Origin of the sequence: Serratia sp. NPDC078593, from assembly GCF_050268245.1 — a bacterium.
Classification (GTDB): Bacteria; Pseudomonadota; Gammaproteobacteria; order Enterobacterales; family Enterobacteriaceae; genus JBNNGK01.
In genome coordinates this window covers 57,672-173,014 of record NZ_JBNNGK010000005.1, presented here as the reverse complement: position 1 = coordinate 173,014, position 115,343 = coordinate 57,672, and the positions used below count along the sequence as shown (strand labels likewise).

Annotated in this window: 95 protein-coding genes, 3 tRNA genes, 1 other RNA gene and 1 pseudogene (2 of these 100 cut by a window edge); 55 read left to right on the top strand and 45 right to left on the bottom strand. The window is 52.5% G+C overall.

What is annotated here, in order from left to right; translation table 11 throughout:
* On the bottom strand, window positions 1-587 hold the 5' portion of the coding sequence (locus ACQKDS_RS08070; RefSeq protein ID WP_399668277.1) for an MDR family MFS transporter. 901 nt of this gene lie to the left of the window's left edge; only the first 587 of its 1,488 coding nucleotides appear in the window; it begins with the start codon at window positions 585-587; its stop codon lies beyond the left edge, outside the window.
* 253 nt (window positions 588-840) lie between these two features.
* Between ACQKDS_RS08070 and ACQKDS_RS08065 the strand changes: the two genes are divergently transcribed.
* Together ACQKDS_RS08065 and clcB are read left to right on the top strand one after the other, a co-directional pair.
* Window positions 841-2,211 carry a cytochrome c peroxidase gene (locus tag ACQKDS_RS08065; protein WP_399668280.1) on the top strand — a complete coding sequence of 457 codons (1,371 nt, stop codon included), beginning with the start codon at window positions 841-843 and terminating at the stop codon, window positions 2,209-2,211.
* Window positions 2,212-2,322: 111 nt separating this feature from the next.
* A complete protein-coding gene (gene clcB / locus ACQKDS_RS08060; RefSeq protein WP_399668283.1) occupies window positions 2,323-3,603 on the top strand; it encodes a voltage-gated ClC-type chloride channel ClcB in 1,281 nt (426 codons plus the stop codon).
* Here the strand turns inward: clcB and bioD are convergent.
* From bioD to ACQKDS_RS08045, 3 genes are all read right to left on the bottom strand, one after another.
* Entirely contained in the window at window positions 3,600-4,271 is a 672-nt protein-coding gene (bioD, locus tag ACQKDS_RS08055; protein ID WP_399668286.1) for a dethiobiotin synthase, read from the bottom strand. The two genes, clcB and bioD, sit on opposite strands and share 4 nt — an antisense overlap.
* A gap of 171 nt (window positions 4,272-4,442) precedes the next feature.
* Window positions 4,443-5,660 carry a sugar metabolism global transcriptional regulator Mlc gene (mlc, locus tag ACQKDS_RS08050; RefSeq protein WP_399668288.1) on the bottom strand — a complete coding sequence of 406 codons (1,218 nt, stop codon included), beginning with the start codon at window positions 5,658-5,660 and terminating at the stop codon, window positions 4,443-4,445.
* Between the two features lie 160 nt (window positions 5,661-5,820).
* Window positions 5,821-6,720, bottom strand: coding sequence for a LysR substrate-binding domain-containing protein (locus ACQKDS_RS08045; protein ID WP_399668291.1), 900 nt, complete (start codon window positions 6,718-6,720; stop codon window positions 5,821-5,823).
* Between the two features lie 251 nt (window positions 6,721-6,971).
* Here ACQKDS_RS08045 and ACQKDS_RS08040 point away from each other — a divergent pair.
* Together ACQKDS_RS08040 and tus are read left to right on the top strand one after the other, a co-directional pair.
* Window positions 6,972-7,775, top strand: a pseudogene (locus ACQKDS_RS08040) (MFS transporter); the annotation flags it as partial.
* Between the two features lie 145 nt (window positions 7,776-7,920).
* Entirely contained in the window at window positions 7,921-8,859 is a 939-nt protein-coding gene (tus, locus tag ACQKDS_RS08035; protein ID WP_399668294.1) for a DNA replication terminus site-binding protein, read from the top strand.
* A 150-nt stretch (window positions 8,860-9,009) separates the two neighbouring features.
* Here the strand turns inward: tus and fumC are convergent, their stop codons facing one another.
* Window positions 9,010-10,410: a class II fumarate hydratase gene (gene fumC / locus ACQKDS_RS08030; RefSeq protein ID WP_399668297.1), complete on the bottom strand. Its 1,401-nt coding sequence runs from the start codon at window positions 10,408-10,410 to the stop codon at window positions 9,010-9,012.
* A 205-nt stretch (window positions 10,411-10,615) separates the two neighbouring features.
* Between fumC and manA the strand changes: the two genes are divergently transcribed.
* Complete coding sequence (gene manA / locus ACQKDS_RS08025; protein ID WP_399668299.1) at window positions 10,616-11,794, top strand: mannose-6-phosphate isomerase; 1,179 nt, start codon at window positions 10,616-10,618, stop codon at window positions 11,792-11,794.
* Between the two features lie 322 nt (window positions 11,795-12,116).
* Complete coding sequence (locus tag ACQKDS_RS08020; protein ID WP_399668302.1) at window positions 12,117-13,625, top strand: YdgA family protein; 1,509 nt, start codon at window positions 12,117-12,119, stop codon at window positions 13,623-13,625.
* Window positions 13,626-13,778: 153 nt separating this feature from the next.
* Here the strand turns inward: ACQKDS_RS08020 and ACQKDS_RS08015 are convergent, their stop codons facing one another.
* Entirely contained in the window at window positions 13,779-15,866 is a 2,088-nt protein-coding gene (locus tag ACQKDS_RS08015; protein WP_399668305.1) for a GH39 family glycosyl hydrolase, read from the bottom strand.
* A gap of 414 nt (window positions 15,867-16,280) precedes the next feature.
* Between ACQKDS_RS08015 and ACQKDS_RS08010 the strand changes: the two genes are divergently transcribed.
* Window positions 16,281-17,177, top strand: a complete 897-nt coding sequence (locus ACQKDS_RS08010; protein ID WP_399668308.1) for a PhzF family phenazine biosynthesis protein — start codon at window positions 16,281-16,283, stop codon at window positions 17,175-17,177.
* Here ACQKDS_RS08010 and malI read toward each other — a convergent pair.
* Window positions 17,174-18,247, bottom strand: coding sequence for a Mal regulon transcriptional regulator MalI (gene malI / locus ACQKDS_RS08005; RefSeq protein ID WP_399668311.1), 1,074 nt, complete (start codon window positions 18,245-18,247; stop codon window positions 17,174-17,176). The two genes, ACQKDS_RS08010 and malI, sit on opposite strands and share 4 nt — an antisense overlap.
* A 183-nt stretch (window positions 18,248-18,430) precedes the next feature.
* On the opposite strand from malI, the gene malX reads away from it, so the two are divergent.
* The 3 genes from malX (at window position 18,431) to add (ending at window position 22,529) form a co-directional block, all read left to right on the top strand.
* On the top strand, window positions 18,431-20,050 hold the full coding sequence (malX, locus tag ACQKDS_RS08000) for a maltose/glucose-specific PTS transporter subunit IIBC (protein ID WP_399668314.1): 1,620 nt from the start codon (window positions 18,431-18,433) through the stop codon (window positions 20,048-20,050).
* Window positions 20,043-21,224: a MalY/PatB family protein gene (locus tag ACQKDS_RS07995; protein ID WP_399668317.1), complete on the top strand. Its 1,182-nt coding sequence runs from the start codon at window positions 20,043-20,045 to the stop codon at window positions 21,222-21,224. Before malX ends, ACQKDS_RS07995 begins: the two co-directional genes overlap by 8 nt.
* 306 nt (window positions 21,225-21,530) lie before the next feature.
* Window positions 21,531-22,529 carry an adenosine deaminase gene (gene add / locus ACQKDS_RS07990; RefSeq protein WP_399668320.1) on the top strand — a complete coding sequence of 333 codons (999 nt, stop codon included), beginning with the start codon at window positions 21,531-21,533 and terminating at the stop codon, window positions 22,527-22,529.
* A gap of 205 nt (window positions 22,530-22,734) precedes the next feature.
* On the opposite strand, the gene ACQKDS_RS07985 is transcribed toward add, so the two are convergent.
* From ACQKDS_RS07985 to ACQKDS_RS07965, 5 genes are all read right to left on the bottom strand, one after another.
* Window positions 22,735-23,775: an oxidoreductase gene (locus tag ACQKDS_RS07985; protein WP_399668323.1), complete on the bottom strand. Its 1,041-nt coding sequence runs from the start codon at window positions 23,773-23,775 to the stop codon at window positions 22,735-22,737.
* A gap of 86 nt (window positions 23,776-23,861) precedes the next feature.
* A complete protein-coding gene (gene araC / locus ACQKDS_RS07980; RefSeq protein WP_399668326.1) occupies window positions 23,862-24,791 on the bottom strand; it encodes an arabinose operon transcriptional regulator AraC in 930 nt (309 codons plus the stop codon).
* 103 nt (window positions 24,792-24,894) lie between these two features.
* Window positions 24,895-25,878 carry an L-arabinose ABC transporter permease AraH gene (gene araH / locus ACQKDS_RS07975; RefSeq protein WP_399668328.1) on the bottom strand — a complete coding sequence of 328 codons (984 nt, stop codon included), beginning with the start codon at window positions 25,876-25,878 and terminating at the stop codon, window positions 24,895-24,897.
* 17 nt (window positions 25,879-25,895) lie between these two features.
* Window positions 25,896-27,428, bottom strand: a complete 1,533-nt coding sequence (araG, locus tag ACQKDS_RS07970; RefSeq protein WP_399668331.1) for an L-arabinose ABC transporter ATP-binding protein AraG — start codon at window positions 27,426-27,428, stop codon at window positions 25,896-25,898.
* 61 nt (window positions 27,429-27,489) lie between these two features.
* Window positions 27,490-28,473, bottom strand: a complete 984-nt coding sequence (locus tag ACQKDS_RS07965) for an arabinose ABC transporter substrate-binding protein (protein WP_399668334.1) — start codon at window positions 28,471-28,473, stop codon at window positions 27,490-27,492.
* 411 nt (window positions 28,474-28,884) lie between these two features.
* On the opposite strand from ACQKDS_RS07965, the gene ACQKDS_RS07960 reads away from it, so the two are divergent.
* From ACQKDS_RS07960 to ACQKDS_RS07950, 3 genes are all read left to right on the top strand, one after another.
* Window positions 28,885-30,561 (top strand): ribulokinase, encoded by a 1,677-nt coding sequence (locus ACQKDS_RS07960; protein ID WP_399668337.1) that lies wholly within the window; start codon window positions 28,885-28,887, stop codon window positions 30,559-30,561.
* Window positions 30,562-30,643: 82 nt separating this feature from the next.
* Window positions 30,644-32,149: an L-arabinose isomerase gene (gene araA / locus ACQKDS_RS07955; protein ID WP_399668339.1), complete on the top strand. Its 1,506-nt coding sequence runs from the start codon at window positions 30,644-30,646 to the stop codon at window positions 32,147-32,149.
* Between the two features lie 107 nt (window positions 32,150-32,256).
* The gene (locus ACQKDS_RS07950) at window positions 32,257-33,669 is read left to right on the top strand and encodes a glycoside hydrolase family 1 protein (protein ID WP_399668342.1); all 1,413 of its coding nucleotides are present in this window, start codon (window positions 32,257-32,259) and stop codon (window positions 33,667-33,669) included.
* A gap of 675 nt (window positions 33,670-34,344) precedes the next feature.
* On the opposite strand, the gene ACQKDS_RS07945 is transcribed toward ACQKDS_RS07950, so the two are convergent.
* The 6 genes from ACQKDS_RS07945 to ACQKDS_RS07920 all read right to left on the bottom strand — a co-directional run bounded on the left by ACQKDS_RS07945 (window position 34,345) and on the right by ACQKDS_RS07920 (window position 49,177).
* On the bottom strand, window positions 34,345-34,668 hold the full coding sequence (locus ACQKDS_RS07945) for a type II toxin-antitoxin system RelE/ParE family toxin (protein WP_399668345.1): 324 nt from the start codon (window positions 34,666-34,668) through the stop codon (window positions 34,345-34,347).
* The gene (locus ACQKDS_RS07940; RefSeq protein WP_399668348.1) at window positions 34,668-34,928 is read right to left on the bottom strand and encodes a type II toxin-antitoxin system ParD family antitoxin; all 261 of its coding nucleotides are present in this window, start codon (window positions 34,926-34,928) and stop codon (window positions 34,668-34,670) included. Before ACQKDS_RS07940 ends, ACQKDS_RS07945 begins: the two co-directional genes overlap by 1 nt.
* A 52-nt stretch (window positions 34,929-34,980) precedes the next feature.
* Entirely contained in the window at window positions 34,981-36,111 is a 1,131-nt protein-coding gene (locus ACQKDS_RS07935) for a hemagglutinin repeat-containing protein (RefSeq protein ID WP_399668351.1), read from the bottom strand.
* An 86-nt stretch (window positions 36,112-36,197) separates the two neighbouring features.
* Entirely contained in the window at window positions 36,198-36,698 is a 501-nt protein-coding gene (locus ACQKDS_RS07930; protein ID WP_399668353.1) for an immunity 42 family protein, read from the bottom strand.
* Window positions 36,698-47,395 (bottom strand): hemagglutinin repeat-containing protein, encoded by a 10,698-nt coding sequence (locus ACQKDS_RS07925; RefSeq protein WP_399668356.1) that lies wholly within the window; start codon window positions 47,393-47,395, stop codon window positions 36,698-36,700. The genes ACQKDS_RS07930 and ACQKDS_RS07925 overlap by 1 nt, the downstream gene beginning before the upstream one ends.
* 72 nt (window positions 47,396-47,467) lie before the next feature.
* Window positions 47,468-49,177, bottom strand: coding sequence for a ShlB/FhaC/HecB family hemolysin secretion/activation protein (locus tag ACQKDS_RS07920; protein ID WP_399668359.1), 1,710 nt, complete (start codon window positions 49,175-49,177; stop codon window positions 47,468-47,470).
* Between the two features lie 814 nt (window positions 49,178-49,991).
* Here ACQKDS_RS07920 and ACQKDS_RS07915 point away from each other — a divergent pair.
* The 4 genes from ACQKDS_RS07915 (at window position 49,992) to rsxC (ending at window position 54,228) form a co-directional block, all read left to right on the top strand.
* The gene (locus ACQKDS_RS07915; protein ID WP_399668362.1) at window positions 49,992-50,429 is read left to right on the top strand and encodes a DUF2569 domain-containing protein; all 438 of its coding nucleotides are present in this window, start codon (window positions 49,992-49,994) and stop codon (window positions 50,427-50,429) included.
* A gap of 148 nt (window positions 50,430-50,577) precedes the next feature.
* Window positions 50,578-51,159, top strand: a complete 582-nt coding sequence (rsxA, locus tag ACQKDS_RS07910; protein ID WP_399668365.1) for an electron transport complex subunit RsxA — start codon at window positions 50,578-50,580, stop codon at window positions 51,157-51,159.
* The gene (rsxB, locus tag ACQKDS_RS07905; protein WP_399668368.1) at window positions 51,159-51,734 is read left to right on the top strand and encodes an electron transport complex subunit RsxB; all 576 of its coding nucleotides are present in this window, start codon (window positions 51,159-51,161) and stop codon (window positions 51,732-51,734) included. The genes rsxA and rsxB overlap by 1 nt, the downstream gene beginning before the upstream one ends.
* Entirely contained in the window at window positions 51,727-54,228 is a 2,502-nt protein-coding gene (rsxC, locus tag ACQKDS_RS07900) for an electron transport complex subunit RsxC (RefSeq protein ID WP_399668372.1), read from the top strand. Before rsxB ends, rsxC begins: the two co-directional genes overlap by 8 nt.
* A gap of 25 nt (window positions 54,229-54,253) precedes the next feature.
* Here the strand turns inward: rsxC and ACQKDS_RS07895 are convergent, their stop codons facing one another.
* Window positions 54,254-55,147 (bottom strand): helix-turn-helix domain-containing protein, encoded by an 894-nt coding sequence (locus tag ACQKDS_RS07895; protein WP_399668375.1) that lies wholly within the window; start codon window positions 55,145-55,147, stop codon window positions 54,254-54,256.
* A gap of 367 nt (window positions 55,148-55,514) precedes the next feature.
* On the opposite strand from ACQKDS_RS07895, the gene rsxD reads away from it, so the two are divergent.
* The 5 genes from rsxD to dtpA all read left to right on the top strand — a co-directional run bounded on the left by rsxD (window position 55,515) and on the right by dtpA (window position 60,683).
* Window positions 55,515-56,600 carry an electron transport complex subunit RsxD gene (gene rsxD / locus ACQKDS_RS07890; RefSeq protein ID WP_399668378.1) on the top strand — a complete coding sequence of 362 codons (1,086 nt, stop codon included), beginning with the start codon at window positions 55,515-55,517 and terminating at the stop codon, window positions 56,598-56,600.
* 9 nt (window positions 56,601-56,609) lie between these two features.
* The gene (gene rsxG / locus ACQKDS_RS07885) at window positions 56,610-57,239 is read left to right on the top strand and encodes an electron transport complex subunit RsxG (RefSeq protein ID WP_399668381.1); all 630 of its coding nucleotides are present in this window, start codon (window positions 56,610-56,612) and stop codon (window positions 57,237-57,239) included.
* A complete protein-coding gene (locus ACQKDS_RS07880) occupies window positions 57,236-57,934 on the top strand; it encodes an electron transport complex subunit E (protein WP_399668384.1) in 699 nt (232 codons plus the stop codon). Before rsxG ends, ACQKDS_RS07880 begins: the two co-directional genes overlap by 4 nt.
* Window positions 57,934-58,575: an endonuclease III gene (gene nth / locus ACQKDS_RS07875; protein ID WP_399668387.1), complete on the top strand. Its 642-nt coding sequence runs from the start codon at window positions 57,934-57,936 to the stop codon at window positions 58,573-58,575. The genes ACQKDS_RS07880 and nth overlap by 1 nt, the downstream gene beginning before the upstream one ends.
* 593 nt (window positions 58,576-59,168) lie before the next feature.
* The gene (gene dtpA / locus ACQKDS_RS07870) at window positions 59,169-60,683 is read left to right on the top strand and encodes a dipeptide/tripeptide permease DtpA (RefSeq protein WP_399668390.1); all 1,515 of its coding nucleotides are present in this window, start codon (window positions 59,169-59,171) and stop codon (window positions 60,681-60,683) included.
* 257 nt (window positions 60,684-60,940) lie between these two features.
* On the opposite strand, the gene ACQKDS_RS07865 is transcribed toward dtpA, so the two are convergent.
* Window positions 60,941-61,501, bottom strand: a complete 561-nt coding sequence (locus ACQKDS_RS07865) for a helix-turn-helix domain-containing protein (RefSeq protein WP_399668393.1) — start codon at window positions 61,499-61,501, stop codon at window positions 60,941-60,943.
* 112 nt (window positions 61,502-61,613) lie between these two features.
* Here ACQKDS_RS07865 and ACQKDS_RS07860 point away from each other — a divergent pair, with 112 nt between their 5' ends.
* The 5 genes from ACQKDS_RS07860 (at window position 61,614) to gstA (ending at window position 65,863) form a co-directional block, all read left to right on the top strand.
* Window positions 61,614-62,795 (top strand): benzoate/H(+) symporter BenE family transporter, encoded by a 1,182-nt coding sequence (locus tag ACQKDS_RS07860; RefSeq protein WP_399668395.1) that lies wholly within the window; start codon window positions 61,614-61,616, stop codon window positions 62,793-62,795.
* A 150-nt stretch (window positions 62,796-62,945) separates the two neighbouring features.
* Window positions 62,946-63,215, top strand: coding sequence for a hypothetical protein (locus tag ACQKDS_RS07855; RefSeq protein WP_399668398.1), 270 nt, complete (start codon window positions 62,946-62,948; stop codon window positions 63,213-63,215).
* A gap of 318 nt (window positions 63,216-63,533) precedes the next feature.
* Window positions 63,534-63,797, top strand: coding sequence for a DUF3811 domain-containing protein (locus ACQKDS_RS07850; RefSeq protein ID WP_399668401.1), 264 nt, complete (start codon window positions 63,534-63,536; stop codon window positions 63,795-63,797).
* 482 nt (window positions 63,798-64,279) lie between these two features.
* Window positions 64,280-65,164, top strand: a complete 885-nt coding sequence (gene dapA / locus ACQKDS_RS07845) for a 4-hydroxy-tetrahydrodipicolinate synthase (protein WP_399668404.1) — start codon at window positions 64,280-64,282, stop codon at window positions 65,162-65,164.
* Between the two features lie 93 nt (window positions 65,165-65,257).
* Window positions 65,258-65,863: a glutathione transferase GstA gene (gene gstA / locus ACQKDS_RS07840; protein WP_399668407.1), complete on the top strand. Its 606-nt coding sequence runs from the start codon at window positions 65,258-65,260 to the stop codon at window positions 65,861-65,863.
* A 38-nt stretch (window positions 65,864-65,901) separates the two neighbouring features.
* Here the strand turns inward: gstA and pdxY are convergent, their stop codons facing one another.
* The 5 genes from pdxY to anmK form a co-directional block, all read right to left on the bottom strand.
* The gene (pdxY, locus tag ACQKDS_RS07835; protein WP_399668410.1) at window positions 65,902-66,762 is read right to left on the bottom strand and encodes a pyridoxal kinase PdxY; all 861 of its coding nucleotides are present in this window, start codon (window positions 66,760-66,762) and stop codon (window positions 65,902-65,904) included.
* An 85-nt stretch (window positions 66,763-66,847) separates the two neighbouring features.
* Window positions 66,848-68,122 (bottom strand): tyrosine--tRNA ligase, encoded by a 1,275-nt coding sequence (gene tyrS, locus ACQKDS_RS07830; protein WP_399668413.1) that lies wholly within the window; start codon window positions 68,120-68,122, stop codon window positions 66,848-66,850.
* A 141-nt stretch (window positions 68,123-68,263) separates the two neighbouring features.
* Window positions 68,264-68,917: a pyridoxamine 5'-phosphate oxidase gene (gene pdxH / locus ACQKDS_RS07825; RefSeq protein ID WP_399668416.1), complete on the bottom strand. Its 654-nt coding sequence runs from the start codon at window positions 68,915-68,917 to the stop codon at window positions 68,264-68,266.
* 89 nt (window positions 68,918-69,006) lie between these two features.
* Window positions 69,007-69,309: an MliC family protein gene (locus tag ACQKDS_RS07820; protein WP_399668419.1), complete on the bottom strand. Its 303-nt coding sequence runs from the start codon at window positions 69,307-69,309 to the stop codon at window positions 69,007-69,009.
* A 45-nt stretch (window positions 69,310-69,354) separates the two neighbouring features.
* Window positions 69,355-70,476: an anhydro-N-acetylmuramic acid kinase gene (gene anmK / locus ACQKDS_RS07815; protein WP_399668422.1), complete on the bottom strand. Its 1,122-nt coding sequence runs from the start codon at window positions 70,474-70,476 to the stop codon at window positions 69,355-69,357.
* A gap of 367 nt (window positions 70,477-70,843) precedes the next feature.
* Between anmK and ACQKDS_RS07810 the strand changes: the two genes are divergently transcribed.
* A complete protein-coding gene (locus ACQKDS_RS07810; protein ID WP_399668425.1) occupies window positions 70,844-71,311 on the top strand; it encodes a glycine zipper 2TM domain-containing protein in 468 nt (155 codons plus the stop codon).
* A gap of 96 nt (window positions 71,312-71,407) precedes the next feature.
* On the opposite strand, the gene slyA is transcribed toward ACQKDS_RS07810, so the two are convergent.
* Entirely contained in the window at window positions 71,408-71,842 is a 435-nt protein-coding gene (gene slyA, locus ACQKDS_RS07805) for a transcriptional regulator SlyA (protein ID WP_399668428.1), read from the bottom strand.
* A 181-nt stretch (window positions 71,843-72,023) separates the two neighbouring features.
* On the opposite strand from slyA, the gene ACQKDS_RS07800 reads away from it, so the two are divergent.
* The 3 genes from ACQKDS_RS07800 to ACQKDS_RS07790 are packed head-to-tail and all read left to right on the top strand — an operon-like array spanning window position 72,024 to window position 75,170.
* The gene (locus ACQKDS_RS07800) at window positions 72,024-72,260 is read left to right on the top strand and encodes a DUF1656 domain-containing protein (protein WP_399668431.1); all 237 of its coding nucleotides are present in this window, start codon (window positions 72,024-72,026) and stop codon (window positions 72,258-72,260) included.
* 3 nt (window positions 72,261-72,263) lie between these two features.
* Window positions 72,264-73,127, top strand: a complete 864-nt coding sequence (locus ACQKDS_RS07795) for an efflux RND transporter periplasmic adaptor subunit (RefSeq protein WP_399668434.1) — start codon at window positions 72,264-72,266, stop codon at window positions 73,125-73,127.
* A 3-nt stretch (window positions 73,128-73,130) separates the two neighbouring features.
* The gene (locus ACQKDS_RS07790; RefSeq protein ID WP_399668438.1) at window positions 73,131-75,170 is read left to right on the top strand and encodes an FUSC family protein; all 2,040 of its coding nucleotides are present in this window, start codon (window positions 73,131-73,133) and stop codon (window positions 75,168-75,170) included.
* Window positions 75,171-75,177: 7 nt separating this feature from the next.
* On the opposite strand, the gene sodC is transcribed toward ACQKDS_RS07790, so the two are convergent.
* The 4 genes from sodC to ACQKDS_RS07770 all read right to left on the bottom strand — a co-directional run bounded on the left by sodC (window position 75,178) and on the right by ACQKDS_RS07770 (window position 78,082).
* The gene (gene sodC / locus ACQKDS_RS07785; RefSeq protein ID WP_399668442.1) at window positions 75,178-75,699 is read right to left on the bottom strand and encodes a superoxide dismutase [Cu-Zn] SodC; all 522 of its coding nucleotides are present in this window, start codon (window positions 75,697-75,699) and stop codon (window positions 75,178-75,180) included.
* A gap of 204 nt (window positions 75,700-75,903) precedes the next feature.
* Complete coding sequence (locus ACQKDS_RS07780) at window positions 75,904-76,800, bottom strand: aldo/keto reductase family oxidoreductase (protein WP_399668445.1); 897 nt, start codon at window positions 76,798-76,800, stop codon at window positions 75,904-75,906.
* 92 nt (window positions 76,801-76,892) lie between these two features.
* Window positions 76,893-77,132: a DUF1289 domain-containing protein gene (locus ACQKDS_RS07775; RefSeq protein ID WP_399668448.1), complete on the bottom strand. Its 240-nt coding sequence runs from the start codon at window positions 77,130-77,132 to the stop codon at window positions 76,893-76,895.
* 20 nt (window positions 77,133-77,152) lie between these two features.
* Window positions 77,153-78,082: a LysR substrate-binding domain-containing protein gene (locus ACQKDS_RS07770; RefSeq protein ID WP_399668451.1), complete on the bottom strand. Its 930-nt coding sequence runs from the start codon at window positions 78,080-78,082 to the stop codon at window positions 77,153-77,155.
* 140 nt (window positions 78,083-78,222) lie between these two features.
* Between ACQKDS_RS07770 and ACQKDS_RS07765 the strand changes: the two genes are divergently transcribed.
* The 5 genes from ACQKDS_RS07765 to rnt all read left to right on the top strand — a co-directional run bounded on the left by ACQKDS_RS07765 (window position 78,223) and on the right by rnt (window position 82,165).
* Window positions 78,223-78,864, top strand: a complete 642-nt coding sequence (locus ACQKDS_RS07765; protein WP_399668454.1) for an NAD(P)-dependent oxidoreductase — start codon at window positions 78,223-78,225, stop codon at window positions 78,862-78,864.
* 200 nt (window positions 78,865-79,064) lie between these two features.
* Window positions 79,065-79,670, top strand: coding sequence for a TetR/AcrR family transcriptional regulator (locus ACQKDS_RS07760; RefSeq protein ID WP_399668457.1), 606 nt, complete (start codon window positions 79,065-79,067; stop codon window positions 79,668-79,670).
* Window positions 79,671-79,757: 87 nt separating this feature from the next.
* Window positions 79,758-80,855 (top strand): alkene reductase, encoded by a 1,098-nt coding sequence (locus tag ACQKDS_RS07755; protein ID WP_399668460.1) that lies wholly within the window; start codon window positions 79,758-79,760, stop codon window positions 80,853-80,855.
* Window positions 80,856-81,001: 146 nt separating this feature from the next.
* Window positions 81,002-81,409: a lactoylglutathione lyase gene (gene gloA, locus ACQKDS_RS07750; protein WP_399668463.1), complete on the top strand. Its 408-nt coding sequence runs from the start codon at window positions 81,002-81,004 to the stop codon at window positions 81,407-81,409.
* A 75-nt stretch (window positions 81,410-81,484) separates the two neighbouring features.
* On the top strand, window positions 81,485-82,165 hold the full coding sequence (gene rnt / locus ACQKDS_RS07745) for a ribonuclease T (RefSeq protein WP_399668705.1): 681 nt from the start codon (window positions 81,485-81,487) through the stop codon (window positions 82,163-82,165).
* A gap of 64 nt (window positions 82,166-82,229) precedes the next feature.
* Here the strand turns inward: rnt and ACQKDS_RS07740 are convergent, their stop codons facing one another.
* Entirely contained in the window at window positions 82,230-82,574 is a 345-nt protein-coding gene (locus tag ACQKDS_RS07740; protein WP_399668466.1) for a Grx4 family monothiol glutaredoxin, read from the bottom strand.
* Window positions 82,575-82,976: 402 nt separating this feature from the next.
* Here ACQKDS_RS07740 and ACQKDS_RS07735 point away from each other — a divergent pair, with 402 nt between their 5' ends.
* Together ACQKDS_RS07735 and sodB are read left to right on the top strand one after the other, a co-directional pair.
* Window positions 82,977-83,819, top strand: coding sequence for a C40 family peptidase (locus tag ACQKDS_RS07735; protein ID WP_399668469.1), 843 nt, complete (start codon window positions 82,977-82,979; stop codon window positions 83,817-83,819).
* Window positions 83,820-84,159: 340 nt separating this feature from the next.
* Window positions 84,160-84,738 carry a superoxide dismutase [Fe] gene (gene sodB / locus ACQKDS_RS07730; RefSeq protein ID WP_399668472.1) on the top strand — a complete coding sequence of 193 codons (579 nt, stop codon included), beginning with the start codon at window positions 84,160-84,162 and terminating at the stop codon, window positions 84,736-84,738.
* 56 nt (window positions 84,739-84,794) lie between these two features.
* On the opposite strand, the gene ACQKDS_RS07725 is transcribed toward sodB, so the two are convergent.
* Complete coding sequence (locus ACQKDS_RS07725; protein ID WP_399668475.1) at window positions 84,795-84,884, bottom strand: YnhF family membrane protein; 90 nt, start codon at window positions 84,882-84,884, stop codon at window positions 84,795-84,797.
* 313 nt (window positions 84,885-85,197) lie between these two features.
* On the opposite strand from ACQKDS_RS07725, the gene purR reads away from it, so the two are divergent.
* Window positions 85,198-86,223 carry an HTH-type transcriptional repressor PurR gene (gene purR / locus ACQKDS_RS07720; protein WP_399668478.1) on the top strand — a complete coding sequence of 342 codons (1,026 nt, stop codon included), beginning with the start codon at window positions 85,198-85,200 and terminating at the stop codon, window positions 86,221-86,223.
* A gap of 3 nt (window positions 86,224-86,226) precedes the next feature.
* Here the strand turns inward: purR and punR are convergent, their stop codons facing one another.
* A complete protein-coding gene (gene punR, locus ACQKDS_RS07715; protein ID WP_399668481.1) occupies window positions 86,227-87,171 on the bottom strand; it encodes a DNA-binding transcriptional activator PunR in 945 nt (314 codons plus the stop codon).
* A gap of 125 nt (window positions 87,172-87,296) precedes the next feature.
* Here punR and punC point away from each other — a divergent pair, with 125 nt between their 5' ends.
* Both punC and cfa read left to right on the top strand, forming a co-directional pair.
* Entirely contained in the window at window positions 87,297-88,493 is a 1,197-nt protein-coding gene (punC, locus tag ACQKDS_RS07710) for a purine nucleoside transporter PunC (RefSeq protein WP_399668484.1), read from the top strand.
* Between the two features lie 340 nt (window positions 88,494-88,833).
* The gene (gene cfa / locus ACQKDS_RS07705; RefSeq protein WP_399668487.1) at window positions 88,834-89,985 is read left to right on the top strand and encodes a cyclopropane fatty acyl phospholipid synthase; all 1,152 of its coding nucleotides are present in this window, start codon (window positions 88,834-88,836) and stop codon (window positions 89,983-89,985) included.
* Window positions 89,986-90,191: 206 nt separating this feature from the next.
* Here cfa and ACQKDS_RS07700 read toward each other — a convergent pair whose 3' ends face one another.
* Entirely contained in the window at window positions 90,192-90,491 is a 300-nt protein-coding gene (locus tag ACQKDS_RS07700) for an I78 family peptidase inhibitor (RefSeq protein ID WP_399668490.1), read from the bottom strand.
* A gap of 46 nt (window positions 90,492-90,537) precedes the next feature.
* Window positions 90,538-91,188, bottom strand: coding sequence for a riboflavin synthase subunit alpha (locus ACQKDS_RS07695; RefSeq protein ID WP_399668493.1), 651 nt, complete (start codon window positions 91,186-91,188; stop codon window positions 90,538-90,540).
* 239 nt (window positions 91,189-91,427) lie between these two features.
* Here ACQKDS_RS07695 and ACQKDS_RS07690 point away from each other — a divergent pair, with 239 nt between their 5' ends.
* From ACQKDS_RS07690 to ACQKDS_RS07660, 7 genes are all read left to right on the top strand, one after another.
* Window positions 91,428-92,801: an MATE family efflux transporter gene (locus tag ACQKDS_RS07690; RefSeq protein ID WP_399668495.1), complete on the top strand. Its 1,374-nt coding sequence runs from the start codon at window positions 91,428-91,430 to the stop codon at window positions 92,799-92,801.
* A gap of 189 nt (window positions 92,802-92,990) precedes the next feature.
* Window positions 92,991-93,067 (top strand) — tRNA-Val (locus ACQKDS_RS07685).
* Between the two features lie 20 nt (window positions 93,068-93,087).
* Window positions 93,088-93,164, top strand: a tRNA-Val gene (locus ACQKDS_RS07680).
* A 20-nt stretch (window positions 93,165-93,184) separates the two neighbouring features.
* Window positions 93,185-93,261 (top strand) — tRNA-Val (locus ACQKDS_RS07675).
* Window positions 93,262-93,409: 148 nt separating this feature from the next.
* Window positions 93,410-93,721: a cupin gene (locus ACQKDS_RS07670; protein ID WP_399668498.1), complete on the top strand. Its 312-nt coding sequence runs from the start codon at window positions 93,410-93,412 to the stop codon at window positions 93,719-93,721.
* A 397-nt stretch (window positions 93,722-94,118) separates the two neighbouring features.
* Window positions 94,119-95,531, top strand: a complete 1,413-nt coding sequence (gene pykF / locus ACQKDS_RS07665) for a pyruvate kinase PykF (protein ID WP_399668501.1) — start codon at window positions 94,119-94,121, stop codon at window positions 95,529-95,531.
* Window positions 95,532-95,839: 308 nt separating this feature from the next.
* On the top strand, window positions 95,840-96,076 hold the full coding sequence (locus ACQKDS_RS07660) for a major outer membrane lipoprotein (RefSeq protein WP_004943717.1): 237 nt from the start codon (window positions 95,840-95,842) through the stop codon (window positions 96,074-96,076).
* A gap of 142 nt (window positions 96,077-96,218) precedes the next feature.
* Here the strand turns inward: ACQKDS_RS07660 and ACQKDS_RS07655 are convergent, their stop codons facing one another.
* From ACQKDS_RS07655 to sufA, 7 genes are all read right to left on the bottom strand, one after another.
* Entirely contained in the window at window positions 96,219-97,226 is a 1,008-nt protein-coding gene (locus tag ACQKDS_RS07655) for a L,D-transpeptidase family protein (RefSeq protein WP_399668504.1), read from the bottom strand.
* Between the two features lie 291 nt (window positions 97,227-97,517).
* Entirely contained in the window at window positions 97,518-97,934 is a 417-nt protein-coding gene (sufE, locus tag ACQKDS_RS07650) for a cysteine desulfuration protein SufE (protein WP_399668507.1), read from the bottom strand.
* 33 nt (window positions 97,935-97,967) lie between these two features.
* A complete protein-coding gene (gene sufS, locus ACQKDS_RS07645; protein ID WP_399668510.1) occupies window positions 97,968-99,188 on the bottom strand; it encodes a cysteine desulfurase SufS in 1,221 nt (406 codons plus the stop codon).
* Window positions 99,185-100,471 (bottom strand): Fe-S cluster assembly protein SufD, encoded by a 1,287-nt coding sequence (sufD, locus tag ACQKDS_RS07640; protein ID WP_399668513.1) that lies wholly within the window; start codon window positions 100,469-100,471, stop codon window positions 99,185-99,187. Before sufD ends, sufS begins: the two co-directional genes overlap by 4 nt.
* Entirely contained in the window at window positions 100,449-101,192 is a 744-nt protein-coding gene (sufC, locus tag ACQKDS_RS07635; protein WP_399668516.1) for a Fe-S cluster assembly ATPase SufC, read from the bottom strand. Before sufC ends, sufD begins: the two co-directional genes overlap by 23 nt.
* Window positions 101,193-101,227: 35 nt before the next feature.
* Entirely contained in the window at window positions 101,228-102,727 is a 1,500-nt protein-coding gene (sufB, locus tag ACQKDS_RS07630) for a Fe-S cluster assembly protein SufB (RefSeq protein ID WP_399668518.1), read from the bottom strand.
* Between the two features lie 14 nt (window positions 102,728-102,741).
* Window positions 102,742-103,113, bottom strand: a complete 372-nt coding sequence (sufA, locus tag ACQKDS_RS07625) for a Fe-S cluster assembly scaffold SufA (protein WP_399668521.1) — start codon at window positions 103,111-103,113, stop codon at window positions 102,742-102,744.
* A 750-nt stretch (window positions 103,114-103,863) separates the two neighbouring features.
* Between sufA and ACQKDS_RS07620 the strand changes: the two genes are divergently transcribed.
* Entirely contained in the window at window positions 103,864-104,268 is a 405-nt protein-coding gene (locus tag ACQKDS_RS07620; RefSeq protein ID WP_399668524.1) for a hypothetical protein, read from the top strand.
* Window positions 104,269-104,303: 35 nt separating this feature from the next.
* Here the strand turns inward: ACQKDS_RS07620 and ACQKDS_RS07615 are convergent, their stop codons facing one another.
* Together ACQKDS_RS07615 and ydiJ are read right to left on the bottom strand one after the other, a co-directional pair.
* Window positions 104,304-104,720: a hotdog fold thioesterase gene (locus ACQKDS_RS07615; RefSeq protein WP_399668527.1), complete on the bottom strand. Its 417-nt coding sequence runs from the start codon at window positions 104,718-104,720 to the stop codon at window positions 104,304-104,306.
* A complete protein-coding gene (gene ydiJ / locus ACQKDS_RS07610) occupies window positions 104,717-107,773 on the bottom strand; it encodes a D-2-hydroxyglutarate dehydrogenase YdiJ (protein ID WP_399668530.1) in 3,057 nt (1,018 codons plus the stop codon). The genes ACQKDS_RS07615 and ydiJ overlap by 4 nt, the downstream gene beginning before the upstream one ends.
* A 272-nt stretch (window positions 107,774-108,045) precedes the next feature.
* Here ydiJ and ydiK point away from each other — a divergent pair, with 272 nt between their 5' ends.
* Both ydiK and rprA read left to right on the top strand, forming a co-directional pair.
* Entirely contained in the window at window positions 108,046-109,146 is a 1,101-nt protein-coding gene (ydiK, locus tag ACQKDS_RS07605; RefSeq protein WP_399668533.1) for an AI-2E family transporter YdiK, read from the top strand.
* 236 nt (window positions 109,147-109,382) lie between these two features.
* Window positions 109,383-109,490, top strand: an RNA gene (gene rprA, locus ACQKDS_RS07600) — antisense sRNA RprA.
* Between the two features lie 108 nt (window positions 109,491-109,598).
* Here the strand turns inward: rprA and ppsA are convergent.
* Entirely contained in the window at window positions 109,599-111,977 is a 2,379-nt protein-coding gene (ppsA, locus tag ACQKDS_RS07595; protein ID WP_399668536.1) for a phosphoenolpyruvate synthase, read from the bottom strand.
* Between the two features lie 553 nt (window positions 111,978-112,530).
* On the opposite strand from ppsA, the gene ppsR reads away from it, so the two are divergent.
* From ppsR to hemP, 4 genes are all read left to right on the top strand, one after another.
* The gene (gene ppsR, locus ACQKDS_RS07590) at window positions 112,531-113,352 is read left to right on the top strand and encodes a posphoenolpyruvate synthetase regulatory kinase/phosphorylase PpsR (protein ID WP_399668539.1); all 822 of its coding nucleotides are present in this window, start codon (window positions 112,531-112,533) and stop codon (window positions 113,350-113,352) included.
* Window positions 113,353-113,531: 179 nt separating this feature from the next.
* On the top strand, window positions 113,532-114,578 hold the full coding sequence (locus tag ACQKDS_RS07585; protein ID WP_399668542.1) for a 3-deoxy-7-phosphoheptulonate synthase: 1,047 nt from the start codon (window positions 113,532-113,534) through the stop codon (window positions 114,576-114,578).
* A gap of 92 nt (window positions 114,579-114,670) precedes the next feature.
* Entirely contained in the window at window positions 114,671-115,156 is a 486-nt protein-coding gene (locus ACQKDS_RS07580; protein WP_399668545.1) for a glutathione peroxidase, read from the top strand.
* A gap of 171 nt (window positions 115,157-115,327) precedes the next feature.
* Window positions 115,328-115,343 carry the 5' end (the start) of a hemin uptake protein HemP gene (hemP, locus tag ACQKDS_RS07575; protein ID WP_399668548.1) on the top strand. Its footprint extends 170 nt past the window's final position, so the window shows 16 of its 186 coding nt (coding positions 1-16); the start codon lies at window positions 115,328-115,330; its stop codon lies beyond the right edge, outside the window.

The window sequence follows — 115,343 nt, the reverse complement described above, 5'->3', positions numbered from 1 at the left end:
CGTACCGGTTGGCGCTCTGGCAAATAACGCCCCAGCAAAAACATCGCCAATAGCCCCATCGGCAAATTGACCCAAAATACCAGCGCCCACGGCAGATGTTGCACGATAAACGCACCAAGCAGCGGCCCGACGATCGCCGACACGCCCCATACGCTTGATAAATACCCCATCACTTTCGGCCGCTCTTGCGGGCTATAGATATCACCGATGATCGTGGTGGCAATCGGCATCACGGCTCCTGCACCTAAGCCTTGCAGCAGCCGAAAACCAATCAGCCAATACATATCGGGTGAAAAACCACACAGAATGGACCCTAGCAAGAAAAGTGAGGCACCAAAGAAGAAGACACGTTTACGGCCATATAAATCGGCCAAGCGACCATAGATGGGAATGGTGATCGCCTGTGTTAACAGATAGACCGCGAATACCCAACCCAACAGCGAAAAACCACCCAGATCGGCAATGATGGTTGGCATCGCGGTGGCAACGATGGTCGCTTCAATGGCCGACATAAACATCGCAAACATACAGGCGATGAGGATCAGCGGCCGGTGCGCAACCGGCGCTGAGAAAGTGTCATTGGTCATTAATTACTCATACATACACGGTGAAGGTTTAGCGAAGTATACCAGTGATGGCGCATGACACCCATTGAGCATCTTGTTATCGCTTTGCTTTTAATCAGTGTTACCTATTACAACGATTGCTTACACCACGCTAATCAGTTGACCTCAATCAAGAGTCTTTGCGCCATTCCCCCTGACAATCGTGGGTGCCGATTTTTTCATCTGATCAGGTGATGACGGCATGTGGAAGCTAACTCAATGGAGCGAGAAAACAATGAAAAAAATTATATTAGGCGGTGCGATAGTGGCGATCGCCGGGTATCTGGGGGTGATTGGCTACATCCATCATTACGACCAACAACGTCAACCTGCCGTCGCGGGTAACGCCATTAGCGCTATCTTCACCGATCACGGTTGTGATTATTGCCACACGACCTCTGCCGATTTGCCCTTCTATGCAAGGTTACCGATAACCAAACAGTTGATGCAATATGATATCAAAACCGGATTGCGCTATTTTGAACTCACCCCGACGCTCGCCGCCTTGCAACAAGGGCATGCGCCACCTGAAGTGGATTTAGCCAAGCTGGAGTCGGTGCTGCGACAACATGAGATGCCGCCGCTACGTTACAAAGTGGTGCATTGGGCAGGAGAATTGAACGCTAACGCGCGACAAACCTTGCTCGATTGGATCCAGCAACAACGTGTGCAATATTACACGTCGCCTGACGCCCCCGAGGCCCTGCGCGGTCAGGCAATACAGCCCATACCGGCAAGCCTGCCAACCAACGATCAGAAAGTCGCACTAGGGTTTCGGCTGTATCACGATCCGCGTTTATCCTCAGATAACAGTATTTCCTGCGCACATTGCCATAGCTTAGGTGCAGGCGGCGTCGATGGCCGCGTCACTTCGCTCGGCGTTAAGGGGCAGCAAGGCCCAATCAACGCACCAACTGTGTTTAACGCCGTGTTCAACTTTACTCAATTCTGGGATGGTCGCGCACATGATTTGCAAGAACAAGCAGGAGGCCCGCCGCTTAATCCGATAGAAATGGCCTCCACATCCTGGCAGCAAATCGTTGACAAATTGGAACACGATGCGCAATTGAAAAGTGACTTTCAACGCGTTTATGCCGATGGATTCTCTGGTACCAACATTACCGACGCCATTGCAGAGTTTGAAAAAACGTTGATCACGCCTGATAGCCCGTTTGATCGCTATTTAAAGGGCGATGACAACGCGCTGACCGCCCAGCAAAAGCATGGCTATCAACTGTTCCGTGACAACAAGTGTGGTACTTGCCATACCGGTATTAACCTTGGTGGCCAGTCGTTTGAGCTGATGGGATTGAAAGCAGATTACTTCGCCGACCGGGGTAACTCAACTGACGCCGACCTTGGCCGTTACAACGTCACGAAAAACGATACCGATCGCCATCGTTTCAAAACGCCGACGTTGCGCAATATCGCGTTGACCGCCCCTTACTTCCATGACGGCAGCGTGGCCACGCTGCATCAGGCCGTACGTGATATGCTGAAATATCAGGTCGGCACCACGCTGCCAGACAGTGATATCAACGATTTGGTGGCGCTACTGGAGGCCATGACCGGTCATTATCAGCCGAAAATGCTAATCCGGCCATGATCGTTTAATCTCTCACAACCAGCGAATCTGCAAATATTCGCTGGTTTTCAAGTGTTCCGACAAGCACAATGCCCGCTGACCCTTTCATTTTATTCACCCTTTTACTGACACATGAAAAGATTGGTCCACCTACGCCACTATCGCGCCCTATTGCGCCATCTGTTTATCGCGGTTTTCCTCGGCATCTGCGCCGCGTTGGCGGTATGGCTTTTCCATCGCGCGATGTTAGGTCTTGAATGGCTGTTACTCGACCATGAAAGCGGCAGTCTGGTGTCGGCGGCGGCCGCATTGCCAGCCTGGCGGCGGGTGCTAACGCCTGCCCTTGGCGGTTTAGCCGCGGGCTTTTTACTGTGGATTTATCAGCGTTATCAGCATCAGCGTCCATCAGCACCCACCGATTATATGGAAGCCATTGAAACCGGTGATGGTCGCTTGGACGTCAGCGCCAGTTTAGTGAAGTGTTTGGCCTCTTTACTGGTGGTTTCCAGCGGCAGCGCCATTGGCCGCGAAGGCGCGATGATCCTGCTGGCGGCGCTCGTAGGCTCCGTATTTGCTCAACGATTCACCCGCGAAAAGGAGTGGAAACTGTGGGTGGCTTGCAGTGCCGCCGCCGGGATGGCCAGCGCCTATCATGCTCCGTTGGCGGGGAGTCTGTTTATTGCCGAAATTTTGTTTGGTACGCTGATGCTGGCATCGCTGGGTCCGGTAGTCATTGCCGCCGTGAGCGCCCTACTGGTCACCAATCTGTTAAATGGTGGCCAGGCTCCCCTCTATTTGGTTGAAGCGTTGCCCGCACCGTTGCCAATGCAATATTTACTGATGGCGTTGCTGGGTGTTTTAGCTGGCGTATGTGGGCCATTATTTCTGTGGGCCATGTCGGCAACCGGCCATGCTTTCCGGTCATTACGTTTAACGCCGCCGCTGCAATTGGCGCTGGGCGGGTTAATCGTAGGTCTGCTGTCCTTGCTGTTTCCTGAGGTATGGGGGAACGGTTACAGCGTAGTGCAATCATTGCTCAGTGCACCGCCGGGCGCATTACTGGTTGGCGCCATTCTGATCTGCAAATTATTGGCAGTGTTAGCCAGCAGTGGTTCCGGTGCACCCGGTGGGGTATTTACCCCAACGCTATTTGTTGGGGCGGCAATGGGCTCGGTTATCGGTCAGTTGTGTACGCAGTGGCCGGAGCTTGGCAACGCTATTCCGCTGTTAATGGCGCTGACCGGCATGGCAACGTTATTGGCTGCCACCACCCACGCGCCGATTATGGCTGCGCTGATGGTGTTTGAAATGACCGGTGAATATACGCTATTACCCGGTATTTTGTTGGCCTGTGTGATTGCAACCACCGTTTCTCGGGGTCTACGGTCGGTATCGGTTTATCATAATGCTTAGCGGTTCAGTAGCGTAGAAATATCCAGATAGCGTGCCAATTCACGCTGCTCAGGGCGCGGCAGATAAGGTATTTCGCCCAATAAGGGCGCCGGGATCCGCTGTTGTAACGCTTCAATGGTTTCTGCGTAGTGCGCTAAACCGGGATTGATGCGATTGGCAACCCAGCCTAACAGCGGCAACCCATCGTTGATGATCGCCTGGGCCGTCAGTAGCGCATGGCTGACACACCCCAACTTTATTCCTACCACTAGCACCACAGGCAACTGCTCTTGGATCACCCATTCGGCATAGGGGCGCAGATCGTTCATTAACACCCGCCAGCCACCGCTGCCTTCGACTACCACGGTTTCGGCTTTTGTGGACAAATGATGCAAACCGCTACTCATCACGCCATAATTAATATCGTCTGTCGCATGGGCATGGAAAACTTCGTCCATACAAGTAATAGGATTTATCTCGGCATAGCTTAGCGGTACGCTGGAAGAGGCCTGCAACACCAAGGCGTCTTTGTTGCGAATCCCCTCGCTGGTTTCCTGACAGCCTGCCGCAATCGGCTTATATCCCACCACTGTGCGCCCTTGCGCGGCAAAAGCCTGCATCAGAGCGCGGGAAATCACGGTTTTACCCACATCGGTATCCGTACCTGTAACAAATAAACGCTTTAACATGAGTAGAGTGCCCCGGAATGCTCCGTTAACGAAAGTAACGCCGTAAAAAAGGCGAGAGTATCAAACGGGAAAATTCTAGGGTATGCACACCCGTCGGAGATTGAGATAGCTCAATCTTTTGTCGTTAAAACGTAAGAAGTGCTGATATGGCGAGATATTCGACAGGTTAAGCTACCCCTGCAACAGCTTCACCAGCAAAGAGCCATTGTACAGCGCCTCTTTTACCAGTGCCGCCCCCGGCATGGTGCCTTGATTAAAAAACTGCGTAGATTCGACATGCAAGTGTTGGCTGTAAATGGGTAATGATTGTTGATTGATACAGGAGGCAATCGCCGGGTGCAAGATTTCTGATGCGCGGTTGAGCGGCGAACCCACCAAGATTTTTTCTGGGTTAAACAGATTCACCATGATGGCTAAAATACGCCCTACGCTGTGCCCAACCCCCAGAATAATATCCCTCGCCAATTGATCACCCGCAAGCGCCGCATCACAAAGCGATTCAACGGTTAACGGCGCATGGCGCAACGTGGAGGTCATGGATACGCGTAAACGTTGCTGGGCAATATCCAACATATTTTCAATGCTGGCGATGGTTTCCAAGCAGCCGTGATTACCGCAATAACAACGTTTGCCGTAGGGATCGACCTGAGTATGGCCAATTTCCACCACGCGCTGGCTACCGGCGTGCAGCACGCGCCCCCCGGTGATCACCCCCGCCCCAACGTTGTGATCGATAACCACCTGAATTACGTTCTGATGCCCGCGCGAGGCGCCATACAGTGCTTCGGCCATCGTCCAGGCACTGATGTCGTGTTGCAGAAAAACCGGTAAGCCGGTGCGTGATGCCAACTCAGGCCCAAGCGGCATATCTTCAACGTGATAAAAGGGCATGCGGTGCACAATCCCCTTTGCCACATCGATCATGCCGGGCAGCGTAATCGCAATGGCGGTGAGACGTTCGAGACGCTGCTGGTGACGAATAAAAAATTGGTCAACTTCAGCGACGATGCGCGCTAACAGCGGTTCAGCGTGCTCTGCCGCCAACGGTAGCTGTTCTTCCACCACCATTTTGCTGCTCAGATCACGCAGCGCCAGCGTGATGGAACCCCGGCTAATGCGCGCTGAAAGATAATGCCAGGCCTCAGTATCCAGCACCAAACCCACAGCGGGCCGCCCACGGCTGCCGACTTCCTGAAATTCGGTTTCTTTAACCAGATGGGCTTCCAGCAACTCACGCACAATTTTTGTGATGCTAGCGGGTGCCAACTGCGCTCGCTTTGACAGTTCAATGCGCGAAATAGGCCCATGCTGATCGATCAGCCGATACACCGCCCCTGCATTTGTTTGCTTAATCTGATCAATATGCCCAGGCTGTCCGTCAGCAATCACACACCCGCTCCTACTATTTTTCGCGCTTCTAAATAAAGACTAAAGGTTATGGTGGGGCTTTTGGAATAAAGCGTCAACTATTTGATTCGTTATGTGATTTGCTGCACATAATCACGGGTATTCCGCCCTGCGTTGCCGCTTGCTTGCGCCCGCTCACCGCTTATTGCGATGACTTCAACATCAGATTCATCAACGAGTTAGCCGCGGTGGTTAATGGCCGTTGTCGATGGTGAACCAACCAGACCTCTGTCAATGCATCCGGCTCGGCCAGTGGCAGATAGTTAACGCCATCTATTTTCACTCGACCAAATGATGCGGGCAGAATAGAGACCCCTAATCCAGCAGAAACCAATCCAATAATCGTCATCGCTTCGCCCACTTCTTGGGTGATGTACGGCGTGATACCGGCGCGTTTGAGTAACAATAACGTTTCATCGTAAAGCGCGGTGCCCACTTCACGTGAGAAAAACACAAAAGGTTCATCGGCCAGGTGGGCAAAACGCAACGTGCCTGGAGCCAGTTTCCCTAGCGGGTGCCCTTCTGGCACCACGGCCAACATCGGTTCACGCAGCAGCAGTTGATGCTGTAAGGCTTCGGGAAGCTTAGTGTTACGCATCACACCTAAATCCAACTCGCCGTTGAGCAGTGGCTCTAGCTGTTGTTTGGTGTTTATTTCACGCATTTTGATATGCACTGCCGGATGTTGCAGACGAAATGCCCGTAAATTACGTGATACTACGCCAATAAACGGCGCGGATGAGGTAAAACCGATGGTCAATTCGCCTAATTCCCCTCGTTCTAACCGCGAGGCTTTTTCTGCCGCCCGATTGACTTGGTCGAGCACCTGCCAGGCCTCTTTCAAAAACATTTCACCGGCCTGCGTCAAACTGACAGTACGGTTATTGCGCGCCAATAATTTTGCGCCCACCATCGTCTCCAGCGCTTGAATTTGCTGACTCAGCGGCGGTTGAGATATACGTAACCGTTGCGCGGCGCGGCCAAAATGCAGCTCCTCAGCAACGGCAATAAAATAACGCAAGTGACGCAACTCGATATTCATATTTAAAACATCTTAATTCGAATAATTAATATATTAGACAAAAAATTGGCATCTCCCTATTCTTTTGTGAATTAACACTGTGTTGATGCCCTATCCCGATATTCGGTAAGGAATTGCTGTGACCTCCCCTGTGCGTTCTGCGGCCGCTGTGCCGTCGACGCTGGCCGCCAATAATGATGTGATGACGACCACTGCGCCAAAAACTCAACGATCCGCGTTGAATAAACGCCCTTATATTGAACGTGGGACATCATCCCCGTTTTGTCGCGTTTTCGATGGGGTTGTATATCAGCGGTAACTCAATTGGCGGTATGAGCGGCCGTTTGGTGACTGGGGTGTTAACCGATTTCTTCTCCTGGCGTGTTTCCCTGGCCGTTATTGGGCTTTTTGCGTTGATCGCCGCCTGCGTTTTTTGGCGTATTTTGCCCACATCACAACACTTCCGAGCCAGCTCACTGCGCCCAAGAACCTTACTGATCAACTTCAAATTACACTGGCATGACAAAGGATTGCCATTACTGTTTGCCGAAGGTTTCTTGCTAATGGGCAGCTTTGTCACCCTGTTCAATTATATTGGTTATCGATTGTTAGCGAATCCCTACTATCTTAGCCAAGCGATTGTCGGTCTGTTGTCGGTGGTTTACCTGACCGGTTCTTACAGTTCGCCAAAAGCAGGTGCCATGACCGCACGCTATGGCCGGGGACCGGTCTTGTTGGGTTCGATAACGATTATGCTGAGCGGCGTACTGATTACGCTCTTCGCACCCATCACCCTGATTTTTATCGGTATGATGCTGTTCACCGCCGGATTTTTTGCTGCGCATTCAGTCGCCAGTAGTTGGATCGGCCGACGTGCGCGGCGTGCCAAAGGGCAGGCCTCATCGCTCTATCTATTTTGCTATTATGCCGGTTCCAGCGTTGCGGGTACCTTGGGTGGTGTGTTTTGGCATAATTTCGGTTGGCTCGGGGTTGTCGCCTTTATCAGTGTGATGCTGCTGCTGGCGCTGTTGGTGGTACATTTTTTAAAACAACTACCTGAATCACAGGGCGTTTAGCCTTCCCCGCCCACTGTCGCGGATAGTGCGCGCTTTTGGCTGTTAGGCTTGGAGCGCACTATGCTGCGGCATTGCTGTTTGCTGAGGTTGTCACCGGTAGTTCTGTACTCTAATATGCATGTTGTAACTAAAATGCGAGAGTGTGATGAATAAATATGATCTGATCGGCCGTATGAATAGCTGCTTTACCCAGTTAGAAACGGCGCTAGCCGAACTCCACCAGCAAATCCTACCGCTGCGTCTGCTGGCCGCGCGGGTGTTCAGCTTACCTGAAGTTGAAAAAGGTACGGAACACCGCGCTATCGAGCAAATTAGCGTGACGCAACATCTCGGCCAAGCCGCACGGGATATTGCACTCGAACACTATCAACGTTTGTTTATCCATCACAATAAACAAAACGTCAGCAGTAAAGCTGCCGTGCGCCTGCCCGGGGTTATTTGTCTGGCCGGCGATTCCTCACAGTGCCAGGTGTTACAGCAACAGGTGATGCAAATAAACCAACTCAAGGCCGAGCTGGAGCGCATTATCACTGTCGAGTCTGGGCTGGCACCCGAGCAACGCTTTGACTTTGTTCACACACACTTGCATGGGCTGATTACCCTTAGCGCCTACCGCTCAATTACTCTGCTCACCGATCCTGACTCCGTTCGTTTTGGCTGGGCTAACAAGCACATCATCAAGAAGGTAACACGTGACGACATCTTGCAGCAGTTGGAAAAAAGCCTGAAATCAGGACGTTCAGTGCCCCCGTATAATCGCGAGCAATGGGCCGAACGGGTTAGCAAAGAAATCGATGATGTCAGCCGTGTGCCGCACGATGCCGTGTTAAAAATCAAGCGGCCGGTTAAAGTGCAACCTATCGCGCGAGTGTGGTATCAACAACAACAAAAACAGGTGCAACATCCCTGCCCGTTGCCGCTGATTGCACTATGCCAGGTTGAGACGGGGGCAAAGGTGCCAAAAATTGGCGAACTGCTGGACTACGACAGCAGTGCGATAAAACACAAATACAAACCTCAGGCCGCACCACTGCGATTACTGGTGAAACGTCTGCATTTGTATACCGATGCGCCTAGCGTCTAAATCGCGTGGGCCGCTCACTCACGCCCACGCGCTGCTTTGTTCCCGGCTGATGTTAAGCGACGGGTAGCCGCCGTTTGTGCCAGTCAGGTAGAATACGCCCCTTAGCGTGGTGCCCCGTTAACGCATTGTTCCACATCAAGCGCACGCCCATCACGACGATGGCATGCTACCCACCATGTTTTCTGGCCGAACCCACTCATCAAATTGCTGTTCCGTCAAATAGCCTAATTTCAGCGCTGCCGCTTTCAAGGTTAGCCCTTCTTTGTGCGCTTTTTTAGCGATGTCTGCGGCTTTGTCATAACCAATATGCGTATTTAACGCCGTTACCAGCATCAGTGACTCATTGAGCAATTGAGCAATACGTTCGCGGTTTGGCTCAATCCCCACGGCACAATACGCATTGAATCCGCGTATGCCATCTGCCAACAGACGAATAGATTGCAGATAATTATGAATCACCATTGGGCGGAAAACGTTTAGCTCAAAGTTACCCGACGCGCCGCCGATGTTAACCGCCACATCGTTCCCCATAACTTGCGCACACAGCATGGTCATCGCTTCGCATTGCGTCGGATTGACTTTGCCCGGCATGATCGAGCTACCCGGTTCATTTTCAGGAATAGCAATTTCACCGATGCCACAGCGAGGGCCAGACGCTAACCAGCGCACGTCATTGGCAATTTTCATCATGGAGGCCGCCAATCCTTTTAGCGCGCCGTGCCCCTGCACCAGCGCGTCGCATGCCGCCAACGCTTCGAACTTATTCGGAGCAGTGACAAAGGGATGGCCGGTCAATGTCGCCAACGCCTCGGCAACGCGAAGCGCATAGTCAGGGTGGGTATTCAGCCCGGTGCCCACGGCGGTACCGCCCAATGCCAGTTCACACAGGTGCGGGATACTGGTATCAATATGGCGCAAGTTATGTTGTAGCATTGCCGCCCAACCGGAAATTTCCTGCCCTAACGTAAGTGGCGTTGCATCCTGTAGGTGCGTGCGGCCAATTTTCACAATATCGCTAAACGCGTTAGCTTTATCATCCAGCGTCTGCCGTAAGGCTTCCAGTGCTGGTATTAATTGTTCGCGTAATGCAATCACCGCCGCGACGTGCATGGCGGTCGGAAAAACATCGTTAGAGCTTTGGCTCTTATTAACGTCATCGTTCGGATGCACCCGACGGCCTTCCCCGCGCTCGCCCCCCAACAATTCGCTGGCGCGATTAGCCAGCACCTCATTCATATTCATATTGGTCTGTGTACCAGAGCCGGTTTGCCAGACCGCCAACGGGAACTCATGGGGATGCTTATCTGCCAGTACCTCATCGGCGGCCTGCACAATCGCACGCCCACGCTCGGCCGGTAACAACCCCAAATCGACGTTAACACTGGCGGCCGCCCGCTTGGTCAGCGCCAACGCGTGGATCAGCGCTGTCGGCATTTTTTCACTTGAAATTCGAAAGTGTTCAAGAGAGCGCTGGGTTTGCGCGCCCCATAGGCGCTCGGCGGGTACATCGATAGGGCCCATAGAGTCTTTTTCACTGCGAACGGCTGCCATCACGGTCTCCTTAGCACATTTCCTAAAAGTGAGGGGGGCACGCTGTATCGGTGCGAACCGCTATACAGACCTCTCCAGTATAGTGACATAATAACTATTCGCATTAAGAGAGTCGCTTAAGCGCACTTTTAGATTTCTCCGCTTGCACGCACGATTCGTGCATTGTTTACTTGGCGGTAATTCCCTTATAAAGCAGGTAGTAATCATGCAAAAAATGACCAATGCGGTACAAAACTACGCATGGGGCAGTCACGACGCCTTAACCAAACTGTACGGCATCAGTAATCCGCAAGGAAAACCAATGGCTGAATTGTGGATGGGGGCGCACCCGAAGAGCAGTTCGCACATCACCGACGCTAACGGCAATCTGCGTGCCTTACGTGACATGATTGATGAAGACCAGCCGAAACAGCTGGGTGCCGACGTTGCCGCCCGTTTTGGCGAACTGCCGTTTCTGTTCAAAGTTCTGTGTGCCGAACAGCCACTCTCGATCCAAGTTCACCCGAGCAAATCGGCCGCTGAAGTGGGCTATGCCAAAGAAAATGCCGCGGGGATTGCGTTAAATGCCGCAGAGCGTAACTATAAAGATCCAAACCATAAACCTGAACTGGTGTTTGCTCTAACGCCCTTCTTGGCGATGAATGGATTCCGCGAGCTTTCTGATATTGTTTCGTTGTTGCAACCGATCGCCGGGGCGCATCATGGCATTGCCGCTTTTCTGCAACAGCCCGATACCGAACACCTCGCCAGACTGTTCGCCGACCTGTTAGAGATGAGTGGCGAGCCAAAGTCGCTGGCATTAGGCGTGCTCAAAGCGGCGTTAAATAGCCAACAAGGCGAACCCTGGGATACGATTCGCTTTATCGCCAGCTTCTATCCGGAAGACAGCGGCCTGTTCTCACCTTTGTTACTCAATGTGGTGAAACTGGCACCGGGTGAAGCAATGTTCCTGTACGCGGAAACACCACACGCTTATCTACAAGGGAGCGCGCTCGAGGTGATGGCGAACTCCGATAACGTACTGCGCGCCGGTTTGACACCAAAATTCATCGACATCCCAGAGCTGTTGGCTAATCTACAGTTCCGTCCGCAGCCCGCATCCGGCCTGTTAACCCAACCGGAAAAACGCGGTGACGCACTCTTCTTCCCGATCCCTGTTGAAGATTTTGCCTTTTCGCTGCACGATCTTTCCGCTACACCGCAGACCTTGGCACAAAACAGTGCCGCCATCGTATTTTGCGTCGAGGGTGAAGCGCGACTTGAGAAACAAAACCAGCAAATTGTGCTAAAACCGGGTGAGTCCTGCTTTATTGGTGCATTTGAATCGCCGGTACAGATCAGCGGTACAGGCCGGGTCGCGCGGGTCTATAATCAATTATCGTGATTTTTATCGCCGCTAATCACATTGGCATGTGATATCAGTACAAAGAATGTACGAGATAAAACAATTCATTCAATGGATTGCCCTCTCCTGCCATACTGAACGAGCGCGGTCATGGCCTAAAAATGGCGAAAGTCATGGACGTGCCGATTTAGCAAGGAAGCCACGACTCAGTAACTTGCCGAACAACAAGTATGAAATTCAGCAAATTAGTTGCTAAAGTGAGTGGCTTACCTTCACAATTTAACGCCTACGGGCGTTTTTTGTTGGCTCAATTTGCCCACCCATCTGTGGATAGACGGATGGATTATAAAAGGATAGAACGATGAAAAAGTCATTAGTCGCCGTCGGCGTCATTGTGGTTCTGGGTGCAGCATGGACCGGGGCCTCATGGTACACCGGTAAACTGATTGAACAGCGGATGGGTGAAGTGGTTGAGAACGCCAACAGCCAGTTGAAAACCTATCTGCCCGACGCGGGCGTCAAACTGGGTTATGAAGATTACCATCGCGGCCTGTTCAGCAGCCAGGTTCGTTACGTGCTGCGTTCTGACGGTAGCCTCAGCGGCGAAGACGCGGCGCTGAAACCAGGTGATGAAATCGCATTCCTCGAAACTATCGATCACGGTCCCTTCCCGTTCGCCCAGTTGAAAAAGTTCAACCTGATCCCAAGCATGGCATCAGTACATACCGAACTGGAAAATACCCCCGCCGCGAAAAGTCTGTTTGAGATCACTAAAGGCCAGTCGTTGTTTAGCGCCGATTCGCGCATTGCTTATAACGGCGACACCTCAACCAGCGTTGATGTGATCCCGATCGATTATCAAAAAGATCAAGCGACGCTTAAATTCGGCGGCGCGACGCTTAACGCTGATATTGCCCGCGATATGAAAACCATCAAGATCGACGGCAGCAGCGATAATGCAACGATCACTGGCCCGAACCAGTTTGGGCAAACCGAACAAATCACGCTGCACGGTATGACGCTCAAGACGGATACCCATGCCGGCAAATTTGATCTTAGCTTAGGCAACCAACAGTTAGGCATAAAACAGTTTAAAGTGGTGGTCGATAACAAAGACACCTTAACCATGAATGGCTTCAATCTGAAAAGCCAATTTGGCGAGCAGGATAACAACCTAAACGGCCAGCTTGACTATACGATAGAAGCCATGAAAATTCAGGATCGCGATTTTGGCGCGGGTACACTGACGTTGAAACTCGATAAGTTGGATGCCAAAGCACTGAAAGAGTTTGCCGATCGTTACAACCAACAGGCTTTATCCATCGTGAAACAAGGCAATATCGCCGATCCGGAGGCCTATCAGCAACAAACCGCCGAGATACTGATGCAAAACCTGCCACTGCTGCTGAAGGGCAATCCCACTCTCAGTATCGCCCCGTTGAGCTGGAAAAATAGCAAAGGTGAAAGCACCTTCACGCTGGATCTGGATTTGCTGGATCCAACACAAGCCACTGTGCCAAACGAACCTGCCGACCAACTGTTAGCACGCTCGGTGAAAAAGATTGACGCTAAACTGAGCATTCCGGTCGCCATGGCGACGGAAACCACGGCACAAACTGCGATGCTACAAGGTTACAATGCCGACGAAGCGCAGAAACTGGCGCAACAGCAAGTGCAAGGATTGGCGGCAATGGGGCAAATGTTCAAACTGACCACGCTAAAAGATGATGTGATCGGCACCACGTTCCATTATGCCGACAATCAGGTGGATCTCAACGGCCACAAAATGTCACTGGCTGAGTTCTTCGGTCTGTTTGGCCTGTTTGCTGGCCCTGCGGAAGAAAGCGCGCCGGCGATGCCAGCAGAATAAGTTTTAGCGTTCTATCAGGGGCGCACTCTGCGCTCCTGATAGAGTAGTCATCTAAAAATCCAGATGTGCCGCCCTGCGTTTACGCCACGGTAAACGGCTTGCCATGTTTCCCGTTTAATCCTGCATGTGCCCCCATATTGACGTCCAAAAAAATTAGAGTTGGGTGATTTCTACTCTCACGGTTTTGGCGCCAATCGACGAAAATTGAAATTCATAGCCATTCCCTATTAGCTCTGACAATTTACCACTCGCTAACAAGGTCACATTTATCGTCGCGCCGGTGTAGCCCGGTAGGTTCGATAATGCATTAAATCGACAATAGGGATTCTCATGCGCCGTATTATTTCTATACCAAAACGCGCCCGGTGTACTTGGCCGAAAAACGATTTTTAGGTTATCGCCGTTATTGACATACATGTTTGAATTTAGCATCAAATGTGCGAGATCGATCGATTTAGCCCAGAACTCATTACTGGTGAAGACTTCAGTGGTTAAAGGCGGCGGCGGTGTCGGGTTCCCGTCATTCGTTAATTCGATCGAATATAACGTAACCGTAGACTTGGTTGCTCCGCGGTCTGAGAGGGTTAGCGTATTATTAATCATGTTGTAGCTTATCTCACTGCTAACGTCTTCCGGTAGAACCGCGGATAATGTCCCCCCTTCTTTAATTCGGTATGCCTTTAATGTACAGGAAGTGAAATCGACATTATTGATGGTTAAACTTAGCCCGGCGTTGCTGGCTGAATAATTTCTCGGCCTTCTGGGTAAGGAGCCATGAACCGGAAGCTGGTTCACTGTCGTATTTTGAGTCACCACGTTATCAGGATTGATAGTATTAGGATCAACATCACCAAACCACTCACTGAGGCTCCAAGCATCGGTGAGTTGGCTTATCGGGCGGTTACCATCCACGTAGTGCTGCTGGTAAATAGGTGATTCTTTAGGGGGATTCTGGGTTGAAAAGTCACGATCAACCACGTAATTAGCCGCAAGGATATTGATTTTATTCCCCTGATCGTTCTCACAGGCCAGCACCGTTAGCCCCGAAGAGAAATCTTTATCCCCTTGCAATATGTAAGGGGTTTCGAACATTTTTGCATATAAAGCAAATGCTTGCCCGGCATAGGTACAAAAGCCGGGTTCATTATTAAATAAGCCGAAAGAAGAGGCATCACCGCGGTAATAGTGCGCCATGTCGACTTTGGTATACTGCATATAAATAAAAGTTGAACAAATATAGGCCGCATTTTTAGCGCTTTGCACTTTAGAATAGATATTAACATTACCAAATGGGCTCGAGTTCCATTCCGTACATAAGCTTTCTATATTAGCGTAGCCATGTTTCCTCAGTGATCCTTGTACCAAATCACCGGTATCAATAATGTTTTGCGGATCAGAGGTGGCATTACCATAATAATGCCACGATATAAAATCGATGGGTACGTTATTATTTTTACAATAGCTTAGCAAACCATCAAGATATTCACCATTAGGGTTATACCCCGTTGCCACCCCCGCACCACCTACCTTCGCGTTAGGATCAACGGCCTTAACCATTCTTGCGATCTTTTCATAGAAAGTGTAATACTGCTGTGGATCATTATTATTCCAGAAAATCGTCAAATCAGGTTCGTTCCATACTTCCCAATAGGCAATCCTCCTGGGTAACCCCGTCTGCTGATAATTCAATGAATATCGATCGACTAAGGTACTGACTAAGGTTGCGTAAATATCAAAATCCTCAGGCAATTCTGCACCGCCGCGATTTGTACGGCCAATCCTAAAGGTAATTTCCCGCTGTAGGTTATTAGGGTTAACTGCAGGGTTATTATTCAATACCTCTCTAAAATGGTGATCCGTCATAGCGTAGTTGGCTTCTTCAAATGCAACATCTACGTTATGAATACGCATTCCCGCCGCGGCTCGGGGAAACAAGGTTCTTCTGTTGCCCATATCTGCAACCAACTGCAATGCTTGTGCCTTCATCGCCGAAGGTATATTAGGTGCAAATTGGCTGTTACTATCATTAGCCGTGAAATAGTTGTCCAAGTCGCCAAAGCCGAGATTATCATGAAACCTCAAGTGCTTAATGCCTAACTGATTAAACTCATCCTCCAAATCGGGAAAACCAGGGGAAATAGAACGTGGTGTTCCATTGACTCCATTTATTTCTTTAACTCGACCATTATTACCATTAATAACGTCCCGTGATTTTTTATCAAAAGTGAATTCTTTAGACATGCGAACACTCCATTTATGCGCGGAGTATCTATAAATACACAATCAAGAATGAAATTTAAAAATTTATTAAATTTTATTGATTAATATTGGTTTTTGTACGGTTATTATCACGGATAATAAAAACAAGCACGTACACCTAAGGCGCTGCTGAAAATAAAGCGTAGGCGTAATTGATTTAAATCATTTAACCCGTGAGTTGCAATGTGAATGATTGGCTGACTCCGCCAATTAACTGAATTGGTATTTTCAATAGCGCACCGATAGCCTTTTGAAGGGGTTCGCCAGAATGCAAACGGCAAATTATCTTGCAAGCCGATCGTCTGATACAAGTACCGCGTATCAGATTAATTATCCATTGATGTCAGTCATTTAATAGCGCTATTATCAAACTTTGTATCTCGCGGATGATGGCAAATGCGAACAGAAGAGAATGTGATACCTCGCGCCTACAAACAGGTGGATGTATTTACCGCCACACCATTGCAGGGGAACCCTTTGGCGGTGATTTTGCAGGCGGAAGGGTTGAATGAGATGCAGATGCTTTCATTAGCCCGCTGGACCAACCTTTCGGAAACGACGTTTGTTTTCAAACCGACCAATCCGCAGGCAGATTATCGGGTGCGCATTTTTACGCCCGAAAAAGAGTTACCTTTTGCCGGACATCCGACATTGGGTACGGCTCATGCATTATTAGAGGCCGGGTTGGTGACCAAACGGCCGGGCGTGGTGATGCAAGAATGCGGGGTAGGTCTAATTGCGGTCAATATTTTACCGGAAGGCACACTGGCCTTTGCCGCACCGGCGGTAACGTTTCGAACGTTGCCGATTGAAGCAAGGGAATGGTTACTGGCTGCTTTTCCGCCTGCGGTTATTGAAACAGACACCGTGCCAACGATCGTCGATATGGGCATTCGCTGGCTGATGGTTCGTATGCCTAACGCGCAATCCTGCCTGACGGTAACGCCGGATCAAGCCTTGATTAAGCAACTGCAATTGGCCTGTGATGTTGATGGCGTGGTGATTTATGGTGCCTATCCAGCGGGTGATCCCGCCGATTACGAAATGCGCGCGTTTCTGGTTGAATGGGATAAATTGGTTGAGGATCCGGTGACGGGCAGTGCTAATGCGTGCTTGGCGCGGTTATTGCCGGCCAATAACTTCCCCGACGGTGGCGCAACGGCACTGGGGTATCAGGTTCGGCAAGGCACTCAACTCCAGCGTGACGGGCGGGTTAGCGTGCGTTTTATTGACGGTGAACCCTGGATTGGAGGACACAGTTGTACGCTCATTGACGGCCGGTTGCGCATTTAGGCCGAACCACGCTTAATCAAACTGGGGGGTAAAATGATGTCCTGTGACGGCAAACCGCTCTGATTAATACGCTGCAACAATCGAGCTGCGGCGCTCCGCCCGACCTCACGCGCGGAGCTGGAAACAAAGGTCAGCGGCGGTTCGGTCAATTCAGCCTCTGGCACATCACCAAAACCAATGAGTGCCACCTGCTGGCCATAAAAGCTGTCCATACCTTCCGAGCCGATACTGCGCCCGCTGCGCACGATGCCAAAATAGGCCCCCAGCGCCACCGAAGCTTTATGACACACCAGCGCACTGATGTTCGGGTACTGGCGTAATAACGTCTCTGCCGCCTGTGCCGCAGCCTGTTGCTGACAACCGCACTCAACGATCCACTCTGAGCGGAAGGGCAAACCATATTGCACCAGCGTGGCGCAGAAGCCGCCAAGCCGTTCAGCGCGCGTCAATGAATCGCTTTGCCCACCCAGATAGGCAATTTGGCTGTGCCCGCGCTTAATCAAAAACTCAGTCGCCATTTTTGCCGCTTGCATATTGTCTGGGCGTACCACATCAATGCCTTCCAAACCGTTAGAGCGCGCCGCACACACCAGTGGAACGCCCTGCTCCGCGGCCTTTTCCTGCAAGCCGCTCACCGCACGCAACCCACCCGCCAATACGATGCCATCAACGCCATGTTCCAGTAGCGTATCAAACCCCCGCATCAGCCCTTTCGCCTCGCGGCCACTTTGGGTGAGAAATAACACCTTACCGTTAGCCTCCAACACTTCACTAAGGCCGGCGGTCATTTCCGCATAAAACGGCTCACAGATATCGCGTAGGATCAGCCCAATCACCCCAGAGTCACCGCCGCGCAAGGTTGCTGCTTGACGATTGCGCACATAGCCAAGCTGTTCAATCGCCTGATTGACTCGCTCGACCGTGGTCGGCGAAATGCGCCCTTTGCCGCTAACTACCAGCGAAACCGTCGTGACGGAAACCCCAGCCTGTCGCGCAACATCGGTGATCGTGATCTTTTTGATGGTCTTAACCTCTGCGCGGTTTATACCGCTTCCGTACTGTGAATGCATTCAAGGGTATACCGAATGTCCTTGTTCAGTAAAACGTTTTACTGACGAGTGCATTCTCGCCGTAAAGCACACCAGAGAATTGTGATAACTGGCGCATTTTTAAAAGGTAAAACGTTTTATCTTATTTTTACCTAATAATAGCTACACGCTCAGTTTGTTCGCCTTTTGCCAGGAGCCTCGATCATGTCAGCCACGAAAAAACAAAAAATCACGCTTTGGGAGTTTTTCCAAAGTTTGGGCAAAACCTTTATGTTGCCCGTCGCGTTACTCTCTTTTTGCGGCATTATGCTGGGAATCGGCAGCTCACTGAGCAGCCGTGACGTCATCACCCTGCTGCCGTTTCTCGGCCATCCAATCTTTCAACTGATCTTTACCTGGATGAGCAAGGTCGGCTCATTCGCTTTCAGTTTCTTGCCGGTGATGTTTGCGATTGCAATTCCCCTCGGTATGGCGCGCGATAACAAAGGGGTTGCAGCATTTTCCGGTTTCGTCGGCTTTGCCGTTTTAAACTTGGCGACAAACTTCTATCTCACTACCGCCGGTATTCTGCCAACCACCGATCCTCTGGTGCTCAAAGCCAATAACATCCAGAATATCCTCGGTATTCAGTCCATCGATACCGGTATTCTCGGTGCCGTTATCGTCGGTATTATCGTTTATCTGTTGCACGAGCGTTTCAGCACTATCCGCCTGCCGGACGCGCTGGCCTTCTTCGGTGGAACACGCTTTGTGCCTATTATTACCACGGTGCTGCTTGGCCTGTGTGGCTTGGTGATCCCGCTAATTTGGCCGTGGTTTGCCGCGGGGATTAACGGCTTAGGCTGGGTGATCAATGGCGCTGGCGCATTCGGGCCGATGATTTTTGGCACGGGCGAACGGCTGCTGCTGCCGTTCGGTCTGCATCATATTCTGGTGGCACTGATTCGTTTTACCGAAGCCGGCGGCACGCTGGAGGTTTGCGGCCACAGCGTGAGCGGCGCGTTAACGATCTTCCAGGCGCAACTTTCCTGCCCCACCACCCACGGCTTTGCCGAAAGCGCCACTCGCTTCCTGTCACAAGGGAAAATGCCCGCGTTTCTTGGCGGTTTGCCGGGTGCCGCATTGGCAATGTATCACTGCGCTAAACCAGAGAACCGCCATAAAATTAAAGGGCTGTTGATTTCCGGGGTGGTGGCTTGCGTGGTGGGCGGCACCACCGAACCGCTCGAATTCCTGTTCCTGTTCGTTGCGCCGTTCCTGTATGTGATCCACGCGATCCTGACCGGTTTGGGCTTCACGGTGATGGCGCTGCTGGGGGTCACCATTGGTAATACCGACGGCAACATCATCGATTTCGTGGTGTTTGGCATGCTGCATGGCACCGCCACCAAATGGTATCTGGTGCCGTTGGTCGCCGCCATTTGGTTCGCCGCGTATTACGCGATTTTCCGTTTCTCAATCCAACGTTTTAATATTAAAACCCCTGGCAGAGAGAGCGACAGCGCCAATCAGGTCAGCGCCCCAACCGGCAACTTAGGCAAATCCGGTTATAACGTGCCAGCGATTCTGGCGGCGCTGGGCGGCAGCGAAAACATCATTTCGCTGGATAACTGCATCACCCGCCTGCGTTTGTCGGTTAACGACATGAGCAAAGTGGATGACGCTGCACTGAAAGCCCATCGGGCCATCGGCGTGGTTCATCTTAACGATCATAATTTGCAGGTGGTCATCGGGCCGCAGGTACAATCGGTGAAAGATGAATTAGACTCACTGATAACCACCGCACAACCTGTTGCAGACATGCAGGGAGCCACTCATGTTTGATTTCTCCACCCCCGTTGACCGCCACGGCACCTGGTGCACCCAGTGGGATTACATCGCCGATCGTTTTGGTTCGGCTGATTTATTGCCGTTCACCATTTCTGATATGGATTTTGCTACCGCGCCGTGCATTTTGGCCGCCATGCAGCAGCGTTTGCAGCATGGCGTGTTGGGATACAGTCGCTGGCAGCATGAGGATTTTCTTGGCGCAGTGCGTCATTGGTATCAACACCGTTTTCATACCGCTATCGACACCGCGATGGCGGTATACGGGCCGTCGGTGATTTACATGGTCGCGCAACTCATTCGCCAGTGGTCGGCACCGGGCGAGTGTGTGGTCACCCATACGCCAGCTTATGATGCCTTTTATAAGGTGGTGTTGGGCAACCAGCGTCAACTGCTGCCGTGTCCGCTGCATCATGTAGACAACCAATGGCAGTGCGATATGGCGCATCTGGAAGCCCTATTGGCGCGTCCGCAAACCAAGATTCTGCTGCTATGCAGCCCGCACAACCCCACCGGCAAGGTGTGGAGCGCCGCTGAGCTGCAACAGATGGCAGCGCTGTGCGAACGCCACGATGTCAAGGTCATCAGCGATGAGATACATATGGATATGACCTGGAACGAGCGGCCGCATATCCCCTGGAGCCAAGTGGCAACCACCGCGTGGGCGCTGTTAACCTCCGGCTCAAAAACCTTCAATATTCCGGCGTTGACCGGCGCTTACGGCTTCATCAGCGATGATAGCGCGCGCGAGGCGTATATGCTGGCACTGAAAAGCCGTGATGGTCTTTCCTCTCCGGCGGTGTTAGCGATTGTGGCGCATATTGCTGCCTACCGTCACGGTGAACCTTGGCTGGATGAACTGCGTGACGTACTACGCGGCAATCTACGCTACGTGGCAGAACGCTTAAACCAGGCATTTCCGTCGCTGAATTGGCAACCGCCAGAGGCAACTTATTTGGCCTGGATCGATCTGCGTCCATTGAATATCGACGATCGTGAACTGCAACAGGTGCTGATCGAACGCGAAAAAGTGGCGATCATGCCCGGTTTTACCTACGGCGAAGAAGGCCGCGGGTTCGTTCGCTTGAACGTAGGTTGCCCACGTAGCAAGGTCGAAGCCGGGATGGATAAATTGATCAATGGTCTGAAATTCGTGTTAGATCCGCGTTAAAAACGCGCGCACAGAGATAAACGGCATTGAGCGCAATGGCAGACACCTGCCATTGCGTTATAGTGACAGCCACCGGTTTTAATGTGATTAATGTCACTTTTTTTGCAACATCATGGCAATTTTCATCTTTTGTTGTTATGCCCAAGATAATTCGAGTTGCTTGTAGGCGGCAACTGGATGAGTCCCTGGGAGCATAGCCGACTCTATGACCAGGGTGAAAAAAGGCAGCCAACACCCAAGCAACTTGAAGTATGAAGGGTATATAATGTTATGCACTTTACCTACCACCATAGACGAGTGCGCATCATGATTGACTCCCGCCTACCGCTTACCGATATTCATCGCCATCTCGACGGCAATATTCGTGCACAAACCATTTTGGATCTGGGTCGCCAGTTTAATCTTGCATTGCCTGCCGACGAGTTGGCGGCACTCCGTCCACATGTGCAAATTACCCACACCGAACCCGATCTGGTCAGTTTTCTGCAAAAACTGGACTGGGGCGTAGCCGTCTTGGGCGATCTGGACGCGTGCCGCCGCGTGGCCTATGAAAACGTTGAAGATGCCGTGAATGCCGGGTTGCATTATGCCGAGCTCCGTTTCTCACCGTATTACATGGCGCTCAAGCATCAATTACCGGTCGCCGGTGTCGTCGACGCGGTGGTTGACGGTATTCGCAGCGGTTGTCGCGACCATGATATTGAAGTTCGCCTGATTGGCATCATGAGCCGCACCTTTGGCGAAGATGCCTGCCTTAAAGAGCTGGAAGGTTTGTTAGCACACCGCGACCATATCACCGCATTAGATCTGGCCGGTGATGAGCTGGGCTTCCCCGGTAGCCTGTTCCTCAGCCACTTTACGCGTGCGCGTGATGCCGGATTGCGGATCACCGTTCATGCCGGTGAAGCCGCCGGGCCGGAAAGCATCTGGCAAGCCATTCGCGAACTGGGAGCCGAACGCATCGGTCACGGGGTAAAAGCGGTTGAAGACCCGGCGCTGATGGATTTCCTTACTGAACACGGCATCGGCATTGAATCCTGCCTGACATCCAACATCCAAACCAGCACCGTGCCATCGTTGGCGCAACATCCGCTGGCGACCTTCCTGCGCCACGGCGTGTTGGCATCGATCAATACCGACGATCCAGCCGTTCAGGGCATTGAGATTGAACATGAATACCGTGTGGCTGCGCCACAGGCAGGCTTAACGGCGGAAGAAATCCGCACCGCACAGGAGAATGGTTTAAAAATGGCCTTTCTGAGCGAGGCAGAGAAACAGGCGCTGCGCGATAAAGTCAGCCGTTGATCGATAAGTGGCGCAGTATTGAACTGCGCCCTCTCTCTTCAGGTTACTCGGTAGTCTTAAGCGCCTGCGATTGCTGTACCGGTTATGCGCCTAGCCACCAGCGCGGTACACAACATCATTTGCAATGTGTACCTGCTGGGGAATCATCAGCGGCAACATCTGATGCCGCTTGAAATAACGGCGTGAGACCGCGTTAAAGCGGGGTTTATGCCACCGGCAGCGCCTTTTGTTGCTTGGCCGATTCAATACCAAGTTCAATCAGCTCCATCACGCCGATCGCCTCACTGGCAGGCACCGGGTTGTCCCCATCACCGTTGATCGCATCGCGAATCGCCGCATAGTAGGCCGGATAGTTGCCCGGCAGCGTCAACAGCGGTTTTTCTGCCACTAGGCCATCACGTGACAACGTCACTACGCCATCACGCATATCATACCCCCAATCGGCCTGCGGCAGACGTTCACCGGCCTTCAAACGGTCTTCCTGTGGATCCAAACCAAATTTGATGAAACTACCTTCGGTGCCATGCACGATATAGCGCGCCGTTTCCGCCGCCGCCAGTACCGTGCCGTGCAGCACTACCCGACGTTGGCCGTAACTCAGCACGGCATGGAAATAGTCTACCGATTGCGAACCGGGGCGTAACGCCGCCAGATCGACAAACAGCGTGTCCGGCTTGCCGAACAGCTGCAACGCCTGATCGATCAAGTGCGGCCCCAAGTCGTACCAAATCCCACTGCCCACACCGCCTTGTTCGCGCCAGCGCTGGCGCACCTGCGGCCGAAAACGATCGAAATGCGACTCGAAGTAAACCACCTCGCCCAGCGCACCGTCTTGCAACAACGATTTCAGCGTTAGAAAATCGCTATCCCAACGGCGGTTATGAAACACCGACAATAGCAAACCGCATTGCTGAGCCTGCTGCTGCAATGCTTGCGCCTGTGACAACGTCACGGAGAACGGCTTATCCACCACAACATGTTTACCGGCGGCCAGCGCCTGTTGCGCCAGCGGAAAATGAGTGTCATTCGGGGTTGGAATCACGATCAAATCCAGAGCGGGATCGCTAAACAGCACCTGTGGATCGCTCACGACCGTCATCGACGGCCAATCTGCCCGCACTTTTTCGGCGTCACTGCTGGATACCGCCGCCAGCTCTAGGCCGGGCGTGCCGGCAATCAACGGCGCATGGAACGTTTTACTGGCGTAACCGTAACCCAGCAACCCTACTCGAATGTTATCAGCCATGGTGTTTCCTCTGGAAAAGCGTATCTCGACCTTGTCGATTGGACACCATGACGTCGAAGAGAACAAGAAGTAAATTGAATGTTACGTTAACCGGATAACGCGTCGCCGTGCAGTAGATACGGCTGTTCCCGCTGGCTTTTCGGCGGATAGTTGATCTCCATACTACGCCGGCGAAAATCGCTCGGACTCACGCCAACACGCTTACGGAACACCCGGGAAAAGTAGAGCTGATCGTCATAACCGACCACCCGACCAATAGTGGCGATCGATTCCTGTGTGGTTTGCAGCAATAGTTTTGCGCGGATTACCCGCTGATCTTCACGCCAACGCAGAATATTAATGCCCACCTGCTCGCGGAACAAATGCGCCAACCGCGAAGGCGAAAGACAGACATGGCGCGCCACTTCGTCAATGCGCAACTCCCCCGCCAGATTGCTGGTAATGTACTGGCAGGCCTCGATGACGCGCGGATCCATGATTTTCTGTGGGCTGAGCGGGTCTTCTTCCATGGCGCGTAACAGCAGATGCTCCAACAGATTCATGCCCATTTCCTCAGCAAACCTCCGCCCGGAACGTTGGGTTTGTTCGATATTGGCAAACAGCCGATCGAACTCCTGCAATAGGTTGTTGTTCGGTAACGATAATCGCCCCACTTGATGGGTTTTACTGTGCCATTCCAACCAGTCGGCCCAATAGGCGCGCGGGCGAAAGTAAACCCAACGATGGTGCCAGCAATCACTCTCCGATGAACGGCCATAATAATGCGACGCTTTTGGCGGAAACAGCAGCAGATCGCCAGGATTGCAATAAAAGGTATCTTCACCATCAAATACCTTACCTTGGCCTTTGATCGTGAGGTTAAGAATATAGCCTTTCATGCCACCAGGCCGATCGATAAAGAAATCCAGCGGCCCATCCGCCATAATGGGTGTTAGCCCGGCAACCAGGTAGGCGTTAAAGGTGTAACCCGGCAACAACGGGTTCGGTTGAGGTTCCTGAACCATGCGATGATACATCTGGCCTCCAAATGGTTTAACGCTGCCAATGGCAACGATTTTACTGGCCGTTGCAATAACTGCGCGGGCCAATGATAGCTCTGTGAAACCGGTGCGCTTCTCTTTATGGCGCGAGTTGGCTTTTTTGCTTGTAACGGTCAAAGATGACCGCGGCCAACAAAATCATCCCGCGTACCACATATTGTGAAAATGGCGAAATATTCAGCAGATTCATCGCATTTTCCACCGTGCCCAAGATGAGAATACCGGCGATCACATACGAAATTTTGCCGATCCCACCCTTTAATGACACGCCCCCCAGCACGCAGGCTGAGATGACGATCAGCTCATAACCGATCGATGTCATCGGCTGGCCGCTGGTCATGCGTGACGCCAGAATGATGCCCGCCGCAGCGGATACCAGCCCGGAGAGGACGAAGATAATGATTTTGGTGCGCACCACAGGCACGCCGGCCAACCGCGCCGCCTCTTCATTGCCACCAATCGCCAGCGTATTGCGCCCAAAGGTGGTTTTATTAAGCAGGAAACCAAACACTATCAAGCAACCGATGGTGATCCAGATCGGCGCAGGCAGCCCCCACCAGTTCGCATAGCCGAGCGCAAAGAAACGCTCATCTTCGATCCCTACCGCTTTACCGTCGGAAATAATGTAGGCCAGACCGCGAAAGATTTGCATCGTCGCCAACGTGGTGATCAACGCATTGATCTTCAAACGGGCGATGACAAACCCGTTAATCAGCCCCGACGCGACGCCCAACAATAAACCCGCACCGACCCCCAACCACAGGCTTTCTGTCATGTTGATCGCCACCGCAGTGGTAACACCTGCGCAGGCAATCACCGAGGCCACCGACAGATCAAAGTCGCCCGAGGCGAGGCAGAAGAGCATGCCGCAGGCCACCATACCCGACATAGAAATCGCCAGCCCTAACCCTTTCATATTGATGAATGAACCGAAATTAGGCACAAAAATGATGCAGGCAATGAATAAAACGGCGAACACCACTAGCATACCGTAGCTGTCCCAGATGCGTGCCAGCCCCAAACCGCTGCGGTTTTTGACAGAATTGGTTGTCATAGTCGACATCTCTTTCTCCTTCACACTCAAGCCAATGCCGCAGCGGCAGGGACACTATCAGGGGCATGCAACATCGCCAAGCTGAGGGCAAGTTCCTCAGTGGCGTTGTCGTGCAGTAATTCGCCGGAAATGGCACCTTCGCGCATCACAATGATGCGATCCGCCAAGCCAAGCACTTCAGGGAGATCGCTGGAGGCAAACAGTACCGCGATGCCCTGCTGGGCTAACTGGTAAATAACGTTGTAGATCTCGTGTTTCGCGCCAACATCAATCCCGCGCGTCGGTTCATCCAGCATCATCACCTTCATCTCTTCCGACAGCCAACGCCCAAGGATCGCCTTCTGCTGATTACCACCGGACAGATTCATAATTAGCTGTTCCGCACTTGGCGTTTTGATATTGAGCGCTTGAATATGGTGCGCGGCATTGCGGGTTTCCCAGGTGTTATTAATCAGGCAGCCGGCCTTGATGCTTTTACGCCGAGCGCTGATATTGATGTTATCGCGTACCGAATGCACCGGAATGATACCGTCGGCCTTGCGATCTTCCGGGCACAGCATAATGCCCGCGCGAATGGCATCGATAGGTGAACGAATAGTGATAGGTTGGCCATCGAGCGTGAGTTGCCCGCCACGGATGCGGGTGGCACCAAAAATGCCCTTCATCAATTCACTGCGCCCGGCGCCGACCAAGCCGAACAAACCGACGATCTCCCCGGCTTTTACGCTGAGGTCGATCGGCGTTTTTACCCCGCTAGCCTGAAGATTATCCAGTTGCAAACGTACCGCGCCTTGCTCCCGTGGCTGATAGCCATAAACATCGCCGAGATCGCGTCCGACCATCGCCTGCACCAGTTGTTGATGATTCACCTGGCTCATGTCGTCAAAGGTGCGCACATAACGCCCATCTTTAAACACCGTAATCGCATCGCTGAGCGCAAATATCTCTTCCATGCGGTGCGAAACGTACAGAATGACCCGCCCTTCGGCACGCAGTTCGCGGATCACCCGAAACAGTTGCTCGGTTTCCCGTGCCGACAGCGAACTGGTGGGTTCGTCAAATGCGATCACTTTCGCATTGCGTGCCAACGCCTTGGCAATTTCAACCATCTGCCATTGGCCGATCGACAAATATTTCAGCGGCGTATCAGGATCGATCGCTAACCCAAGGTGCTCAAGCTGCAAACGCGCTTCATAGCGCAGCAGTTTGCGATCGACCAAACCACATTTGGTCGGTAACTGCCCCAGATAAATGTTCTCGGCTACCGTCATTTCCGGCACCAAATGCAGTTCCTGATAAATAATCGCCACCCCCGCATCCAACGCGTCGGTGGTTGTGTTGAACTGCACCGGTTGACCTTTAAGGTAGATCTCGCCCTGCGTGGGGGTGTAATTACCGCTGAGGATTTTCAGCAGCGTCGACTTCCCCGCGCCATTTTCCCCCATCAACGCGTGGATCTGTCCGGTTTGGCAACTGAAACTGATGTCGTCCAGCGCCTTGACCCCGGGAAAGGTTTTTCCGATGCCCTTGAAAGCCAGATACGGCGTGGTGGCTGTCATAGTGCTTTCCTCTTGTTTGGCTGAAAAACACCGCACGCCGACAACGTGCGGTGCACAAACGTTACATCAGGCCTTTTTTCTGCAGCTCGGCTTTGAAGTTGTCACGCGTGATCAGCACCACGTCGGTGACTTCAGTAAACTTCGGTGGCTCGATGTCTTTTGCTACCCATTCATGCAGCATCTGGATGCTCTTATAACCATGGATGTCCGGGCTAGGCAGCAGAGAACCATAGAAGCCGGTCGCCTGCGCTTTTGACAGCTCGCTCACCGCATCCACACCGTTAATGCCGATGCCAATCACATTTGGCGCTTTAAAACCTTGCCCTTCGGTCGCCCGCACACCACCCAACACGGTGTTGTCGTTCATGCCGATAATCAGCCAATTTTTCACTTCTGGATGCTGCACAAGCATCGAGTTGGCGGCGTCGAAGGCGCCTGGGATGTCATTAGATTTAGTCGGCACCTTATAAATCTGTTTTTCCGGGAAACCGGCCGCTTTCAGTGCCGCCATCGAACCATTGGTACGGCGGCGCGCGGTATCCAGCTCATCGGCCGTAATCGCCATCACGCCTGTCTCGCCCACCTGCCAACCGCGTTTGTTCATTTCATCCCACAACGCCTGCCCCTGACGCTCGCCGATTTTGGTGGCGGCCATCATCACCAATGGCACGGTATCCATCGGCTTACCCTTGGCATTGACAAACTGATCGTCAACGGCGATCACTTTCAGATCGTAACTGCGCGCTTTGGCAACAATCGCTGCCCCCAGTTTTGGGTCTGGCGTGCAGATAACAAAGCCTTTTGCGCCGCTGGCGGCCAGGCTGTCGATGGCATTCAAGGTTTTTTCACCGTCCGGCACGGCAATTTTAATCACGTCGAAACCCTGATCTTTCCCCGCCTTATCAGCAAATTTCCATTCAGTCTGGAACCAGGGTTCCTCCGGCTGCTTGACCAAAAAACCCAGCTTCATGGTTTCAGCCATAGCTGATTGTGACATAACCGCTGCCAAACCTATCGCCGCCAGCGCCTTAGTGAATTTATGCATGATGCTCTCCGCTGTATTGTTCTCCCCGGCGCTGGAAATATCGCGCAGTGAAAACGCTATCATTTAGGGTAGTGTTTCGGTTATCGCTACGGGGGAGCGCTTATTAGTGCACCACCGCCCGAATCCGACATTCAGACGAACTTAGTTTTAGCGGGTATTTGTTACTGAAATGTAGAGCGTTATCACATCCAGGAATTACAGCAGATTTGTGCATATATTTAGCAAATTTAACCAAGTATTAACTTTTGACACCCATCACAAAATCACTGAGAGAAGCAGAAAAGTGCATACTTCCAGCTAACCCCTCCTCACAGCCTTACGTCTCACGCTTCTATCGTTATCCCCATCAGCTTCCACGCTTCAGATTTGTTGGACATTAGCGACAACGGGCAATTAATAAGGAGTCAAAACATGACGGCAGGCGCAATCGCCCTGGGATTGGACTTCGGCAGTGATTCGGTGCGGGTATTGGCGGTAGATTGCCAAAACGGCGATGAGTTGGACACCGAAGTTGTCTATTATCCTCGCTGGCAACGAGGCGAGTATTGTAATGCAGCAAAAAATCAGTTCCGCCACCATCCACGCGACTATATCGACGCAATGGAGCAGGCCATCGTGGCGGTGGTGCAACGCATGGCCCCGCATCAGCGCCAGCAAGTGGTTGGTATCGGCGTGGATTCCACGGGATCAACCCCGGCACCGATTGACGAAAATGGCGATGTGTTGGCACTCAGACCTGAATTCGCCGACAACCCTAACGCCATGTTTGTGCTGTGGAAAGACCATACGGCAATAGAAGAAGCCGAGGAAATAAACCGCCTGTGCCACAGCGGAGACTTTCCCGACTATTCACGCTATATCGGCGGTGTTTATTCGTCAGAGTGGTTCTGGGCCAAAATTCTGCACGTATCACGCCAAGATGCAGCCGTACGCCAGGCGGCGGCCTCATGGGTTGAACTGTGCGATTGGGTGCCTGCCCTACTTTCCGGCACCACCGCACCCGCGCAGTTAAAACGTGGGCGTTGCAGCGTTGGCCACAAAACGCTGTGGCACCCGGATTGGGGCGGGTTGCCACCGAAAGACTTCTTTGCCGCACTCGATCCCTTATTGGTTACCGCATTGCCTTATCCGCTATTTGAGGAATCCTACACCGCCGATCTGCCCGTCGGTACGCTGAGCAGCGAATGGGCACAGCGGCTCGGCCTGCCACAACACGTGGTGTTATCCGGCGGTGCATTTGATTGCCATATGGGTGCGGTCGGTGCCGGAGCACAGCCTTACACCCTAGTGAAGGTTATTGGGACATCAACCTGTGACATCTTGATCGCCGATCGTCATCGCGTTGATGGCCGTGCTATTGCCGGTATCTGCGGCCAAGTTGACGGTAGCGTCACACCGGGGCTGATTGGTATGGAAGCGGGCCAATCCGCATTCGGCGACATGTACGCCTGGTTTAGCCGCTTGCTGAGCTGGCCGCTCCACCAAGCGGCGAAGAACCATCCGGCATGGCAACCCGATCTCAAGCTGTTGGAAGACCAACTCTTGGCGTCACTGACCGAGACATGGGCCAATAACCCATCGCTTGATCACCTCCCCGTGGTACTGGACTGGTTCAACGGCCGCCGCACGCCATACGCAAACCAGCGACTCAAAGGTGTTATTACCGATCTGAATCTCGGCACCGATGCACCAACGCTGTTTGGCGGGTTTATCGCCGCGACGGCCTTTGGCGCGCGCGCCATCATGGAGTGCTTTGAACAGCAAGCTATTCCGGTAGAAAACGTGCTGGCGCTAGGCGGGATTGCGCGTAAATCGCCGGTGATTATGCAGGTCTGCGCCGATGTGATGAACCGTCCGTTGCAGATCGTCTCGTCTGACCAATGTTGCGCCCTTGGTGCCGCTATCTTTGCCGCCGTTGCCGCTAAACAGTTCGATAGCGTTCACGCCGCACAGCAGCGGATGGCCTGCGGGCTTGAGCGCACGCTGCAACCGGATCCACAACGGGTCGCCCGCTTCCAACAACTTTATCAACGCTATCAGCACTGGTGCGAGGCCGCCGAACCGCGCTTCGCCGCCGAACGTCATTGAGCGCCAACGATCAACCAAATTCGCGGGCGAGGCAGGCTGCGCCCCACACCTTAAAACCCAGTAACAATGCCAGGAGTTTCTGATGGACGTATTCAAACAGCACGAAGTATGGTTCGTGATCGGCAGCCAACATCTGTATGGCCCAAAAACGCTGCAGCAGGTTAAAGAACAGGCCGAACAGGTGGTTAACAGCCTGAACAATGAGGCCGATCTGCCGGTAAAACTGGTTTTGAAACCGCTGGTGACCACACCGGATGAGATCACCCACGTCTGCCGCGATGCCAATTATCAACCACACTGTATTGGGATTCTGACTTGGCTGCACACCTTCTCGCCGGCCAAAATGTGGATTGCCGGCTTATCGATCCTCAATAAACCGTTGTTGCAGTTCCACACGCAATTTAACGCCGAAGTGCCGTGGAACAGCATGGATATGGACTTTATGAACCTGAATCAGACTGCGCACGGCGGCCGTGAGTTCGGGTTCATCGGTGCACGCATGCGCCAACAACATAGCGTGATCACTGGCCATTGGCAGGATAAAGTGGCGCACCAACGCATCGGCCAGTGGATGCGCGTTGCCGCCGCACGCCAGGAAAGCCAGCAGCTTAAGGTAGCCCGCTTTGGTGACAACATGCGCCAGGTTGCCGTCACCGAAGGTGATAAAGTCGGCGCGCAGATCCAGTTCGGTTATTCGGTCAATGCCTACGGCATTGGCGATCTGGTCAGTGTGATCAATGAAGTCAGCCGCAGTGACGTCGATACCTTAATTGAAGAATACGAAGCAAGTTATCTGCTGACCGACGCGGTGAAATGCCATGGCGATAAACGTGAAAACCTGATCGACGCAGCACGTATCGAGCTGGGCATGAAACGTTTCCTCGAACAGGGTGAGTTCCACGCGTTTACCACTAACTTCGAAGACCTGCACGGCATGAAGCAGTTACCGGGGCTGGCGGTACAACGTTTAATGCAACAAGGCTACGGCTTTGGTGGCGAAGGTGACTGGAAGACCGCTGCCCTGCTGCGTATTTTGAAAGTGATGGCCGGTGGTCTTAACGGCGGCACCTCCTTTATGGAGGACTACACCTATCACTTCCAACCGGGTAACGATTTAGTGGTTGGTTCCCACATGCTCGAAGTGTGCCCGTCGATCGCCAAAGAGCAAAAACCCCTGTTAGATATTCAGCCGCTGGGTATCGGTGGCAAAGCCGATCCAGCACGCCTGATCTTCTCAACACCGGCCGGCCCTGCGGTCAATGCCAGCCTGATTGACATGGGCGATCGCTTCCGTTTGTTGGTCAATCAGGTCGATACCGTCGAACAGCCGCATCCGCTACCGAAGCTGCCGGTAGCACGCGCTATCTGGCAGGCGCAACCGATGCTGGCTACCGCCGCCGAAGCTTGGATTATCGCCGGTGGCGCACACCATACGGTGTTCTCGCAGGCACTCAACGCCGACTACCTTCGCTTGTACGCTGAAATGCACAATATCGAGTTCTTGCTGATCGATAACGACACGACCTTGCCGGCGTTCAAGAATGAGATCCGTTGGAATGAAGCCTATTACCAATTAAATCGTCACTAAGAAGTAAAACTGCAACCGGTTTCAGAAACCGGTTGCAAAACTATTTCACTTCGACCTAAACTACACTCAGACTGATTCGATAAACCATCTGACTGAGAGAGTTGTTTATGTCTGCTTTCCCGAAAGATTTTCTGTGGGGCGCGGCTACGGCGGCGTATCAGGTTGAAGGCGCCTATGACGCCGACGGCAAAGGCCTTTCCATCTGGGATAAATTCTCCCACCTGCCCGGCACCACTTATCAAGGCACCAACGGTGATGTCGCGGTCGATCACTATCACCGTTTCCGCGAAGACGTCGCGCTGATGGCCGAAATGGGCATGAAAAGCTATCGCTTTTCTATCTCTTGGCCGCGTTTACTACCGCAAGGGCGTGGTGAGATTAATGAAGCAGGCGTCAAGTTCTACAGCGATCTGATCGATGCGTTACTGGAACACAACATCGAGCCGATGATCACCCTGTACCATTGGGACTTACCACAGGCGTTACAGGATGAAGGCGGTTGGGAAGCACGTTCGACCACTGATGCGTTCGAAGAGTATGCCCGCCTGTGTTACGACCGTTATGGCGACCGGGTTAAGCTATGGTCAACCTTTAACGAAACCATCTGTTTTATCGGTTTTGGTTACATCACGGGTGGCCATCCACCGGGCGTTCAAAACCCAGCCCGCGCTATTCAAGCCTGTCACCATGTGTTTGTTGCTCACGCCAAAGCAGTAGCGGCCTTCCGCACCAGCGGCATCAACGGAAAAATCGGTTTCGTTAATGTGTTGCAGACCAACACCCCGCTTAGCCAATCACCCGAAGATGTCGCCGCTTGTCAGTTAGCCGATGGTATCTTCACCCACTGGCTCTACGATCCGGTATTGAAAGGTGAATATCCGGCAGAATTGCTGGAACAAACGCAGGCGATTTGGGGCGTACCGCAGTTCGCCGACGGCGATCGGCAGTTGCTGCGTGATAACATTTGCGACTTCATCGGTCTTAACTATTACAAACGTGAAACTATCGCTGCCAACAATCAAGAATCGCACCTGACCATCAACACCACGGGCGAAAAAGGCAAAGGCCACCAACAGGGCAATGAATTTGGCTTCAAAGATCTGTTCAAATTCGTTCGCAACCCGAAGGGGGTCTACACCGATTGGGACTGGGAGATCTATCCGCAGGGCCTGACCGAAGGCATCATGAACATCAAAGCCCGCTACGGTGATATTCCGATTTACATCACCGAAAATGGTTTAGGGGCAAAAGATCCGATTATTGATGGCGAAGTGGTCGATGATGACCGTATTGACTACCTGAATCAGCATATCGGCGCGATCGAAGACGCTATCAAGCAAGGTGCTGACGTGCGCGGCTATTATCCGTGGTCGTTTATCGATCTGCTGAGCTGGCTGAACGGTTTCCAGAAGCAATATGGTTTTGTGTACGTCGACCACAATAACAATCTGGCGCGTCAGCGTAAGAAAAGCTTCTTCTGGTATCAGAAACTGATCGCCAGCAACGGCGCAGAACGCTAAGTTGCGTGTAAACATTTAGCGCTTATCTGGCAGATACCGGCTACCACAAGCGGTATCTGCTCGGTGGCTGCGACGATCGATACCTTGTTCCCCGCTTGCTCTAGCATATAATCGCTGCTCGCACCCATCACCGAGGGCAGCGCATGCACATCACCTTTACCCCCGAACCGATACCGGAACTGACGATTAACGGCGACGCCCTCACCGGGCTGAGTTTTACATCCGGCGTCCCTTTTCAGCTCACACTCAGGCCGGATGGCCTGTGGATCACCCCCCTCACAGACGAAGCCACATGGGAAGCCGTCTGTGACAAATCTGCCAGTAGCAGATTTGAATGCTGCTTGCAGCGGCCCCGACAAGGGCGAGGATCATGGATGAGCCGAGTATACCCAGTCAACATAGGCAAGATTTTGGGGCGGGGACGGCGGCCACACCCGATGTTGAACGCGGCGGCGCACGCCATAATGCAGATTATACGCATACGAACGCATCACTTTTTTTCAGCAAGGATTCTGATGACAGCCGTGAGAGTGCGTATAATCTCCCGCATTATGGTTAATGGACGGACGACGGCTACCTCTGACCTGCATATTCCGCGATGCTTCCGCCGCTTCACGGCCATTTACCTCGCGCAACACAGCTGCCTCTCCACCAACAACGCCACTCACAGAGGGCTTAGGGGCTGTCCGGCGGCTCCGCTGCTCCATTCGGCTCTGCGAACAGCGTGCTAATATCCCGTGAGCCATGAAGCAACCTTTCTATACGCACTTCCGTGTCAAGCACCCTGAACACGATGAGGTAGCGTCCACAAGCACAGCTTCTGACGCTGTGCCCCAGCTCCGGCCTTTCTCTGTAGATTACTGGGGACTCTGCTATCAGCAGGCACTGCTGGTACAGCTCTTCCGTGAAGCTCACCGCACGCACCGGATTATCCTGCGCGATATAGTCACCGATGGCTTCCATATCCTGCTCTGCCAGAGGCGATATACCCAGTTTCATTACGCTTTACCGCCTCCAGCCATACGCCGGTATTTTTGTGACAGACGTCCGAACACCTCTTCAGCGTTTTTGCTTTCACCGCTGTTTATCCCTGCGCTGACCGCTTTCTGCAGTGTTTCAAGTTTCATCTGCTGCTCCCGTTCTTCCAGTGCCCTGAGTCCTGCACGGATCACCTCACTGGTGTTGTTATACCGTCCGCTCTCTATCTGTTCACGGATGAACGCTTCGAAGTAAGGGCTGAGCGCTACGCTGGTTGGCATGGTCGTTTCTCCATTCGGATTACTATCAGTTATTAACTATTAGTATACCGCTTCATTCTTCTTCGGCAACGTCCGGCTTTGGGCTGTCCCGCTGCTCCCCCGGATGCGATTCTGAGGACGACTTCTGGCTGCCCAATTCCGTTTCTGACGCGCTGTTGAGCGTGACGTCGTTTTTCGCCTGTAGCGCCAGCGCCCCCTGCTCACTGTGCAAGGTGCTGCCCGTCACCGTCACATCCCCTTCGCGGGCGATCACCGTCACCCCTTGCTGGCCGCTCAGGGTACTGCCGACCACCGTGTCACGCGTGGTTTCCTGTTCCCGCTGGCTTTTGGTTTTGCCCACGCGGGTGTGCTCACTGTCACGATCGTGGGTCTGCTGACGCGCCGCGTTGATCGCCACGTTCTCCCCGCTCAGGCCAATACTGCCCGAGGTGCTGTCAACCTGCGCCCCCTCGGCCAGCAGGTTGTTGCCCGCAATCAACGTCACGCTCTGCTCGCCACTCAACGTACTGAGCACTAACCGATCCTCCTCACGGCTGTTACTCACCGACGAGGTGCGGCTGTTGGCCTCCAGGTGGGTACGGTTGGTGGTGCTTTCCGTCTGGATCGTCAGATCCCGGCCCGCCTGCACGCCCAGTTGCCCGCCCGCGCTGGCCTGGCTGCCTTTCAGGCTGATGTCCTGCCCGGCTTTCAGCGTCAGGTTGTTACCGGCATTCAGCGTGCTGCCCAAAGCCTGCTGCCACTCGCCGCCCACCTGCGCCATCCGCTCGCCGGCCGTTTCCATCCCGCTGCTGGTGCGGTTCCCCATCGCACCGGAGATCACCTGCAGATCGGCCAGATGGCTGCTTTTCGCCGCGCCGATGTCCAGATTGTTGCTGGCGCTCAGGCTCAGGTTATGTGTTGCATCCAGTTTTGCTCCTTGCAACGTAATATTGGTGCCGCTGAGCGTGATATCGTTGGCGCTCATGCTGGCCTGCCGCAGCGCATCCTGCAGGTTGGTGCTCAGCGTCAGGCTGTCTGCCTGCACGTTAATGCTGTCGGCACAGACACCGACTGCCGTCCGGTAAGTTTCAACACCTGTTTGGTACGGGATAACGGCGAGTTGATCATCGGCGGCAACTGGATCATTGAATCCAGCATAGCCAACGCGGAACAACTTGAGGTGACCGCTGCGCCCGGTGTACACCGGTTACGGCAGCGGGAAGAGGGAGGATTTAGGGCTTAGAAGCAAAGTTCCCGGACAGTTGGCCGGGAACTTAGTCAAAACTAGTTTTATATAGCATCCTTATTTGGAAGCTTTATCAATACATTACTAACAGTTCCTCTGTTTAAAATAGTTCTTTTGGCTGTATTCCCATAATCCGAACTATATATTAGGCATTCTTTATCATTATCAATAGGATAATAAAACAAATAAAATCCTGTATCAGCTATCTCAAGGGGGCTTAAAAAAACTCCCATTTGTTCTAAATCTGGAAGGTCAAGGTCTTCAGGGTCATTATCAAGTAGCATACCATGTGAGTGAGCCAGTTTTTTTAACAGACCATTATCATCCATTGACATATCCAACCCTTTATTTGGGCAGCTTATCACTTCTTGATAACTATCTTTCAGATAGTCCATAGCCATAGACAATGTATAATTAGATCCTCTAGCTGGATATATTTCATCTTCTATGAAAAAAATAAAAACCCCATATTTCCAATACTCATCATCTGTTTTTTCTAACAATTCATAAAAAACAGCAAATTCATAAGGTTTTCCAAATATCATTACTTACCCCTTAATTCTTTAATTTCTCTATTAAAAGAACCTAACTCTCTATTACCTAATGCATTTTTTCCATCGCCAGTGCTACCACTCCAGTGGTACGAACCTGTGCCATCTTTGCTAGTATTAAAGAACCTATGTATGTTTCCATCACTATCAATAGACAACCTTACTTTGGGATCTTTCGTTGCAATAGAGTGTTCAAAGAGATCTAAAGAGTTTCTTGGTTCAATGCCTGCATTAGGCCTAAACCCTTGAGCTCCGGGAGTATGCTTAGTATTTGACTCAATCTTTAATCCATTACTGGCAGTTGTCGCTTCCGGTATTGGTAATCTTGGATCATAGCCCTGACTTTCCATGTGAGTTGGTAAATCAGAAGCACCTTCTGTGTTACCTGTATTGCTTGGTAATTGCTCTACAGACTGATCACCACCAGTGTGATTTGGGCCGGTATTAATCTGGCTACCGCTATTACCGGTATGATTCGGCCCAGTATTGACCTGACCATGACTGTTCCCGGTATGATTTGGCCCGATATTAACCTGACTATCATTATTCCCTGTATTCGACGGTGCATATTTATCCTGAAGCGAACTCAGATACTTACCGGTGATCTCGTCGTTACCCATCATTTTCAGGGTGATCAGGTGATCCAAATCCTCCGCTGACATCTTATCTGCGATCTCTTTCGCAACAACGCCAGTGATACCCGCTTTAACACCGATTTCAAGAACCTGTGCAGCTACTTTACTGCGACAGGGGGCTGCAATGGCGCATCCTTCAACCAGCGCTTTACCCAGCAAGTTATTCTCCACCGCATTCTTACCCGCCTGCCCGCCGGCAACCGCATCCGTACTGCTGTCGCCCACTATACCACCCGCCAGCCCCGCCGCAAGCGTCGACAACGCACTGATATTCTGCTTCTGCTCCTCACTCAGATTTTCCGGTTTCACATCGGGATACAACTGCCCCGCCAGATAACGCGCCGCCAGTTCGCCACCGGCTGCACCCGCTGCACCTGCCGCCGCGCTGTTGCCGCTCATTTCTGCCGCTATCGCACCCCACACCGCATGGGCAAGCACGTTCGCCGTCTTATCCGTTCCCGTGTATTTCTTTATCTGCTCCGCCGCATACGGGCTTAACCCGCCCGCTACAGCCTGTGCAATATCGCCACCCGCCAGACCTTGCAACGCCGACGTCACCGCCTGTGCCGCTTTCTGAAAATCGCTACCCATGCCATATCGCTTCATTGCATCCTGGTAGGTTGGTGTTTCACGCAGCATCTTGGCGTAGGCTTCTTTATCCGCTACCGTCGCGTTCTCCGGCAACGGCTTGCCGCCATTATTGAGATATTCCTCCCGCGCGGCTTCCAGACCGTTGATATCCCCCTGCGTCCGCACGATGTCCATCGCCTGACCGCCAATCTCCCCTATCAGCTGCGCCTCTTTCAGCCGGTTTTGCTCCTTCTCCTTGTCAAATATCTGGCCGATGCTGCCGTTCGCATTCTCCGTGTCGCGGCTCAGGTCGTTCACGTCCTGCTGCTGATTCGCCGTGTCACGGATTATCAGACTTCCTTCCGATACCACCGACTGCGTCGTTCCCTCCGCATGCCCGCTGTTATTCGCCCCCGCCAGCGACAGGTTATTGCTGTTCGACAACACATTGCCGAGCAGACTGCCGCCGGTACTCAGGCTGCCTCCCGAGTGCTCGGTCTTGAAGTCCGCCTGATTCTCGATGTTCTCAAAGCCCAGCGTGCCCGTATCCAGCTTATTCTTGTCCGCCGCAGCCGTGCTCCCTATCACCGCGCCATCAAGCTGGGTGTGGTTGCCCACGCTGATATCAAAGCCACCCTTGCCCGCAAAGATACCCGTCTGCTCCTGCACGCTGTCGTAGTTGCTGTGCAGTTTGTCGCGGCTCACCGACGCCTGTAATCCCCCAGCTCCCGCCGTCAGCGGCACCGAGATACCCCCCGAGGTGCTGTTCTGCTTCGCGTCGTAACGGTCGCTGTCCTGCTGGCTGCTCAGCGTCAAATCTCGCCCCACCTCCATCACCACCGTCTCGCCGCTCACCTGTGCTCCCGTCAGCGTGGTATCCCGTCCGCTGCTCACGTTCACCGTGCCGCCGCTTGAGACCGTCGTTTCCGACCACTGCGTGCCGTTGCCCTGCTCCTTACCCCGGCTCTGGTTGGCATTCGCCGAGGCCGCCACCCCCGCCGTCGTCACGTCCACGCCCACCCCAAACCCGCTGCTGCTGTTTTTGCCGCTGCTCTGTTGCGTGTTGGCCGCGCCGCTTAACTGCACGTCGCGCCCGGCGCTCAGCTGGGTGTCGCCCCCGGCCTTCAACTGGCTGCCGGCGATAACAATATCACCGCTCCCCGCGCCGCCACCTTTGCCCGTCGCCGTGATGGACAGATTATTCCCCGCCGTCAGCGTCGAGCCGCTCACCGTGCTGGACTGCGAATGCGATTCTGAGGACGACTTCTGGCTACCCAGCGAAGCACTCACCCCCACCGTGTTCGTCACGTCACCGCCCTTCGCCTGCTCCAGCGCCACCGCCTGCCCGGCCTGTACTCCTGACAGCGCCGCCTTGGTGCCTTGCAGCGCCTGCAGGCGGCCACCGCTCTCTTTGCGCGCCTGTTGCGCCGTGTTCACCGCCGTATTCAGCGCGCCACCCGCCGCACCCGACAGCGCCACGCTCAGCCCGCTCTGTTTGCTCTCGAATGTCTCCGTGCGAGTGCGCTTATCGTAGCCCGGGTCGATCTGTACGCTGTCGCCGCTCAGGGTCATATCTTTGCCGGCCACCAGATCCGCCCCGCCGATATGCACCGTCTTGCCCGCCGTGATGTTCACATTCCCCTGGCTGCTGCCCACCGTGCTGACACTCTGGCTCTGCGTCGTGCCTTGCTCATCGATCTGATGCCGGCTCGACTGGCTGCCTATCGTAAAGCCCAGACCGCCACCGCTCAGCAACCCGCTCTTTTTCTTCTCTTCCAGCAGGTAGTGCGATTCGCTTTCGGTCGCCGCCACAATCGATACGTTGTTCCCCGCTTGCAGGTTCACATCATGATCGGCCGCAATAGCCGAACCGCTCAGCGTCACATCATTCCCCGCGCTGATGCTCACGCTGTCGCCGCTCAGCAGGCTGCCCTGCTCGGTGGTCACCCGGTCGTTGCTAACCGTATGGCTGCTTTTTTTATTCAGGAAACCTTTCTTCTCCGAGCGTGATTCCGAGAAGCGAGACTCCGTTTCGGACGCGCTGTTGATCGTCACGTCGTTCTTCGCCTGTAGCGCCAGCGCCCCCTGCTCACTGTGCAAGGTGCTGCCCGTCACCGTCACATCCCCTTCACGGGCAATCACCGTCACCCCTTGCTGGCCGCTCAGGGTACTGCCGACCACCGTGTCACGCGTGGTTTCCTGTTCCCGCTGGCTTTTGGTTTTGCCCACGCGGGTGTGCTCACTGTCACGATCGTGGGTCTGCTGACGCGCCGCGTTGATCGTCACGTTCTCCCCGCTCAGGCCAATACTGCCCGAGGTGCTGTCAACCTGCGCCCCCTCGGCCAGCAGGTTGTTGCCCGCAATCAACGTCACGCCCTGCTCACCACTCAGCGTACTGAGCACTAACCGCTCCTCCTCACGGCTGTTACTCACCGACGAGGTGCGGCTGTTGGCCTCCAGGTGGGTACGGTTGGTGGTGCTTTCCGTCTGGATCGTCAGATCCCGGCCCGCCTGCACGCCCAGTTGCCCACCCGCGCTGGCCTGGCTGCCTTTCAGGCTGATGTCCTGCCCGGCTTTCAGCGTCAGGTTGTTACCGGCATTCAGCGTGCTGCCCAGTGCCTGCTGCCACTCGCCGCTCACCTGCGCCATCCGCTCGCCGGCCGTTTCCATCCCGCTGCTGGTGCGGTTCCCCATCGCACCGGAGATCACCTGCAGATCGGCCAGATGGCTGCTTTTCGCCGCGCCGATGTCCAGATTGTTGCTGGCGCTCAGGCTCAGGTTGTGCGTCGCATCCAGTTTTGCTCCTTGCAACGTAATATTGGTGCCGCTGAGCGTGATATCGTTGGCGCTCATGCTGGCCTGCCGCAGCGCATCCTGCAGGTTGGTGCTCAGCGTCAGGCTGTCTGCCTGCACGTTAATGCTGTCGGCACGGATATCACCGCCCTGATGCAAGAACTGGTTGGCATCGATACCGAGCGCCCGATCGGCAAACAGGTTACCGGCGTTATTAATGCTGCCCGCCGACAGTTGCAGATTGCCGCCGCCGATCACCGCGCCGTCGCCCGTCAGTTTTAGCGTGGTATTGGCCAGATACACTTTTGGCACCCACACCGTCTGCGGCCCGTTGGCCGTGTCGACCGTTTCACTCACCAGCCAGACGATGTCCTGCTGCAAGGCGGCAATTTGCGACGGCGTCAGCGCCACGCCCGGCACCAGATGGAAATCCTGCGCCACCTTAACACCGTTGTTCATCAACGATTGATATTGCGCCATTGCGTCTTCACCGCGCACTGACTGCCGCCCGGTGAGTTTTAACACCTGTTCACGCACCAGACGCTGCTCGTAGTAGCCATCCCCCAGACGCTTGTGCACCTGGCTCGGATCATAGCCCACCCGCTCCAGCATATAATCGCTGCTGATGAATTTGCCCTTGTCGGCAAAGCGCGGATCGGTCACCACCAAGAATGGGCTGTCTGGCGCCGTTTGTTGTTGGAACAGCGCATTATTTGGGATATTGGTCGAAACCTGGCCCAAATGCTGTTGTTCCGTCAGCGCCAATTCACCTGGCAACAACGGACGCCCCAGCGGCGAGGTTGCACCAGATTCGGCCTCCGATGCCTGACCGCCCGGTGCAAGCTGAGTATCACCAGATTGCCACTCCCCACCTTCCACGTTAACGCCCAGCGGATTACGTTCCCATTCGGCCCGTTCGGCTTCCGCCGCTTTTTGCGCCGCTTCCACGCTGCTAATTTGCGCCTGATTAACCGTGGTGTTGGTGATGCTGGCGCCCTGAATACTGACGTTACCATTGCCAGTGATGATGCCATCGATGGTGCTCAGCGCGGTGGTTTCATCGCGATTAAACGTCGGATGCCAATGGTTAGTATCTTGGTCATAGTGATCGTAAATATATTCTTGACGTCGCTCATTAACCGAGTAGCCCTTGTTAACCACATCGCCACGTCCGTCAATCGTCAGGTTACCGTTGGCACTGATGGTGCTGGCATCATTTAACAACTGTTTACCGATATGCAGCGCCATGTTGCCACCCGACAACAGGAACGCGCCTACGCCCGCCGACACCAGTTTGTCGGTGGTGACCGTACCGGTAGCCGTGCGCTCACGGAAGTTATTGTAATCAGTAACAAAGGGGGCGGAAGCGATATCAACATGCTTTTCAGGATCCCACTGTTCAATACGCCCACGATCATGCTCTCGCCATACCGTGTTGTGATACGGTGTCGGTACCGAATCCTGCCGGAAGCCGCGCGTTTCATAAAACGTCATGTCGTAGCTGCCATCCACGTTCGGAGTAAGCGCTAAATAATTCACCCACACACTAACCAACTGCCCTTTATTATCTTTCACCTGTACTTCCGCTCGCTTGCCTGCGGCGTCAATGTTTAACAAGGTGCCATACGGGTTACTGCTTGCCGCCGCATCATCGCGGAAGGTCAATTGTTGGGTGGTCGGTGTCATATTGCTGACATCGGGATCCGTCGTGGATCCATAAGATCGCCAGTAATAATTGTAACGGTGCCATTTGTAATCGCTGGTTTCCGCTTCACGCTCAATTTCCAACCCTTCGCGCAGGTTTTCAAAGCGCGCAGCCGTCAAGGCCAGATCGCCCTCCGCTTCGATATTGCTGGCACGGTTTTCAATCAGGCCGTCACTGGTAAGCTGTAGGCTATCAGCGCTGTAAATGAACCCGCGGTCGCGGTTAGTCAGGCGCTCGCTCGTCTGTAGGTTTAACCGTTGGGTCGCCGCCATTACCGCTTCACGGCCGTGGTTGTCGATAATCCGCCCCTGTGCGGTGATGTCATCCCCCATCAGCGCCCCGCTGTTATCCAGCGTATCAACCTTGAGCGTCATGCGGTCGGCCTCTAACCGCCCCTGATTCAGCAACGCCCCGGTGGTCAGGTGCAGCGTTTTACCCACCAACGATCCCAGGTTAGTCAAATGCGCACTGTTAATCGTCAGGCTACCCGGCAGCAACCAGTCCGTAAGGTTGGTGAGCACACCCGAAACGCTGAAGTTAACCGCGGTATTACTGTTGATGGTATCGCCCATCCGATGGGTGTAATCCTGTTGAACCGCCAGCGTCAACGCCCCTTGGCTGAGTAAGGTCCCCCCTAAATTATCCAGCGTTCGGGTATTGATGTTGAGTGTGTCACCGCTTTGCACCAACCCCTGTTGGTTGAGCAGTGACAACATCGATGCCGTGCGCGCGCCACTGGCATTGATACTGAGCGCACCGTTAGCCAGAATACGCCCCTGACGGTTATCCAAGGTTTCCAACCGCGTTAACCTCAGGCTGCCCGCACTCTGTAAGCGCCCGGCGTAATTATCAAGCTGACGCGCGCTGATGTCCGTGTCGGTGGTGCCCAGTAATAATCCGCCGTCACGGTTATTCAGCCGATCGGTTTGTACCACCAGCGCATCCTGGCTGCTGAGCGTGCCTTGGGTGCTGTTATCGAGTTGATCGGCGTTGATCTGCAACTTACCGGTTGAGACCACTTGCCCCGTCTGGTTGGCTATCTGCCCGCTCTGCAAGGTCAACGCATTACCACTGTGAATTTTACCCTGCTGGTTATTCAACACATCGGCGCGGTAAACGCCCACGCCCTGACTGATAAATGTGCCCTTGGCGTTGTCAATCTGCTGAGCGGTCAACGCTATGCCACCACGGCTGCTGAACACCCCTTGCTGGTTAGCGATACGATTCGCGGCGATCTGTTGGTCGCCATTGCTGCGCACCGCACCGGCGGTATTGTCGAGCAGCCCTAGGATACGTAACCCCAGTTGTTGCTGGCTGTCTAACGCGCCACCTTGGTTCAGCAACGTCTCAGCGTTCAGTTGCAGCCCCTCACCGCTTTGTACCCGCCCCTGACGGTTATCCAGCGCGTGGTGAAGGCTAAGAAGCATCTGTTTTTGGCTGTAGATCAAACCATTTTGTGTGTTGTCTGCAGCTTGTGCCTGCAACACCAGTGCGTCACCCGCCAGTAACTGGCCGCCGGCGTTTTTCAACTGCCCGATAGACGCACCGTCAGCCCGGCCTTGTACGTCGAGTTGCCCCTGCGCACTGATTTTACCGGCGCGGTTATCCACGTCTTGTGCCACCCGCAGTGCCAGATCGCCCGCCGACTGCCATGTACCCTGTCGGTTATCCAACGTGTCGGCGGTAAGTTGGCTCTGCTGTTGGCTTTGTATGCTGCCTTCGCGGTTGTCAACGTGTTGGCTAACCGCAGCCCAGCCGCCTTGGCTCCCCATCCAGCCTTGCAGGTTATAGATATCCTGCGCCTGCAAGGTCTGCGACAGCTTGCTAAAGATACGGCCATGGCCATTGTCTAAGCTGCGCGTGAACTGCATATCCAAGGTATCCAGCGCTTGAATAACCCCTTGGGCGTTGCGCAGGCTGTCGGCCACGATGTGCGTTTTACCGTTCCCGGTCAGTTTGCCGCCTTGGTTGTCCCAGGCACCAGTCAGGTTGAGCGCCAGCTCGCCTTGACTCTGGATGATCCCATTTTGGCTATTGACCAATTGCCCGCCGTTCAGGCGCAAATCGCCGCTGCTCAACAGCATACCGCCGGTATTATTAAACAGGCTATTCGCGCCGCCTTGCCAGTGCAGGCTGTTCTGTGCCGTCAGAGTGCCGCCCTGATTATTCACCTCGCCACGGGTATCGAGCGCCAGCGCACCACCGGACTGCAACTTGCCCTCGCTATTGTTGAGCTGGCTCACGGATGCCGTGACCTGCTTGCCCCCCTGCGCCATCCCCGCACGGTTATCCCAGCCGCCCTCGCTGCGGATACTCAACCGCTCACCCGCTTCCAACAGCCCTTGTTTGTTGTCCAACGACTGTCGCGCATGCACATCCAGCCCCCGCTGGGCGATCACCTTACCCTGCGCGTTATCCAAGCGCTGTGCATTCAGTTGCAGTGTGGAGCCGCTGATTTCCCCCGACGGGTTATTAATCGCATCGGCAGCTTGCAAGGTTAACTGTCCACCAGACAACAATTTACCTTCACCGTTGTGCAGGTTCTGTGCCGCGATGGTGAGCTGCTTGCCACCCTGCGCGGTGCCGCCGCGGTTATTAATGTCACCGTCGCTGCGGACGTTCAACGTGTCGCCTGCGGCCAATAACCCTTGCGTATTGTCCAGCGCCTGTTTGGCCGTGAGGTTCAGTTCCTGCTGCCCGATTGCTTTACCCTGCGCGTTGTTTAGCCGCTGTGCTTGTAGGTTCAGCGTCTTAGCGCTGATCTCCCCAGCACGATTATCAATAGCAGCCGAGGCATTCACGGTAAGCCGTTGCCCAGACAACAGTTTACCCGCGCCGTTATCAATATTACGTGCGCTGAGCGCCAGCTGTTTATCGCCCTGTACCGTGCCGCTGCGGTTGTCGATATCACCGTTGGTGTGAACATTGAGTGCCTCACCCGCGCCGATCAGGCCATGCTGGTTGTTCACCCCGTCCCGCGCTGTCAGCTTCAGGTTGCCCCGGCCGATCAGTTGCCCTTGGGTATTATTCACCTGCTGAGCGGTCAGTTGCAGCTGTTCGCCGTTGATGTCACCGCTGCGATTATCCAATGCGCCCGCCGCATTCAGCGTCAGTTGGTTGCCGGCCAGCAGTTTACCCTGCCCATTGTCAATATCTGCCGCCGCGTTCACGGTCAAGGCGGATTGGCTTTTCACCGTGCCGGACTGATTGCTCAGACGCCCGGCCTCCAGCGTCAAGTTGCCGTTCGCACCCAGCATCCCACCGTTATTATTGACGGTGTTGCTCACCCGCCAATGTTGATCGGCGGCGTCAAGCGCCACCATACGCCCGCGCAGGTTGGTTAACGCGGCAGCGTTCAGGCTCAGTTGTCGGGCTTCAATAGTGCCGTCGGTATTATCCAATTGGCCGGTTAAGGCAAAACGGTTTTCTCCGCTGCCCACCTGGGACCAAGCGGCGCCCTGATTGAACAGGTTGTTGCCGGAAACGTCCCAGCGGCCTGCCCGGATCTGTGCCTGCTGCGCATCGATATCACCCGCGGTCGCCACGCTAACCTGTTCACTGTCGATTTTCGCTTGCTGCATACCTACGCCGCCACCCTGCGCGCTGAGCGTGGTTTGGCGCGCGGCGAGCTGCGCCTGCCCGACATCAACCCGATGCCCGCTGACATCGACCTTTTTCTTGCTCAGCAGGCTGCCGCTGGCCAGCACATCACCCTGGCTTTTCAGCGTTAAGTTCGCCTCGTGCGTCAATTGGCTGTTGGTATTGCTGCCCGCCAGCAAATGCCCACGGCTTTGGATCCCGCGAGCCGCCTCAATGTGTACATCGCTCACCGCCGCCAACGTGCCGGACTGATTCACTTGGCCTTCACGGCTTTGCACCGTTAGCTTGCCGCCACTGTGCAGTTTGCCGTGATAGTCGAGGGACTCTTTCGCCGCCAGTGAGATGTCGCCCCCCGCCTGCGTCACGGCGTCTTTCTGCGCGGACTGCCAGCTAAGTTTACCTTCACTGCTCACCGTCAGCGTTTTCGCTGCCTGTAGGTGCCCGCCTTGATTGCGTACCCCAACGCCCGCTTCGGTACCGATCATGCGAATATGGCCGCTGTACATACCGCCCATTTGGCCCATATCTATCGCCAGCTCTGGCTTTTTATCGTCAGCCCCCAGCGGGGTCACCGTCTTGCCGTCTGCGCTAATGTGATTACGCCCTGCGGTCACCGATAGACCGTCTTTCGCCCACACACCCGCGTTCACCTGAACCGCCCGCGCCAGTATGTCGACGTATTCGGTATCGTGGCGCGCATCGCCATTCAGACCACCGCCTTCAATACGAACCACCCCACGCTCGACCTGATAACCCGCGAGGCTACCGTCCGCATTCAATTGCGGTTTACCGGTAGTGAGCGTCATCCGCCCGGCATTAATAGTTCCACAGCCGTTACAGATGATCCCGGATGGGTTAGCGACAATGACCTGTGCCTTTCCGCCAGCGACTTCTAAAAAGCCGCGTAACTGGCTCGGGTTGTTGCTGTTGACTTCGTTCAGAATGACGCGCGCAGGCGCAGAGTTAGGGTTAAGGTTTGGGTTGCCTTGGATCATTCCCGCCAGTTGTGTCGAGGTCATCCCCGCGGAGTTGTTGAGGATCGCGCCTTGCTTACCCACATCAAACTGCTGATATTTGTTATGCGATAAACCAGCCTGATTCGGCGCAGTAATGTTGACCTGCGGCAAACCGTTCTGGGTGGCGATAACCTCCGGGCGATGAGCGGCGCCCGCCTGCCCGTCGGCAACGATACCATTCGCTAGCACCGGTTCCGTGAATAATGCCAGCCCAATAAACCAGACGGCGCGGCGTACCGTCACCCACAGGCGAGCGCCACCCGTGCCACGGCTCTGCCCCGGCATGGTGCTACAGCTGCGCGCCAGCTCTGATACCACCCGCAACTCACCTTGAGTACGGCTGAAAATAATGCGATAGCAATGTTTGTTCATTGGGCGACATCCTGTGTCAAAGTTTGGTGCAATCAATAAAAAGGGTTTGGCGGCGCACTTTGGCCTTCACCGCTAAATTTGCAGGTTGATACTGAACCCGGCCGTCACGCCTGACGTCGAAAATGCCTCAGGTTTATACAGCGGCAGGCCAGCAAACAGGTCGTAACTCACGCGTTGCCACAGCGCACCGCGAACCCCCAGCACGCTGCCAGCTAATTGCCGCCCGGCCAGATGGCGGGTGCCTGGGCCATCAACCCGGCCGTAATCAACGCCCCAATACAGCTCATGACCACGGGCAAAAACATTCCACGCCAGCTCATTACGCCAGATCAGCCCCTTCTCACCGGATAAGCTCTGTTCGCCATCAAATCCGCGTACGGTATAGCGCCCACCGATAGCCAGACGATCTTGTGGCGTCAGAGGATCATTGCTCCATTGCCCACGCACGCTGACGTTGTAACGCCAAGGTTGTGTGGCCCATTGGAACGGCAGATTCAAGCTGGCATCCGCCATCAGCATACTGGGGCGGGATGTTCCGCCGTTATAGGCTTCTTCCGGTGCAGGGATGGCGCCAAAGGCACCGGTGCCGCGTCGCCAATTGAGGTTGGCATCCAGCGTCGCGCTACCGAGATAACTGCGTTGATTCAGACCCAGCTCCCAGCCTGCGGTGCGCCGCTGCTGCTGATCAAGCATGATGTCGTCGACAGCGTTGGTGGAATGACGGCGATAAGCGCGCACATTGAGGGTGGTTTTGTGCGATTGATTGCGGAACAACAAGCGCGATACCGTCAACTGCGTATTCTCACTGCGGCCGCTATAGGTCAACGTCTCGTTGGCATTGGCGATATTTTGGTAATAGTTGTAGTCGTTATAATTGGCGGAAAAGCTCCAATAGCCCATCGGGATGGTGTAGTTGACGGTATTGGAACGGCTGTCGTAAGGGCCGTTGCGGAACAAGCTTCTGCCTACGTTGACATAAAACAGATCGTTTTGCGCAAACGGCGCGTCAATCGACAATGTCGCCGAACCTTGATATTTGCCGGTACTCTTTGCACCACTGTCGTCCAGCCCAAGGCTGAGATGGAATGGGCGGCTTTCTTGCCAGACGATTTGTAAATCGCTGGTCGCCTCTTTTTCCCCCGGTACAATCTTGATATCGGCCTCAACGTTGGAGACACGTTTGAAGTTTTCCAGCGCTTGCTCAATGTCGCGTAGGTTCAGAATATCCCCGGCGCGGGCGGGCATAGCATTCCATAACCGGGCGCGATACGACACCGGTTCCACAAAATGAATACGGCCAATACGGCCAGGTTGCAACGTGAGCGTAAATTGGCCATGAGTCAGATCCTGCTCCTGCGCCATCACCCGCGTGGTGACATAGCCTTTCTCCAGCAGCGCATTTTGCACCTTATTGATAACCAACAAGATCCCTTGCGATCCTAAACAGCGGCCTTTCGCACCCTCTGCCGCCTTCAGCGCCCATTGGAAACGCGGGGCTGATTCCCCTTCCAAACGCAGAGTGTTAATCGGGAAACACGGGGACTCATCGGTAGGATAATCAGGCAACGCGGCGCTCGGGCGCGTGAGGCGAATATCCTTATCAGGGGCATTTTGTTGCTGTAACGCTCGCTCCCGTTGCTGTTGGCGTATTTGTTCTTGCGCATCAATCGCGGCGGCTTGCTCAGGCAGAGATGGCGAAAGCATATTGGCCGAAACTGATGCTACGGGTTGGAAGACCAGGCAGACAAGGCCAGCCAGGCAGTGCTGATAACGACGGTTCATCCCTGATACCTTTAAAAATGTAAATATATCACGCGGTGGTTTTTCGGCATTTTAGGGAGTACAGCAATAATCAACAAGCAATAATCGCCGCATAACCTATTGAACTAACGAGAAATGATAAGAAAAGTCCCATTTGATATGAAATTAAATTATATTAAATGTTAATAATGATTTGATTAATTTTTTAAATTATCGGGTATCTAGCAGGATATGCTGAATTCAATGAATGTGACATGATTATTCTAAATATGTTTAAACGTAACAGTCTGCTGTAGGCTGGGCGTGATGACAGGTGGCGAGTCCGGAGTGGCACGTTATTCACCGCATAAATTGTAGAATGATTGCCGGGCGCGGCATGCCACGCCCCTACGCAGCAATCCCGCGCAACGCGGTACCACCCGCTACCAGCGCCCGCGTAGTGGCCGGGCATGCCCGGCCAGCCTGTCGATAGTACCCATCTTCAAACGGGCGTTGCATGCCACGCCCCTACGGATAAGCCCCCGGCGTTCCATTCACCCTGCGGTCATGTTCACCGTCGTAGTGGCCGGGCATGCATGTCGATAGTATCCATCATCAAACGTGCGCGGCATGCCACGCCCCTACGGATAAGCCCCCGGCGTTCCATTCACCCAGTGGTCATGTTCACCGTCGTAGTGGCCGGGCATGCCCGGCCTGCTGCTAGCAGTGCGCCCTCGAAGCCAAACCGGACGGATCTGTTGTTAAACCGCAAGACAGCACGCGCGGGGATGACGTTACCTTGATTAGCCGTTACTCTATGCGGCTACTGCTTTGAACTGTCACTCAGGAAGCGATTATGTCCCACGTTGAATACCCCCGCATCGGCGGTTGGTTGTTAGCCCCTTTGGCCTATCTGATCGTCACACTGCTCAGCGCCAGTTTAATGCTGTTGCTTTACGGTATGGCGATTGTCATGCCAGAATCACGTGACTATTTGATGACCAATGCACAGGCATTTAGCACCCAATGGTATTTCTCTGTTTTTACCACGCTGGTGATGTGGTTGTTTACCCTGCAATTGTTGTGGCTGTTTTGCCATCGCTCACGCCGTTTCCCAAAGTTGTTCCTGATATGGCTCTTGATCACTGTGCTGCTAGCCATCAAAGCGTTTGCCTTTTCGCCCATTCCCGATGAGCTGGCGGTACGAAGCCTGGGTTGGCCACTGTTAATGGCGGTAATTTTTGTGCCCTACATCAAACGCTCAAAGCGGGTTAAAGGCACCTTTACCCAGTAATTCCGTTGGTGAAAGCACGATTTGCACGCTCAACTGTCCATTTTTTGGCCAGCAAATACTGAAAAAGGTATTATCATTGCAATTCATATGTTGTCGTTATACGGCTGATTCCCGATAATAAGCCGCTTTTCTTTTTTTAGGCGTTGCAATGACCGAATACCTGCTCCTTTTTGTCGGCACCGTACTGGTGAACAACTTTGTCTTGGTAAAGTTTCTTGGCCTGTGCCCGTTTATGGGCGTCTCCAAGAAGCTTGAGACCGCTATTGGCATGGGGATGGCGACGACTTTCGTCATGACCATGGCCTCAATCAGCTCGTGGGTCATCAACACCTTTATCTTAGTGCCGCTGGATCTGGTGTATCTGCGTACGCTGGCCTTCATTCTGGTTATCGCCGTTGTGGTGCAATTCACCGAAATGGTGGTGCGTAAAACCAGCCCGGCACTGTATCGCCTGTTAGGCATTTTCCTGCCGTTGATCACCACCAACTGTGCGGTGCTCGGCGTGGCGTTGCTCAATATCAATCTCGGCTATAATTTTCTGCAGTCCGCCGTTTACGGCTTTAGCGCCGCCGCGGGCTTCTCATTGGTGATGGTCTTGTTCGCCGCTATCCGTGAACGTCTGGCCGTGGCTGACGTCCCCGCGCCGTTTCGCGGCTCATCCATCGCACTGATCACCGCCGGTCTGATGTCGTTGGCATTTATGGGCTTTACCGGGTTGGTGAAATTCTAATGAGCGCATTATGGATTGCCATTGCGGCACTAAGCGCCCTTGGGTTGCTATTTGGTTTGGTGCTCGGCTTTGCCGCCCGCCGCTTTGAAGTCGAAGAAGACCCGATCGCTGAACAGGTGGATGAGATTTTACCGCAAAGCCAGTGTGGCCAGTGTGGTTATCCCGGTTGCCGGCCGTATGCCGAGGCGGTTGCCAACGGTGAAATGATCAACAAGTGTGCCCCCGGGGGCGAGCAAGTGATGCTGAAGTTGGCCGAGTTACTGAATGTCGAACCGCAGCCGTTGGGCGGTGATGATGAGGTGGCCCAGCCGATACGAAAGGTCGCTTTTATCGATGAGGCTAACTGCATCGGCTGCACTAAGTGCATTCAAGCCTGCCCGGTGGACGCTATCGTCGGTGCCACGCGGGCCATGCACACCGTGATTACCGATTTGTGTACCGGGTGCGACCTGTGCGTCGCCCCTTGCCCAACCGACTGTATCGAGATGAAGCCACTCGCCACTACCACCGCTAACTGGAAATGGGATCTACAAAGCATCCCTGTGCAAGTCATTCACGTGGAGCAACATGTTTAATCTGTTCGCCGCCTTTAAAAAAGATCGGATCTGGGATTTCGACGGCGGGATCCATCCACCGGAAATGAAAACGCAGTCCAACGGCGTTCCTCTGCGTCACGCGCCTCTGCCCGAGATCTTTATCATCCCGTTGCAACAGCATTTGGGGCCCGAGGGTGAACTGATTGTCGACGTGGGTGATTCGGTGCTGAAAGGCCAACCGCTAACCGTCGGGCGGGGCCGTACCTTACCGGTTCATGCTCCTACCTCCGGTACGGTAGTTGCTATCAAGCCCCATATTACCGCCCACCCTTCCGGCTTGGCCGAGCTGTGTGTGATCATCCGTGCCGATGGCGAAGATCGCTGGTGTGATCGCACGCCAGTAGCGGATTATCGCCAGGTGGCTGCTTCAGAATTGATTACCCGCATCCATCAGGCCGGTATTGCCGGGTTGGGTGGCGCCGGTTTCCCCACCGCCAGTAAGCTGCAAGGCGGGGCTAGCGGTGTTGAAACCTTGATTCTCAACGCCGCCGAATGCGAACCTTATATCACGGCGGACGATAGGCTGATGCAGGAACATGCCGAGCAAATTCTGCAAGGCACTGAAATTTTGCGCTACTTGCTGAACCCCAAAGTGACGCTGATTGGCATCGAAGACAATAAACCACACGCCATCGCCGCACTCAAACTGGCACTGCGAGAGCATCCGCACATTGCGTTGCGGGTGATCCCGACCAAGTATCCCTCTGGCGGCGCCAAGCAACTGACTAAAATTTTAACCGGTAAAGAAGTCCCACACGGCAAGCACTCTTCTGCTATCGGCGTATTGATGCAAAATGTCGGCACCGCTTTTGCTATAAAACGCGCCATCGTCGACGGTGAACCCTTGATTGAGCGTGTCGTGACGCTGACCGGTGAAGCATTGAGTTCCCCCGGTAATCTGTGGGCGCGCATCGGTACACCGGTCGAACACCTGTTAAAATTCGCAGGTTTCCAACCGCAACCGAAACAAATGGTGGTGATGGGCGGTCCGTTGATGGGCTTTACCCTGCCTGCGCTCAACGTTCCGATCGTTAAGATCAGCAACTGTATTCTGGCTCCCACAGTGGACGAAATGGCACCGTCAGAACCGGAGCAATCCTGCATTCGCTGTGGATTATGCGTCGACGCCTGCCCGGCCGGTTTACTGCCGCAACAGTTATACTGGTTTAGTCGCGGTCAAGAGCACGATAAAGCGCGTAATCACCATCTGTTTGACTGCATCGAATGCGGTGCGTGCGCCTACGTCTGCCCAAGCAACATTCCGTTGGTACAGTATTACCGGCAGGAAAAGTCCGAGATCAAAGCTATCGATCAGGAAGCGGCTCGCGCGGCGGAAGCCAAGGCGCGTTACGAAGCCAAACTGGCACGTATGGAGCGCGAGAAACTGGCGCGTGAAGCTCGCCATCAGAAAGCGGCGGTTAAACTGACCGATGACGATCAAAATGCGGTTCAGGCTGCGTTGGCGCGAGTGCGCAGCAAAAATACTGCCGCGGTTGGCGAAGCGAAAGGAGGCGAGGAACCGGATAACAGCGCAATGATTGCCGCACGCGAGGCGCGTAAAGCGCAGGCGCGCGAACGTAAGGCGCAGCAACAGGTTCTGGGGCAATCGCCGGCGAGTCATGACGCTCCGGCGACCGAAGATAATGGCATTAACGATCCCCGTAAAGCCGCCGTCGCAGCCGCATTGGCGCGCGTAAAGGCCAAAAAAGACGCCCAACAGTCCGAGAATACCCCCGCCTCTTCGCCTGAGCCGACGCACCCCGTAACACCAGCGGTAGAAGACGATCCGCGCAAAGCCGCCGTGGCGGCGGCCATTGCCCGCGCTAAAGCCAAGAAGGCCGCACAGCAGGCCGAAACGGCGGCACCTGAGCAAACTGCCCCGGCGACGACGGCTAGCGAGGACGACCCACGCAAAGCCGCCGTGGCGGCAGCCATCGCCCGCGTTAAAGCCAAGAAGGCCGCGCAACAGACCGAAACGGCGGCACCTGAGCAAACTGCTCCGGCGACGACGGCTAGCGAGGACGACCCACGCAAAGCCGCCGTGGCGGCGGCCATCGCCCGCGTTAAAGCCAAGAAGGCCGCGCAACAGACCGAAACGGCAGCACCTGAGCAAACTGCTCCGGCGACGACGGCTAGCGAGGACGACCCACGCAAAGCCGCCGTGGCGGCGGCCATTGCCCGCGTTAAAGCCAAGAAGGCCGCGCAACAGACCGAAACGGCAGCACCTGAGCAAACTGCTCCGGCGACGACGGCTAGCGAGGACGACCCGCGCAAAGCCGCCGTAACGGCAGCCATCGCCCGCGTTAAAGCCAAGAAGGCCGCGCAACAGACCGAAACGGCAGCACCTGAGCAAACTGCCCCGGCGGCGACGGCTAGCGAGGACGACCCGCGCAAAGCCGCCGTGGCGGCAGCCATCGCCCGCGTTAAAGCCAAGAAGGCCGCGCAGCAGGCTGAAACAGAGAGTGAGTCTTAACAGCGCCTTGCAGGACGCAAGGCACTTAATCTATAGAAATCAGATAGGTATAGTTCACATCAATTTGGCGCATTTTTGAGTCTTGATTCCACTGCGCAATTTCGATGATTTCCAGTTCCACGCTGCCTTTCACTTCATGCCGTAGGCCCGGCATCACATGGGTGATCAAATAGGCAAAAAACTGCGCGCATTCTTTCGCCGTGCCTTGCCGGGTAATCGAGATATATTCCCGTGTTGGAATATGGATGTTATCTATCTGATGACCGGAAAGAATATCCCCGCGGTGCTGTGTTTCGACAGCCATTGCATGAACCGCTGAAAACTCACCCTCATCGCAGCTACGCCCGGAGTGAATGCTATAAACTTTATGGCAATCGCTACTTAATCCTTTGAAAAAATGCGAAAAAATCTCATCTTTCATCGCCATGCACGATGAATGTTCAATACCGTCTACGACGTCGAAATCCAACTGCCGCGAAAAACCCACTAAATGCATTTCTGGCAGCGTCAATCGCTTCACCTCAGGGTAATAACCCTTTTCGTATTGCGCATCAAAACTGAAACGAGGCATCAGGTTTTTCACATCCCATTTGTCCATTGAGCGGTAGCGGTTCGGCGTGGTGCCAAAGCGCTGTTTGAACATACGGGTAAACGTCTGTTGTGAGTCGAAACCTAATTCATCAGAAATATCAATAATTGTACGATGGGTGATACGTAGGGCAACGGCCGCCCGCGTCAGGATACGCGAACGGATGTAGGTAGCCAGTTGAATGCCAGTAATGCGCTTAAACTTACGTTGTAAATGCCACTTGGAATAGCCAGAAATACGCGCGACTTCGTCCAAGTTTGGGCGGGTTTCCAGATGTGTCTCGACCCACTCAATCAGCTCTTCAATAAAAAAAATATCTTCATTTGCCATTATTATGCATTCATCAACTCAATATTATTCCGGATGGTAACTTACATGGATTATGTAAAAGTTATTATTTTGTGCGAAAATACCGGTAACACTTCATATCTGTTAATTAGGGATATTAATATATCGCTGATAATTTATCCTGTTAATGGTTATGTCAAATTTAAGCTAGCGCAAAATGTAGGCCAGAAAAATCACACAATTGCCTTAACCGCGGCTCAACGCGTGCTAAACGCTGAGTATCCCTATCATCAATGCGTATTACGCAGGTGAGGAATAAGGTAGAATGCTGCGCTAACAATTTTCCTACGTCCGTTACGCGGCGTTTAGAACCTGCCGTTACTACGGCAAAGACAGGTGTCGTCACGCTATGAAGTTCAGGCCAGTAAAACAAACAGCTGCCAAAAGCTTACATATTGCCAGTTCTCCTTTCACACATAACCAGCAAAACACCCGTCGCATCATGCTTTGGGTTATGTTGGCCTGTATTCCTGGCCTCGCCGCTCAGGTGGTGTTCTTTGGCTACGGTAGCCTGGTTCAAATCGCATTGGCAATGGCGACGGCATTGCTGGCGGAAAGCGCCATCTTAGCAATACGTAAACAGCCCGTTCGTGCGCGCTTGGCCGATAACTCCGCCCTGCTGACCGCTATACTGCTCGGCATCAGCCTGCCACCGCTGGCGCCGTGGTGGATGATCGTCATTGGTACGGCTTTTGCGATCGTCATAGCAAAACAGTTATACGGCGGCTTAGGGCAAAACCCCTTTAACCCGGCAATGGTGGGCTACGTGGTGTTGCTGATTTCCTTCCCGGTACAGATGACCAGTTGGTTACCACCGGATGAACTGCGTGCCACCGCCCTCTCAATACCGGACGTGATGCTGACGATCTTTACCGGCCATACAACACAGGGCACCCCACTGCATGAGCTGCAAATGGGCATTGACGGTATCAGTCAGGCCACACCGCTCGACAGCTTTAAAACCGGCTTACGCAGTGGTCATCCGATCGATGTTGTACTGCAAACCCCTATATTAAGCGGTGCGTTAGCGGGTATTGGCTGGCAGTGGGTAAACCTGGGGTTTCTGGCCGGCGGTGTGTTTATGCTTGGCCGCAAGCTGATTCACTGGCAGATTCCGTTCAGTATGTTGGCGGCAATCGCCTGCTGTTCGGGCTTAGCCTATTGGTTAGACCCTGCTCAGCAGGCTTCGCCGCTTATCCACTTGTTTTCTGGCGCGACAATGCTAGGTGCTTTCTTTATCGCCACCGATCCGGTCAGTGCGTCAACGACGCCTCGCGGTCGTCTGCTCTACGGTGCCCTGATTGGTCTGTTAGTCTGGCTGATTCGCGTTTATGGCGGCTATCCTGATGGCGTGGCGTTTGCCGTTTTGTTGGCGAATATCACCGTGCCGTTGATCGATCACTATACGCAACCGCGTGCTTACGGCCATCGCTAGGGAGCCATCATGCTGCAATCAATGAGAAAGCATGGCACGACGCTGGCCTTGTTTGCCGCCGTCACTACCGGTTTAACCGCGGTGGTCCATGCGTTGACACAAAAAACCATTGCTCATCAGGCCGCGCTTCAGCAAAAAGCGTTGTTGGATCAGGTCATTTCACCTGATTTTTATGACAACGACATGCAAACCGAATGCTATTGGGTCAGCGATCCTGCCTTGGGCAACGACCGCCCACATCGTTTATATCTGGCGCGTAAGCAGGGGCAACCGATCGGGGCGGCTCTAGAGACTACCGCGCCCGATGGTTATTCCGGTGCGATCCAACTGCTGGTTGGCGCTGATTTTAGCGGTAATGTTTTCGGCTCACGCGTCATTGAGCATCATGAAACACCGGGGCTGGGCGATAAAATCGAGTTGCGTATCAGTAACTGGATCACCTTTTTTAGTGGCAAAAAAATTGATGGCCCAGACGATGCACGTTGGGCGGTGAAAAAAGACGGCGGTATGTTCGATCAGTTTACCGGCGCGACCATTACGCCACGCGCGGTCGTCAACGCCGTGCGGCGCACCGCATTGTATATGGAAACGCTGCCGTCAAAACTTGACACATTACCTACCTGTGGAGCCAGCGAATGAGTGAAGCGAAAACGTTAATGATTGAGGGGTTGTGGAAGAATAACTCCGCACTGGTGCAACTGCTCGGGCTTTGCCCCCTGTTGGCCGTCACGTCTACCGCCACTAACGCGCTTGGGCTAGGGCTGGCGACCACGCTGGTGTTGGTGATCACCAATGGGTCGGTTTCCGCCCTGCGCCGCTGGGTGCCCAGCGAAGTACGTATTCCTATCTATGTGATGATCATCGCTGCAGCAGTTAGCATCGTGCAAATGCTGATTAATGCCTACGCCTTTGGTTTGTATCAATTGCTAGGGATCTTTATTCCACTGATCGTAACCAACTGTATTGTGGTTGGCCGCGCTGAAGCCATCGCCGCCCGTAAGCCTGTAGGTCTGGCGCTGATTGACGGCTTGTTCATTGGCCTTGGCGCCACGGCAGCCATGTTTGTGCTCGGCGCAATGCGCGAGCTTATCGGCAACGGTACGCTGTTTGACGGCGCGGACTTGCTACTGGGCAGTTGGGCTAAAGTACTACGGATAGAAGTCGTACATTTCGACAGCCCTTTCCTGCTGGCCATGTTGCCACCTGGCGCATTTATCGGCCTCGGCCTGATGTTAGCGGCGAAATATGTGATTGATGAAAAGATGAAAGCGCGCAAAGCCAACGGCGTGGTGTCTAAACCCCCGTTGGAGCAAGAGCAGCCAGGGAAAGCCTAATGAATAAGCAAAAACGTCTGGAAATTCTGACCCGTCTACGTGATAACAACCCACACCCGACCACGGAGCTGGTATTTTCCAGCCCGTTTGAGCTACTGATTGCCGTGCTGCTGTCGGCACAGGCGACCGACGTCAGCGTTAATAAAGCCACCGCGAAGCTTTATCCCGTTGCCAATACCCCTGCCGCCCTGCTGGCGCTTGGCGTAGATGGCGTCAAGGCGTACATCAAAACCATCGGTCTATTTAATAGCAAGGCCGAGAATGTGATCAAAACGTGCCGCATTTTGCTGGAACAGCACGGTGGTGTCGTTCCTGAGGATCGCGCGGCGCTCGAAGCGCTGCCTGGTGTCGGACGCAAAACGGCCAATGTGGTGCTGAATACGGCCTTCGGCTGGCCTACCATCGCCGTTGATACGCATATTTTTCGCGTCTGCAATCGCACCCGTTTCGCGCCGGGTAAAAATGTCGACCAGGTAGAGGAAAAATTGCTGAAGGTGGTTCCCGCAGAATTTAAGGTTGATTGCCACCACTGGCTGATCCTGCATGGCCGCTACACTTGCATAGCGCGTAAGCCGCGCTGCGGTTCCTGTATCATTGAAGATCTGTGTGAGTACAAAGAGAAAGTTTATCCTGACGCCTGACCTATTGGCTGCGCTGTGCGCCCGCACCAGCGCAAAATGTTGCCCCGTTTTTTATCAGAAATGTGATACCGCACAGCAGTAACCCTATCGCCGCGATGGACTTGGGTAGAAGAACACGGTTTAACTTAATTTCAAGCAAAAAATTAGCATAAATTTGCAAACAAGATCACATTTTGTCAGCCGCACGGCGTGCGCAAGTGAACCGCGCGCGCACTCCATTTTGTATAATGTTTTATATCATTACATATGCATGACATTGCAAGGCATATAAGTCACTCTGTACGGATATCATCTAGTATGCAACGAAATGGCAGAACATATCACTAGCTATAAGCTGCGTAGCTTTTGAGTGATATAAAAAATCGCAAAATAAATAAAACACCAACGTTAATTCTGCATAACATTTGCAACATAGTTGCATAATGTCGTTGTCGTTATATGTAACGGGATATGTCAAAAAGCTTGCCACACTGACAAAGATAGTGAACATTAACCGCCGTCATTACATCTTATAACAACGCAGAAGGATGCGGACTTGCATCACCTTTTGTATTTCCCGTTTTCTTGACGGGTTGTGAAAAATAGAGGTACCAGTGTCAACAGCAAACAACAAACATCCAGAAGACGTGAGTTTAAACGCCTTCAAACAACCCAAGGCGTTTTATTTGATCTTCTCGATCGAACTTTGGGAGCGCTTCGGTTATTACGGCCTGCAAGGCATTATGGCCGTGTATCTGGTCAAAATGCTTGGCCTGAGCGAAGCCGATTCCATCACCCTGTTCTCTTCTTTCAGCGCGCTGGTCTATGGCTTCGTGGCGATCGGTGGCTGGTTGGGCGATAAAGTCCTCGGCACCAAACGTGTCATTATGCTCGGCGCATTGGTGCTGGCAGTAGGCTACGCGATGGTCGCTTACTCGGGTCATGACATCTTTTGGGTCTATCTTGGCATGGCAACGATCGCCGTAGGTAGCGGCCTGTTCAAAGCTAACCCCTCTTCTCTGCTGTCTACCTGTTATGAGAAAGACGATCCGCGTCTTGATGGCGCGTTTACCATGTACTACATGTCGGTCAATATCGGTTCCTTCATGTCAATGCTGGCAACCCCTTGGTTGGCCGCTAAATACGGTTGGAGCGTCGCTTTCTCATTGAGCGTTGTCGGCATGCTGATCACCTTGGTCAACTTTATGGTTTGCCACCGGTGGGTTCGCCAGCACGGTTCTAAACCTGATTTCAAACCGCTGCAACTGCAAAAGCTGCTGATGGTGGTCATTGGCGTCGTAGCGCTGATCGCTCTTTCCAGTTGGTTACTGCACAATCAGGTTATCGCTCGCTGGGCGCTGGCTATTATTTCTCTGGGTATTGTGATCGTATTCGCCAAAGAAACCTTTGCCATGCGCGGCGCCGCTCGCCGTAAAATGATCGTGGCATTTTTGCTGATGCTCGAAGCGGTGGTGTTCTTTGTTCTGTACAGCCAGATGCCAACTTCACTGAACTTCTTCGCTATTCATAACGTGGAACACAGCATTTTAGGCGTGGCTTTCGAACCGGAGCAATATCAGGCACTGAACCCATTCTGGATCATGCTGGCCAGCCCGATTTTGGCGGCGTTATATAATAAGATGGGCGATCGTCTGCCGATGCCGCACAAGTTCGCTTTCGGTATGATTTTGTGTTCAGGCGCGTTCCTGGTACTGCCGTGGGGAGCCAGCTTCGCCAATGAGCAAGGTATCGTTTCCGTTAACTGGCTAATTCTGAGCTACGCACTGCAAAGTATCGGTGAATTGATGATCTCCGGCTTGGGCTTGGCGATGGTGGCACAGTTAGTTCCACAGCGTCTGATGGGCTTTATTATGGGCTCTTGGTTCCTGACCACTGCGGCGGCAGCGTTGATTGCCGGTAAAGTCGCGGGTCTGACGGCGGTGCCAAGTGATGTGAACGACGCACATGCTTCATTGGCAATTTATAGCCACGTGTTTATGCAAATCGGTATTGCTACGGCGGTTATCGCCATCTTGATGATGCTAACAGCACCGAAGCTGTATCGCATGACACTGGATACTGCTGAAGACACCGAAGAGAAAATGCAGACAGCCTCTGCAGCTAACTAAACTACGTTTGACGATCGGCTAACAATACCGGTGTCATTCACATGCCGCTCAGCGATGCCTGAGCGGCATGTAACATTGTTTGGTGACACTCATCTTTGCACATTACCCTATACCTTTCCCAGCCTTTGTCAGTACCGTTGACGCAGCTCAGAAACCGATATCGATTTACCCCACTTTTGCGCGAACTCTCCCACGCTATATTGGCTTAACACCTTTAACGCAGGATCGCGTGCCGCCCCCAGCGCTTATCACCAGCTTTAAGCCGGTGGATAATGGATTAAATCGTGGATACGTACGGGGCGATCGCTACTGTTGCGGTAAGCATGTGGGCAATCAGCCTGAAAACGCATCGCTTCACCGGCCGCCAAAACCGACCATTGACCATTAATTTCCAACTCTAATTCACCGCTGATCACCACCACATGTTCAATAACGCCAGGCTCGTGAGCCGAAGACTCGCTGAACGCGCCAGGCGCTAAATCAATCACAAACATATCAAATCCGAGTTGTTGATCGTAAGGAAACAGCGGCACGACTTGCATTGCCGCATTCTCTTGATGGAATACCGGCAATTCACCGTGACGGTGTAACGTAGGCTGCGGTTGCGTTGAACGCTCCAGAAAAGCCGAAAAGGACACATTAAAACCGGTGGCGATTTTCCACAGCGTGGCAACCGTTGGGCTCGACTCACCGCGTTCAATTTGGCCTAACATCGCCTTGCTCACGCCGGTATATTCAGCCGTTTGCGTCAAGCTCCAGCCACGTTGTCCGCGTAGGTCTTTTAAGGTTCGTGCTAAATGTTCGCCCAAATCTTGCATGCGTTCCTCCTCAGTAAAACGCCTGATTATAGTCACTTGTACGTTATAGCGCACGATGCTATGCTTGAAACTTATCGTGCGTTATAACGCACAATCCAATATGGTGAACGACATGCAACCACCCATTTCTTTACGTGACTTGACCCTCCCGGCCGTTATCGCTGGCTTTGTCGCGGTTTTAGTGGGATACACCAGTTCCGCCGCGATTATCTTCCAGGCCGCCGCCGCCGCTGGGGCAACGCCGTTGCAGATCGGCGGCTGGTTGACGATGCTCGGACTCGGCATGGGGCTGAGTTCTTTAGGGTTATCGCTGTATTATCGCACCCCGATTCTCACCGCGTGGTCAACGCCTGGCGCAGCATTGCTGGTGACCAGCCTACCCGGCACCACCATAAACGAAGCCATTGGCGTATTTGTTTTTGCATCAGGATTAATTCTGCTGTGTGGCGTCACCGGGATCTTCGCCCGCATGATGAATTATATTCCGCAGGCTATTGCCGCTGCCATGCTGGCCGGAATCCTGTTACGGTTTGGCTTGGATGCGTTCGGTGCACTCCAGACAAACTTGGCGCTTAGCGGTGGCATGTGTCTGGTTTATCTGTTGGCTAGGCGCTACCTGCCACGTTACGCTATCGTTTTGACCTTATGCGCCGGGTTGGCGATCGCGGCATTGCAAGGCAACCTTTCCTTTGCTCAACAGACGTGGGCATTGGCTACACCGGCGTTTATTGCACCGCACTTCACACTTTCCACGCTGTTAGGCATCGGCATCCCCTTTTTCATTGTTACGATGGCGTCGCAAAATGCGCCCGGAATTACAACGCTAAAAGCCGCTGGCTACCAGGTACCCACTTCACCCATCATTAGCTGGACGGCGCTTACCGCCCTGTTGTTGGCGCCTTTTGGCGGATTTTCGGTGTGTATTGCCGCCATCACGGCCGCAATTTGTATGGGTCCAGATGTGCATCCCGACCCCAAACGACGCTATATGGCAGCAGTGGCCGCAGGTCTTTTTTATGTGCTTGCCGGCATCTTTGGTGGCGCGATCGGGCTGTTATTCAGTGCGCTACCTCCGGCGCTTATTCACACCATCGCCGGTTTGGCATTACTGGGGACGATTGCGGGGAGTCTGCAACGGGCGTTGCACGATGAGCACCAGCGTGATGCGGCAGTTATCACCTTTTTGATTACTGCCAGCGGTGTCAGCTTATTAGGCATCGGCGCAGCATTTTGGGGATTAATTGGCGGAGTGATAGCGCATGTGATCTTCTCCCTGCCTCGCCGCCCCTCGTAAGCCAAAATAACCCCTGTTCTTATCGACACTCAATGAGTTGGCGTAAAAAATCACCGGCTCCTTCCGCCAGCTTAAAAAGCCGCGTTATCTTTTGCGGTTGGGTAGAAAGATCTGGTAGTTTACGGTTAACATTATGAGTAATGGGTAGTTATGCAAAAAAAACCGGTTTTGCACGAAGCCAGACAGCTGAAACGCTTGAATGCCGCGACGCGACGGCAATCTCACGTCTACAAATGGATTGCCTTTATCGCGGTATTAGATGCATTACTGGTGTATTACTATGACAAGGATATGCGTAATATCCTCTTTTCTACTGCCGTGGCTATCGTGTGCGGTTATTTATGGATTCGCGATCGCAATAAAGCGCGCGCTTATCGCCGTGAGTTTGATGAAAAATTTGGTCATAAGCATACCGATTAACTCCTCACTTCGCATACTTTAGCGCTGCCGACAAACCGGGCGTTGTTCATCAAGCATCCGCTACAGATGAACCAATGAGGCAAGAAAGCGTTTGCCGTGCATCGGTTCATTCCCGGTGAAAGCCCCGGGTAACAATACTTTCGCCCGCCTCACTCTAAACGCGTACCAACCGCGGTAAAAACGTGCGTCAAACAGCGTATATGTTCCACTTTCAGGAACCTTATCGCTGGTAAACGAATAAAGCGTTACCTTAACAGCATATTCTGGCGTAAAGATGCGCTACACTGAAAATCAACTTCGCCGACCCAGGTTATAAAAATGAAAAAACTGACGCTGAAAGAAATGACAGAAAGCGAACAACGTGAAGTGAAAACAGAATTGGATAAAGCGCGTAAAAGCCATGGCCGCCCACTGACTAATGCCGAGCAAAACAGAGTAAAAGATGAGGCCATCGCGCGTATTGCCGCGGCCAGAGAAAAAATAGCCAAAGCCGCTCGTGCCGAACGCAAGGCTAATCGTGTAAAACCCAGCGGAGAAACCTTCAACTGGGCTTCTTCTATCAGCAGCCGCCCCCATCGCTGAACCCAGTCCACCAACGGTGAGCTCAGACTGTTGAGGTCCGAGCGTAGCGATGGGTTCCGTGGCGTAAGCCGCCGGAGCGCCCCTCGCTATGCTCAGGTTATCAGACAATGTTGTCGTCAACCTCACGCTGCCAACAGTGCCTTATTCTTTAACTTCTTGGTTCCCCTGCCGTTGCACCTAAGCGGCAAAAAACTATCATTTATAGCGTCGAAATATCGCGTCTTCGTTATCTAAAACAACGTAAAAGGATTCATTTCCATTTAAGGAATAACCATGCCTACGAGACGGAGGCAGAGACGCTCATCAAACAGTCACAACCTGCCCGCACTGAGACATGCACCCCCTCGCCACTTCATTAGTGAAACTCATCTGCCCGCTAACGTCATGAATAACAATGTTAATAGTCTGTTATGAATTGACAGTCTATCGAACTCTCCTCATCATAAAACTTTGTTTATCTGTAAGTTCTCAAGGACATTGTTATGGCCGCTTTTTCTGGTATTTGGGTTGCGCTGGTTACGCCTTTTCACCACAACAAAATCGATATCCCGGCGATAAAGAAATTAGCGCAACGCCTCATTAGCGCAGATATCGATGGATTAGTGGTTTGTGGCTCAACCGGTGAAGCCGCAGCGCTCAGTAAGGAAGAACAGTTGGCCGTGCTGGATGCGGTACTGGACGTGGTTCCGGCGCATCAGGTGGTGATGGGATTATCGGGCAATAATATGACCGCTACCTTGCAGATGCAGCAAGAGATTCAACAACGCAATATAGCTGGCTTACTCATACCCGCACCGTATTATATTCGCCCGTCGCAGTCTGGTTTGATTGAGTATTTTACCACTTTGGCTGATGCCTCCCGCGTTCCCGTTATCCTGTACAACGTCCCGTATCGAACCGGCATTGCGATGGAGTTAGCCACACTTCGCCAGTTGGCACGTCACCCGCAAATCCAAGCGGTCAAAGACTGTGGCGGCAATGCGGACACCACCATGGCGTTGATCAGTGACGGAATGATTGATGTGCTGACGGGGGAAGATAATTTGATCCTTTCCACGTTGTGTTTAGGCGGAAGTGGCGCAATTTCCGCCTCCGCACACCTTTGCCCAGAACGGTTCGTACAGCTGGTGCAACACGTTGCCGCCGGCGATCTGGCGGCGGCGCGCGCCAATTTTTATGCGTTATTGCCGTTAATACATCAATTATTCAGCTTCCCGAATCCTGCACCGGTGAAGGCCGCATTGGCGTCAGAAGGCCATATCCACAACGAACTACGCTCGCCCATGCAAACCGCACCGCAGACGCTACAACATCAAATAGCAGCGACATTGGCACAATTAGCACCGATTGACGAACCCGTTATCTAAATATGTTAACTCTGATGCTGTAAGTTCTGCTTTATGGATCTAGGATAAAAGGTTAAGCATGCCTGTCATTTATCGTTATCAAGGAGTCTTACGATGAAACTGTTCTATAAAGCTGGCGCCTGTTCACTGTCACCGCACATTATTTTACGTGAGGCTGGTCTGGATTTTACCGCGGAAAAAGTCGATCTGGCGCAAAAAAAGACCGAAAGCGGTGCCGATTACCTGACGATTAATCCAAAGGGGCAAGTGCCAGCCTTACTGCTTGATGATGGCAGTCTGCTGACAGAAGGCGTTGCTATTGTCCAATATCTGGCCGATCGGGTGCCGGATCGGCATCTCATTCCAGCGGTGGGTACGCTCTCACGCTACCACGCCATTGAGTGGCTAAACTTTGTAGCAACTGAACTGCACAAAGGCTTTAGCCCTCTGTTTAATCCGCAAACGCCTGATGAGTATCGGGCCATCGCACGGGCAAAACTGGAACAGCACTTTAGCTATTTAGACGGGATATTGGCACAACAACAGTATTTACTGGGTAGCCGGTTTAGCGTCGCCGATGCTTATCTGTTTACCGTACTGCGTTGGGCCGTAGCCTTACAGTTCGATCTGCAACAGCATTCGCACCTTTCAGCATATATGAAGCGTGTAGCGGCGCGCCCGGCTGTAGACGCGACGCTCAATGCTGAAGGATTAAAGTAACCGCCGTTTGCCCCCGCAAACATGCGGGGGTAGTTCGATTACAGTTTCACGGCAGCAAAGTGACACTGAGGTTGTACAATACGATCCTGTGCCGCAACCACCTGCAGTTCATACTCGCCCATTTCCTGCGTTACCAGCATGACGTCGTATACTGCGGCAGTCACGTGCTCCAGGGCTTTATCTAATGCCTCACCTTTCAGCAGGTTAACCAATAATAAACCACTGGTCAGATCGCCTACGCCTACCGGCTGACGCACACCAAAGTCCACCAGCGGACGGCTGATATGCCAAGCCTCTTCTGCGGTAACCAACAACATTTCGAAGCAATCCGGGTGATACCCCGCACGGCTGAGGTGTTTTACCAACACCACTTTCGGCCCTTTGGCCGTCAATTCGCGCGCGGCGGCAACGGCCTGCGCTACGCTGCCAATTTCCCGCTGAGTAAGCTGTTCTAACTCCAAAATGTTTGGCGCGATCATGTCGCTGCACGGCAACGCCTGTTGACACAAAAACTCTGCCACGCCCGGCGCAACGATACAGCCCTTTTCTGGGTGCCCCATCACCGGGTCACAAAAATACCAGGCTTTGGGATTCGCCTGTTTTACCTGACGAACAATATCCAGAATATGACAGCCCTGCTCCGGTGAACCGATATAGCCGCTTAACACGGCATCACAATGTTTCAGTTGATCGATAGCCGCGATGCCTTGTGCAATTTCACTCAGATGGCTGGCGGGCATTACGCACCCCGTCCACTGGCCATACTGGGTATGATTTGAAAACTGCACGGTGTTCAGCGGCCAAACGTTGACCCCCATACGACGCATCGGAAATTCTGCAGCGCTATTACCCGCGTGGCCAAATACCACATGCGATTGAATAGATAGGATATTTTTCATTATTCTGAATTGAGTCCACAGGTGGAATCTCCCCACCTTGATGAATAATAAAGGGGCCTTGATAGCCCCTTGGTATTAATTCTTCTTATTGCCAATCAACCAGGCAATAATGTTTTTTACCACGACGCAGCAGCGTATAACGGCCGAATAAGCGATCGTCGTCGGTAAAGGTGTATTCCGGATTAGATTGCTTCTCACCGTTGATAGAGACCGCATTAGAACCGATCATGGTGCGTGCCTGGCCGCGTGACGGAACCAATTCTGCGCTGACTAACGCCTGTTGTAGATCGGCATCATTATCCAATTTGATAGTCGGCATACCGTCTTGTGCCAATTGGGCAAAGTCAGCCTCCGTCATCTCGTGCAGTGCACCTGAGAACAAACTCTGGGTGATACGCTGTGCCGCCGCCAGCCCTTCCTCTCCATGCACCATGCGCGTCACCTCTTCAGCCAATACATATTGGGCTCGAGGTGCTTTGCCACTGTTGCGATCTTCTTCTTCCAGGGCATTGATGTCCTCCAAACTCATAAAGGTGAAGAACTTCAGGAAGCGGTATACATCCGCATCGGCGGTATTGATCCAGAATTGGTAGAATTTATACGGGCTGGTTTTTTCAGGTGCCAGCCATACTGCGCCGCCTTCAGTCTTGCCGAACTTAGTCCCATCAGCTTTGGTAATCAACGGCACCGTCAGGCCAAACACCTGCTGCTGATGCATGCGGCGGGTCAGATCGATACCCGAAGTAATGTTACCCCACTGATCGGACCCCCCAATTTGCAACACCACTTGATGGCGCTGATGCAACTCGGCAAAGTCGTAACCTTGTAACAGGTTATAAGCGAACTCGGTAAACGAAATACCGACATCATCACGGTTCAAGCGCTGTTTCACGGCTTCTTTGTTGATCATTTGATTAACAGAGAAATGTTTACCGATATCACGTAAGAAAGTCAGTACGTTCATACCGCCGAACCAATCATAGTTGTTGGCGGCGATGGCGCTGTTACTGCCACAGTCGAAATCAAGGAATGGCGAAACCTGTTTGCGAATTTTCTCAACCCATTCATTAACGGTTTCCGCTGTGTTAAGTTTGCGCTCCGCAGCTTTGAAGCTCGGATCGCCAATCAGACCGGTCGCCCCGCCCACCAACGCCACCGGCTTGTGGCCTGCCAGTTGAAAACGCTTCAGGCACAGCAGAGGCACCAGATGGCCCAAATGCAAACTGTCAGCGGTCGGATCGAAGCCGCAATACAGTGCAATTGGCCCTTGCGCCAGTCGCTCTGCTAACGCTTCCTCGTCCGTTACTTGGGCCACCAGGCCCCGCTCTTGCAGTTGCTGAATCAGGTTGATGCTAGCCATCAAGTTCTCCATGTATAAACGAATGCACCTTTGCCGGTACACGGCCTTTCGCCCAGTGGCGAAATAATAAATTGGGAATAAGGGGCATAGAATAAAGCGCCAGCGGCAACTGTACCAGCGCTTATAGGGATTTTCCGTCTGTCAGGGTGCCAGTCGGTCTATTTTCCAGTCAATCCCGTCGCGCTGATAGAGAAAACGGTCATGTAACCGGTGTTCACCACCTTGCCAAAACTCAACCGAATCGAATTTAACGCGGAATCCCCCCCAAAAACTGGGCAGAGGGACGTCACCCGATTGGAATTTCTGTTTCAGTTCGAGGAATTTGCTTTCCAGTACCCCACGGGCGGAAATGCGCGAAGACTGTTGCGAGACCCAAGCCCCAATTTGGCTATCTTTAGGGCGGCTACTGAAATACTTCATCACTTCTCGCGTCGATAAGCGTTCGGCGTGCCCGAGAAAACTGACTTGCCGATCCAGCATATGCCACGGGAAATGCAAACTGATTTTGGCGTTGTGGGCCAAGTGCTGCGCCTTACGGCTGCCAAGGTTGGTATAAAATATCAGCCCTTCATCGTCATAATGCTTGAGCAATACAATACGCTGATACGGTTGGCCGTTCTCATCTACCGTCGCCACGCACATCGCAGTGGGATCGGCCAGGCGCGCTTCACAAGCCTGTTTCAACCAGCGTTCAAACAAGGTCAGCGGGTTTGCCGTCAGATCCTGACGACGCAGGCCACCTCGCGTATATTCGCGGCGCAGGTCCGCAACATCAAATTCATTATTCTCAGACATCAGGTTTATCAACCTAGCGAAAAATACGAAGGTTCATTCTGCGCTTGCCGCGCCAGAATCTCAATCTTTGCGGCGCGGCTGGCTGCGTTTCAGTTCACCAACGTACAATCATTCATCATGACTTTACCATTTCGTTCTACGAAAGCATTTTGCCCCTTTGACCAAAAGGTATATTTATCATCCGCATATTTGGCACCTGAAGCGGCAATTTGCTGCTTCAACGTGAGCTGCTGGCCGTCCATCAAGAAACTGACCGTGCTATCGGCACCGTTCACCGACACGGTCAACGGTGTCGTACCACATTGATAATGCAACACCTGGCTTTTTTGTGGCAGGACGTAACTGCATCCACCAAGCGCCAACACCATGCCAGCAATCATTAATTTATTCATTGTAAGGTTCCTTCTCGTCCATCACTCTCGCCTATCCTAACAGAGCTAACCTGCTGACGATGGGAAAACCGGAAAAATCCCACCCAGCAACGTTTCACGGCTGGCGCCCGTTACCGAAGGCAAATTACCCGGCTGACCAGACAACGTTCGACATGCCAACCAGGCAAACGCCAACGCTTCCATATCGTCACCGTTAATACCGAAATCATCGGTTGAGCTGACTTCAATCCCCGGTAATAGCGCTGACATACGCGCCATCAAAACAGGATTACGCGCACCACCGCCGCAGACCAGCAAACGTTCGCAACCGCCGGCCAGCAAAACTTGTTCGCAAATGGTCACCGCCGTCAATTCTACTAGCGTGGTCATGATATCCACCGCGCTGATTGCTGGCGTTAACGCTAACTGCTGCTCAAGCCAACTGATATTGAAATATTCACGGCCCGTGCTTTTGGGCGCAGGCAAGGAAAAATAGGGATCGGCAAGCATCTTTTGCAGCAGGGGCAGGCACACCCGCCCCGTCATCGCCCAGGCACCGTCTTTATCGTACGGTTGTTGACGATGGCGCCACACCCACGCATCCATCAACATATTCCCCGGCCCGGTATCAAAGCCGCGTACCGGAACGCCCGGCAACAGCAGAGAAAGATTAGCGATGCCGCCGATGTTCAGTACCATGCGCCGCTCCGTCGGATGCGCCAACAAGGCCTGATGGAACGCGGGAACCAGCGGCGCACCCTGCCCGCCGTAGGCCATATCCCGGCGTCTAAAATCCCCAACGGTGGTAATGCTGGTCAATGCGGCAATACGGTTATTGTCCCCAAGCTGCATAGAGAAACGCGCATCGCCATCCGGTTCGTGCCAAACGGTCTGACCATGGCAACCAATGGCGGTAATCTCACTTGCCGGTACGCCCGTTTGCCTCAGTAACCCCATCACCGCTTCACCAAACAGCGTGCCAAGCTGCACATCCAAGCGGCCAATAGCAGACAGCGTGGTTGCTTGCCCCTGACACATACCGAGAATATCTTTTTTCAATTGGATAGGCATCGGATGGCTGTAGCTGGCCTGTTGCGCCACCATACGTCCGTCGATAGCGGCTAACACCACATCGATCCCGTCCAGACTGGTGCCGGACATCACACCTATATAGCGGCCTGACTTCATAACGTGATCCTTTGGCCCATCAGGGCAGATTAAAGTTCTATCCTGATAAATAAACCAGAATTAGGCTATTAACGCCATGAATTATGATGGTTTGTTCCTACGGTTGTGAGCGGCGTGTTGATTTTGGGTCGATAATGACCAAGTTGCTGAATGGCTAAACCAACCCTCAACATTTAGCGTATTATTATCGAACACTGTCATAAACTTAAACCACCGTTTACTATTGGTTGAACGGCGTAACAGTATGCTGGCTAAAGTGACACAGAATGGTGATATAGCGGTCTTTGAGCCATACTCTGTCTAATGTTCACTGAATCACGCCTGGAATGACGGCCAGGTTATGGAATACAAAAATCAGGAGTTTTATATGATCAAACGTCTTATTGTTGTTGCTATCGCTGGACTTTCTCTGGCTGGTTGCGCTAATGACTCCATGTCTGGTGATGTTTATTCCGCCTCCCAAGCAAAACAGGTACAACAAGCAAGCTACGGCACCTTGGTTTCCGTACGTCCGGTTAAAATAGCCGGCGAAGGTGGCTCCAATATGCTCGGTACCATTGGTGGCGCGGTGATCGGTGGTTTCCTTGGTAACACCATCGGCGGTGGCACGGGGCGCAGCTTGGCAACCGCGGCGGGCGCTGTAGCCGGTGGCGTAGCAGGCGATCAAATTGGTAACGCTGCAGGTAATACTGCTGGCGTCGAGCTGGAAATCCGCCCTGACAAAAAAGGCGACAACATCATTGTGGTGCAGAAAGCAGGCCCGACTAAGTTTACCCCAGGCCAACGTGTACGCATGGCACGCTCAGGTGGAACAATTACCGTCTCTCCGCTGTAAAATCGGCCAAACATTATAATGAAAAAACCGGAGGCATAGCCTCCGGTTTTGTATCTGATGCTGTAGTAAAAGCAGTGACCCAGAAAAACGAAAAAATTATTGTTTGTTTTGTAATTCGATAATGTTTTGTTCAAGCTTATCTATCAGGCTAACCAACAACTGAACTTCATCAGGCGACACACCGCTCAAGATCTCACCGCGGGTTGAGGTAATCACACTGTCCACTTCACGAATAATCGGCTCGGCCTCTTCGGTCAGTTTAATGCGCTTTGCCCGCCGATCGTTAGCACAGGTTTGGCGAGTAATCAGCCCCTTCTCTTCCAGTTGATCCAGTGTACGAACCAGTGAAGGTTGCTCGATACCAATTGCCTTCGCCAACTGAATCTGTGACTGCTCAGGTGGCAAGCGATTAATGTTGTGTAACGTAACCCAATGCGTTTGTGTGAGCTCCAACGGTTTGAGCCGATGGTCGATGAGCGCCCGCCAAACACGAACCAATCGTGCTAAATCCGAACCTAATGTCGATTCCACTTAACCCCCCTTATAATTAGCATGCTAACATTACCTCCCAGAAGCGTAGACTATTGTGGGTAAATCACATTAAAAACACAAATGTATATAATGTATATTGTAGAATTCGCCAGCAAATTTATCAGTTATTGTTAATTTACTATGCAAATATCCAACATATTTACCTTTAGAGATTGTTGATGTGAATACCTCATGGTCGCACACCGCATCGCCGTTGGCTGATTTAGTGTTAGGTGCATCGCTCTATTTTCCGCCGATATTTAAGGCTTTCTTGCTCGGCCTGTTTTTTTGGCTGTTGATACATCGCCTGTTACGTGACTGGATTTATTCAGGCGAGATTTGGCACCCTATGCTGATGGATTTATCCATTTTCGTCATTGCCGTCAGCGGTGCTTTATGGCTTTTAGCAAGTTGGTAACCTATGAAGTATAAAACCTTAAAATATTTTTCAACGGTTATCGTTTGTGCGCTCGCCGTTTGCGCCGGATGGTGGCTATGGAATTATTATATGCAATCACCTTGGACGCGCGACGGTAAAGTGCGTGCTGAACTGGTCAATATCACACCAGAAGTTTCTGGAAGATTAAATAAAATAACCGTTCATGACAATCAATACATCTCTGCGGGAAGTCTGATTTTCAGTATCGATCCAGCACCGTTTCAGATAGCGTTAGACAATGCTGAAGCTGCGCTGGCAAAAGCGCTATCGGATATGGCGAAGGCAGAACACGAAGCGGCGCGTCGGCGCCATTTACCGCGTAACGTTATTTCCGCTGAGGATATGGATGTATCCAATTTAGCTGCAAAAGCGATGGAGGCGGCCTATAAAGTCGCGCAGGCAAATGTCGAACAGGCCAAATGGAATTTAAGCAAAACGCAATTATATGCCCCCACCGACGGCTATATCACTAATTTGCAAGCGCGAACCGGTAACTACGCCACCGCGGGGACACCCTTGGTGGCGTTGGTCGATGCGCACTCCTTTTATGTGCTCGGTTATTTTGAGGAAACTAAGCTAAAACATATTAAGCAAGGTAACAAAGCCAGCATTGTTTTATATAACGGCAATACCCCATTACAGGGCCAAGTCGAAAGCATTGGGCGTGCGATTTATGATCAAAGCGTAGAAAGCCGTGATGATTTATTAATGGATGTTAAACCCAATGTTCCTTGGGTACGTTTAGCACAACGGGTACCGGTACGGATAAAATTGCTGAACGTACCCAGTGATTTACCTTTGGTTGCTGGCACCACTTGTACCATTTCAATTCATCAGAATGGCTAATCAGTGAATCTGCAATTTCTTGAATGGAAGCGCCTGCCTTGGGGGAAAGCCACCCGCGGCCAGTGGCGATATGCGGTGCGTAATTCTGTCGCGATGTGTCTGGCGCTGTGGGTTGCCTTTGCGCTTAATCTCGACGAACCTTACTGGGCACTGACATCAGCCGCCGTGGTCAGTTTCCCAACCGTGGGCGGCGTGATCAGCAAAAGCATCGGCCGTATTATTGGCAGCCTGGTTGGTGCAGCGGCCTCAGTAGCGATTGCCGGTCACTGTTTGAACGATCCGTGGCTATTCACGCTGTTTATTGCCGGTTGGATGGGGTTATGCACGTACATCGCCAACCATTTTCAAAATAATGTCTCTTATTCTTTTGCCCTGTCGGGCTACACCGCCGCCATCATCGCTTTTAGTACCGTCAACGTCACCGATCCCCAACATATTTTTGATATCGCGCAGGCTCGCGTGTGTGAGGTCATCACCGGCATTCTATGCGGCGGGTTTATGATGATGATCTTACCCAGCACCTCAGACGGCGACGCGCTGCTGACTTCGCTGCGCCGCATGCATTTGCGGCTGTTAGAGCACGCCGCTATGCTATGGCAACCTGAAATCACACGGCAGATGCGCACCTCACATGAAGGGGTGATCGGCCAGATCCTGACGATGAACCTGCTGCGTATTCAGGCATTTTGGAGCCATTACCGGCTTCGTCAACAAAATAACCTGCTTAACTACATGCTGCACCAGCAGTTACGTATCACCAGCGTGATCTCCAGCCTGCGACGCATGTTGCTTAACTGGCCCGAGCGCCCAGCCAATCTGGCTCCGGCATTGGAACAAATCCTGACCGAACTGGGTGACCCGCACACCAATAAATATCGTCTGGCAAAGATTTTGCAGTTAATTGCGCCCTCAGACGCGGCGGATTATCGTCACCGCGCATTCTGGCTGCGACTGCGGCACTTCTGTTGGCTTTATCTTGATGCCAGCCGCTGGCTGCAACGGCTGGAAAACAGTTCACCGATGGTTGCCATCCCGGTGCCGCGCGTTACCGCATTGGCGCGCCACACCGACAGCTATGAAGCAGCCTATAACGGACTGCGCACCTTTTTGTGTATTGTCATTGGCTGCGCATATTGGATCAACACGCAGTGGGAAGCCGGTAGCGCCGCACTAACGCTAACCGCCATCAGCTGCGTCCTCTATTCCTCCACGCCATCACCGATTAAAAGCATCACTACCTTATTAAAAGCGATTGTTGTGCTATCCATCGCCTGCTTTGTGGTGAAATTCGGCCTGATGATTCAAATCGACGATTTCTGGGTTTTTTGCACTTTCTTGCTGCCGGTATTAATCACCATGCAAATGATGAAACTGCAAAACCCACCCTACGCAGCGCTATGGGGGCAACTGATCGTGTTTATGGGGTCATTTCTCACCATTACCAATCCCCCCAGTTACGATTACCAATCATTCCTCAATGATAATCTCGGCAAATTGGCGGGGGTGCTACTGGCCGGGCTGGCTTTCCAAACGCTGCGGCCAAGCTCCGATAAACGCAAAAGTCGGCGTATTATTCGCGCCCTACGGCATGATTTTATCGATCAACTCAAAGAGCAACCACAGCAAAACCAAAGTCAATTTGAATCGCTAATTTATCACCGCATCAGCCAACTTAATCAAAGCCAGGATCAGGAATCCCGCACTTGGCTGCTGCGTTGGGGGGTCGTGTTGCTTAATTGTAGCCATATCGTTTGGCAATTACGCGACTGGCAAACCCGCTCCGATCCGCTCTCTGCAGTACGTCACGTTTGTATCCGCTGTTTACGTGGCATCATGACGGAACAGGGGGTTCAGCAACGTTCATTGGATACCACCTTGAAAGAGCTGCAGCGCATCAGCCAAGCGCTGGCTCAGCATCCTGAACCAGCGGCACGCGAGCTGGCCGGGTTGATTTGGCGGCTTTACTGCTCGCTGCAACAATTACAGCAAGCCATATCGCCGCCGGAAGATAAGCGCTTAATTGAACCAGCAGGCTCACATTAAGACACAATTATTTGATCACGCCGCAGGCAAAACGCTCGCCGCCACCACCGAGCGGTTTGGGATGGTCGGCGTGATTATCACCGCCAACATGCACCATTAACGCTTTGCCTTCAATTTCACTCAATTTTTTTAGCCTCGGCGCCAATACCGGATCACTCGCCACACCATCAGCGGCCGCATAAATTGCCGGTAAATCGCCCAAGTGCCCTTCGGCATAAGGCCCAAGATGTTCACCTGTTTTTTGCGGATCATAGTGCCCGCCGGCCGCTAATGCAGCGACGGCGTTGCCCGCTTTCATCGCCGGTTCACAACTGCCGTTTTCATGAACGTGAAAACCATGCACGCCTGCCGGTAACGCTTTGAGTTGCGGCGTGAATAACAGGCCATACGGCGTTTCATTGATTGTCACCTTGCCAATATCCTGCCCAACTCCCTGTGCCGTCACCAGATGCATGTCAACGTCTTGCGTGGCTGCTTGAGCAATGCCGCAGGCCACCAAGCCCACAGCCGCACACCAAAAATGTTTCATACAAAAACCTCCACGGATTCCATTACGAAACTTTCAGTATAGGGGAATGCTGCCACACTGCTGCGCGACATTTCACAGTATGACTTAACGGATTCGGGAAAGGGCAATAATCGGGGATTTGACGTTGATGACGACACTTAACCTTTTTTAAGCAGTCCATGCCATTCCCGGTTCCAACGCCTGACGGCGCTGGAACGGCTGAACTTACGGCACGTCATAGCCTAACGCGGCTTTACGGATACGGAACCACTGCTCGCGGCTCAGTGTCAGTGTCTGCGCCTTCAGCGCTGAGCGCACACGGTCTATCTTGCCAGAGCCGATAATGGGCAGTGGCATTGCTGGCAAACGCATTATCCAGGCATAAACCACTTGTTCGATGGTTTCCGCCCCCACTTCCTCAGCGACGGTTTGCAACTCATCCCGTAAGGTTTGGAACTCAGTATGATTAACTAAACTGCCGCCACCCAGGCAAGACCACGCCATCGGTTTGATACGCAATTGCTGGCATTGATCCAGCGTGCCATCCAGCAATGTGTCCTGATGAATCGGCGAAATTTCAACCTGATTGGTCACCAGTGAAAATGGCAGACGTGATTGCAATAGGGTGAACTGTGCAGGCGTAAAGTTAGACACGCCGAAATGGCGTACTTTGCCGCTTTTATGCAGCGCCACAAAAGCCTCGGCGACATCATCAGCCGCCATCAACGGATCGGGACGATGGATCAACAGCACATCGAGATAATCGGTTTGCAAGTTTTTGAGCGATTGCTCTGCACTACTGATGATGTGATGGCGATCGGTAATATAATGACCAATCGGATTACCCGGTTTCGCCGTGGTCGCAATACCGCATTTGCTGACCAGCTCCAGCGCCTGACGTACTGACGGTTTTAGCCGTACCGCGTCACCAAATGCCTGTTCGCACGCGTAGCCACCATAAATATCCGCATGGTCAACCGTGGTAATCCCCAATTCGAGGTGTTGTTCGATAAATGTCAGCAATTGCTGCGCCGACATGCCCCACTCCATCAAACGCCAATAACCGCAAACCAGGCGAGAGAATTCCGGCCCCTGCGGTGCCAGTTGAATACGATTAACCATCTTCAGACCTCGTGATATGATTTGCCATCAGCATACACAAGCCTACCGTTTAGGGAAACGCATGCCGTTACGTACCTCTAACTCACTGCGGTTTAAAACAACGAGGGCTGTTCTGGCTGGGGGTCATCAGGCTGTTTATTGGCACGTTGTAGGCGCAGTAACCGCTGGCGACACAAGCGCAAAACGTCACGTTTTTGCGCGTCACTCATTTGCATCCAACCAAAACGCTCCTCGCGGCTCCGCAAGCAACCACGGCAGAAGCCGCGCTCATCGGCCTGGCAAATGCCACGACACGGGCTGGGAATGTCGAAAAACTCTAATTGCTGCGCCACAAAACCTCCTACATCCTCATTTAATTGAAGACGTCATCCCCCTCAATGGCAAGTGGCTTTTCCGCAATACGACGAAAATAGTCACGTAAATAGCGTAACGCCTGGCGCGTTTTCTCCGGCATTGCGCGCTCTAGCGTCAAAGCGTGTAACCGATAGGCGGAAGGCCGCCATGCGGGCAATAATGCAATTAACGCCCCACTGCGCAATTCATCGCTAATCTCATACAGCGGTTGAGCCGAGATCCCCAGGCCAATCTGGGTAAATGCTCGCATGACCGTCATACTGCCGCTGATAATTTGCCCTTCCGTTCGGCGTAGCTTATACACTTCGCCGGAATGATGATGTAAGTCAAGATGAAAGCCAGGATTGTCACCGGTGATCCAACGGTGATGCACTAAATCCTGCGGCGTTTCCGGCACGCCGTACTGAGTGAGATAACGTGGTGCGGCGCAGAGTACCATCGGCCATTCGGTTAGCGGGTGGGCAATCATGCTGGCATCAGCCAGTTGACGATTAACACGCAGTGAAATATCCACCCGTTGCTCAATCATATCGATCACCCGATCGTCAGCCAGAATACGCAGTGTCAACTTGGGATGGGACAGCAGCAATGGGGACAACGCCTCCGCCAGCGGCCCAGCACCAATGCCGACAGTCGTTGCAATGCGCAGTTCGCCCACCAACGTGTCACGTAGCTCAGCCAACCGTTGTTCCGCCTGTCGAGCCTGTTGCAGCATGGCTTCACAGCCGGGATAAAATGCCTCTCCCGCCTCAGTCAGTGCCAAACGACGCGTGGAGCGGTGCAATAGCGGCACGCCGAGCGCCTTTTCCAATGCGCGCATGTGCTGACTCACCGCAGACGCAGAGACGCCTAACCGCCGAGCAGCCCCGGCCAATGAACCTTCAGCCACCACCACGGCAAATACCGCCATTCGATTGAGTTTATCCATGATTATGAAGTTTTACTTAATCAAGAAAGTATGAATATGGCACTAATCAACCCCATTGTTAAGTACTACAGTGTATTCATCACACCGGACATTTTTGTTCGATAATTGATAATGACACGCAATTTCACAGGAGCAGAAAAATGAAAGTCACCATTATTGGCGCGACAGGTTTTGTTGGCCGCCGCGTCGTCGACGAGGCGTTATCACGCGGTCTCCATGTCACAGCCATCGCTCGACAGAAAAAAGATCTGCCCGAACATGCCAACTTGCATATTGCGCTCGGCGATGTTGCCGATACCGACTGGCTGGCAACGCAACTGAATGGGCAGGATGCAATCATCAGCGCCTACAACCCAGGGTGGAGTGAAGACAATCTGTATGAGAAGACGGTCGTCGGCACGCAACATATCCTGAATGCGGTAAAACGCGCGGGGGTGAAGCGGTTGTTGGTGGTAGGTGGCGCAGGCAGCCTGGAAGTCGCTCCGGGCGTTGAATTGGTCGATACACCAGAATTCCCCGAGAATATTCGCCCCGGCGCAAAAGCCGTGCGTGATTTACGTAATAAATTGCAGCACGAAGACTCGCTAGACTGGACTTATCTGTCACCGGCTGCGCTGCTAGAATCCGGCAAACGCACTGGCCAGTTCCGTCTAGGCACGAATAAGTTGTTGATGAACGGTCAGGCACCCGCCAGCATTTCAGTTGAAGACTTGGCCGTCGCCATCATCGACGAGATCGAAAACCCCCAGTTTATCAACGCGCAATTCACCGCCGCATATTGATACCTCTTCCGGCTGCACCGTCGTGCAGCCGGCCCCCCCTTCTCTTATCGCTGGTCATAAATGAGCATCAGCGGGCTTGCATCGGTCTGCCGTTCACATTCAGCCAGACGTTGATGTCCCTAACATTACTCTGTGTTTTAGCACCCAAGGCGTTAACTGACTTGACCTAGACCGATTGGTCTATTATTCTCAGACCTATTATGACTAAACATACACATTGCAACACTGACACACGTGAACACCTGCTTGCTACTGGCGAGTGCCTAAGCCTGCGCCTGGGCTTTACGGGTATGGGGTTAAGCGAGCTCTTGGCTACCGCCGGTGTGCCAAAGGGATCGTTTTATCACTACTTCCGTTCAAAGGAAGCTTTCGGTGAAGCCATGCTGCAGCGTTACTTTGAAAATTATGATGTGCAAATGCAGGCACTGTTTGCTGATACTCGCCACGATGCACGCCATCAGCTCTTAAGCTATTATGCGCAAGCCATCAGCTATCATTGTGACAGTGAATGCCATAATTCCTGCTTGGCAGTCAAGTTATCGGCCGAGGTGAGCGATCTGTCGGAGCCGATGCGACACGCGTTGGACACCGGCACCTCTCGCGTGGTGAGCCGCTTGCAAAGTGCCATAGAACGCGGCATCGCTGAGGGGTCGTTGTCGATCGCCTCAAACTCAGGCGCTACCGCAGAAACACTGTACGCCCTGTGGTTAGGCGCATCATTACGCGCCAAAATACGCCGTTCCGTGGCGCCGCTAACCTGCGCGTTAGACAGTATTGAGCGACTGCTGCGTCCGGTTCAACCGTAACCGCACTCCCCTGATTGAGCGTAGCGTTGTCATTGTATTTTTATCACCCAATCACTAGACGACCGGTCTATTAAAGCAGGATGCATTATGAAAATTGAAAAACTATTCACCCCGATTGACGTGGGCAACATCACACTACCCAATCGCGTATTCATGGCTCCGCTAACGCGTCTTCGCAGCACGGAACCCGGTGATATTCCGACGCCAATGATGGCCGAGTACTATGCACAACGTGCCAGTGCAGGCTTGATTATCACCGAGGCCACACAGGTTTCTTTCCAAGCCAAAGGCTACGCGGGCGCGCCAGGCTTACACACCCCCGAGCAGATTGCCGCCTGGAAAAATATCACGCAGGCAGTACATGATAAGAACGGCCATATCGCCGTGCAGTTGTGGCACGTTGGACGTATCTCACATGACAGCCTGCAACCAGGCCAGCAGTCCCCGGTAGCGCCGTCCGCTATCAATGCCGATACGCGAACGACGGTACGTGATGAAGCTGGTGCTTGGGTTCGGGTACCTACTTCCACGCCTCGGGCGCTGGAAACAGAGGAAATTCCTGGCATCATCAATGATTTTCGTCAGGCAACCGCCAACGCACGTGATGCTGGTTTCGATTTCGTTGAACTGCACGCAGCGCACGGTTATCTGCTGCATCAATTTATGGCCCCCGCGTCTAACCAGCGCACCGATCAATATGGTGGCAACATCGAAAATCGTACCCGTCTGACACTGGACGTGGTTGACGCCAGCATTAACGAATGGGGTGCGGAACATATTGGCATTCGCATTTCACCGCTTGGCCCATTCAACGGCTTGGATAACGGCGAAGATCAGGAAGACGCAGCGCTGTATCTGGTGGAGGAGTTGAACAAGCGCAATATCGCTTTCCTGCACATTTCAGAACCTGACTGGGCGGGTGGCAAACCTTACTCCGATGCCTTCCGTGATGCGGTACGTGCCCGTTTTAGCGGCGTGATTATTGGTGCCGGTGCCTACACGGCGGAAAAAGCAGAGACGTTAATCAATAAAGGCTTTATTGATGCCGCTGCCTTCGGCCGCGATTATATCGCCAACCCCGATCTGTTAGCGCGTTTGCAACAAAACGCGCCGCTCAATGAACCTAAACCAGAAAGCTTCTACGGCGGCGGTGCCGAAGGGTATACCGACTACCCAACGCTCTAAGCGCTGGCGCCACGGCCGGTATCCGTTACCGGCCGTGGTGAAAGTGCCTCGCCGCACGTTGAATTCCTTTATCCGACAACGTTATACTGCTTTAGCTTTACTCTCTACGCCGCCAAGCTCGGCAAAATCTGCAATCAGAGGAAATTATGCGCTTACTCCATACCATGCTCCGTGTCGGTGATCTGCAACGCTCCGTCGACTTCTACACCAAGGTATTAGGCATGCGCTTACTACGTACCAGTGAAAATACCGAATACAAATATTCACTGGCGTTTGTAGGCTATACCGATGAAAGCGAAGGCGCAGTGATTGAGCTGACCTATAATTGGGGTGTCGACAGTTACGAAATGGGTTCTGCATTTGGTCACTTGGCGCTCGGCGTTGACGATGTCGCCGCAACCTGCGATCGCATCCGTAACGCAGGCGGCAACGTCACCCGCGAAGCCGGGCCAGTAAAAGGCGGCACCACCGTCATTGCCTTTGTTGAAGATCCCGACGGTTACAAAATTGAACTGATTGAAAACAAGCATGCCGGCCACGGCTTAGGTAATTAGTATTGAGGGCGCTTTCTGCGCCCTTCTTTATCCCCGCGAGATAACTCCCTGCAACTCGGCGTGAAATTTGCCATAATACGCGCTGCATTCGATGAAGATAAGAAACTGATGGCCGAAAAAAGTGATCTTAACGCCCTGTGTGGTCGTTTTCGTGGGTTTTATCCCGTAGTAATAGATATAGAAACCGCTGGCTTTAACGCGCGCACCGATGCGTTACTTGAAATTGCCGCCGTCACGTTAAAAATGGATGAAGACGGCTGGTTGCAACAGGACGAAACGCTGCATTTCCACGTCGAACCCTTTGAAGGCGCGAACCTGCAACCGGAAGCGCTAGCGTTCAATGGCATCGATCCGAGTAATCCTTTACGCGGCGCAGTGAGTGAATATGATGCACTGCATGCTATCTTCAAGGCTGTGCGTAAAGGTATTAAGGATCAAGGGTGCAACCGGGCGATAATCGTGGCGCACAACGCCAACTTCGACCACAGTTTTCTGATGGCAGCCGCGGAGCGTGCCGGGTTGAAACGCAACCCGTTCCATCCGTTTGCCACCTTTGATACGGCGGCGTTAAGCGGCTTGGTATTAGGGCAAACGGTGCTGGCAAAAGCGTGTATCGCCGCCGGTATGCAGTTTGACAGTAGCCAAGCTCACTCAGCGTTGTATGATACGGAACAAACCGCTCTGCTATTCTGCGAGTTAGTCAACCGTTGGAAACGCCTTGGCGGCTGGCCCTTAGCCATCGATAACCAAGACTGAACAATAAAAACGGGCGGCATAGGGATTACCCCGTGCCACCCGTTATCATTAACATCAACCGCGATTAAGACTGCTGGTCTTCTTGCTGTTTGTACTTCTCTGCCGTCTCTTTAATCAACGGCTGCAATTCGCCACGCTGATACATCTCGATAATAATATCGCAACCGCCGACCAATTCACCGTCAACCCACAATTGTGGGAAAGTTGGCCAATTGGCGTACTTCGGTAACTCAGAACGAATGTCTGGGTTTTGCAAAATATCAACGTAAGCAAAACGCTCACCGCAGGCCGATAATGCCTGAACAGCCTGGGCTGAGAAGCCGCAGTTAGGTAATTTTGGTGAACCCTTCATGTACAGCAGGATCGGGTTCTCAGCAATTTGTTGCTGAATTTTTTCAATCGTCGTCATTTTATTGCTTCCTCAAGCCACATCATGGCTACAACATGCATCTCGCTGGCTATTGTAGCGGCTGGATACCCCGCAAAAAAACGCTATCTTTTGCAAGGGCATTCCGACTGCGTCTCCACACAGCGCTGATAACGCCATTATGGTCAAAACCTAGCTGCAGATTAACATTTTTAACCCGCATTTTTCACCCTAGATTTCCCCATCCGTACAGTTGGGTAACCTCTCTCGGTGCGATTAGAGTGATATTGATGTCGCCTCTACCCGCGCTATTTTTTTTATTATTAAAAATGCTATTAACGTTTTCTCACAATATGGATTATTATTTGCAGGTTATTCACTGTTTTATCGCGTGTCTTTACGGAATACTGTCGCGGGTTCCTGTCCAGGGTTGGTGTCGTCAACATGCGTTTAATTATTGCGCTTTTTGCGTTGTTGTTTGCTCAAGTGTTGTTAAATTTGGCACAGGCTGCGCCATCGTCTGGCGTTAGCGCTGATCTACGTAAAAGCCATGTGAATGAAGCACGGCTGAGCGAACGTAAAAAAAAGAAAGCAGAAAAGGCCGCTAAAAAGGCCAAAACCACCACGCCGCAAAAAACGCCTCGATTAAAGACGATTAAAAACACAACCATCAAAACGGCTAAAAAATCCACCCGGGTTAAATCAACACGCAAAGCGATACACAGTGCGAAAATAAACGTCACACCGCCCAAAAAAGGCTACAAAAAAGGTTATGGTCGCCATCGCACCGCTGGTTTAACGAACACGCATCGGTTACGCAGTGAAAAGCTGCAGCACAATACTCGTCCACCGAAACTCAGTGCAGCACATAAAAAACGCTATCAACATGCGAAGCAGACCGCCTTGGCCAAGCTGATGAGCCAAATGGGTAAACCCTATCGTTGGGGGGGCAGTTCGCCACGCACCGGTTTTGATTGCAGTGGGCTGGTTTATTATGCCTATAAAGATGTGATGAAAATCAAAATGCCGCGCACCGCTAACGAAATGTACCATTTGCGCGATGCCGCTCCAATCAAGAAAAACGAGCTGGAAAGTGGTGATTTGGTGTTCTTTCGCATCAACAATCGCGGTGTCGCCGACCATGTTGGCGTCTATCTTGGCAACGGTCAGTTTATTCAGTCACCGCGCACCGGCGAAGAGATTCGTATCAGCAAACTCAATAGTGACTACTGGCAAAGCCATTACATCGGCGCTCGCCGCGTGATGACACCCAAAACCATTCGTTAATATGCCATGACGCAATCTAACATTGGGCAACATGCCTCTCTTCATCCAATCTGCGGATGCTTTGACCAAAGCGTGATTTAGCACGCTTTAAACCTTTTATTCACCTTAAAAGTTGTTAAGATTAATAACCACAATAAAAACAAAGCCATTTATACCCAAGATAATTCGAGTTGCTTGTAGGCGGCAACTGAATGAATCCCTGGGAGCATAGCCCACTATGTGACCAGGGTGACGGAAGGCAGCCAACACTCAAGCAACGTGAAGTATGAAGGGTTATCGTTGATGCCGATGCTTAACGGCCAACGTTGGAACAATAGCGCTGTATATAAAGGAGAAAGCAATGTCGTTTGAATTACCTGCACTACCATACGCGAAAAATGCCCTCGAACCGCACATTTCCCAAGAAACCTTGGAATATCATTATGGTAAGCATCACAACACCTACGTGGTAAACCTGAATAATCTGGTGAAAGGCAGCGAGTTCGAAGGCAAATCGCTAGAAGAGATCATCAAAACCTCTAACGGCGGTGTGTTTAACAATGCCGCACAGGTGTGGAACCACACCTTCTATTGGCATTGCCTGTCACCACAAGGTGGCGGCGAACCGACTGGCGCAGTCGCAGAGGCCATTAACCAATCCTTCGGTTCTTTTACTGCCTTCAAAGACGCATTCACCAAATCAGCGGTGGGCAACTTTGGTGCTGGCTGGACCTGGCTGGTGAAGAAAGCCGACGGCTCATTGGCTATCGTGAACACATCCAATGCCGCCACGCCGCTGACCGGTGAAGACAAACCCTTGCTGACCGTGGACGTTTGGGAGCACGCTTATTACATCGATTACCGTAATGCGCGTCCAAACTACCTGGAAAACTTCTGGGCATTGGTTAACTGGGCATTCGTGACAGAAAACTTGGCGTAACGGCCGTGAGATAAAAGGTGCCGTTCTGTTTAGGAACGGCCCTTCTTTTAGCGAGATCAGTTCAGTGCAGCGGTAAAGCTAAAAACAATAATTAATGCCAGTGCGCACACCGTGGTGAACAAAGACATTTTCAAATCGGTATCCATGAGAAGCTCCTGATCAAATTATTTGGATAAGCATAAAATCCACAACCTTGGTGCGTCAAATCATTTTCCCACAGTTCGCCGATAAAATCTTGTTGTCTATAACTCCTATTAGATCTTCCCCTTTTGCTCAATATGCGACAAAATTCGCAGTTCACTACTGCGTAGCGGTCAATGCGTCCCTCCTGAGTCAAGTGGCTGACAACTTCCACACTAAAAACCAAGTTTTCGTGACTCTAGAGAAGGATCTACGCGGGCAAACGATTAACAACATGCTTACATGCTGCAACATGTGGGTTCAGGAGTCATTCTTTACATGGCAACGATTAAAGATGTGGCCAAACGCGCGGGCGTTTCCACCACCACCGTTTCGCACGTCATCAATAAGACCCGTTTCGTCGCCGAAGAAACTAAAGCGGCCGTTTGGGCTGCCATCAAAGAGTTACACTATTCACCCAGCGCCGTGGCACGTAGCCTGAAGGTTAACCACACTAAATCTATCGGTCTGCTCGCCACGTCCAGTGAAGCGCCCTATTTCGCCGAAGTGATTGAAGCCGTGGAAAACAGCTGCTACAGCAAAGGTTACACACTGATTCTGTGCAACTCCCACAATAATCTCGATAAACAACGCGCTTATCTGGCCATGCTGGCGCAAAAACGTGTCGACGGTCTGCTAGTGATGTGTTCCGAATATCCCGATCAACTGCTCGGGATGCTGGAGGATCACCGCAATATTCCGATGGTCGTCATGGATTGGGGCGCAGCACGCGGCGATTTCACCGACAGCATTATCGATAATGCCTTTGAGGGCGGGTATCTGGCGGGGCGTTACCTGATTGAACGCGGCCATCGCGACATTGGCGCCATTCCCGGCCAACTCTCACGTAATACCGGCGGCGGCCGTCACCAAGGCTTCCTGAAAGCGTTACAAGAGGCCAATATTGACGTTCGCGATGAATGGATCGTCCAAGGTGACTTCGAGCCAGAATCCGGTTACAAGGCGATGCACCAGATTTTGTCACAAAAACACCGCCCCACCGCCGTTTTCTGCGGTGGTGACATTATGGCCATGGGCGCGATCTGCGCCGCTGATGAACTCGGTTTGCGCGTACCACAGGATATTTCGGTGATCGGTTATGACAATGTGCGCAATGCGCGCTATTTCACCCCGGCGCTGACCACTATTCATCAACCCAAAGAGCGCCTCGGCGAGATGGCATTTACCATGTTGCTGGATCGTATTATCAGTAAGCGTGAAGAGTCGCAGGTGATTGAAGTCCACCCTAAGCTGATCGAGCGTCGCTCGGTCGCCGATGGCCCCTTCGTTGATTACCGCCGCTAAGCATTATTGCCGGGGCGCCTTCTCAGGGCGTTCCGGTAGGTTCTCTTCACTCAACCATTCCTGATTCAGCGTGTCACTGTCACCAAGGTAATCCAATAACCAGGCCATCGCCGGTGATTGCGCATTTTGTTGCCATGTCAGGCAACAGGCGCTGGGTGGAAATGGCTCAGGAAGTTGCAGCGATACCAATTCCCCACGCTGAACCTGCGGCAACACACGATGGGCGGGCACCATGCCGACACATAAACCGCTGCACAAGCAATCCACCGCGGACACCCAATCTGGCACCACCAACCGCCGCTGGTTATCCAGTGACCACGTCACGCGTTTTGGCAACGTTCGCGACGTATCCTCCAACACCAATGAGGGATACGGCCGTAGTTGCTCATCATTTAGCGGCCCCGGTAACCCCGCTAACGGGTGATCGGCACTCACGACACACAGCCAGTTCATAAAACCCATATCGCGAAAAGCAAAACCACCACCGGTTGGAACCGCGCGGGTTGCACCAATTGCCATATCTGCCCGGCCATCGATTAACGCATCCCATACGCCGTTAAACACTTCCGGTTGTACCAACAGTTCTACATCTGGAAAATGGCGATAAAAATCCAGTACCAACTGTCGGCTACGCTGCGGCTTAACAATGATATCGACGGCTATCTTTAACTGCCCGCGCCAACCGTTAGCGACCTGCTGACATTGACGCCGCGTGTTGAGCATTTTTTTGATAACATCGCGTGCTTCATGAACAAATAGCGCCCCCGCGGGCGTCAACTCCACATCACGGTGACGGCGCTCAAACAGTGGTACGGCAAGCCATTGCTCCAACTGACGCACGGTATAACTGACCGCAGACGGCACACGATGTAACTCCTGTGCCGCCGCGCTAAAACTGCCGGTGCGCGCAACCGCATCAACAACATCAAGGGAATATTCAGACCACATCGCTTTGCCTTCAATTTTTTTAACAGCACTTTGCAAATATTACCGTTTCACAAGCAGAGATCCAGCCAGATACACTTGCGGCGCTAAAAAAAACCTGCACCAACATAAAATTAATGAGAAAGACCATGCGAAACTTTGGATTTATGTTCTATCTGGCTGGCTTAAGCATGCTCGGCTATCTGGCCACAGACATGTATCTGCCCGCCTTCGGCGTGATGCAGCAAGAACTGCAAATTTCTGCCGGCGCCATCAGCGCCAGCCTTAGCATTTTTCTCGCTGGCTTCGCCTTTGCGCAATTATTGTGGGGGCCACTGTCCGACCGTCTGGGTCGTAAACCGGTTTTATTGATCGGCCTGACGCTGTTCGGCCTCGGCTGTCTTGGCATGATGTGGGCGGATAACGCCGTACAACTGTGGACACTGCGCTTTATTCAAGCCATTGGCGTCTGTTCTGCCGCCGTTAGCTGGCAAGCGATCGTCATCGATCGGTATCGTGAAGGCAGCGCAAACCGCGTATTCGCCACCATTATGCCATTGGTTGCACTGTCACCCGCACTGGCACCGTTGGTTGGCGCATGGCTGTTAAATCATATGGGATGGCGTTCAATTTTCGCCGTTCTGCTGGGTATTACCCTTCTCCTACTGCTGCCAACGCTGCTGCTCAAAGACAGCTCACGGCAGGAAGCCGCGGCACAGGGCAAAAGCGGCATAGGTTTCCTGCAGTTGCTGAAATCACCGGTATTCAGCGGTAATGTGATGGTATTCGCCGCCTGTTCAGCCGGTTTCTTCGCCTGGCTTACCGGATCCCCGTTCATACTTGGCAATATGGGCTACAGCCCAAATGACATCGGCCTGAGTTATGTGCCACAAACATTGGCATTTCTGTTAGGGGGATACGGCTGCCGGACGGCGTTAAATCGGATGAAAGGCAACACGCTGCTGCCTTGGCTGCTAGCCGCGTATGGCATCAGCATGCTGGCATTGTATCTGGTGGCAACACTCACTTCACCAACCCTGACCACCCTGCTGATTCCGTTCTGCTTTATGGCGTTGGTGAACGGGGCCACCTACCCGATTGTGGTGGCGAACGCCTTGACGCCGTTCCCAGAAAGCACCGGTAAAGCAGCCGCGCTGCAAAACACCTTGCAGCTCGGTTTGTGTTTTATCGCCAGCATGCTGGTTTCTGCCTATATTGAACAACCGCTATTGGCGACAACGACGGTGATGGTTTCTACCGTGGTATTGGCCGCGCTGGGTTATCTGATGCAACGAGGTAAAACGGTGACGAATCTTCTGGGGGAACACGCTAACTCAGCGTTATAACCGCAAGTGTTAATCGTCACTTAAAAAATATATTTGCCGAGTGCGTTTTACAGTTGAGTAAGCGCCTCGGCAGGCCTATACTCGAAAACGACCTTCAAAAATAACACAGATAATATCTTTGTATTGCAAGTAACTTTGCGGACGCGTGTGGCGTCACAATTTATTTATTGATGCGTTTGCCCAAGCCCCCTATCACTTGGGCCTCTCAGAATTTCCCTCTGTTCATATCGGATATCAGACACCGCGGTGAAGGTTTCCGTTGGTGTACGTATGTGCCCGCAGAAATTGACTACGCTTTTTCTATCGGGCCATAAGTCAGAAGAAAGGTGATGGAGAAGCTATGAGTTCATCGTGTATAGAAGATCTGAGCATCCAAGACAATCATTGGTATCGTATTGCTCATGAAATGCTCAGCATGGCCGATATTGAAATAAACGGTTCACGTCCTTTTGATATACAGGTTAAAAACCCCGATTTCTTTAAACGTGTATTACAGGAAGGTTCGCTGGGTCTTGGCGAAAGTTATATGGATAGCTGGTGGGAATGCGAACGATTAGACGAATTCTTTCATCGCGTCATCGCAGCAGGTTTAGAGCAAAAACTCCCCCGCCACATTAAAGACACGCTACGCATCGCCGCCGCTCGCCTACTCAACTTACAGTCCCAAAAACGCGCATGGATTGTCGGCAAAGAGCATTATGACCTTGGTAATGACCTCTTTACCCTGATGCTCGATCCCTATATGCAATACTCCTGCGGTTACTGGAAGGACGCCACCACCCTCGAACAGGCACAAGAAGGCAAGTTGCGCCTGATCTGCGAGAAATTGCAATTACAACCCGGCATGCGGCTGCTGGATATCGGCTGTGGTTGGGGGGGATTATCGGCTTTTGCTGCCAAAAATTACGGCGTATCGGTTGTCGGCGTGACCATCTCCGCCGAACAGCAAAAGCTGGCGCAACAGCGCTGTGCCGGGCTGGACGTTGATATCCAACTACAAGACTATCGCGATCTGCATCAGCAGTTTGATCGCATCGTCTCCGTTGGTATGTTTGAACATGTTGGCCCTAAAAATTACCGTACCTACTTTAACGTGGTAAAACGCAATTTGAAACCCGATGGATTATTCTTGTTGCATACCATCGGTTCAAATCGGACAGATATGAATGTTGATCCGTGGATCAACAAATATATCTTCCCGAATGGCTGTTTACCGTCCATCAAGCATATTGCGAAAACCAGTGAAGACCACTTCGTGATGGAGGATTGGCATAACATCGGTGCGGATTACGATCGCACGTTGATGGCATGGTATGAACGCTTTCAACAGGCCTGGCCACAGCTGTCTGCACGTTACTCTGAGCGGTTCGAACGCATGTTCAGTTATTACCTGAACGCTTGTGCTGGTGCATTTCGCGCGCGTGATATTCAATTATGGCAAGTGGTATTTAGCCCGAAAGGCATTCAGGGTGGAATACGCGTACCACGTTAAATCGCCTACAACGTAAAACACCCTGCCGAAGCAGGGTTTCTGACTGCTGACAAAGTCCGTTATTAGGGAAAGCGTGGCTACGGAGTCGTAGTGGCGTAAGCCACCGGAGCGCCCCTAGCTACACTATGCCCGGCTATCTCTGGCCATCAGGCGACTTCGTCATCAAGCTCAAAGCCGGAGCAGAGTGTTTTCTTACCGAACATCGATCAACCGCAATAAACCTGGATGATTTTGTCATCACGGTCCGCCAAAAAATTAAGGCGACTCATGTTAAAATCCATGGTCACGGCAGCATTGTAAGGGATAGCCCGAACCTGACGCGCATCGATTCGCACGCCTTGCAACGACGAGAGAGGTTTGCCGACGTAGTTCTGATATTGCGCCGCGCCGCAGGAATCGCTTGCCGCATCCACCGCGGGTGACGCCGCGTTGTTTTTTGTCGTACTGTTACAGGCAGCCAGTGCCATCAGCGCCGCTAACATCAACGTTTTCTGATAAAACTTCACGTTTTTGCTCCTCTGGTTGTCGATAATAATGAACAGAATGCCCGACTCAAGGCTTTGGTGCTAACTCAGCGGCAACCGCCATCGCCGCTTCACGGCTGGCCAACACACGTTCTACGGTGTCCACCACCGCTTGTGTTTGCGGATCGATTTCAATGTTGACCTTATCGCCTAGGCGTTTTTTACCTAGCGTGGTACGTTCTAGCGTTTCCGGGATCAAATGTACGCAAAAACGGTTATTCACTACCTCACCAATGGTCAAGCTAATGCCGTCAATACCAATGAAGCCTTTATGCAAAACGTATTTCATCAGTTCTGCGGTCGGCATACGTAACCATACCTGGCGGTTATTTTCGGAGGTATAAATTTTGGCAATTTCCGCAGTACACACAATATGGCCAGACATCAGATGCCCGCCGATTTCGTCATTGAACTTGGCTGCGCGTTCAACGTTCACTTTATCACCGACGGTAAGATCACTGAGATTGGTCAAACGCAACGTTTCTTTGATCAAATCAAAACTCACGTGATTACCGTTGATGGCGGTGACGGTTAAGCAACAGCCGTTATGCGCCACCGAGGCGCCCAGTTCTAACCCAGGCAATAAGTGTTCTGGCAATTCAATGACGTGAGTACGAAAGTTAGGTTTTTCTTCAACAGCAACCAGCGGCGCGGTGCCTTGTACGATACCGGTAAACATGTGTGCCTCTTTAAAATAGATGTAAAGCGCTTATGCGCCAGTTTGCCCCAGATAGCCGGAGAAATCCAAACCTGCAACGACAAAAAATGCGCATCGGCGCATTTATCCGCGATTTAATCGCGGCATTTGCTAATGCGACATGAGCAGGTACAATTGTTTTGAAAAAATTCCGCTATTTTTAATTGTTGTCATTGATCGACAACCCTCCTCAATCGCTAAATAATCAAAAAGGTGTATGCGTGCAGAAGTACTTTATTGAAGCGCGTAGTTTATTGGCTCTTGCTATCCCGGTAATTATCGCGCAAATATCCCAAACGGCGATGGGTGTGGTAGATACCATTATGGCAGGTGCTTTCAGCGCCACGGATATGGCCGCCGTTGCGGTCGGCACGTCAATTTGGCTACCCGCCATTCTCTTCGGCCACGGCCTGCTGTTATCGTTAACCCCTGTTATCGCCCAGCTCAACGGGGCAGGCCGACGCGATCGCATTGCGCATCAGGTGCGTCAGGGTTTCTGGCTGGCTTCCGGTGTCTCGGTGCTCATCATGGTGGTGCTGTATAACAGCAAATATCTACTCAATATGATGCACAATATTGATCCCCAACTGGCGGAGAAAGCCGTCGGTTATTTGCATGCCATTATGTGGGGCGCGCCGGGTTATCTCTTCTTCCAAGTGCTGCGAAATCAGTGCGAAGGTCTGTCTAAAACCAAACCGGGCATGGTGATCGGATTTATTGGTTTACTGGTTAATATTCCGATTAACTATGTTTTTATCTATGGAAAGCTCGGTATGCCCGCATTGGGCGGCGTAGGCTGTGGTGTCGCGACCGCCAGCGTGTACTGGATCATGTTCCTGTTAATGCGTTGGTACGCAACCCGTGCGCCGTCACAGCGTGATATTAAACTGACAGACAATGCTTCAACACCGGATTGGGCTGCCTTGAAGCGCTTGATCGCCATCGGCATGCCGGTCGCATTGGCGCTATTTTTTGAAGTCACGCTGTTCGCCGTGGTGGCGCTGTTGGTATCGCCACTCGGTATCGTCGCCGTTGCGGGTCACCAGATCGCATTAAACTTCAGTTCTCTTATGTTCGTCATCCCACTTTCGTTAGGCGTTGGTGCGACGATTCGAGTCGGCCACCGCTTGGGCGAAGGCGACGTAGATGCGGCGCGCGTATCCGCCTACTCGGCGATTTTCGTCGGTATCGCTATGGCCAGTTGCACCGCACTGTTTACTGTCGCCCTACGCGAACCGATCGCCCTGCTGTATAACGACAACCCGGCAGTGGTGATGATGGCCTCACATTTGATGCTCTTAGCCGCTATTTATCAGATCTCTGACTCCATTCAGGTGATCGGCAGCGGAATTTTACGCGGCTATAAAGATACGCGGTCAATTTTCTTCATCACCTTTGTTGCCTATTGGGTGTTGGGATTGCCAAGCGGCTATCTGCTGGCGCTGACCGACGTTTTCGTGCCCGCAATGGGCCCGAGCGGATTCTGGATTGGTTTCATTATTGGCCTGACTTTTGCGGCAATTATGATGCTCTGGCGCATGCGCTGGCTGCAACGCCAACCTCCTGCGTTGATCATGCAGCGTTCGACGCGTTAAACGGAGTTTTACCGGCTGCCAACGTCAGCCGGTAGCAACACTCGGCGATTGCAGAAAAAACCACCTCTCTGCACATAAGCGCAGCAGTCGGGTGAAATAGCAGATAATTTTGCGCTTTTCCCCTTGCCAGCACGCAGGTAGCTCGCTAATATTCGTCCCCGCTGTCAGCCATGACAGACAGGAAAAGATGCGTCCGTAGCTCAGTTGGTTAGAGCACCACCTTGACATGGTGGGGGTCGGTGGTTCGAGTCCACTCGGACGCACCAAATTCCTAAAGCAGTTCAGTGCGTCCGTAGCTCAGTTGGTTAGAGCACCACCTTGACATGGTGGGGGTCGGTGGTTCGAGTCCACTCGGACGCACCAAATTTCAAAAGCAGCTCAGTGCGTCCGTAGCTCAGTTGGTTAGAGCACCACCTTGACATGGTGGGGGTCGGTGGTTCGAGTCCACTCGGACGCACCAAATCTTGCTGCCCCACTCATCTATTGGTTCCTGCCACAGCTGACTGTTTTTCATACCCTGCCCGGCGTAGCCTCACTCCTCATCGCCTTTGTATTCGCGCGGTGCGATCGGCTATCATACGTGCCAACAGGTTATAAGGATCGGCTTTATGTTGAAATTTATTGCGGCGACGCCGTTTACATCTTTGGACAATGGCCTCGCCCGTCGTGAAGGTAAGATGAGTGACGGTACTGCCGCTGCAGAAGTGCGTTTTGATGCCGGCACCTTCGGCCAACTGCAAAAACATGCTCACGCACTGCAAACCCACGTTATTTCTGGTGAGTTTGAGTTTACCGTCGGCAGTGAAATCTTCGTGGCGCTGGCGGGTGAAAGCGTCACCATTCCCGCCCAGGTAGCCAGTGGCTGCTTCTGCCTTGCGGCCGGTATGCTGCGGGAAATTACCCTCGCAGATGCATGCTAAACGCGGTATTTTCATCGTGTGCGTATTTGCGCAACAAACGCCTACTCCAAGTTTGCATTTGCGCCACATTTATTGCTGTTTTGACTAAACTGGCGTTACGCATCGGTTTTTTATTTTGTTTCCGGCTGCGAAGGCTTTATAATGCGCAACGTCTTACAGTTGAATGGTTTCAGCCCTTGATCTGCGAAAACGCAATAACAACAATCTCTTTTCCCATCACTTTTCGCACTATCCCTGCACGGCGGTGTGGTCTGAATTTTTCCACCCTATTTCATCTGTGGTCACCTATTCTTAACTATGTTTTGCAACGTCAGGTTCAACTCAAATTCTTAACTGGTGGCGCGTACACCGGTTTTAATCGTTTTCTTATCCATCACAACTTGTAGAAAAAAACGTCATGAAAAAGACCAAAATTGTTTGTACTATCGGGCCAAAAACCGAATCGGAAGAAATGCTGACCAACCTGCTAAACGCAGGTATGAACGTCATGCGCCTGAACTTCTCTCACGGTGATTACGAAGAACACGGTAACCGCATCAAAAACATGCGTGCGGTAATGGCTAAAACCGGTAAAACCGCCGGTATTCTGCTAGACACCAAAGGTCCTGAAATCCGCACCATGAAACTGGAAGGCGGAAAAGACGCCTCGCTGGTTGCGGGTCAGACCTTCACTTTCACCACCGATCAAAGCGTTATCGGCAACAATGAACGTGTGGCAGTGACTTACGCGGGTTTTGCCGCTGACCTGAAAATTGGCAACACCGTGCTGGTTGACGATGGCTTGATCGGCATGGAAGTGACCAAAGTGACTGAAAACGAAGTCATTTGTAAAGTACTGAATAACGGCGACCTGGGTGAAAACAAAGGCGTTAACCTGCCAGGCGTTTCTATTCAACTGCCGGCCTTGGCCGAAAAAGACAAACGTGACCTGATCTTCGGCTGCGAACAAGGCGTGGACTTCGTAGCGGCTTCCTTTATCCGTAAACGCTCTGATGTGTTGGAAATTCGCGAGCATTTAAAAGCGCACGGCGGCGAACAAATTCAGATCATCTCTAAAATCGAAAACCAGGAAGGCCTTAACAATTTCGACGAGATTCTCGAGGCGTCTGACGGCATCATGGTTGCGCGTGGCGATCTGGGCGTTGAGATCCCGGTTGAAGAAGTCATCTTCGCGCAGAAGATGATGATCGAAAAATGTAATCGCGCGCGTAAAGTGGTTATCACCGCCACGCAAATGCTAGATTCAATGATCAAAAACCCGCGCCCTACCCGCGCTGAAGCCGGTGACGTGGCAAACGCCATTCTGGACGGCACCGACGCCGTCATGCTGTCCGGTGAAAGCGCCAAGGGGAAATATCCTCTCGAAGCCGTCACCATTATGGCAACCATCTGCGAACGCACTGACCGCGTGATGCCAAGCCGTATCGATAGCCTCAACGACAACCGCAAGCTGCGCATCACTGAAGCCGTTTGCCGTGGCGCTGTTGAAACCGCTGAGAAATTGGCTGCCCCACTGATCGTAGTAGCAACCAGCGGGGGTAAATCCGCCAAGTCCGTGCGTAAATACTTCCCGGACGCTAACATTCTGGCTTTGACCACCAACGAGGTCACCGCCCGTCAACTTATCTTAAGCAAAGGCGTGATCACACAGATGGTCAAAGAAATCGCCTCTACCGACGACTTCTATCGCATCGGTAAAGAAGCGGCGCTGGCGAGCGGTTTAGCTCAAAAAGGCGACGTGGTTGTGATGGTTTCCGGCGCTCTGGTGCCAAGTGGCACTACCAATACCGCATCTGTTCACGTACTGTAATTAAAAAGTGACAGAATTTTAGTTTTAAAAACGCCGCTAAGCGGCGTTTTTTTTCATCTGTAGTAAACCTTTTTCTCAAAAATACCATTATGATCTGCTCGTATTAGCCAGATAAAAAATCGGATCCGTCCGATGGAACCCGGCTGTTTTACCTCGTTTTTTTTAACTATTGTGTAAAACAAGATGTAAGTTTGAGCGAACGGTCAAAATAAAGCTCCCCAATACAAAAAAATTATTCTCTTTCGAAAAAAGTTTGTGTAATACTTGTAACGCTACATGGAGATTAACTCAATCTAGAGGGTGTTATAATGAATCGTACTAAACTGGTACTGGGCGCGGTAATTCTGGGTTCTACTCTGCTGGCAGGCTGCTCAAGCAATGCTAAAATCGATCAACTGTCTTCTGACGTTCAGACTCTGAACGCTAAAGTTGATCAGCTGAGCAACGACGTGAACGCAATCCGTTCTGACGTTCAAGCAGCTAAAGACGACGCAGCACGTGCTAACCAGCGTCTGGACAACCAAGCTCACGCTTACAAAAAGTAAGTTAGCTTAGGTAATTGAAAACGGCGCACACTGTGCGCCGTTTTTTTTACTGCTGATTCTAGTTATTTCCCTTTCTGTTTTGCCCATCAGCACTCAATCCCTGCCTGCACCAAATACCAGGCGGGGATTGACAGCGCCTACGTTAGTTTATGCGGGTAACAGGCGCAGCCTTGGGTTTATCACCACCAAATAACTGTATCGATGGTAAAGCGACGTCGGCAGGGTTCTGCCCGACGCTGACCAGTACCGGCATACCTGAACGGCGCACCATGGCGCTATCAAACTCTGCTTTATCTGTTTCTGCCGCATTGAGGAAGGCTTTCTGTTCTTTGGACAAATGAATCGGCATTGTCTGCGGATCATCACTTTCCACTTTTGACAGCGGCTGATGGACCTCCACATAGCGTTTACCGTCCGGCTCCGCGGAGACCTTCACCGGCTCATTGATGATTTGCACGCGTGTTCCTTTCGGCACCTTACTAAACAACGCTTCGATATCATTCGGCCGCAAACGAATACAGCCGGAGCTGACGCGCATACCGATGCCAAAATTAGCGTTAGTGCCGTGGATCAGGTACTCACCGCGCCCCATCGCCAAGCGCATAGCAAACAGCCCCATTGGGTTTTCCGGGCCGGCTGGCACCACGCCGGGCAGCGTTACGCCCTGCGCAGCATAACGCTTGCGAATGTTAGCGGTGGGCGTCCATGTCGGGTTAGGAATCTTTTGGCTGACTGAGGTAACCTTAAGTGGGGTGTTCATTCCGGTTTGACCAATCCCGATCGGATAAACGATCACTTTCTTCTCATCTTTCGGATAGTAGTAGAGACGTAATTCAGCCAGATTGACCACGATGCCTTCGCGCGGCGTATTAGGCAGTAGCATCTGGGTTGGAATCGTCAATACCGAGCCGGGCTTCGGCAGATAAGGATCGGTGCCCGGATTCGCTTCTAACATCCCCAGCAAACCAATTTGAAACTCGGCAGCTATCGCCTCCAGTGAACGGCCATCATTCGGTACGGTATACGTGATGTTTTCGCCAATAAGACGGCTGTCAGCCGGTGGCAGCGGGTATTCCGTCGCGCTAGCGGTTTGCATACCTGTTAGCACGGTGGCGAATAATACGCCCATTAAACTCAACGCACGTTTCATGCTCTTCCCTTTTTTTGAACGGGTGGGCCACAAGGCTATCTGGCAGTAGTTAGCAGGTAAATCAGACAAAGACCAGTTTAATACTAGCAACGCACGATATAAAGGCAATAAGTCACCGAAAAATCAAGGTGTTATAACGCCATTAGCCGCAACCGTTGCCTGTACCCTCTCGTTCATTAAGCTACTGATATGCCGATAATTTAGCCAAAAACCAACGCGAGACGTGATGGACATTGGCTCATTAGCCTGTAGGTGCTCGCCATCAGTCTCAATTGGCGGTGAGCTCCGTTGTTAAACCAGATTTTGCGCCTTATGACGGATAGCACGCACCATCGCTTCCAACCCTTGCGAACGCGAAGGTGTTAGGTGCCGGTTGAGCGCCAGCTCAGTAAAGAACGGCCGCACATCAAGCTCAACGATTTGTTGTGGGGTGAGATCACGGTAAACAATAAACACCACCGCCAACAGCCCTTTGACAATTGCCGCATCACTGTCACCGTAAAACTCCACCCGTCCTTGGGGATTCAGGCGCATCACTATCCATACCTGGCTTTGACAGCCGGAAATCAAGTTATTCACCTGACGATCGGCATCGTCAAGGTGGGGTAGACGCCCCCCTAATTCGATCACATATAGGTATTTCTCTTCCCAGTTCAGGCAGCGTGAAAAATTGCGCACCAGTTTGTCTTTTTCCGGCAAATTCGCCATGCGTCATCCTATAAAATTTCCCGTTGCCGAGCCTTAGCCCAACAGTTTGTGGATCCGTTGCAAACCTGCTACTAATCGATCGATTTCTTCGCGGGTCGTGTACAACGCGAGCGATGCGCGGCACATGCTGGGCACCTGATAGAACGCCATCAACGGCATAGCACAATGATGGCCGGTGCGAATGGCAATGCCATACTGGTCGAGGAAGCTGCCTACATCGTAGGCGTGATGTGAGCCAAGATTGAAAGCAATCACCCCTGAACGCACCGCCGGGCCGTAAATTTTTAACTGCGGCACCTGTTGCAACGCATCTAATGCATAATCCATCAACGCTTGTTCATAAGCGTGAATCCGATCAAGTCCCAATGCTGAGACATACTCCAGTGCCGCCCCCAATCCCATAATACCGGCCGTATTGGGTGATCCCGCTTCAAAACGCCACGGCGGTTCAGCAAAAGTGGTACCGCTGGACAAGCTCACCTGCTGAATCATTGCGCCTCCGCCTTCCCACGGCGGCATCTGCTGCAACAATGCCTGCTTGCCATACAGCACACCAATACCCGAAGGGCCATACAGCTTATGGGCGGAGAACAGATAAAAATCGCAGTCCAGCGCCTGTACATCCACGCGCTGATGCATCACGGCTTGTGCACCATCCACCAGCACTTTTACCCCAGCAGCGTGCGCCAGAGCGATAATTTCCCCCAGCGGATTAACCGTGCCTAACACATTGGATATCTGCGTCAGCGCCAACAATTTGGTCGATGAATCGATCAGCTCCGGCAATTGCGCTTTATCCAGCGTACCGTCGGCCTGCAATGGCCAAACGCGTAACGTCACGTCGTGTGCTTGCGCCAACATTTGCCATGGCACAATGTTAGCGTGGTGCTCCATCTCAGTGATAATAATACTGTCACCTGGCTGCAATAGATGGCGGCCATAACTGTTCGCCACCAGATTGATGCCTTCAGTGGTGCCTTTAACAAAGACGATCTCTTCCGCCGACGCTGCATTGAGAAAACGCGCCACTTGCGCACGCACGGCCTCCATTTGCTGTGTCGCTTCGCTGCTCAGCGCATGGATACCGCGATGTACCGCCGCGTAATCGTGACGATAGAATGCCATCTCACGATCAATCACCGCGTTGGGTTTCTGCGCACTGGCTGCACTGTCGAGGTAAGCCAGCGGTTGCCCGTTAATTTCACGCGCCAACAGCGGAAAATCCGCACGAACCCGTTCAATCGGAAAACTCATGCGGCCTCCCTTGGCAGACGCTGTGCGATACGCGCTAATACTCGCTCGCGAACCACGGTGTTTTTAATGCCTTCGGTGAGTTCGGCGGCAAAGGCAAACATGATCATCTGTTGCGCATCGTGCTTGCTAATACCGCGTGACTGCAGATAAAAAATTTGCTCCTGATCGATTCGTCCGACGGTGGCACCATGGCTACATTTGACATCATCAGCGTAGATTTCTAACTGCGGTTTAGTATCCACCTCCGCTACCTTACCCAACAGCAGATTGTGGTTGGTCATCTGACCGTCCGTTTTGATGGCATGTTTGGCAACCTTGATCATGCCGTTAAATACTGCTCTGGCGCGGTCGCTGACCACCGTTTTATGCAGTTGCCGGCTTTCGCAATAGCCTTTGTTATGTTCAAGATAGGTGCGGGTATCACACACATCTTTGCCTACCGGCAACACCAGGCTGTTAATCACCAGATTGCTGCCCTCACCATTCAGTTGCGCACTGGTGTTATGCCGCATCAGCCCGGCGCCGAGCAGGAAGCTATCGCTCTCGACTCGCGCATCTCGCCCCAGCACTAAATCGTTATGCGCAAAGTGATAACTCGACGGGCTCTCAAACGCCAGTTTAGTGTGGTGTAACTCGGCGTTGTCGCTGACGTTGGCGGTCAGACGCGCGCCGGTGAAATGCCTACTGTCATCCAAGCTGACGTAATGTTCAATCACCTCTGCCCGCGCACCGCGCGCGATGTTCAAATGGTGCCGATGATGCACCGTGTTCACTTCACCCGCTGCGCCACGGCCACTGTTGATGTGTAATAGATACAAGGGACGCGAGCTGGTTTTATCGGCCGATAAGCAGATTAAGCTGGTTTCTTGCGCCAGACTTTCGGTTAAATGCAGGAAAACCTCAGGCTGAATGGCCTCCGGTAAGCGATGCATCGCCCCGTCGGCCACGATCGCCAACTGATAGTCACCCAGATCGCGATCGCTCAATTCAGCACGGTAACGACCATCGACGAATACGACACGATAAGCCTCGATGTCTAACGCCAGCGCTTTACACTGGTCGGCGCTAACGTCAATGCGTGACGGTACAAAAAACTGCTGTTCCAGCAACCCTTCCAGCGGCGTGTACTTCCAGTTTTCATGCTTACGCGTTGGCCAGCCTAAGCGCAACGCCTGTTGCCAATGCGTCAGGGCATGCGCATCGTGTTCGCCCCCCCGCGCGGCAAACAAACGGTAAAATTGTTGCATCATAGGTGAGTGATTATTGGTCGGAAAGCCAGCCATAGCCCTGCTCCTCCAACTGCTTAACCAGCGAAAAATCTCCGGATTTAACGATGCGCCCCTGAGAAAGGACATGTACGTAGTCCGGTTTGATGTAATCCAGAATACGTTGGTAATGGGTCACAATAATAAAGGCGCGCTTGCCATCTCGCAGTGAGTTAACACCATTGGCAACGGTCTTGAGCGCGTCAATGTCCAAACCCGAGTCGGTTTCATCCAGAATGCACAAATCCGGCTCCAACGCCGCCATCTGCAAAATGTCATTACGCTTCTTCTCACCGCCGGAGAAGCCCACGTTAACCGAACGCGTCAACAAATCAGCCGGCATAGTGAGCAATGCGATTTTTTCTTCGATAAAGTCGGCAAAATCGAAGCGGTCTAATGGTTCCTGACCACGGTATTTACGTACGGCATTCACCGAAGTTTGCAGGAAAAAGTGATTGCTCACGCCGGGGATCTCCACCGGATATTGGAACGCCAAAAACACCCCTTCACCGGCGCGATCTTGTGGATCCAGCTCCAGCAGATTTTTGCCTTTGAAGATCACCTCACCGGCAGTGACCTCATACTCTTCGCGTCCAGCCAGGGTCGCAGACAAGGTACTTTTACCTGAGCCATTCGGCCCCATGATGGCGTGAACCTCTCCCGGTTTGATGTCGAGACTCAGTCCTTTCAGGATCTCATTGCCTTCCGCGCTGACTTTTAACTCTTTGATACTTAACATGCTGTGTCCTCTGGTCGCGTTTACACGCCAAAACGTTAACCGACGCTGTGTTCCAGGCTGATAGCGAGGAGTTTTTGCGCCTCTACCGCGAACTCGAGCGGCAATTCGGAAAAAACGTCCTTACAAAAACCGTTGACGATCATTGAGATAGCGTCATCTTCGCTGATGCCTCGTTGCAGGCAGTAAAACAATTGGTCATCACCAATTTTCGACGTGGTGGCTTCGTGTTCCAATTGCGCACTGTTATTGCGCGCCTCAATGTAGGGAAAGGTGTGCGCACCGCTGTCCGGGCCAATCAGCATGGAATCGCACTGGGTAAAATTACGTGCGTTTTCCGCCCCGGGAAGGATCTTGACCAGTCCGCGATAGGTATTTTCGCTGTGCCCGGCAGAGATACCTTTGGCAATGATGGTGGATTTGGTGTTCTTACCGATATGAATCATTTTGGTGCCGGTATCAGCCTGCTGATGGCCGCTGGTGAGCGCGACCGAGAAGAACTCACCGATCGAGTTATCACCTTGCAAGATCACACTGGGGTATTTCCAGGTGATGGCTGAGCCAGTTTCAGACTGAGTCCACGACATCTTGGAATTCGCCCCTTCACACAGTGCGCGTTTAGTGACAAAGTTGAGAATACCGCCTTTGCTTTCACCGCCGGAAAACCAGTTCTGTACCGTTGAATATTTCACTTCGGCATCTTTATGCAAAATGACTTCCACCACCGCCGCATGTAACTGATAGCTGTCACGCACCGGTGCCGAGCATCCTTCGATATAACTGACATAGCTGCCTTCATCAGCGATCAAAATGGTACGTTCAAATTGACCCGTTTTTGCCGCATTAATACGGAAATAGGTCGACAATTCCATTGGGCAACGCACACCTTTCGGCACGTAGACGAAAGTCCCGTCAGAAGCCACCGCCGCATTCAGCGCGGCAAAAAAGTTATCGTTGGACGGCACCACTCGGCCAAGGTACTGGCGTACCAATTCGGGATAGTCTTGAATCGCTTCACTGAACGAGCAAAAAATCACCCCGCTTTCGGCTAATTTTTCGCGGTAGGTGGTGGCGACAGAGACAGAATCAAAAATGGCATCGACCGCGACTTCGCTGCCCTCACGGACCGGAACGCCCAATTGGTTGAAAGCCAGCTCGACTTCACTGGTCAAATAGCTGTTTTCCGCTATCGTGGCGCCCGCTTGCTGTTCTGCACCCGGTTGAGAACCACAGGCGTCGTCGCAACTGCCACAGGAAGGAGCCGAATAATAACTGTAATCCTGATAGTTCAACTTGTCGTAGTGCGCCTTTAACCAATGTGGCTCTTCCATTTCTAACCACGCACGGTAGGCTTCCAGGCGAAACTCAAGCATCCAATCCGGCTCTTTGCGCTTGGCTGAGATTGCCCGGACCACCTCTTCATTGATGCCGGTGGCTAACTCATCGGTGGCCAACTGGGTAAAGAAACCTTCCTTGTAACGATCCTCACTGACCCAAGCCTGTACATCGTTAGGAACTTCTACGTTGCTTCGTGTCATGTTGATTACATCGCTCAAACGCCAAAGCTTTCACCACACCCGCAGGCGTGTTGAGCTTTAGGGTTGTTAAATTTGAATATCTGATTCAGCCCTTCACGGACAAAATCGACCGTGGTGCCATCGATAAACGGCATCGCTTTCAGTGGGACATAGAGTTTGGCGCCGTCACGTTCGAACAGCAGATCGTCATTGGCGGGTTGATGGGTCAGATCGAGTACGTAGGCAAAGCCGGCGCAGCCAGACTGCTTAACCCCCAACTGCAAGCCTTTAACCTGCGGATCCTGCTGCATGAGCTTAATGATCTGTTGCACCGCGCTATCGCTGAGTGAAATACCTTGCCAGACTTGCTCTTCTAGCGAGAACGTACCGACATGTTCTGTTTTCATCTGCCCTACCTCACCTTTGTCTGCGCCCGGCCAATTCAGGCTTACGCGCACATGTTAGTGATAATGATTATCACTTCAACCGTTTATTTTACGAGGGTATCGTCCTCTGCCCCCTTTTTTCCGCTTGGGCTAGCGGCAATGGCACAGAATATTCACGCTGCAAAACACTGAACACCTCAAGAACAACTCCATATCCCTTTGATAAAAATTTATTTATTTATTTTCACCGTCGCCTAATCGATGAGCGTGAAAATGTTATCAGTGCAAAGAATACCGCCATTTTAAACATTCATAGAAAATACCTATTTCTGCATATTGTCTGGGTGAAACATGCGTTCAAGGGGCGTTACCGTTAAACGCAAACGGCTAAAGCGCATCACCATTGCTTAAAGTTTAGTCGTTACACCGTAATGCAGGGCCATAAGACGTGCGGAAAGCCAAAAAGCGCTCGATAATTTGAACCGGATGAATCAGCCAGCCAACCGACGGGGTTTCACCCCCGTGAGCGACTGCTGGCAACGGGAAACATGCCGCTCACTTGGCAATGCGGGGTACGTTCAGACATGAAAATATCGTGTGCTACTATCACGGTGCCAATAATCTCAGATGCTTATCCTTATACGCCGCCCCTAACGACGCAGTCGTTTACCACCTCGCCCTACGCGTGAAAAAAATATCCATACAGTGATTGATCGCGAGCCAATCGGCAAATATGATAATGATTATCATTTAATGTTTGGGTTATTGACGATGAGCATTTCAATCAATGCGTGGCTGTTAGCCAAGATCGATGAGTACAAGTTCGCAATTCGTGACGCAACGGTGGACTTTTTCATGGCAGAAGCCGCGCTGAGACGGCAGGAATGCAATATCGATCATCTGAAACGCTATAACAGCGTTAGCCTGAGCATGGCAAACCTGTGTCTGGAAAATGGCGATGATGAAAGCTATTTACATGCGCTGAGCAAGCTGCATAACCGATTGATTATTGAGATTAATAATCCACAACGGTGCCAGCTATTTCGGGTACAAAGCTATCATTTCGCCCGTCATACTCTGACGCTGATTTGTCAAAAATATTCAATGGAGGGAATATGGGAAAAAGCCAATGCTTTTCAACAGGATTTTGTTAAGCGCGTTCCATTTCAATTGTAATCCCCAGCGGGCCATGACGCCCGCTGGGGCTGGCGTTACTCAATCACTGCCGTGGTCAAGCGCGAAATACAACATAGCTTGTCACGTGCATCAAAAATCTCAATCTGCCAGACTTGATTGCGACGCCCTGCATGCAGCGCCCGGCATACACCACGCACTTGGCCTTCAAATACCGCACGCAAATGGTTGGCATTGATCTCGACACCCACCACTTTTTGTTCACCTTCGGTACACAAGTACCCCGCCATCGACCCCATCGATTCAGCCAGCACCACCGAAGCACCACCGTGCAACAGGCCAAATGGTTGAGTCGTACGAGAGTCTACCGGCATGGTGGCTTCCAGGTAGTCTTCACCCAACTGGGTAAATTCAATACCGATATGGCTCACCATACAGCCTTCACCGGAACGGTTAAGTTGTTCTAGCGTCGTTTGTCGTTTCCACAGCTTCACGCAATTATCTCCAGCAGTGCCTGTAATGGATGCCGCACACCGTTACCTTCGACACGTTTCACCTGGCTGCGGCAGGAGTAGCCGGTCGCCAGACAACGTTGCCGCGGCAACCGTTGCAGCGCCTGATGCCATGATAACGCATAAATACCGAGAGAATTTTGTAGGTTTTTGCTTTCGTGGCCATACGTGCCCGCCATACCACAGCACCCGACGCTGACCGTTTCCAGTTTAGCGCCAAAACGGGCGAAAATGGCCGCCCATTGTTGGTTGCTGGCCGGCAGCGCAGTGGTTTCTGTACAATGACCAAACAAGTACCAGGCTTCGCCCGTCGCAGGCAATGTATCGCGCTCGGCCAACTGCGGTTGTAACCATTCATGCACCAATTGCACCTGAAAGTTCCCGCGCGACTCGCCCAAAATTTCGTTGTATTCATCGCGATAACACAGCACTAATGCGGGATCGACCCCGACCAGTGGCATTCCTAACTTCGCCACGCGGTTGAGGAAGTCGGCCGTCTTGCGCGCCGTTTTTGCAAATCGCGTCAGGAAACCTTTTACATGCTGCGCCTTACCGTTCGGCGAGAATGGCAATAACACCGGGCGATAGCCGAGTTTTTCCACCAGCTTAACGAAATCCGCCACCACTTGGGCATCGTAATAGCTGGTAAACGGATCCTGCACAATGAGCACCGTACGTTCACGATCGGCAGGCGCTAGCGCTTCCAATTGCTCAAGCGTCAGCGTGGCAGCCCGATGCCCAGACAACTGCTGGCGCAGAGTCGGGCTCGACAGCATGGGTAAATCGACCATCCCAATCGTATTGCGGCTTAACTCACGCACCCACGGCTGCTTGAAGAAGAAGTTAAACACCGTCGGCGCTTTCGCCATCAACGGTGTGTAACTTTCAACGCTCGCCACCATGTAATCCCGCGCAGGGCGCAAATAGCGCGTGTGATACAACTGAAGAAAGCGCGAACGAAAACCCGGTACATCAATCTTGATCGGGCATTGGGTAGAGCAGGCTTTACAGGCCAAGCAGCCCGACATCGCCGCTTTCACCTCATGTGAGAAATCATATTCACCTTTCGAGGCATACCAACTGTTCCGGGTTTTTTCGATCAACGTGCGGAAACTGAGCCGCTGCTCAGGCAGTTTTTTCTCCAGCACCAGCGGATCAACCCCCTGCTCGCTGAGTAAGCGTAACCATTCTCGCACCAGCGCCGCACGCCCCTTTGGCGAATGAATGCGGCTGCCGGTGATCTTCATCGACGGGCACATCGGGCTACGCACATCAAAGTTAAAACACAGGCCATTGCCGTTACAGTCCATTGCACCGCGGAATGAACGGCGAACATCGATGGGAATACGCCGATCCAACGTGCCACGCTTGGCCGCGTCCACCTGCATCATCGGTGCATCATGGCCTATTGGCGGGCAAATTTTGCCCGGATTGAGCCGGTTATCGGGATCGAACGCCGCCTTGATGCGCCGGAGCTCGTCAAACAACGCTTCACCAAAGAATGCGGGGCTATATTCCGCGCGAAAACCTTTGCCATGTTCGCCCCACAGTAACCCGCCGTATTTAGCCGTGAGCGCCACCACGCGATCGGAAATCTGCTTCATCAGCATTTCTTGCTGTGGATCGCACATGTCGAGTGCCGGACGAACGTGCAGTACGCCCGCATCGACGTGGCCAAACATGCCATAGCTTAGGTTGTGGCTGTCAAGCAACTGGCGGAACTCGGCAATGTAGTCCGCCAAATGCTGCGGCGGCACACAGGTATCCTCAGCGAAAGGAATAGGCTTAGCCTGCCCTTTGGCATTCCCCAACAATCCCACCGCTTTTTTACGCATGTTATAGATACGTTCGATACCGAGGAGATCGCCGCAAACCTGATAGCCAATCACACCCGCTTGCTTTTCAGCCATCAGCGCATCCAGCCGTTCACACAGACTGGTTAATTGCTGTTCGATCAGCGGTTCATCATCACCGGCGAATTCGACGATATTCAACCCCAACATCTCTTTATCCGGCACGTTGGTGATTAATTCGCTGACCGAATGCCAGACGATGTCTTCACGCGCCAAATTAAGCACTTTGGAATCGATCGTTTCCACCGACAACGCCTTGGCTTCCACCATAAACGGCGCATTGCGTAACGCCGAATCAAAAGAGTCGTATTTCACATTCACCAAGCGCCGAACCTTCGGTAACGGCGTAATATTCAGCCGCGCTTCGGTGATCAACGCCAATGTCCCTTCCGCACCGGTCAAAATACGTGTCAGATCGAAGGTTTGCAGATCGTCACTGAACACATGACGTAAATCGTAACCCGTAAGAAAGCGGTTTAATTTAGGGAATTTTTCTAAGATCAGATCGCGTTGCGCCAAACAGCGGCTTAATACGGTCTGATAAATGCGTCCTTCGGCCGTATCTTCACGAGCAATCGTTTCCGCTAGCTGCGTAGGCATGGCACGCGTGTCAATCATCTCGCCCCCCAGCAAGACCGCCCGCAATCCTAAAACGTGGTCGGAGGTTTTGCCATACACCAGCGATCCCTGCCCGGAGGCATCGGTATTGATCATCCCACCAAGCGTAGCGCGGTTACTGGTCGATAATTCAGGGGAAAAGAAATAGCCGAACGGTTTAAGGTATTGGTTAAGCTGATCTTTGATCACCCCCGCCTCAACCCGAACCCAACCCTGCTCAAGGTTAATATCAAGAATACGGTTCATGTGACGTGACATATCTACCACAATGCCACGATTGAGCGCCTGCCCGTTAGTGCCCGTACCGCCACCCCGCGGACTGAACGTCAGCGTATTAAAACGCGCTTCGCCAGCCAAGCGAGCGAGCAACGCTACATCGGCGGTGGAACGCGGAAATACCACCGCATCAGGCAATAATTGATAGATGCTATTGTCCGTCGCCATCGTCAACCGGTCGGCATAACTGGTGGCAATATCACCGTTGAATCCGTTTTGTGTTAACGCGTCCAAAAAGTCGAGCACCCGTTGAACGAGTCCGGGCGCCTGAGAAATCTGTGGGATCATTGCTTTTTTTGAGCCTGTCTGTCTAATTTGAATGCTTGACCGAGCCTAAGGCCGGGCCCACCCTGCTTCTGATTATCGTTAAAAACTAACATACTTCTCAGCGCCAGATAACCAATTAATCACTCGGGAATTCGCCGCCTCACCCCCAAGCGAGTACGCTCAAAAGCTCGCCCCTGCCACAGCAAATTGCGCGCCGCACTGTGAAATCCCGCGAAAATGCATCATGATTAGGCTGAACAAAGGATTTTATTTAATAGGATGAGACCCCTTCCATGACACCTGCGCAACCACGATATGATTTGCCAAGACTTATTTTTGGCGTGATGTTCATTGCCATAATGATCGTCGCCTGCTTTTGGGTGGTTCAGCCGTTTATACTCGGCTTCGCCTGGGCCAGCATGGTGGTTATTGCCACTTGGCCACTATTAATCAAATTACAAAATTTGTTATGGGGTCGGCGCTCACTGGCTGTACTGGTGATGACACTGATTCTGATCCTGCTATTCGTCTTACCCATCGCCCTGTTAGTTAACAGCGTGGTAGATAACAGTGCCCCTCTCGTTGCCTGGGCCAGTTCACCAGGCAAAGTGCATATTCCCGATCTCGCCTGGTTACACGCAATCCCGATGATTGGCGACAATATATACAACAGTTATCACACGTTGATTAACAGCGGTGGCGGCACATTGGTCGCCAAAGTACAGCCCTATTTTGGTAAAACAGCAACCTGGTTTGCCGCACAGGCTGCCCATGTTGGACGCTTTCTGATGCACTGTTCGCTGATGGTGTTATTCAGCGTATTGCTGTACGCGCGAGGCGAACAGGTTGCGATGGGCATTCGGCACTTTGCAATACGTCTAGGTGCCGAACGTGGCGATGCTGCGGTGGTGCTGGGCGGCCAGGCGATCCGCGCGGTAGCGTTAGGCGTGGTAGTCACTGCGCTGGTGCAATCGGTGCTCGGTGCCCTAGGCTTGGCGCTAGCAGGCATTCCAGCCGCAACCCTGTTAGCGGTGCTCATGTTTATCTTTTGTGTGGCGCAATTAGGGCCACTGCCGGTATTAATCCCCGCAATTATCTGGCTTTACTGGAGTGGCGATACCACCTGGGGCACTGTGCTACTGGTATGGAGTTGTGTTGTCGGTACGCTAGACAATATTCTGCGGCCGGTGCTGATTCGCATGGGGGCTGACTTGCCCATGATCCTGATTCTTTCCGGGGTAATTGGTGGTCTGTTGGCCTTCGGCATGATTGGGTTGTTTATTGGCCCGGTGGTTTTGGCCGTTTCATACCGTTTGCTCACCGCTTGGATGAACGAAGCGCCGGAACCTACCCTCACGCTAAAAGAGGTCGCTCACGATTTAGAAGAGCGGTAATTGTGACACGCCTGCCCGCAAATAGGGCAGGCGTATGCACATAATTAACCGCCTAGCGAAGCTAATAAAACGCGTATCCAGTCCAATGATAAATTATTGGAATAAAAATACAGTTGCCAGATAAATATATGCCGAAGTTACGCACTCCGCGACTGATTGAACGATAATTAAGTGATTAATTACCCTAATTATTAGGAGGAATCTTAATGACTGCGGCGCGCCAAGTGCCTAATCTTATTGCTATTAATTGCATTATTGAAACAACCTTTCCAAAAATGTAATGCCATACATATGTATTGCTGTGTGTAGTCTTTGCCCGTCTCCTATGATGGGCTTTTTTTTGCCCATTACTTACTCATTTCAAGATTGAAGATGATTACGGCTCTCTTTATATAAAAGGCCGCAGTAACATTGCGGCCTTTTAGCGGCAGGATTAATTTAATGCCACACGATTACTTTTGCTTGGCCAAACTGATCCACGTTTGTACCACCGTATCAGGATTCAGTGACAGGCTGTCGATCCCCTGCTCCATCAACCATTCGGCAAAGTCTTCATGATCTGACGGGCCTTGGCCGCAGATACCCACATATTTACCGTGACGTTTAGCCGCCTGAATCGCCATCGACAATAGCGCTTTCACCGCCTCGTTCCGCTCATCAAACAGTTCAGAGACCACGCCAGAATCGCGATCCAAACCAAGCGCCAGCTGCGTCATGTCGTTAGAACCGATCGAGAAACCGTCGAAATATTCGAGGAACTGATCCGCCAGCAAGGCATTAGACGGAATTTCACACATCATGATCACTTTCAGACCGTTTTCGCCACGCTTGAGCCCTTGCCGTGCCAGTTCGGCAACCACTGCCTCTGCCTGTGCAACGGTACGCACAAAGGGCACCATGATTTCGACGTTGGTCAGCCCCATCTCATTGCGCACACGCTTCACCGCATCACACTCCAGCGCGAAGCAATCCCGGAAGCTGTCGGCAATGTAACGCCCCGCACCGCGGAACCCCAACATCGGGTTCTCTTCATGCGGTTCATACTTATCACCGCCGACCAGATTGGCGTATTCGTTAGATTTGAAGTCTGACAGACGCACGATGACGCGCTTCGGCCAAAATGCCGCGCCGAGCGTGGCGATACCTTCCGTCAGACGACCGACGTAAAACTCCACCGGGTGATCGTAGCCTTGCATCAACGCTTTGATCTCGTTTTGCAATTCCGCGGTTTGCTGGTCAAATTCCAGCAGCGCCCTCGGGTGCACGCCAATCATGCGGTTGATAATAAATTCCAGACGCGCCAGCCCGACGCCTTCATTGGGCAGACAGGCAAAATCAAACGCGCGATCGGGGTTGCCGACATTCATCATAATCTTCAGCGGCAATTCTGGCAGTTCGTGGACCTCAGAACTCTGCACGCTGAAATCCAGCACATCCTGGTAGACATAGCCGGTATCACCTTCGGCACAGGAGATGGTCACTTTCTGCCCATCCTTCAGCACATCGGTAGCGTGACCGCAGCCCACCACCGCCGGGATCCCCAACTCACGGGCAATAATCGCCGCATGGCAGGTACGGCCACCACGGTTAGTGACAATCGCTGCCGCTTTTTTCATGATCGGTTCCCAATCGGGATCCGTCATGTCGGTGACCAATACGTCCCCCGGCTGGATGCGATCCATTTCGCTGATGTCATGGATCACTTTCACCGGACCGGCACCAATACGATGACCAATGGCGCGCCCTTCCACTAACACATCACTGCTGCCATTGAGTTGATAACGCTCCATGACCTGCCCATTGGAACGCACGGTTTCCGGACGTGCCTGCACGATCAGCAACTTACCGGTATGGCCGTCTTTTGCCCACTCGATATCCATTGGGCGACCGTAGTGTTTTTCGATCAGGATCGCCTGATGTGCCAAGGCTTGTACTTCATCATCGCTCAAAGAGAAACGATTGCGTGTCTCTGCTGGCACATCCTCAATGCGTACCTGCTTGCCGTGGTCTTGCGACGGGGCGTAGACCATGCGGAGCTTTTTTGAGCCGAGATTGCGACGTACGATCGCTGGCTTACCGTTCAATAACGTCGGCTTATGCACATAAAATTCGTCCGGATTCACCGCCCCCTGCACCACCATTTCGCCCAAACCGTATGCCGAGGTGATAAAGACCACTTGATCAAAGCCTGATTCAGTATCAATGGTGAACATCACGCCGGAAGCGGCCAAGTCAGAGCGCACCATGCGCTGAACACCGGCAGACAGCGCCACGCCCCGATGATCGTAGCCCTGATGCACGCGATAGGAAATCGCACGATCGTTAAACAGCGAAGCAAACACGTGCTTGATTGCGACCATTACCGCATCGATACCTTGCACGTTGAGGAAGGTTTCCTGTTGACCCGCGAACGACGCATCCGGCATGTCTTCCGCCGTCGCTGAAGAGCGCACGGCAAACGAGGCCTCAGGTTCACCCTCGGCAAGCTGTTGGTAAGCTAAGGTGATTTCACGTTCGAATTCAGGATGGAATGGCGTATCAATCACCCATTGGCGAATCAGCGCACCGGCCTTGGCCAGTTGAGCCACATCGTCAACGTCAGTGTGATCCAGTAACTGATAAATGCGTTGGTTAACACCGCTTTGTTCGAGGAAATCGTTAAACGCCTGAGCGGTAGTGGCAAAACCATTTGGTACGGCCACGCCCAGATCGGAAAGATTGGTGATCATTTCGCCGAGCGACGCATTTTTGCCACCGACACGGTCAACATCGTGCATGCCAAGCTGGTTGTACCACAGCACATTACGCAAGTCTGGGCCATTATTGGACATCGAGACAATCCTTATTGCTATCAGTAGGGTATAGACGGATTTAATTTTTTGCGTTAATCACGCTTATTCAATGCCGAATCAGACTAGCACAATCATTCATAGGAAATGGAAAGGTGAATCGATCAACCCGATGAAGAAAATGGATTTTAAGAGAATTACCTAAACAGATGATTTTGTTGAAAACCGCCTCCAGTAACACTAAACATTATAAATTCAATATATTACGTCTAATCTAAAACGCAGCTACATACCCAAGATAATTCGCGTTGCTTGTAGGCGGCAACTGAATGAGTCCCTGGGAGCATAGCCAACTATGTGACCTGGGTGAAAGAAGGCAGCCAACACCCAAGCAACGTGAAGTATGAAGGGTATAAACACCTTATTTATAGTATGGGTTTAGCCGATGAATTAACCCCAGCTCATAGTGATTACCCCGATGTCACAATTTTTTTACTCTCCACTTTACCGTCAGAGCCACTCCAGCCCATTATGTTTAAACGAATACCGCATATCGCCGGTACAAACGCACGCTGGTGAAATTAAGGAGTCATGGGTGGAAAGAAGCGTTTTTTATATTTCGGATGGCACAGCGATAACCGCAGAAGTGTTGGGCCATGCGGTACTGTCACAGTTCCCGGTAAAAGCCACCACCTTTACGCTACCTTTTGTCGAAACCGAAGCGCGAGCCAGAGCCGTCAGCGTACAAATCAATCAAATCTATCAACAAACCGGCGTAAGACCCTTGGTGTTTTATTCGATTATTTCGCCAGAAGTCCGCAATGTGATCACACAAAGTGAAGGATTTTGCCAAGATATCGTGCAAGCGCTAGTGGGCCCATTACAAGGTGAACTTAACGTTGACCCCACACCGGTGCCTAATCGTACCCACGGCCTGACCGAAAGTAATCTGGGCAAATATGATGCGCGTATAGCCGCCATTGACTACACATTGGCGCATGATGACGGTATTTCGATGCGTAATCTCGATCAGGCGCAGGTGATCCTCCTCGGCGTATCACGCTGTGGTAAAACCCCCACCAGCCTCTATTTAGCCATGCAATTCGGCATCCGTGCCGCTAACTATCCGTTTATCGCCGACGATATGGACAACTTGCACCTACCTGCAGCGCTGAAGCCGTTCCAACATAAACTGTTCGGCCTGACCATTAACCCTGAGCGATTAGCCGCAATCCGTGAGGAACGGCGTGAAAACAGCCGCTACGCCTCACTGCGGCAATGCCGAATGGAAATCGCTGAGGTCGAAGCGCTGTTTCGCAAAAACCAGATCCGCTACTTGAATACCACGAATTATTCTGTCGAAGAAATTTCGACCAAAATTCTGGATATCCTCGGCATGAGTCGCCGAATGTTTTGACTGTTTTTAGCCATCGCCGGCTACTGAAAAGCCTGTATTGGGCGATTTTATTATTTTTTGTCGCAGTGGCTCACTAGATTGCACATTGTGCGCTTGAAATCAGCCACTTTTCCGTTATTGTGATCGACATCACTTCCCGGCACTCCTGCCGCAGAGAAGAAACCGTTTTAGAGACAATCATGCACAAAACAGATGAACTGCGGACCGCGCGCATCGACAGTCTGGTTACGCCGCAGACGCTGGCGGACAAACTACCGATCTCACCAGCAGTGGCAGAAAACGTGACAGCGTCACGAAAACGAATTGAACGGATATTATCCGGTGATGATAAACGCCTGCTGGTGGTGATCGGCCCTTGCTCAATTCATGACCTGGATGCGGCGATGGATTACGCAACCCGGTTGAATACCTTGCGCGAACGCTACCAGGATCGGCTGGAAATCGTCATGCGGACCTATTTCGAAAAGCCGCGTACCGTCGTGGGTTGGAAAGGCCTGATTTCCGATCCCGATCTCGATGGCAGCTATCAGGTAAACCGTGGTATCGAGCTAGCACGTAAACTGCTGCTTGATGTCAACCTGCTCGGCCTCCCTACCGCCACCGAGTTCCTCGATATGGTGATCGGCCAATATATTGCCGACTTGATCAGTTGGGGCGCGATTGGCGCACGCACCACAGAGAGCCAGATACACCGTGAAATGGCGTCTGCACTCTCCTGCCCGGTCGGCTTCAAAAACGGTACCGACGGCAATACCCGCATCGCCATCGATGCCATTCGCGCCGCGCGCGCCGGTCATATGTTCCTCTCGCCGGATAAAAACGGGCAGATGACCATTTACCAAACCAGCGGTAATCCGTATGGTCATATCATCATGCGCGGCGGCAAAACCCCTAATTATCATGCGACCGATGTGGTCGCCGCCTGCGATAGCCTGCGCGAGTTTGATCTGCCAGAACATCTAGTGATTGATTTTAGCCATGGCAACTGCCAAAAGTTACATCGTCGCCAGTTGGACGTCGCTGAGAACGTTTGCCAGCAGATCCGTGCCGGTTCTGCGGCGGTGGCTGGCGTGATGGCAGAAAGCTTCCTGGTTGAAGGCACACAAAAAATTGTCGCCGGACAACCGCTGGCCTACGGCCAATCAATCACCGATCCCTGCCTGAGCTGGTCTGACAGTGAACAACTGCTCGCCATGTTGGCGGATGCAGTAGACACCCGTTTCTAAACCGCAACCGGGGCGATGAGGTCCCGGTTTTCAGCCTTTTTGCGCTCACCTATATGGGTAGCAACCCGCCCAACAGGATTTGGAGTTTTTGCATGCCGCGTTCACTGTTATCCATTCCCTGTAACACATTGCAGGGCGAAGAAAAAACCCTCGGCGACTTCCCCGCACGCGCCTATCTGATCGTCAATACGGCCAGCAAATGCGGCTTTACACCGCAATATCACGGGCTGGAAAACCTGTGGCAATACTATCGCGATCGCGGTTTAGTGGTAATGGGGTTTCCCTGTAATCAATTCGGCGCGCAAGAACCGGGTAACGCGCTGGAAATCGCCAATTTTTGCACTATGAACTATGGTGTCAGTTTCCCGCTGTTCAGCAAGATTGAGGTTAATGGGCCTGGCACCCACCCGCTGTTTAGCGAACTGAAACGTCGTGCGCCGGGGTTCTTAGGCATTCAGCGCATCAAATGGAACTTCACCAAATTTCTACTCACGGCCGATGGAGAACGTGTGACCCGTTACGCCCCCATCACCAAACCAGTACGGTTGTTCGACCACATTGAAACCCTACTGAAATAACCCCGATCTTTTGCCGGCGGTCTGATCGCCGCCCTCGCCAATGGCATGACACCACCCACCGGTTTTTGATTGTAAGAAAATTTTCCTTGATGTAACGCAATGTTCACATGATAATGATTATCAATTTGATATTAATTACCATTTAATATTTTGTTTTTCAGGCATAACACTATGGAAACACTGAACG

Coding starts and splice junctions, on each gene's coding strand:
- ACQKDS_RS07580 (WP_399668545.1), top strand. CDS start 114,671: ATGCCGCGTTCACTGTTATCCATTCCCTGTAACACATTGCAGGGCGAA.
- ydiJ (WP_399668530.1), bottom strand. CDS start 107,773: ATGATCCCACAGATTTCTCAGGCGCCCGGACTCGTTCAACGGGTGCTC.
- ACQKDS_RS07735 (WP_399668469.1), top strand. CDS start 82,977: ATGCGTTTAATTATTGCGCTTTTTGCGTTGTTGTTTGCTCAAGTGTTG.
- ACQKDS_RS08010 (WP_399668308.1), top strand. CDS start 16,281: ATGCGAACAGAAGAGAATGTGATACCTCGCGCCTACAAACAGGTGGAT.
- ACQKDS_RS07620 (WP_399668524.1), top strand. CDS start 103,864: ATGAGCATTTCAATCAATGCGTGGCTGTTAGCCAAGATCGATGAGTAC.
- ACQKDS_RS07880 (WP_399668384.1), top strand. CDS start 57,236: ATGAGTGAAGCGAAAACGTTAATGATTGAGGGGTTGTGGAAGAATAAC.
- sufS (WP_399668510.1), bottom strand. CDS start 99,188: ATGAGTTTTCCGATTGAACGGGTTCGTGCGGATTTTCCGCTGTTGGCG.
- araC (WP_399668326.1), bottom strand. CDS start 24,791: ATGTATCATCGCATGGTTCAGGAACCTCAACCGAACCCGTTGTTGCCG.
- rsxD (WP_399668378.1), top strand. CDS start 55,515: ATGAAGTTCAGGCCAGTAAAACAAACAGCTGCCAAAAGCTTACATATT.
- punC (WP_399668484.1), top strand. CDS start 87,297: ATGCGAAACTTTGGATTTATGTTCTATCTGGCTGGCTTAAGCATGCTC.
- malX (WP_399668314.1), top strand. CDS start 18,431: ATGTCAGCCACGAAAAAACAAAAAATCACGCTTTGGGAGTTTTTCCAA.
- ACQKDS_RS07660 (WP_004943717.1), top strand. CDS start 95,840: ATGAATCGTACTAAACTGGTACTGGGCGCGGTAATTCTGGGTTCTACT.
- ACQKDS_RS07850 (WP_399668401.1), top strand. CDS start 63,534: ATGAAAAAACTGACGCTGAAAGAAATGACAGAAAGCGAACAACGTGAA.
- ACQKDS_RS07940 (WP_399668348.1), bottom strand. CDS start 34,928: ATGCCAACCAGCGTAGCGCTCAGCCCTTACTTCGAAGCGTTCATCCGT.
- tus (WP_399668294.1), top strand. CDS start 7,921: ATGAATAAATATGATCTGATCGGCCGTATGAATAGCTGCTTTACCCAG.
- sodB (WP_399668472.1), top strand. CDS start 84,160: ATGTCGTTTGAATTACCTGCACTACCATACGCGAAAAATGCCCTCGAA.
- ACQKDS_RS07670 (WP_399668498.1), top strand. CDS start 93,410: ATGTTGAAATTTATTGCGGCGACGCCGTTTACATCTTTGGACAATGGC.
- ACQKDS_RS08045 (WP_399668291.1), bottom strand. CDS start 6,720: ATGAATATCGAGTTGCGTCACTTGCGTTATTTTATTGCCGTTGCTGAG.
- ACQKDS_RS08015 (WP_399668305.1), bottom strand. CDS start 15,866: ATGTCTAAAGAATTCACTTTTGATAAAAAATCACGGGACGTTATTAAT.
- ACQKDS_RS07860 (WP_399668395.1), top strand. CDS start 61,614: ATGCAACCACCCATTTCTTTACGTGACTTGACCCTCCCGGCCGTTATC.
- ACQKDS_RS07765 (WP_399668454.1), top strand. CDS start 78,223: ATGAAAGTCACCATTATTGGCGCGACAGGTTTTGTTGGCCGCCGCGTC.
- pdxY (WP_399668410.1), bottom strand. CDS start 66,762: ATGAAAAATATCCTATCTATTCAATCGCATGTGGTATTTGGCCACGCG.
- ACQKDS_RS07925 (WP_399668356.1), bottom strand. CDS start 47,395: ATGAACAAACATTGCTATCGCATTATTTTCAGCCGTACTCAAGGTGAG.
- tyrS (WP_399668413.1), bottom strand. CDS start 68,122: ATGGCTAGCATCAACCTGATTCAGCAACTGCAAGAGCGGGGCCTGGTG.
- ACQKDS_RS07920 (WP_399668359.1), bottom strand. CDS start 49,177: ATGAACCGTCGTTATCAGCACTGCCTGGCTGGCCTTGTCTGCCTGGTC.
- ACQKDS_RS07585 (WP_399668542.1), top strand. CDS start 113,532: ATGCACAAAACAGATGAACTGCGGACCGCGCGCATCGACAGTCTGGTT.
- ACQKDS_RS07960 (WP_399668337.1), top strand. CDS start 28,885: ATGACGGCAGGCGCAATCGCCCTGGGATTGGACTTCGGCAGTGATTCG.
- ACQKDS_RS07820 (WP_399668419.1), bottom strand. CDS start 69,309: ATGAATAAATTAATGATTGCTGGCATGGTGTTGGCGCTTGGTGGATGC.
- cfa (WP_399668487.1), top strand. CDS start 88,834: ATGAGTTCATCGTGTATAGAAGATCTGAGCATCCAAGACAATCATTGG.
- ppsA (WP_399668536.1), bottom strand. CDS start 111,977: ATGTCCAATAATGGCCCAGACTTGCGTAATGTGCTGTGGTACAACCAG.
- ACQKDS_RS08065 (WP_399668280.1), top strand. CDS start 841: ATGAAAAAAATTATATTAGGCGGTGCGATAGTGGCGATCGCCGGGTAT.
- dapA (WP_399668404.1), top strand. CDS start 64,280: ATGGCCGCTTTTTCTGGTATTTGGGTTGCGCTGGTTACGCCTTTTCAC.
- ACQKDS_RS07965 (WP_399668334.1), bottom strand. CDS start 28,473: ATGCATAAATTCACTAAGGCGCTGGCGGCGATAGGTTTGGCAGCGGTT.
- ACQKDS_RS07855 (WP_399668398.1), top strand. CDS start 62,946: ATGCAAAAAAAACCGGTTTTGCACGAAGCCAGACAGCTGAAACGCTTG.
- araG (WP_399668331.1), bottom strand. CDS start 27,428: ATGACAGCCACCACGCCGTATCTGGCTTTCAAGGGCATCGGAAAAACC.
- ydiK (WP_399668533.1), top strand. CDS start 108,046: ATGACACCTGCGCAACCACGATATGATTTGCCAAGACTTATTTTTGGC.
- ACQKDS_RS07915 (WP_399668362.1), top strand. CDS start 49,992: ATGTCCCACGTTGAATACCCCCGCATCGGCGGTTGGTTGTTAGCCCCT.
- purR (WP_399668478.1), top strand. CDS start 85,198: ATGGCAACGATTAAAGATGTGGCCAAACGCGCGGGCGTTTCCACCACC.
- ACQKDS_RS07985 (WP_399668323.1), bottom strand. CDS start 23,775: ATGGCTGATAACATTCGAGTAGGGTTGCTGGGTTACGGTTACGCCAGT.
- ACQKDS_RS07995 (WP_399668317.1), top strand. CDS start 20,043: ATGTTTGATTTCTCCACCCCCGTTGACCGCCACGGCACCTGGTGCACC.
- punR (WP_399668481.1), bottom strand. CDS start 87,171: ATGTGGTCTGAATATTCCCTTGATGTTGTTGATGCGGTTGCGCGCACC.
- ACQKDS_RS07795 (WP_399668434.1), top strand. CDS start 72,264: ATGAAGTATAAAACCTTAAAATATTTTTCAACGGTTATCGTTTGTGCG.
- ACQKDS_RS07865 (WP_399668393.1), bottom strand. CDS start 61,501: ATGCAAGATTTGGGCGAACATTTAGCACGAACCTTAAAAGACCTACGC.
- sufC (WP_399668516.1), bottom strand. CDS start 101,192: ATGTTAAGTATCAAAGAGTTAAAAGTCAGCGCGGAAGGCAATGAGATC.
- bioD (WP_399668286.1), bottom strand. CDS start 4,271: ATGTTAAAGCGTTTATTTGTTACAGGTACGGATACCGATGTGGGTAAA.
- ACQKDS_RS08020 (WP_399668302.1), top strand. CDS start 12,117: ATGAAAAAGTCATTAGTCGCCGTCGGCGTCATTGTGGTTCTGGGTGCA.
- ACQKDS_RS07655 (WP_399668504.1), bottom strand. CDS start 97,226: ATGAAACGTGCGTTGAGTTTAATGGGCGTATTATTCGCCACCGTGCTA.
- ACQKDS_RS07930 (WP_399668353.1), bottom strand. CDS start 36,698: ATGATATTTGGAAAACCTTATGAATTTGCTGTTTTTTATGAATTGTTA.
- pykF (WP_399668501.1), top strand. CDS start 94,119: ATGAAAAAGACCAAAATTGTTTGTACTATCGGGCCAAAAACCGAATCG.
- ACQKDS_RS07695 (WP_399668493.1), bottom strand. CDS start 91,188: ATGTTTACCGGTATCGTACAAGGCACCGCGCCGCTGGTTGCTGTTGAA.
- rsxC (WP_399668372.1), top strand. CDS start 51,727: ATGTTTAATCTGTTCGCCGCCTTTAAAAAAGATCGGATCTGGGATTTC.
- araH (WP_399668328.1), bottom strand. CDS start 25,878: ATGTCGACTATGACAACCAATTCTGTCAAAAACCGCAGCGGTTTGGGG.
- rsxG (WP_399668381.1), top strand. CDS start 56,610: ATGCTGCAATCAATGAGAAAGCATGGCACGACGCTGGCCTTGTTTGCC.
- ACQKDS_RS07780 (WP_399668445.1), bottom strand. CDS start 76,800: ATGGTTAATCGTATTCAACTGGCACCGCAGGGGCCGGAATTCTCTCGC.
- ACQKDS_RS07810 (WP_399668425.1), top strand. CDS start 70,844: ATGATCAAACGTCTTATTGTTGTTGCTATCGCTGGACTTTCTCTGGCT.
- ACQKDS_RS07755 (WP_399668460.1), top strand. CDS start 79,758: ATGAAAATTGAAAAACTATTCACCCCGATTGACGTGGGCAACATCACA.
- sufB (WP_399668518.1), bottom strand. CDS start 102,727: ATGACACGAAGCAACGTAGAAGTTCCTAACGATGTACAGGCTTGGGTC.
- sufA (WP_399668521.1), bottom strand. CDS start 103,113: ATGAAAACAGAACATGTCGGTACGTTCTCGCTAGAAGAGCAAGTCTGG.
- ACQKDS_RS07950 (WP_399668342.1), top strand. CDS start 32,257: ATGTCTGCTTTCCCGAAAGATTTTCTGTGGGGCGCGGCTACGGCGGCG.
- anmK (WP_399668422.1), bottom strand. CDS start 70,476: ATGAAGTCAGGCCGCTATATAGGTGTGATGTCCGGCACCAGTCTGGAC.
- rsxA (WP_399668365.1), top strand. CDS start 50,578: ATGACCGAATACCTGCTCCTTTTTGTCGGCACCGTACTGGTGAACAAC.
- ACQKDS_RS07945 (WP_399668345.1), bottom strand. CDS start 34,668: ATGAAACTGGGTATATCGCCTCTGGCAGAGCAGGATATGGAAGCCATC.
- sodC (WP_399668442.1), bottom strand. CDS start 75,699: ATGAAACATTTTTGGTGTGCGGCTGTGGGCTTGGTGGCCTGCGGCATT.
- ACQKDS_RS07895 (WP_399668375.1), bottom strand. CDS start 55,147: ATGGCAAATGAAGATATTTTTTTTATTGAAGAGCTGATTGAGTGGGTC.
- ACQKDS_RS07725 (WP_399668475.1), bottom strand. CDS start 84,884: ATGGATACCGATTTGAAAATGTCTTTGTTCACCACGGTGTGCGCACTG.
- nth (WP_399668387.1), top strand. CDS start 57,934: ATGAATAAGCAAAAACGTCTGGAAATTCTGACCCGTCTACGTGATAAC.
- manA (WP_399668299.1), top strand. CDS start 10,616: ATGCAAAAAATGACCAATGCGGTACAAAACTACGCATGGGGCAGTCAC.
- sufD (WP_399668513.1), bottom strand. CDS start 100,471: ATGGCTGGCTTTCCGACCAATAATCACTCACCTATGATGCAACAATTT.
- ACQKDS_RS07760 (WP_399668457.1), top strand. CDS start 79,065: ATGACTAAACATACACATTGCAACACTGACACACGTGAACACCTGCTT.
- clcB (WP_399668283.1), top strand. CDS start 2,323: ATGAAAAGATTGGTCCACCTACGCCACTATCGCGCCCTATTGCGCCAT.
- ACQKDS_RS07740 (WP_399668466.1), bottom strand. CDS start 82,574: ATGACGACGATTGAAAAAATTCAGCAACAAATTGCTGAGAACCCGATC.
- ACQKDS_RS07770 (WP_399668451.1), bottom strand. CDS start 78,082: ATGGATAAACTCAATCGAATGGCGGTATTTGCCGTGGTGGTGGCTGAA.
- gloA (WP_399668463.1), top strand. CDS start 81,002: ATGCGCTTACTCCATACCATGCTCCGTGTCGGTGATCTGCAACGCTCC.
- malI (WP_399668311.1), bottom strand. CDS start 18,247: ATGCATTCACAGTACGGAAGCGGTATAAACCGCGCAGAGGTTAAGACC.
- sufE (WP_399668507.1), bottom strand. CDS start 97,934: ATGGCGAATTTGCCGGAAAAAGACAAACTGGTGCGCAATTTTTCACGC.
- gstA (WP_399668407.1), top strand. CDS start 65,258: ATGAAACTGTTCTATAAAGCTGGCGCCTGTTCACTGTCACCGCACATT.
- araA (WP_399668339.1), top strand. CDS start 30,644: ATGGACGTATTCAAACAGCACGAAGTATGGTTCGTGATCGGCAGCCAA.
- rsxB (WP_399668368.1), top strand. CDS start 51,159: ATGAGCGCATTATGGATTGCCATTGCGGCACTAAGCGCCCTTGGGTTG.
- fumC (WP_399668297.1), bottom strand. CDS start 10,410: ATGGCAGCCGTTCGCAGTGAAAAAGACTCTATGGGCCCTATCGATGTA.
- pdxH (WP_399668416.1), bottom strand. CDS start 68,917: ATGTCTGAGAATAATGAATTTGATGTTGCGGACCTGCGCCGCGAATAT.
- add (WP_399668320.1), top strand. CDS start 21,531: ATGATTGACTCCCGCCTACCGCTTACCGATATTCATCGCCATCTCGAC.